General features: G+C 57.4%; 87 protein-coding genes (1 of these 87 only partly in view). 53 read left to right on the forward strand and 34 right to left on the reverse strand.

The window, feature by feature from the left end; genetic code table 11:
* The 3 genes in view from BMZ35_RS14730 to asnB are tightly spaced (each overlapping or abutting the next) and all read left to right on the forward strand, a layout consistent with a single transcriptional unit that may run on beyond the window.
* Positions 1-1,051, forward strand: the 3' portion of a protein-coding gene (locus BMZ35_RS14730) for a glycosyltransferase family 4 protein (protein WP_131814390.1). It extends 128 nt beyond the left edge of the window; only the last 1,051 of its 1,179 coding nucleotides appear in the window; the start codon falls outside the window, past its left edge; its stop codon occupies positions 1,049-1,051.
* Positions 1,051-2,139 carry a glycosyltransferase family 4 protein gene (locus BMZ35_RS14735; protein ID WP_093094627.1) on the forward strand — a complete coding sequence of 363 codons (1,089 nt, stop codon included), beginning with the start codon at positions 1,051-1,053 and terminating at the stop codon, positions 2,137-2,139. The genes BMZ35_RS14730 and BMZ35_RS14735 overlap by 1 nt, the downstream gene beginning before the upstream one ends.
* Positions 2,139-4,094: an asparagine synthase (glutamine-hydrolyzing) gene (gene asnB / locus BMZ35_RS14740; protein ID WP_093094628.1), complete on the forward strand. Its 1,956-nt coding sequence runs from the start codon at positions 2,139-2,141 to the stop codon at positions 4,092-4,094. Before BMZ35_RS14735 ends, asnB begins: the two co-directional genes overlap by 1 nt.
* A gap of 582 nt (positions 4,095-4,676) precedes the next feature.
* Here the strand turns inward: asnB and BMZ35_RS14745 are convergent.
* The 9 genes from BMZ35_RS14745 to BMZ35_RS14785 all read right to left on the reverse strand — a co-directional run bounded on the left by BMZ35_RS14745 (position 4,677) and on the right by BMZ35_RS14785 (position 13,178).
* Positions 4,677-6,182 (reverse strand): aldehyde dehydrogenase family protein, encoded by a 1,506-nt coding sequence (locus BMZ35_RS14745; RefSeq protein ID WP_093094629.1) that lies wholly within the window; start codon positions 6,180-6,182, stop codon positions 4,677-4,679.
* The gene (locus tag BMZ35_RS14750) at positions 6,175-7,245 is read right to left on the reverse strand and encodes an aminoglycoside phosphotransferase family protein (RefSeq protein WP_093094630.1); all 1,071 of its coding nucleotides are present in this window, start codon (positions 7,243-7,245) and stop codon (positions 6,175-6,177) included. The genes BMZ35_RS14745 and BMZ35_RS14750 overlap by 8 nt, the downstream gene beginning before the upstream one ends.
* Entirely contained in the window at positions 7,242-7,586 is a 345-nt protein-coding gene (locus BMZ35_RS14755; protein ID WP_093094631.1) for a cupin domain-containing protein, read from the reverse strand. The genes BMZ35_RS14750 and BMZ35_RS14755 overlap by 4 nt, the downstream gene beginning before the upstream one ends.
* 15 nt (positions 7,587-7,601) lie before the next feature.
* Positions 7,602-7,964: a cupin domain-containing protein gene (locus BMZ35_RS14760; RefSeq protein ID WP_207502985.1), complete on the reverse strand. Its 363-nt coding sequence runs from the start codon at positions 7,962-7,964 to the stop codon at positions 7,602-7,604.
* On the reverse strand, positions 7,961-9,247 hold the full coding sequence (locus tag BMZ35_RS14765; RefSeq protein ID WP_093094632.1) for a glycosyltransferase: 1,287 nt from the start codon (positions 9,245-9,247) through the stop codon (positions 7,961-7,963). Before BMZ35_RS14765 ends, BMZ35_RS14760 begins: the two co-directional genes overlap by 4 nt.
* Before the next feature lie 55 nt (positions 9,248-9,302).
* Complete coding sequence (locus tag BMZ35_RS14770) at positions 9,303-10,367, reverse strand: ABC transporter ATP-binding protein (RefSeq protein ID WP_093094633.1); 1,065 nt, start codon at positions 10,365-10,367, stop codon at positions 9,303-9,305.
* Positions 10,364-11,155, reverse strand: a complete 792-nt coding sequence (locus BMZ35_RS14775; protein ID WP_093094634.1) for an ABC transporter permease — start codon at positions 11,153-11,155, stop codon at positions 10,364-10,366. The genes BMZ35_RS14770 and BMZ35_RS14775 overlap by 4 nt, the downstream gene beginning before the upstream one ends.
* Positions 11,155-12,009: an ABC transporter permease gene (locus BMZ35_RS14780; RefSeq protein ID WP_207502987.1), complete on the reverse strand. Its 855-nt coding sequence runs from the start codon at positions 12,007-12,009 to the stop codon at positions 11,155-11,157. Before BMZ35_RS14780 ends, BMZ35_RS14775 begins: the two co-directional genes overlap by 1 nt.
* A 119-nt stretch (positions 12,010-12,128) precedes the next feature.
* A complete protein-coding gene (locus BMZ35_RS14785) occupies positions 12,129-13,178 on the reverse strand; it encodes a polyamine ABC transporter substrate-binding protein (RefSeq protein WP_093094635.1) in 1,050 nt (349 codons plus the stop codon).
* A 102-nt stretch (positions 13,179-13,280) separates the two neighbouring features.
* Between BMZ35_RS14785 and BMZ35_RS14790 the strand changes: the two genes are divergently transcribed.
* Positions 13,281-14,303, forward strand: coding sequence for a GntR family transcriptional regulator (locus BMZ35_RS14790; RefSeq protein WP_242654815.1), 1,023 nt, complete (start codon positions 13,281-13,283; stop codon positions 14,301-14,303).
* A complete protein-coding gene (locus tag BMZ35_RS14795) occupies positions 14,300-15,607 on the forward strand; it encodes a nucleotide disphospho-sugar-binding domain-containing protein (RefSeq protein ID WP_093094636.1) in 1,308 nt (435 codons plus the stop codon). The genes BMZ35_RS14790 and BMZ35_RS14795 overlap by 4 nt, the downstream gene beginning before the upstream one ends.
* Positions 15,608-15,759: 152 nt before the next feature.
* Here BMZ35_RS14795 and BMZ35_RS14800 read toward each other — a convergent pair whose 3' ends face one another.
* The 4 genes from BMZ35_RS14800 to BMZ35_RS14815 form a co-directional block, all read right to left on the reverse strand.
* Positions 15,760-16,371 carry a TetR/AcrR family transcriptional regulator gene (locus BMZ35_RS14800; protein WP_093094637.1) on the reverse strand — a complete coding sequence of 204 codons (612 nt, stop codon included), beginning with the start codon at positions 16,369-16,371 and terminating at the stop codon, positions 15,760-15,762.
* Positions 16,372-16,429: 58 nt separating this feature from the next.
* Positions 16,430-18,172, reverse strand: coding sequence for an aldehyde dehydrogenase family protein (locus tag BMZ35_RS14805; RefSeq protein WP_093094638.1), 1,743 nt, complete (start codon positions 18,170-18,172; stop codon positions 16,430-16,432).
* A 1-nt stretch (position 18,173) separates the two neighbouring features.
* Positions 18,174-19,802, reverse strand: coding sequence for a long-chain-fatty-acid--CoA ligase (locus BMZ35_RS14810; RefSeq protein WP_093094716.1), 1,629 nt, complete (start codon positions 19,800-19,802; stop codon positions 18,174-18,176).
* A 64-nt stretch (positions 19,803-19,866) separates the two neighbouring features.
* Positions 19,867-21,504, reverse strand: a complete 1,638-nt coding sequence (locus BMZ35_RS14815) for a GMC family oxidoreductase (protein WP_093094639.1) — start codon at positions 21,502-21,504, stop codon at positions 19,867-19,869.
* Between the two features lie 219 nt (positions 21,505-21,723).
* On the opposite strand from BMZ35_RS14815, the gene BMZ35_RS14820 reads away from it, so the two are divergent.
* The 5 genes from BMZ35_RS14820 to BMZ35_RS14840 are packed head-to-tail and all read left to right on the forward strand — an operon-like array spanning position 21,724 to position 28,703.
* Positions 21,724-22,725: a TRAP transporter substrate-binding protein gene (locus BMZ35_RS14820; RefSeq protein ID WP_093094640.1), complete on the forward strand. Its 1,002-nt coding sequence runs from the start codon at positions 21,724-21,726 to the stop codon at positions 22,723-22,725.
* A 28-nt stretch (positions 22,726-22,753) separates the two neighbouring features.
* Positions 22,754-23,233, forward strand: a complete 480-nt coding sequence (locus BMZ35_RS14825) for a TRAP transporter small permease (RefSeq protein WP_165610099.1) — start codon at positions 22,754-22,756, stop codon at positions 23,231-23,233.
* 3 nt (positions 23,234-23,236) lie between these two features.
* Positions 23,237-24,499: a TRAP transporter large permease gene (locus BMZ35_RS14830; RefSeq protein WP_093094642.1), complete on the forward strand. Its 1,263-nt coding sequence runs from the start codon at positions 23,237-23,239 to the stop codon at positions 24,497-24,499.
* Between the two features lie 8 nt (positions 24,500-24,507).
* The gene (locus tag BMZ35_RS14835) at positions 24,508-26,763 is read left to right on the forward strand and encodes an arylsulfatase (protein WP_093094643.1); all 2,256 of its coding nucleotides are present in this window, start codon (positions 24,508-24,510) and stop codon (positions 26,761-26,763) included.
* A gap of 53 nt (positions 26,764-26,816) precedes the next feature.
* The gene (locus tag BMZ35_RS14840; RefSeq protein ID WP_093094644.1) at positions 26,817-28,703 is read left to right on the forward strand and encodes an alkyl/aryl-sulfatase; all 1,887 of its coding nucleotides are present in this window, start codon (positions 26,817-26,819) and stop codon (positions 28,701-28,703) included.
* A 161-nt stretch (positions 28,704-28,864) separates the two neighbouring features.
* Here BMZ35_RS14840 and BMZ35_RS14845 read toward each other — a convergent pair whose 3' ends face one another.
* Positions 28,865-29,473 carry a TetR/AcrR family transcriptional regulator gene (locus BMZ35_RS14845; protein WP_242654816.1) on the reverse strand — a complete coding sequence of 203 codons (609 nt, stop codon included), beginning with the start codon at positions 29,471-29,473 and terminating at the stop codon, positions 28,865-28,867.
* 151 nt (positions 29,474-29,624) lie between these two features.
* Between BMZ35_RS14845 and BMZ35_RS14850 the strand changes: the two genes are divergently transcribed.
* The 11 genes from BMZ35_RS14850 to BMZ35_RS14900 all read left to right on the forward strand — a co-directional run bounded on the left by BMZ35_RS14850 (position 29,625) and on the right by BMZ35_RS14900 (position 42,798).
* Positions 29,625-30,536 (forward strand): ABC transporter permease, encoded by a 912-nt coding sequence (locus BMZ35_RS14850; protein ID WP_093094646.1) that lies wholly within the window; start codon positions 29,625-29,627, stop codon positions 30,534-30,536.
* Positions 30,533-31,321, forward strand: coding sequence for an ABC transporter permease (locus BMZ35_RS14855; RefSeq protein ID WP_093094647.1), 789 nt, complete (start codon positions 30,533-30,535; stop codon positions 31,319-31,321). The genes BMZ35_RS14850 and BMZ35_RS14855 overlap by 4 nt, the downstream gene beginning before the upstream one ends.
* On the forward strand, positions 31,318-32,412 hold the full coding sequence (locus tag BMZ35_RS14860; protein ID WP_207502989.1) for an ABC transporter ATP-binding protein: 1,095 nt from the start codon (positions 31,318-31,320) through the stop codon (positions 32,410-32,412). The genes BMZ35_RS14855 and BMZ35_RS14860 overlap by 4 nt, the downstream gene beginning before the upstream one ends.
* A gap of 22 nt (positions 32,413-32,434) precedes the next feature.
* On the forward strand, positions 32,435-33,496 hold the full coding sequence (locus BMZ35_RS14865) for an ABC transporter substrate-binding protein (protein WP_093094648.1): 1,062 nt from the start codon (positions 32,435-32,437) through the stop codon (positions 33,494-33,496).
* Between the two features lie 60 nt (positions 33,497-33,556).
* Entirely contained in the window at positions 33,557-35,623 is a 2,067-nt protein-coding gene (locus BMZ35_RS14870) for an oxidoreductase (RefSeq protein WP_093094649.1), read from the forward strand.
* Entirely contained in the window at positions 35,620-37,191 is a 1,572-nt protein-coding gene (locus BMZ35_RS14875; RefSeq protein WP_093094650.1) for a trimethylamine methyltransferase family protein, read from the forward strand. Before BMZ35_RS14870 ends, BMZ35_RS14875 begins: the two co-directional genes overlap by 4 nt.
* Complete coding sequence (locus tag BMZ35_RS14880) at positions 37,184-38,536, forward strand: aminotransferase (RefSeq protein ID WP_093094651.1); 1,353 nt, start codon at positions 37,184-37,186, stop codon at positions 38,534-38,536. The genes BMZ35_RS14875 and BMZ35_RS14880 overlap by 8 nt, the downstream gene beginning before the upstream one ends.
* A 222-nt stretch (positions 38,537-38,758) precedes the next feature.
* The gene (locus BMZ35_RS14885) at positions 38,759-39,967 is read left to right on the forward strand and encodes a M24 family metallopeptidase (RefSeq protein WP_093094652.1); all 1,209 of its coding nucleotides are present in this window, start codon (positions 38,759-38,761) and stop codon (positions 39,965-39,967) included.
* Between the two features lie 619 nt (positions 39,968-40,586).
* A complete protein-coding gene (locus tag BMZ35_RS14890; protein ID WP_093094653.1) occupies positions 40,587-41,291 on the forward strand; it encodes an ABC transporter permease in 705 nt (234 codons plus the stop codon).
* A 5-nt stretch (positions 41,292-41,296) separates the two neighbouring features.
* Complete coding sequence (locus BMZ35_RS14895; protein WP_093094654.1) at positions 41,297-42,001, forward strand: ATP-binding cassette domain-containing protein; 705 nt, start codon at positions 41,297-41,299, stop codon at positions 41,999-42,001.
* A complete protein-coding gene (locus tag BMZ35_RS14900) occupies positions 41,998-42,798 on the forward strand; it encodes an ABC transporter substrate-binding protein (RefSeq protein WP_093094655.1) in 801 nt (266 codons plus the stop codon). The genes BMZ35_RS14895 and BMZ35_RS14900 overlap by 4 nt, the downstream gene beginning before the upstream one ends.
* A gap of 49 nt (positions 42,799-42,847) precedes the next feature.
* Here the strand turns inward: BMZ35_RS14900 and BMZ35_RS14905 are convergent, their stop codons facing one another.
* The 4 genes from BMZ35_RS14905 to BMZ35_RS14920 are packed head-to-tail and all read right to left on the reverse strand — an operon-like array spanning position 42,848 to position 45,290.
* Positions 42,848-43,327, reverse strand: coding sequence for a DUF6505 family protein (locus BMZ35_RS14905; RefSeq protein WP_093094656.1), 480 nt, complete (start codon positions 43,325-43,327; stop codon positions 42,848-42,850).
* Positions 43,327-44,031, reverse strand: coding sequence for a biotin/lipoate--protein ligase family protein (locus BMZ35_RS14910; RefSeq protein ID WP_093094657.1), 705 nt, complete (start codon positions 44,029-44,031; stop codon positions 43,327-43,329). The genes BMZ35_RS14905 and BMZ35_RS14910 overlap by 1 nt, the downstream gene beginning before the upstream one ends.
* Complete coding sequence (gene apbC / locus BMZ35_RS14915) at positions 44,028-45,095, reverse strand: iron-sulfur cluster carrier protein ApbC (RefSeq protein ID WP_093094658.1); 1,068 nt, start codon at positions 45,093-45,095, stop codon at positions 44,028-44,030. Before apbC ends, BMZ35_RS14910 begins: the two co-directional genes overlap by 4 nt.
* A gap of 3 nt (positions 45,096-45,098) precedes the next feature.
* Positions 45,099-45,290, reverse strand: a complete 192-nt coding sequence (locus BMZ35_RS14920) for a DUF6494 family protein (RefSeq protein WP_093094659.1) — start codon at positions 45,288-45,290, stop codon at positions 45,099-45,101.
* A gap of 57 nt (positions 45,291-45,347) precedes the next feature.
* Between BMZ35_RS14920 and BMZ35_RS14925 the strand changes: the two genes are divergently transcribed.
* Entirely contained in the window at positions 45,348-46,103 is a 756-nt protein-coding gene (locus BMZ35_RS14925; RefSeq protein WP_093094660.1) for a cytochrome c family protein, read from the forward strand.
* Here BMZ35_RS14925 and BMZ35_RS14930 read toward each other — a convergent pair.
* Positions 46,097-48,046 carry a 4Fe-4S binding protein gene (locus BMZ35_RS14930; protein WP_093094661.1) on the reverse strand — a complete coding sequence of 650 codons (1,950 nt, stop codon included), beginning with the start codon at positions 48,044-48,046 and terminating at the stop codon, positions 46,097-46,099. The two genes, BMZ35_RS14925 and BMZ35_RS14930, sit on opposite strands and share 7 nt — an antisense overlap.
* A gap of 342 nt (positions 48,047-48,388) precedes the next feature.
* Here BMZ35_RS14930 and BMZ35_RS14935 point away from each other — a divergent pair, with 342 nt between their 5' ends.
* The 10 genes from BMZ35_RS14935 to BMZ35_RS14975 all read left to right on the forward strand — a co-directional run bounded on the left by BMZ35_RS14935 (position 48,389) and on the right by BMZ35_RS14975 (position 58,104).
* Positions 48,389-48,958: a DUF3305 domain-containing protein gene (locus BMZ35_RS14935; protein ID WP_341350639.1), complete on the forward strand. Its 570-nt coding sequence runs from the start codon at positions 48,389-48,391 to the stop codon at positions 48,956-48,958.
* The gene (locus BMZ35_RS14940; protein WP_093094662.1) at positions 48,955-49,578 is read left to right on the forward strand and encodes a DUF3306 domain-containing protein; all 624 of its coding nucleotides are present in this window, start codon (positions 48,955-48,957) and stop codon (positions 49,576-49,578) included. The genes BMZ35_RS14935 and BMZ35_RS14940 overlap by 4 nt, the downstream gene beginning before the upstream one ends.
* A gap of 14 nt (positions 49,579-49,592) precedes the next feature.
* Entirely contained in the window at positions 49,593-50,201 is a 609-nt protein-coding gene (locus BMZ35_RS14945) for a TorD/DmsD family molecular chaperone (protein ID WP_093094663.1), read from the forward strand.
* Between the two features lie 53 nt (positions 50,202-50,254).
* Positions 50,255-50,446: a twin-arginine translocation signal domain-containing protein gene (locus BMZ35_RS14950; RefSeq protein ID WP_093094664.1), complete on the forward strand. Its 192-nt coding sequence runs from the start codon at positions 50,255-50,257 to the stop codon at positions 50,444-50,446.
* Positions 50,447-50,555: 109 nt separating this feature from the next.
* Positions 50,556-53,453: a formate dehydrogenase subunit alpha gene (locus BMZ35_RS14955; RefSeq protein WP_093094665.1), complete on the forward strand. Its 2,898-nt coding sequence runs from the start codon at positions 50,556-50,558 to the stop codon at positions 53,451-53,453.
* 12 nt (positions 53,454-53,465) lie between these two features.
* Positions 53,466-54,059, forward strand: coding sequence for a formate dehydrogenase FDH3 subunit beta (gene fdh3B, locus BMZ35_RS14960; RefSeq protein WP_093094666.1), 594 nt, complete (start codon positions 53,466-53,468; stop codon positions 54,057-54,059).
* A gap of 88 nt (positions 54,060-54,147) precedes the next feature.
* The gene (locus tag BMZ35_RS14965; RefSeq protein ID WP_093094667.1) at positions 54,148-55,323 is read left to right on the forward strand and encodes a formate dehydrogenase subunit gamma; all 1,176 of its coding nucleotides are present in this window, start codon (positions 54,148-54,150) and stop codon (positions 55,321-55,323) included.
* 3 nt (positions 55,324-55,326) lie between these two features.
* Positions 55,327-56,628, forward strand: coding sequence for a c-type cytochrome (locus BMZ35_RS14970; protein ID WP_093094668.1), 1,302 nt, complete (start codon positions 55,327-55,329; stop codon positions 56,626-56,628).
* Entirely contained in the window at positions 56,625-56,750 is a 126-nt protein-coding gene (locus tag BMZ35_RS21215; RefSeq protein WP_278247155.1) for a hypothetical protein, read from the forward strand. Before BMZ35_RS14970 ends, BMZ35_RS21215 begins: the two co-directional genes overlap by 4 nt.
* A 13-nt stretch (positions 56,751-56,763) precedes the next feature.
* Positions 56,764-58,104 (forward strand): sigma-54-dependent transcriptional regulator, encoded by a 1,341-nt coding sequence (locus BMZ35_RS14975; RefSeq protein ID WP_093094669.1) that lies wholly within the window; start codon positions 56,764-56,766, stop codon positions 58,102-58,104.
* Between the two features lie 7 nt (positions 58,105-58,111).
* Here BMZ35_RS14975 and BMZ35_RS14980 read toward each other — a convergent pair whose 3' ends face one another.
* The gene (locus BMZ35_RS14980; protein ID WP_093094670.1) at positions 58,112-60,106 is read right to left on the reverse strand and encodes a sensor histidine kinase; all 1,995 of its coding nucleotides are present in this window, start codon (positions 60,104-60,106) and stop codon (positions 58,112-58,114) included.
* A 99-nt stretch (positions 60,107-60,205) separates the two neighbouring features.
* On the reverse strand, positions 60,206-61,078 hold the full coding sequence (locus BMZ35_RS14985; protein WP_093094671.1) for a MurR/RpiR family transcriptional regulator: 873 nt from the start codon (positions 61,076-61,078) through the stop codon (positions 60,206-60,208).
* Positions 61,079-61,195: 117 nt separating this feature from the next.
* Here BMZ35_RS14985 and BMZ35_RS14990 point away from each other — a divergent pair, with 117 nt between their 5' ends.
* The 8 genes from BMZ35_RS14990 to BMZ35_RS15025 all read left to right on the forward strand — a co-directional run bounded on the left by BMZ35_RS14990 (position 61,196) and on the right by BMZ35_RS15025 (position 70,465).
* Complete coding sequence (locus tag BMZ35_RS14990; protein ID WP_093094672.1) at positions 61,196-61,966, forward strand: N-formylglutamate amidohydrolase; 771 nt, start codon at positions 61,196-61,198, stop codon at positions 61,964-61,966.
* Positions 61,963-62,532, forward strand: coding sequence for a TRAP transporter small permease subunit (locus BMZ35_RS14995; RefSeq protein ID WP_093094673.1), 570 nt, complete (start codon positions 61,963-61,965; stop codon positions 62,530-62,532). The genes BMZ35_RS14990 and BMZ35_RS14995 overlap by 4 nt, the downstream gene beginning before the upstream one ends.
* The gene (locus tag BMZ35_RS15000; protein ID WP_093094674.1) at positions 62,532-63,860 is read left to right on the forward strand and encodes a TRAP transporter large permease; all 1,329 of its coding nucleotides are present in this window, start codon (positions 62,532-62,534) and stop codon (positions 63,858-63,860) included. Before BMZ35_RS14995 ends, BMZ35_RS15000 begins: the two co-directional genes overlap by 1 nt.
* A 46-nt stretch (positions 63,861-63,906) precedes the next feature.
* Positions 63,907-64,938: a TRAP transporter substrate-binding protein gene (locus BMZ35_RS15005; RefSeq protein ID WP_093094675.1), complete on the forward strand. Its 1,032-nt coding sequence runs from the start codon at positions 63,907-63,909 to the stop codon at positions 64,936-64,938.
* A gap of 64 nt (positions 64,939-65,002) precedes the next feature.
* The gene (locus BMZ35_RS15010) at positions 65,003-66,367 is read left to right on the forward strand and encodes a glutamine synthetase family protein (protein ID WP_093094676.1); all 1,365 of its coding nucleotides are present in this window, start codon (positions 65,003-65,005) and stop codon (positions 66,365-66,367) included.
* A gap of 3 nt (positions 66,368-66,370) precedes the next feature.
* Positions 66,371-67,744 carry an aldehyde dehydrogenase family protein gene (locus BMZ35_RS15015; protein WP_093094677.1) on the forward strand — a complete coding sequence of 458 codons (1,374 nt, stop codon included), beginning with the start codon at positions 66,371-66,373 and terminating at the stop codon, positions 67,742-67,744.
* 5 nt (positions 67,745-67,749) lie between these two features.
* Positions 67,750-68,895 (forward strand): iron-containing alcohol dehydrogenase, encoded by a 1,146-nt coding sequence (locus BMZ35_RS15020; protein ID WP_093094678.1) that lies wholly within the window; start codon positions 67,750-67,752, stop codon positions 68,893-68,895.
* 184 nt (positions 68,896-69,079) lie between these two features.
* Entirely contained in the window at positions 69,080-70,465 is a 1,386-nt protein-coding gene (locus BMZ35_RS15025; protein ID WP_093094679.1) for an aspartate aminotransferase family protein, read from the forward strand.
* Between the two features lie 133 nt (positions 70,466-70,598).
* Here the strand turns inward: BMZ35_RS15025 and BMZ35_RS15030 are convergent, their stop codons facing one another.
* On the reverse strand, positions 70,599-71,000 hold the full coding sequence (locus tag BMZ35_RS15030) for a rhodanese-like domain-containing protein (RefSeq protein ID WP_093094680.1): 402 nt from the start codon (positions 70,998-71,000) through the stop codon (positions 70,599-70,601).
* Between the two features lie 136 nt (positions 71,001-71,136).
* On the opposite strand from BMZ35_RS15030, the gene BMZ35_RS15035 reads away from it, so the two are divergent.
* The 13 genes from BMZ35_RS15035 to BMZ35_RS15095 all read left to right on the forward strand — a co-directional run bounded on the left by BMZ35_RS15035 (position 71,137) and on the right by BMZ35_RS15095 (position 85,336).
* On the forward strand, positions 71,137-72,402 hold the full coding sequence (locus tag BMZ35_RS15035; RefSeq protein ID WP_093094681.1) for an NAD(P)/FAD-dependent oxidoreductase: 1,266 nt from the start codon (positions 71,137-71,139) through the stop codon (positions 72,400-72,402).
* Positions 72,403-72,517: 115 nt separating this feature from the next.
* Positions 72,518-73,168 (forward strand): TetR/AcrR family transcriptional regulator, encoded by a 651-nt coding sequence (locus tag BMZ35_RS15040; protein ID WP_093094682.1) that lies wholly within the window; start codon positions 72,518-72,520, stop codon positions 73,166-73,168.
* A gap of 36 nt (positions 73,169-73,204) precedes the next feature.
* On the forward strand, positions 73,205-74,278 hold the full coding sequence (locus tag BMZ35_RS15045; RefSeq protein ID WP_242654817.1) for a C4-dicarboxylate TRAP transporter substrate-binding protein: 1,074 nt from the start codon (positions 73,205-73,207) through the stop codon (positions 74,276-74,278).
* 78 nt (positions 74,279-74,356) lie between these two features.
* Positions 74,357-74,929: a TRAP transporter small permease subunit gene (locus BMZ35_RS15050; RefSeq protein WP_093094683.1), complete on the forward strand. Its 573-nt coding sequence runs from the start codon at positions 74,357-74,359 to the stop codon at positions 74,927-74,929.
* Complete coding sequence (locus BMZ35_RS15055) at positions 74,926-76,233, forward strand: TRAP transporter large permease (RefSeq protein ID WP_093094684.1); 1,308 nt, start codon at positions 74,926-74,928, stop codon at positions 76,231-76,233. Before BMZ35_RS15050 ends, BMZ35_RS15055 begins: the two co-directional genes overlap by 4 nt.
* 13 nt (positions 76,234-76,246) lie before the next feature.
* The gene (locus BMZ35_RS15060; protein WP_093094685.1) at positions 76,247-77,023 is read left to right on the forward strand and encodes a cyclase family protein; all 777 of its coding nucleotides are present in this window, start codon (positions 76,247-76,249) and stop codon (positions 77,021-77,023) included.
* Between the two features lie 5 nt (positions 77,024-77,028).
* Positions 77,029-77,919: a fumarylacetoacetate hydrolase family protein gene (locus BMZ35_RS15065; RefSeq protein WP_093094686.1), complete on the forward strand. Its 891-nt coding sequence runs from the start codon at positions 77,029-77,031 to the stop codon at positions 77,917-77,919.
* Positions 77,916-78,425, forward strand: a complete 510-nt coding sequence (locus tag BMZ35_RS15070; RefSeq protein WP_093094687.1) for an OsmC family protein — start codon at positions 77,916-77,918, stop codon at positions 78,423-78,425. Before BMZ35_RS15065 ends, BMZ35_RS15070 begins: the two co-directional genes overlap by 4 nt.
* Positions 78,426-78,527: 102 nt before the next feature.
* Positions 78,528-79,469, forward strand: a complete 942-nt coding sequence (locus tag BMZ35_RS15075; protein WP_093094688.1) for an aminotransferase class IV — start codon at positions 78,528-78,530, stop codon at positions 79,467-79,469.
* Positions 79,470-79,504: 35 nt separating this feature from the next.
* The gene (locus tag BMZ35_RS15080) at positions 79,505-80,404 is read left to right on the forward strand and encodes a 2-dehydro-3-deoxygalactonokinase (protein WP_093094689.1); all 900 of its coding nucleotides are present in this window, start codon (positions 79,505-79,507) and stop codon (positions 80,402-80,404) included.
* Positions 80,405-80,610: 206 nt separating this feature from the next.
* The gene (locus tag BMZ35_RS15085) at positions 80,611-82,410 is read left to right on the forward strand and encodes an FAD-dependent oxidoreductase (RefSeq protein WP_093094720.1); all 1,800 of its coding nucleotides are present in this window, start codon (positions 80,611-80,613) and stop codon (positions 82,408-82,410) included.
* A complete protein-coding gene (locus BMZ35_RS15090) occupies positions 82,407-84,287 on the forward strand; it encodes a 2-oxoacid:acceptor oxidoreductase subunit alpha (RefSeq protein ID WP_093094690.1) in 1,881 nt (626 codons plus the stop codon). The genes BMZ35_RS15085 and BMZ35_RS15090 overlap by 4 nt, the downstream gene beginning before the upstream one ends.
* Positions 84,287-85,336, forward strand: coding sequence for a 2-oxoacid:ferredoxin oxidoreductase subunit beta (locus BMZ35_RS15095; protein WP_093094691.1), 1,050 nt, complete (start codon positions 84,287-84,289; stop codon positions 85,334-85,336). Before BMZ35_RS15090 ends, BMZ35_RS15095 begins: the two co-directional genes overlap by 1 nt.
* A gap of 431 nt (positions 85,337-85,767) precedes the next feature.
* On the opposite strand, the gene BMZ35_RS15100 is transcribed toward BMZ35_RS15095, so the two are convergent.
* The 12 genes from BMZ35_RS15100 to BMZ35_RS15150 all read right to left on the reverse strand — a co-directional run.
* The gene (locus tag BMZ35_RS15100) at positions 85,768-86,238 is read right to left on the reverse strand and encodes an A24 family peptidase (RefSeq protein WP_165610100.1); all 471 of its coding nucleotides are present in this window, start codon (positions 86,236-86,238) and stop codon (positions 85,768-85,770) included.
* A complete protein-coding gene (locus tag BMZ35_RS20635; protein WP_110680260.1) occupies positions 86,228-87,106 on the reverse strand; it encodes a helix-turn-helix transcriptional regulator in 879 nt (292 codons plus the stop codon). Before BMZ35_RS20635 ends, BMZ35_RS15100 begins: the two co-directional genes overlap by 11 nt.
* A gap of 239 nt (positions 87,107-87,345) precedes the next feature.
* Positions 87,346-88,347, reverse strand: a complete 1,002-nt coding sequence (locus BMZ35_RS15110; protein WP_093094694.1) for a type II secretion system F family protein — start codon at positions 88,345-88,347, stop codon at positions 87,346-87,348.
* A gap of 12 nt (positions 88,348-88,359) precedes the next feature.
* Positions 88,360-89,331, reverse strand: a complete 972-nt coding sequence (locus BMZ35_RS15115) for a type II secretion system F family protein (RefSeq protein ID WP_093094695.1) — start codon at positions 89,329-89,331, stop codon at positions 88,360-88,362.
* Between the two features lie 3 nt (positions 89,332-89,334).
* Positions 89,335-90,729: a TadA family conjugal transfer-associated ATPase gene (locus BMZ35_RS15120; RefSeq protein WP_242654818.1), complete on the reverse strand. Its 1,395-nt coding sequence runs from the start codon at positions 90,727-90,729 to the stop codon at positions 89,335-89,337.
* Positions 90,730-90,742: 13 nt separating this feature from the next.
* Entirely contained in the window at positions 90,743-91,960 is a 1,218-nt protein-coding gene (locus tag BMZ35_RS15125) for a CpaE/TadZ family protein (RefSeq protein WP_093094696.1), read from the reverse strand.
* A gap of 21 nt (positions 91,961-91,981) precedes the next feature.
* The gene (locus BMZ35_RS15130; protein ID WP_093094697.1) at positions 91,982-92,641 is read right to left on the reverse strand and encodes a TadE/TadG family type IV pilus assembly protein; all 660 of its coding nucleotides are present in this window, start codon (positions 92,639-92,641) and stop codon (positions 91,982-91,984) included.
* Positions 92,638-93,150: a TadE/TadG family type IV pilus assembly protein gene (locus BMZ35_RS15135; RefSeq protein ID WP_093094698.1), complete on the reverse strand. Its 513-nt coding sequence runs from the start codon at positions 93,148-93,150 to the stop codon at positions 92,638-92,640. Before BMZ35_RS15135 ends, BMZ35_RS15130 begins: the two co-directional genes overlap by 4 nt.
* Before the next feature lie 4 nt (positions 93,151-93,154).
* Complete coding sequence (locus tag BMZ35_RS15140; protein WP_093094699.1) at positions 93,155-94,702, reverse strand: pilus assembly protein TadG-related protein; 1,548 nt, start codon at positions 94,700-94,702, stop codon at positions 93,155-93,157.
* Positions 94,703-94,710: 8 nt separating this feature from the next.
* A complete protein-coding gene (cpaB, locus tag BMZ35_RS15145; RefSeq protein WP_093094700.1) occupies positions 94,711-95,520 on the reverse strand; it encodes a Flp pilus assembly protein CpaB in 810 nt (269 codons plus the stop codon).
* Positions 95,521-95,909: 389 nt separating this feature from the next.
* Positions 95,910-96,086: a Flp family type IVb pilin gene (locus tag BMZ35_RS20640; protein ID WP_110680261.1), complete on the reverse strand. Its 177-nt coding sequence runs from the start codon at positions 96,084-96,086 to the stop codon at positions 95,910-95,912.
* Positions 96,087-96,582: 496 nt separating this feature from the next.
* Positions 96,583-99,031 (reverse strand): VCBS domain-containing protein (locus BMZ35_RS15150; RefSeq protein ID WP_131814392.1); only part of this gene is annotated, 2,449 nt, incomplete at its 5' end.

Below are 99,031 nucleotides of genomic sequence, written 5' to 3' on the forward strand. Positions count from 1 at the left end.
TGCCGGTTTTTACTCCGATGCCGAACATCTGGTCTTGTTGACCGGCGTTGAGCCCCCTCTTCAAGACTATGTCGACCGTCTTGAGCAGCGCAATATTGAGTGGCGCTATGTTCGCAAACAGCCCGGACGTGCCTATGTGTCGTTCTACAAGACTTTGCGTAGGGCCATTTTCGAATCCGATCCAGACTTGGTTTTTGTCCATGGTCTGGCCACAATCCCCTCGGTTGTGTGGAATCGTACGCGTGCCGTGGTATTGGTTCGTGAAACTGAACCTCAATCGACAAAGTCAAAAAAGGACTGGGGAGCGTTGGCCGTTGCCCACGCCAATGTGGATGCCATAGTTCATCTTACTGAAGATGCTGCTAAGACGGCGTCGGCCAAACTGCGTGCCCTGCACCGACCGGGCAAAGTCCACATAATAGCGAATGGCCTCGACATCGATTTCTTTAGCCCTGCGCGGCAAGGTAGCCATGCGATCCTTGAGGGAGATATTGTGCGGTTGGGTATGGTGGCACGACTTCAGCCCAGCAAGGATCATCTGACTCTGATTGATGCTTTTGATCGACTTTGTTCGGATCGTCCTTCGCTCGACGCACGACTGGAGATCGCGGGAGATGGCGCAACACTTCCCGCAATCGAAGCCGAGATTGAAAGCCGTGGACTACAAAGCCGCGTTACCTTGCATGGCACTTTGGGCGCCGAAGGCGTTCGCGATTTGTTGCGCAGCCTTGATATTTACGTTCACGCCAGCCTTGGGGAGACAATGAGCAACTCGATCATGCAAGCCATGGCGGTTGGGTTGCCAGTAATTGCTGGCGCCGTTTCAGGCGTCACCAATATGGTCACCCCGGATGTGGGTATTCTATATACTTCTCGCGACGTACATGCCCTAAAATCAGCAATTGCAGGGTTGTTGGACAATCCGGAGCAAGCACGAAGTTTGGGAGCGGCATCGCGGGCGCAGGCCGTGCGCCTATATGATGCACGAACGACCGCGCGGGCCTATGAAGACTTGGCGGAACAACTCTTCAGGGCAAAGGCTGGCATGTGATGCCTACGGTATTGCATCTTATCCCTTACGACACGGTTGGAGGAGTGGAAACGGCTGCTCGGTCTGTTCCGGCGACTTGGGACGGGGCGGCAGGTCCGGTTCGCTATCGCCGTGGCTACCTGGTGACACATTCACCGGTCGATGTGTTCCCGGACGATTGGCATGGGGCGGCAGTATCGGTCAATCGTCCTGATGCGCACTGGAAACTATTGCGGTTTGCCTTGGAGAGCCGCCCAGATTTGGTTGTTGCATCGCTTTGGCGAAGTTGTCCGACGCTGATTGCGTTAAAATTTCTTCGCCCGCGAACGAAATATGTTTTGTTTCTGCATTCTGCAGTTGATGTCCATGTATTCGACAAGGTGTTGAACCGAGTGGCCATGTTCATCGCGGACGAGATCTGGGCGGACTCTGAAACGACACTGGCTGCGCGGGTTCCCTCGAAGGTACGCGAGCGAGCGAAGGTACTATCGTTTTTGACACAAAGGCCCCCATACCTTCCAAATGCCCGGGAAAAAGATCCGGAAAGACCAATTGCACCAAATTTTGTCTATTGGGGGCGTTTGCAATCTGAAAAGAACCTTGGTCTGGCGCTCGAAGTGTTTGCGGCTGTTCATCAATTGTTGCCCGACTCCAAGTTCGACATTTTTGGCCCGGATCGCGGTTCGCTTGATGAGTTGCAAGAGCAAGTGGCCGAGTTGAAACTTGGCGACGCTGTGCGATTTCTCGGTGCTGTGCCCCAGGAGGACTTGTTGACGAATGCTTGCGGATACAGTTTCTACCTGCAGACCAGCCTTTTCGAAGGGATGGCCATGTCAGTTATCGAAGCGATGGCGATGGGGTTGGTACCAGTGGTAACACCTGTGGGCGAGATACCCTCTTATTGTCACGATGGGCATACCGGAATTCACGTCACCACATCGGGAGAAACCGCGCAACGGATCGTCGAGTTGATCTCCCAGCCAGGCTCTTGGCGTGAGATGTCGTCACGTGCGGCAGACAGATGGGCTGAGGCGAGGTTGTTTCAGGATGACTACCGCGATGCCTGTGACAATCTTCTTTCGAGAAATCAGGCAGGGGGGGGCACGTAATGTGTGGATTGGCTGGTTTTGCTTTGTTCCGCCCTTTCGACGAAGCCGCTCAGGCGCGCGATACGTTGCAGAGTATGACCCGGTCAATACAACATCGAGGCCCCGATGCTGAAGGCCACTGGCTAGATGAAGAACATGGCGTCGCGCTCGGTCACAGGCGACTGTCGATCCTAGACTTGAGTCCAACCGGCGCACAGCCCATGGAGTCGCCTTGTGATCGTTACGTTATCGTTTTTAATGGTGAAATATACAACCATAGATCTATGCGCCAAAAATTGGAGCAAGGTGCGCCGGGTATTGCGTGGAGTGGCCATTCAGATACAGAAACACTTCTTGTTGCCGTTGCCGAGTGGGGGGTGGAACGCGCTCTCAAAGAATCCTTCGGAATGTTCGCGGTCGCACTTTGGGACAGACAGAAACACGTTCTTACGCTTGCGCGGGATAGGATGGGGGAAAAACCTCTCTATTATTCGAACCAAGACGGGAAGTGGATTTTCGGTTCTGAGTTGCGTGCATTGCGGGCGGGGGGAATCAAGACGCAGGTCGACCAAGCCGCACTCGCTTCGTATCTAAGGATTGGCTACGTGCCGGATCACCTTTGTATCCTCGAGGGTGTTCACAAGGTAATGCCTGGCAGTATCGTGCAATTGCGTGCTGGCTCGAAACCAGTCCAGATGCGCTATTCTGCGGTCGAAACGCAATTTGGCCAGCCTGCCACCATAACCGATACCGATGAGGCCGTTGCGCAACTGGAGAGCGCCCTTGATGAGGTGGTGAGCGAACAGATGCTCAGCGATGTACCGTTGGGGTGCTTTCTGTCTGGCGGCGTTGATTCCTCTTTGGTTGCCAGTTTGATGCAGGCCGGCTCTGACAAGCAGATTCGAACATTTTCTATTGGCTTTGACGATGCTCGGTTCAACGAAGCGCCCCATGCTGCCGCTGTGGCCCGGCACCTAGGCACGAACCACACAGAGTTCATACTCACAGAAGATGATGCTCTGGCCATCATCGCGGACCTGCCTCGCATTTATGATGAGCCATTCGCCGATAGTTCGCAGATACCGACCACATTGCTTTGTCGCTCTGCGCGCAAACACGTTACCGTCGCATTGACCGGCGATGGTGGAGACGAAGTCTTTGGTGGATACAACCGTCACATCCGCGGACCCAAAATGTGGGAGCAGATTTCTCGGCTTCCTAAAGTCCTACGCAACATTGGTGCCGGGGCTGTCGGAAGTGCTGCGCGGTTTGGATTGCGGAACGAACGAGTGTCTCGGAATGTGATCTCAATTCTGGGTCTTCCACTCACAACATTGGATAACCTGCCCAAACTCGCTGCGGCACTTCGTGCAACGGGTGACGCAGAAGAGTTCTACCAGATATTTATTGCGGCTGGGCAACTTCGGGATTCCGCACTGCGCGAAACTATTCCACCAATAGCCTCTGACTCGCGGGCACTGAATCCGTCGGGATTAGACTTGGCAGAATGGATGATGGCACGTGACATGACCGGCTATTTGCCCGGCGACATTTTGGTCAAGGTGGATAGAGCGGCCATGAGCGTTGGTTTGGAAACGCGTGCGCCGTTTCTGGATGCGCGGGTAGCAAATCTGGCACGACAAATCCCTATTGGGTTTCATGTAGATGGTCGCACCGGCAAGAAGTTGCTCCGAGAGCTGCTTTACCGCCATGTTCCGCAAGCATTGATCGAACGTCCAAAGCAAGGCTTCGCAATGCCCTTGGATGATTGGCTGAGAGGGGCCTTGTACGAATGGGGTTCGCAGTTGATTGCGGACACGGAAACGATTTCAAATTTGGGTCTGGATGCAGGTTTCATTGAAACTCTGTGGGAGCGACATCAAAAACGGCGGGTAAACGCGGGAAAAGAGGTGTGGGCACTTCTGATGTTGCTATTGTGGGCAAGAGATGTCGGTATCGGAAGGCCGGTTTGCTAAAGCCAACATAGTCGATACCCAGACGCGTCATGAGGATGGTCCTTCGTTTCGGACAGCGGGTCGGCTTTTCCAAGGCTCACTGAGATTTGAATGCTCAAACCTGACTGGAAACCTCTTGAGCAGCCACTGGATTGTTCCTTCTCGCTCGCTTAGGGCGCTGCCCATCTATCGGGCTGGCAATGAAGCGACCCAGCTTCACGGACTATCAGATTTTCGGTATCTCGGCGGAGAATAACGTCGACGCGAAGTGTGGTGGTCATAACCCGCCCTCCGAAAGGTTCTCGATTTGAGGTTAGCCTGCTCTCCAGCTGAGCAGACGGGCGACGAAGAGAAGCCGTTTCAGCGAGCCTCAGATTATTGGTATTCTGAAAGAGCACTAGGCGGGCTTGTAGACCGGTGAGCTGTGCCGCAAGCACGGGATCAGGTCAGTCCTTGCGGGAGCGGTCTCAAGGAGATTGCTGACATTGTCGGAACCAAGCGAACGCATTCCTTCAAAATGTTCAGATCGGAAGATCTTGTCTCTTGCGCACCGAGATAAGACACGTGCTGCAAACCCGAGAGATGGGGGTGGTCGCAAGATGATCAGACATGCTTGCGACCACCGGCGTCAAGAAACCAGTCATCCGGATAAGGGTACCACCAGTCCGCCTCCTTGGCGACCGGGTCCAAGATGACCATCTTGGGCTGGCGGAACGCATCCAGTCCAAGCCGCCCCAGCGCTCGCCCCATGCCCGAATTCTTGATCCCGCCAAAGGGAAGGGCGTCATTGTCGACCAACGGGTTGTTGACCCAGACCATTCCAGCCTCGAGCCGGTCAATCGCCTCGTGCGCCTCGGTGAGGTCATTCGTAAAGATGCAGGCACCCAAACCGAAATCCGAGTCATTGGCCATGGCAATCGCCTCGTCGAAGGATCGGGTCCGCACGATGGACACGACAGGGCCGAAAATCTCTTCGTTGAGGATACCCATGTCCGGGGTAACATCCGTGACAACCGTCGGTTCCAGGTACCAGCCCGTTTCCAGGCCCTCGGGGATGCCTCCACCCAGAGCAATTGTGGCGCCCTTGGCCCGTGCCCGTTCGATCCAGCCCAGTACCTTGTCACGCGCTGCCTGTGACACGAGAGGTCCGATCTCGGCCACGCCGAGACCGTTGCCGACACGCAATTGACGCGCGCGGGCAACAAAGGCAGCAACGAAGTCATCATGCACTTCTTCATCGACATATATCCGCTCGGTTGATGTGCAGACCTGACCGGATTGCAGGTACACGCCGGTCACGGCTCCGGCGGCGGCCACGGCTATGTCGGCATTGCGTGTCACGATCATCGGATCGTTGCCGCCCCCCTCGATGATGCAGGGTTTCATCCGGGCGGCGGCTTCTACCGCAACCATGCGCCCGACTTCGGCTGACCCTGTAAAGGCAATGCCGTGGGTCTTGTTGCTGTTGATCAAGTGTTTGCCTATCTCCGCACCCCCTGCGACGCAGGCGACAAGATCCGCGGGTAGCCCATCGAAAAATCTCATGAAGGCAAGAGTGCAGAGCGACCCGGCCGGGGCGGCCTTCAGCACGATCCCATTCCCTGCGGCAAGTGAGGCGGCGATGGTCCAGCATCCGAGGATCAGAGGGAAGTTGTAGGGCACGATATGCACCGACACGCCAAGGGGCGCATAGGTCTGGAACTGGAATGATCCGGGCTGCATGGTGCCCGCGATCCTGCCTGCGTCGTCTCGGGCCAGTTCTGCGAAATATCGGAACACCGGTGGGATATTGGCAATCTCGCCAATCGCCTCTGGGTAGGGTTTGCCGATCTCGCGGGTCATGGTGATGGCAATGTCGGTCATGTCTGCCCGTTCCATGGCGTCTGCGATACCGTGCAGCAGGCCTGCCCGGGTCTTGCAGTCCATCTTAGCCCAGGTTTTCTGCGCAGCATTTACACGGTCGAGGATTTGCTCCAACTGTGCCCCGGATGGTGTGCCGATCGCGCCGATGTCCGCGAGCGTTGCCGGGTCAACCGCCATTTGTTGTGGGCCTTCCGTCGCAACGTATTCTGGGGAAAGGTAATAGCAGGGCGAAAGAACGTCAGGCATGGGACACTCCTTGGGGGATTGGTAAGTCGCGTCCCAGATCAAGCGCGGCGTCTGCCCATCCGGGCAGTTCGCTTTCGAGAAACGAAGAGATGTCGGACAACCCGGCATCGGCCAGCGCGGCTTGGAGCTGCTTGACTACGCGGGGGATGAATTTCAGGTAGCGCGGCTTGGCATCGCGCTGGCACAGGCGGACAAACACGCCGAGAATGCGCGTGTGCCTTTGTGCCCCCAGTAGCGCAAAACGATGGCGGATCTCTTCCGCCGAGCCCAGTTGTGCGGGGGCATTTGCGAGGTAGTGATCGAGTAGCTGTGTCTCGAGATCCGGGGCGAGATCGCGCCGCGCATCCTGAAGCAACGACACGAGGTCATACTCACAGGGCCCCAGAATGCCGTCCTGGAAATCCAGCAGGCCACAGCGCTTGATGCCTGCGCGTTGTGAAAGGAACATGAGATTGTCGACGTGGAAATCTCTGAGCACCAGCGTGTCGAACCGCTGGGCGACCGGCGCCAGCGCATCGCGCCAAAGACCGAGGAAGGTGTCCGCAAAGCCGGTCCTGTCGATGGCCGGGATTATCGCAGGCGCGAACCAGTCGGCAAAGATCTTCAACTCGGTCAGGTGAACCGCGAGATCGTAGCGAGGCTGATCGACGTCGTTGCCCCTTGGGTCATGGTGAAGATGCAGTAAGGCGTCCACGGCAAGCTTATAGAGCTCTGCTTCGTCATACCCGTCGTCCAAGCAGACCGCATAGGTGCCTTCGCCGAAATCCTCGACCAGGGCTATGCCATGTACGGGATCGGCGCCAAACACCCGTGGTGCCGACAAGCCGAGGTCGTTCAGGTGATGCGACAGGCGCAGATAAGCGGCAAACCCCGGCGGGTCATGCCTGTCGATCATCAACAACACCCCTTCGCCCTGCACGCGGTAATACCGGCGCGGGGAGGCGTCGGCCTCAAACAGCTCCAACCCGAACCGATCCAGCCCATGACGGGCCAGAAAGGCACGTGCCGGGGCCGGAAGCTGAGAAGCCGATGCGGCGGCCTGTGCGTGAAGCGACCGGTTCATCGGATCATGTAGACCTTCTTGACCGTTTCGTGGACGGTGCAGGTGCCTTTCCAGTCCTGAGGGAAAAAGGCGGCCGTATCGGGTGTCACTTCGATGACATCGCCATTTTCATGGACGTAGGTGCAGCGCCCTTCCAGAAAGTGACAAAACTCGTCCTTGGTGACGTGGCAGTTCCATTTACCCGGGGTGCAGATCCACAATCCGCATTCACTTTCGCCGTTGGGGCCTTTGTAGAGGACCCGGCCGGAGGTGTGGCTTTCGCCCTCGATCATGGTCGGGATGAGGCCCCAGTCCACCGTGTCGGTGATTTGCAGCGGGTTTTGCATCACGTGTGCTTTCATGGTCTCGGTTCCAGTTCAGACAAGCATGTAGATGTTGCGGAGCGTTTCAGTGATCTCGGCAGTACCTTCCCACCCGGCGGGAAACAGCACACATGTGCCGGTGGTGGCTTCGATCACTTCGTCCGTTCCATCGCGGCGGTAGATCACATGGCCTTCCACGAAGTGGCAGAATTCATCCCGCGGCACGGAAATGCGCCACGTACCGGGGGTGCAGACCCAAACACCGGTTTCCGGGGAATTGCCCGGCCCCTTGTGCAGGAGCCTGCCGGTGGAATGCGATTGCCCGTCGAGCATGTCGGGTTGTGGTCCCCAGTCGAGCAGGTCGTCATAGATGGATGCCCCATGGATATGGGGCGCCGAAGAGGCCAGGTTGGTCACGCGTTCTTCTCCGCCAGTTCGACCAGCAGCTTGGCTGCCTTTTCTTGGCCGTTTTGCGATTGCATATGCGCTGACGTGGCCTTGAGCTTGGCGGCCATGGCTTCGTCGTTCAGGCAGGCTTCGATCTTTTCGACAAGCTCCTCGTCGCTCCATTCGTAGCGATCGGACCGGAACCCGTGGCCGGTTTCCTGCACACGCATGGCGTTGTCGTGGCCATCCCAGACATAGGACATGATGATCGCGGGCTTGCCGAAATAGAGGCATTCGGTGAATGAGTTGTTCCCCCCGTGGTGAATGACAACGTCGACTTGCGGAATAACCGAAGGCTGCGGGAACCAGCCGTCTATGATCACGTTGTCGGGGATGTCGGAATACTCTTCTTTGTAATCGCCCACGTTCACCAGCGCCCGATATCGACTTTGTCCGATGAGCGTAATCAGCCGCTTGAGCAGATCGGTATCGCCGGCCCCAAGTGAGCCGAACGAGACATACAGAAGCGGCCCGTCATTGTTTTTCTGGAAGGTTGGCACCTCGTAGGGCTCGTCCTGACGCACACAGCCTTCGAGATATTGAAACTGTGCCGGATCAAGTGGCTTGGACCGGGTGTACTTGGCCTGTTCGGGATACAGCAGCAGGTTCATGAACGGCGACGCTTCAAAAAATTGACCCACCGGGTAGGCGTCTTCGTTGCAGGTGCCCAGGAACGCGTTGAAATCATCGTGGATCGGTTTGATCACCTCGTTGAACCGCGCCCGAAAGGCCGCGTGGCCTTCGGTGTCGTTTTCGGACATGCCTGACAGGTGCGGCGGGATGGAGTCGTCTTCGATCTCGTTCTCTGAGCAGGAGATGATCCGTACCCAAGGTACGCCGTGCTGCTTGATGGCAGGGAACAGGATCACGTTGTCGACGGAAATCACGTCCGGCTTGATCTTTGCCAGAATACCTGGCAGATCCTTCTGCGCCCATTTTGCACTGTCCACGATGGCTTCCCAGCATTCCTTGACATAGTTGTCGATCTGGTCGATCGGCGCCTTTCGGAAGTTGGGGATGTGGCCGTTGATGAAATCCTCCCAGAACTTCGCCATCTGCTCGGGGGGCATCGGTTCCGAAAGGTTGACCGGGTGCGCCTCGAATCCATAGCCCTCATAGACCTCGACGAACCCTGGGTCCGACAGGAATACCGCCTTGTGACCCATGCGCTCGACCGCCTGTGCAATTCCGACCGAGTTCAGGGCAGGCCCAAACGCCGCCTCGGGAAAGAAGGCAAAGGTTTTCTGTTCCATGAAAGTCTCCTCTGTTGTGTATGCCCGCCTTTGGCGGGCGTTATTGTCGGCCGCTTCAGGCGGCAAAAACGCGTGTATCCCTTGCCGCCCAGCCGACGGTGATCTCGTCGCCAATCGAAAGGGGACGGGCTTCGGCGGCGTCTGCTGTCAGGCGCACCATGACCGAGTCCGGTGACAGCGGGGTTTCGAGATGCAGCTGCAGGTCAAGGCCGTGATAGGCCATGGCACTCACCCGACCGGTGAGGCTGTTTTCCCCTTTTCCGACATCAAGGTGCAGCCGCTCAGGACGTACCGCCGCAACGGCGTCGCTGTTGTTGGCGACGGCATCATCGAGATCGGCAAAGACCCTGCCGCCGTCATTCGCCAGGAGGTGATCGCCGGAACGCCGAACCGGAAAGAAGTTCATCACCCCGATGAAATCGGCGGCAAAACGGCTTTGCGGGTGTTCGTAAATGTCTTGCGGGCTGCCGCATTGCAGCAGCGCCCCATCTTGCAGGATGGCAATCCGGTCGGCCATGACCAAGGCTTCTTCCTGATCATGGGTCACGATGATGAAGGTGATGCCGAATTCGTGTTGGATGCGCTTGAGTTCGAGCTGCATTTCGCCACGCAGTTTCTTGTCAAGCGCCCCAAGCGGCTCATCCAGCAGGAGCAGTCGGGGGCGTTTCACAAGGGCGCGCGCCAAAGCGACGCGTTGGCGTTGACCGCCCGACAACTGGTCCGGCTTGCGGGTCGCAAGGTGGGACAATTGGATGACTTCGAGTATGTCGGCCACCCGGCTTTTGATTTCGGTCCGGGGCAGCTTTTCCATCTCCAGCCCGTAGGCAATGTTCTGCGCTACGGTCATGTGCGGAAACAGCGCGTAGGACTGGAACATCAGGTTCACCGGGCGATGATTTGGCAAGGTGTGGGTGATGTCGCGCCCGTCAAGAGTGATCGAGCCCGCCGTCGGCATCTCGAACCCGGCGAGCATCCGCAACAGCGTCGTCTTGCCGCTGCCGGAAGCGCCAAGCAGCGCGAAGAACTCGTTTTCAAGGATATCCAGATCGATCCCGGCGACGGCCTGAACCGCGCCAAAGTGTTTTTTGATATTCCGAAGTGACAGCATGGTCTGGGTCATTGTCCCGGAAGCCCTCCGCGGTTGAGCCGTTGTGACAGGGCCAGCGCGATAACAGACAGCGTCATCACGATAGTGGCCAGTGCATTGATTTCAGGCGTGACGCCAAAGCGGATCATGGCGAAGATCTGCATGGGCAGAGTGATTGAATCACGCCCCGCACCCGCTGTGAAAAAGGCGATGATGAATTCATCTACGGACAGGGTGAATGCCAGTAGCGCACCCGCGATGACCGCAGGGAGCATGACGGGAATGACCACGCGCCAGAGGGTAATCGGTGTGGATGCGCCAAGGTCCGCAGAGGCTTCGACGATCGACCAGTCGAAGGTTTTGAGACGGGCACGAACCACCGAGCAGACAAAGGCCAAGTTGAAGACGACGTGACTCACGATGACCGTGTGCAATCCCATCGTGACATTGAGCATCGAGAAAAAGCTGAGAAGGGCGATGGCGAGCACGATGTCGGGAATGATCATCGGCGCGAAAATGATGGTTTCGAGAAAACGACCCTTGCGACGGCGGATCTCGACGCCAATCGCCAGCAACGTGCCAAGCATCGTCGCCAACAGGGTCGATACCACGGCAACGATCAGTGTGTTCAGGGCCGCCCCGATGATTTCCTTGTTGCGGAAAAGCTCTCCGTACCATTTGACAGAAAAACCGGTCCAGGCCGTCGGCAGACCGCCTTCGTTGAAAGACAGTGCGAAAAGCACCGAGATCGGGATGTAAAGGAAGGCGAAGACTGCCGACAGGATCATCAGCATGAGGCGGGGATTGGCTTGCGAGCGCATCAGCTTTCCTCCTTGCGCGCACCTGAGGCGCGCTCGGTGGCAAAGGTCTGAAGCGTCAGCAGTCCCATCATGATTGCGATCAGGAACATCGACAGCGCGGCTCCGAATGGCCAGTCATTGGCGGTGAGAAACTGTGCGTAGACAAGGTTGCCAATCATCTGGAACTGACCGCCACCCAAGAGTGCGGGGGTCACGAAGTTCCCGATGGAGAGCACGAAGACGAACACGAACCCCGTCGCGATGCCGGGCGCGGTCATCGGCAGCGTCACTCGGCGAAAGGTGGTCCAGCCCGATCCGCCAAGGTCGCGCGATGCTTCGATCACCTCTGGGTTCAGGCGCGAAAGGGGGGCATAACAGGCGAGGATCACGAAGGGCAGGTAATTGTACACGAGGCCGACCACCACCGCGCTTTCGGTGTAAAGCAGGCGCGGCAATTCCCCGTCATAGCCAAGAGAATGAACCACCGATGCAATCAGGCCCTCGCGGTTCAGCAACACGATCCAGGCATAGGTCCGCACCAGGTAGTTCGACCAGAACGGCAGCACCGCAAAGAACAGGAGCATCGGCTGCCGCCGGGAAGGGGCCGCGGCGATGGCATAGGCCGCCGCATAGCCGACGATCACGGCGATCAGCGCCGACGTGCCTGCAATGGTCGCGGATTTCACGAAAATACCGGCGTAGAGCGGATCAAAAACCAGCCAGATGTTTTCCAATGTAAATGTGTATTCGATCCCCCCGTAAATCCCCCGGCGGAAGAACGCTAAAACCAGGATCAGCAGGCAAGGGATCACCATCAGACCCGTCAACCAAGCCAGCGCAGGCGTCATCAGGTAGAGGGATTTGCGGTCGGTCATCGGTTTCTCTCGAGAGGAGCAGGCGGCAGGCGCGACGGGGGTAATCGACAGTTCGGGCACAGTGGCCCGGCACCCATGGGTGCGCCGGGCCACAATGTGTTGTGCGTGGATTGGTCGCCTTAGTCGGCGGCCTTGATCTCGGACACCGCGCGGGCGTAGGCGCGCGTGGCCTCTCCGACGTCGCGCAGCTGCTCATAGCCGATCAGCACGTCCGGGGTGATGCCCATGTTGGGGAAGGTTGCGAACATGTCTGCCGACAAGGCGGACATGGCCGGCTCGTTCGGTACCTTGTAGAGAATGTTCTCCGCTGCCCAGCCATGGTTCTTTGCGTCCAGAATGAAGTTCACGAAACTGTAGGCCGCATCCTTGTTTTCTGAATTCTTCAGGATCACCATCGTGTCGACCCAAAGGTCGGACCCTTCGGACGGGATAACGTATTTAATGTCCGCGTTTTCGGCGATGCCGTAGTTGCACCATCCGTCCCAAGCGTGTACCAGTTCCGCTTCGCCCGAGACCAGCTTGGCGTAGAACGTCGCGTCGTCATAGGCCAGCAAGGTGTCCTTGGCTTCGATCAGCAAGTCACGCACCTCGCCCAGCTTGTCGGCATCGGTTTCGTTGACCGAATAGCCCTTGGCCAGGAACCCCGCGCCCAGCAGCCAGCGGTCAGTGGCCAACATCGTGGTCTTGCCGCGTACGGCGTCAGCAGGTGCCAAAAGATCCATCCAGCTGTCTGGGGCATCCGCCACGAGGTCGGAACGATAGCAAAGCCCGGTCGTCCCCCATGCGTAGGGCACCGAGAATGCGTTGCCGGGATCATGCTCAAGCTTGGTCGCCTGCTCATACAGGTTGGCGATGTTGGGGATCTTTGCATGATCCAGCTCTTCGGCAAGGCCGAGATTGTGCAGAACTTCGGCGAACGGTGAGGAGACGAAGACAACATCATAGCCTTTGCCCTTGGACGCGATCAACTTGCCCATGATTTCTTCGTTGGTGCCGTGCAGGACCAGTTCTGCACTGTTTCCGCTGGCCGTGTTGAATGCGTCAATGGCGTCTGGCGCCATATAGCCGTCCCAGTTTGAAACCACTAAACCCTCTGCTGACAATGCCGTTGCACTGCAGATCATGCCGAACCCGATGGCCGTAAGTGTCTTGGGGAAATGTCGAAGCATTCCAATCCTCCTTGTTGTCCTTGTTCCGCCGCCTTTTTTTGTTCGGGCGATCCTTGGTTCTGTTGTTCGCGGCTGTTGTTCGCCGATCTGTTTTGAGTATTAATGAAAGAAAAAGTACGTCAAACTGTATTCGATGTTCTTTTTGGGATCGCGCGTTCGGTCGGCGCTGAAGTCAAGGTGAGGATGGGGAAAATGCCGGAAACTCGACGTAATACTAGGCAGAGCCACATATCGCTCGCCAAGCAGATACTGAATGTCGCATTGGAGCGCGGAATGAAGCCCGGAGATCACCTCCCTGAGCAGGCCTTTTCGGAGGTGTGCGGTGTGTCCAGGACGCCAATACGGTCGGCGTTTAAGCTTATGGAAGAAAAGAGTATTCTGCACTGGAGGCAGGAGGAGGGGTACTTCCTTTCGGTGGCTGCGGGTGGTCAGGCTGCCAAGGCCCTGCGGGATCTGGAGGAGGCCGAGGATTCTCTTGCGCATCGCATACTGTCAGACAGGGCTGAGCGCCGTATTGATGAGGTGCAGTCGGTGAGTGCGCTTGCTCGAAGATATGGCGCTTCAAGGAATGCGGTATTACTTGCGCTAAAAATACTGTCTCAGGATGGAATTGTGGCACAATTGCCGGGCCGCGCATGGGCGTTTCAACCCATGATCGATTCGCCCAAGTCAATCGACGAGAGCTTTGATTTCCGCCTCACAATGGAGCCACAGGCCATACTCGCACCGGGTTTTTCGCTCGACATCAAGCGTGCTGGCCTGTTGCGAACGCAGGCTGAAGAGTTTCTGAATGCAGACGAGGAGCGCATTACACACGGCGGGTTCCGCCGGATCGACAACGAGTTTCACGTTCTTATCGCTCAATGCTCGGCCAATCGCTTCGTTCGCGGCGGCTTGCTGGTTCATCATCGATTGCGAAAGGCGTCACGACGGGGTAGCTCGACGCCAAATTTCCGGTTGAGGCAAGCCATGGCTGAGCATCTTGAAATTCTGGACAGCCTTGAGCGTAACCAATTCGATCTGGCCGCCGACCAGATGGTCGTTCATCTGAGACGATCGCGGATTCGCCGCCCTGAGGCCGCCAACCGAGGTATTCCGCCCCTCTTGAGAGGGCCGCGCGCATGACAAGGAAACCGACAATCGCCCTGTTTCCTGAAGCCGGGTTTGGCGCTGGGCTGAACTGCGTCGGCATTGCCCAGAAGCTGCGGGAACAAGGAGCCAACCCGGTATTCATCTGCCATCCCGGTTTTACCGGTGTTTTCGCGGAATACGGATTCAAGGAATACCACCTACCGCAATCGCTCAGGGCCAGCGACGAAGCGACGGAAGACTACTGGCAGAGTTTCATCACAACCCACTTGCCCCATTTCAAGCTCAACCCAATCGAACAATTGGAGACTTACGTTGCGCCCACTTGGGAGGCCATCGTAGACACAGCAATCTCGGTTGAAGATGATCTTGAAGCTCTTTTGGATCGGATCAAACCAGACGCGATTCTTCTGGACAACGTGATCATGTTTCCCGCCGTTGCAAAGGCAGGTTGCCCCTGGGTTCGTATCGTTTCTTGCGCGGAAACCGAGCTTCCCGATCCTAAGGTTCCCCCCTACCTTTCCGGGCTTGCGCCGGAAGCCGCGAAAAAATGTGCCACATTCAAAAAGGCGTATGAAAAGGCCACTCGGGCCGCACACAAACGATACAACGAGTTTCGCAAGAAGCGGGGGTTGCCCCAGCTCGCGTCCGGGATTTTCCTGGAACCCTCTCCTAACTTGAATCTGCTACTTGCTCCGAGCGCCATCCGATATGATCGCGAACAGCAACTTGCCGACGACAGTTTCGTCTTCCTTGAAGGATGTGTTCGACAGGAAACCCATTTTGAGATGCCGGACTTTCCGGCCACCAATGGCCCATTAATTTACACCAGCTTCGGGTCGCTGGGGGCCATTGACACGGATCTGATCCGAAGAATGATCGACGTTTTCGCAACCATTCCCGCCCGTTTTATTGTCAATGCAGGTGGTTTCGAAGAATCCTATGAACACATCCCCGACAATGTTCACCTGGGCAGTTGGTTTCCGCAGCCGTCCGTCGTGGCAGACACGGCACTGTTCATTCACCATGGAGGGAACAACAGCTTTTGCGAGGCTCTGTTTTTTGGGGTTCCTTCGTTGGTCATGCCCTATTGCTGGGATGGACACGACAACGCTCAGCGCGCCGAGGCTAAGGGCGTTGGGCGCCGCGTGGACCGCGCCGGTTGGTCAGCCAAAACATTGAGGGCGGAAATCGTCGCTCTGTTGGAAGACGGCGAAATGCGAACACGTTTGAAAGAAACATCTAAGATGATGCAGGCTAACTCGGGCACCGATAGAGCAGCCCGGGAAGTTTTAAGGGCGTTGTCTGAGGCTAGATGCGGCGAGACGGGCACGGGCTGAACTGGCGTTCTGTCACGTCGCCGAAGTGGTGATGCGTATGACGGGCGCACCCGTTTTCCGGCGACTCCCCATGTTGCGCCTCAGGGGAAACGGCGATGCGGAGCCAAAATGCGGCGCTTGTTTGAATTGGCACCCCTCAGCGCTATTACCAGTCAAAGAGATTGTTCTAACAGGGCGCGGAAGGTGCGAAGCAGTTCGTCCCTTGTTCTTGGGGACTCTCCGATCTGACCCTGCATGAGGTACCGGAAAACACCATCCAGAAGGGCGTAGGATAGTTCGACATTCTCAACAGTCTCGTGTCCTGCCTTTTCAAAGGCGGTGCCGACGATGTCCATCAATTTTTGCTCGATCTCCGCGACGACAGGTTGGAAGGTTGCGTCGAACATCGCCTGCGTACGGATGTCGTACCAGAGGCGGTGGGTCATTTCGTCGTCGATGATCGAGGCAACCAGCGCATTGGAGAAGGCGTCAATGACTTCCGCGCGTCCATTCGCCTTTTCCAGCGCCTCGGTAATGTTACGAACGAACTCTTCCTTGTAGATCGACACGCAATAGATGATCAGGTCTGTGCGATCTTCGAAGTAGTAGTGCAACATGCCTAGGGACATTTCGCTTTTTTCAGCGATGTCGCGAAGGCTCGTGTTGGCATAGCCCAGCTCCTTCAGGGCAAGGATCGCGCTTTCGGCGATCTGGCGCTTTTTCAGGTCGCGTTTCGCGTTCTTGCGTGCCGCGCGGGCCTTTAGTTTGGCGGGCATTTCATTCATGGTGCCTACTTGGTACGGAGCCGGGCAGAATGCAAGCTATTCTGCCCGGCAACCACGCTTATCCCAGCAGAGCGTGGTAGAAAATCTTTGGGAGTTTGCGCCAGACGGGTTTGTGCTGGAATCGCGTCAAGGCCTCGCCGATTTTGTGCTGTTGTTTGTTCGTGATGAAGAAAGGAGGCCGGGGCAGAAGGGTGAACTGCAACGACAAAAGGCCGCGCGGAAAGGGGCGCCAAGGGGCCCTGACCACGGTGCGTTCGGTATCCTCGAGCATGAAGCTGTTGTGCACAGTGCCGATTCCCGAGCCGACATCTTCAAGGGTATGACCCGGGAAGCCCCCCCACGGACAGGCGGTGATCAGAAAGCCGAGCCCGCACCAGCCGTTGATTCCGATTGTGCCATAACGCAGCTTAGATACGATCTCTTCGAACCGTTTCTTGCCGATTTTGCGGATGGTGCGGGGGTGAATGAGGATCTGACACCCCAAGGTGCCCGAGAGTTCGTCGTTGGCATAGGCAATCGCGTTTTCCAGGTAAGTTGCCGGATCGGGCGCCTCCAATTCGATCATGCCCATCGCGGGCCCGAACACTTCGACGGAGCAATTGGCGGGCTGTTCTTCAAGGTCAGAGATCACGAGAGGCGGTGCAGCCTTGCCACGGTCTACCGTTTGGATATTGCGGCCACTGCCCTTGTGAGTCTCAAGGCGTTGCTCGGCACCGGGATACCATGTCGGGCGGGTCGACTTTGCGGCGACGGATTTGACGACCTCCATCAGGCGCGCGCCCTTGTTCCAGCCCTTGGGCATCACGAGCGCTTGGCAGGCGACGCAATTGTGGCCCGAGTTATGCAGTTTCATCGTGGCGATGTTTTCCGCCTGAAACCGGATATCGGCCGCCGACCACGGGCCGGGCACCACTATGGTGGGGCTGACCGAGCCCAACTCGGACGTGAAGCGCTTGGTGTTTTTTGGTGTTCCCGCTTTGCGGTTGGCCTCGGCCTCTTCACCAACGCCCCAGACAATGGCGTCATGGGTGGATCCCGCGCCGGTAATGTGCAGTTCCTCGATAACCGGGTGTTCGCACAGGTAAGCGCCGCCCTTGGCATCGCCCTTGACGATGCGTAAATAACCTTCGTCGATGAAGGGTTTCATGGCGATGCGATAGTAATCGGTCAGGTAGTCATTGACCGGGTTCATCTTGAGGATCACGACCTGATTTTCGAGGATCAGCTTTTGTAGCACGTCCAGAGGCGTGATCGCCGCGACATTGCCGGCACCAAGCACCAGTGCGACCTTGCCGAAACGATCCTTTTCCGGAGTGTCATAAGCAGTGGCTACGTGTTGTTTAAGATTGGAGGCGGTCACGCCGTCCTGCATCCAGACTTCCGCGGAAACACCTGATAGAAGCAGTCGATCCCACAGCGAATGGGGCAGGACCCGTACCGCCAATTGGCCGGTGGCAAGCTGCCGCGTGTGCAAGTGGTCGACGAAGGATTTGCCCTGCATTTGCGACAGGGTGCTGATCAATCCATTGCATCCGGCCATGCAGGCATAAGGGCCGGCAATCCATTCTTCACCGGCGACGGGGGTGCCCGGTTTCAAACCCTTCTTGCGGGCGGATTCCTCGGCCCAACCCTGGGACACGGACATGACTCCATCCTTCATTGCTGATAGAAGCCGGATGCGTTCGGGGATTGGGAGCCGTGCCCATTTGTCCTTGTTCGTATCGAGAATCGCCAGTGCGTCTTCGTATTCGTCGTAGAGAGCGTCCTGTCCCTCAAGTGTTAGTTGGGCAGCATCAAGCATGTCAGATACCTCTCTCGATCAGGATATTCGCGAATTTGTCGCGAAGTTTGTTCTTCAGCATCTTGCCTGTGGCATTGAGGGGGATTTCGTCAGTAAAGACGACGGCGTCGGGAACCTGCCAAGAGGCGACCTTGCCGTCATAAAGCGCGATGATGTCCGCCTCGGATGGGGCGGCGCCTTCGGCTGGGACTGCGATTATGATCGGGCGTTCGTCCCACTTGGGATGCGCGGCGCCGATGGCAGCGGCCATGGCGATGCCCGGATGGGCCACGGCGATGCCTTCGAGATCAACCGAGGAAATCCATTCGCCGCCCGACTTGATAATGTCCTTCGTGCGGTCGCGGATCACCATGAACCCGTCTGCGTCGATGGTCGACACGTCGCCCGTGTCGAACCAGCCGTCTTCGGTCATTGTGCTTGTCTCCTGACCGAAATAGGTGTCGACCACCCAATGACCACGACATTGCAAAGCGCCTTCGGCCTTGCCGTCATGGGGCAGCGGGCTGCCCGCGTCATCCACGATTCGCAAATCGATGCCAAAGGGTGGACGCCCTTGGCCCAAGCGCAGAAGCCCCATCGCATCGGCGTCTAGATCCGCATGTTTTCCCTTGGGCCGATTGGCGGTGCCAAGCGGCGAGGTCTCGGTCATGCCCCAGGCATGGATCGTGTCGCAGTCGTACTTGTCACGGAAGGTCGCGATCATCGACGGTGCCGCCGCCGACCCGCCAATCACGTTGCGGCGCAGAGTCTGCATCTTCGAGCCGCACTTTTCTGCCGCTGCCAGGAGCATCATCCAGATTGTTGGAACTCCCAGCGCCAGAGTCACCTTCTGGTCGTCGATCAACCCCAACAGGCTGTCCCCGTCAAGCATCGACCCCGGCATCACCAGCTTGGCCCCGGTCATAGCTGCTGCATATGGGATGCCCCAAGCATTTGCATGGAACATTGGCACCACGGGGAGTATGACTTCTGCGCTCGACAGACTGAGGGCGTCGGGCAGCGAGATCGCGAAGGTGTGGATCATGGTCGAACGGTTGGAATAAAGCACACCTTTTGGGTTGCCGGTGGTGCCCGACGTATAGCAGAGCGAGCAGGGGCTCTCTTCGTTGAACTGCGGCCACGTATAGTCGACATCACCTTTTTCGATCAGCTCGTCGAAAAAAATTACATCCGGGATCGCCGCTACGACTTCTTCATCGCGCGGTCCCATGAAGACAAAGTGCTTGATCGTCTTGAGGTGGTCGCGCGTGCCGGTGATCAGCGGCATGAAGGTTTTGTCAAAGAAGATAGCCTTGTCGGCAGCATCGTTGCAGATGAAGATGAACTGCTGCGGTGCGAGGCGCGGGTTCAACGTGTGGCAGACCTTGCCCGATCCTGACACCGCGAACCAGATCTTGAGGTGGCGGTGGTTGTTCCAGGCCAGCGTAGCAATCCGGTCGCCTTCCTGCAGACCCAACGTGTCGAGTGCCGAAGCCAGTTTGCGCGAAGCTTCCGCCACTTCGCCCCAGTTGGTGACGTTCAGTTCGCCACTCGTCTCTCGGCTGACGATTTCGGTGTCGGTGTGATATTTGCCCGCGTGTACGACAAGGTCACTGACCAAAAGCGCGTTGCGCATCATGGAACCAAGCATCAGGTTCTTTCCTTTCGAGAAGTTTCTTGTCCGGCCCGCATTGGCGCGGCCCCGGAAATCGCGTTCACTCGGCGGCGACGGCAGCGGTAGCATGCTCGGCCTTGATCATGTCGGCGCATTTCTCGCCAATCATGATCGTCGGAGCGTTAGTATTGCCGGATACAAGCAGCGGCATCACCGAAGCGTCGGCCACGCGCAGTCCTTCCAGACCGCGCACCTTCAATTGTGGGTCGACCACCGCCATGTCATCCACGCCCATCTTGCAGGTGCCGACAGGGTGATAGACCGTGTCGGCCCGGGCGCGAATGTGGTCCTCCCATTCGGCATCAGTCATGTTGTCATGAGTGCCAAACAGTTCCTTGTGGGCATATTTTTTCATCGCAGGGGCCATGAGGATTTCGCGAGTTTTTCGTGCACCTTTGATCAGCGTCTGGAGATCGCGTTCGTCGCTCAGGAACTTGGGGTCGATGCCCGGTGCGTCCATCGGGTCAGCCGATTTCAGGAATACTTCGCCGCGTGAATGCGGGCGCAATACGCAGACATGGCAGGAGTACCCGTGACCGAGGTGCAGCTTGCGCGCGTGATCGTCGACGATTGATATCACGAAATGGGTTTGCACATCTGGTCGGTCGAGATTGGGGTCGGTTTTGAAGAACGACCCGGCTTCCGCGATAGTGGATGCAACCATCGAATTTCCGTGCTTGCGCCATTTGAAAATCTCGGAGGTGAGTTTCATCGTGGCGCGAACCCCGACGCCGATGTTGTCGGTGTCACGGGTCTTGTAGGCGAGGATGAAGTCAAGATGGTCCTGCAGGTTCTGTCCGACGCCGGAAAGTTCGTGCACCATGTCGATCCCATGGCTCGTGATATCCTGCGGTCGACCAACCCCCGAGAGCTGTAGAAGCTGGGGCGATTGGAAAGCGCCACCGCAAAGGATGACCTCTTTGCCGGCGCGCGCTTCGAGATCCTTCTTGCCCTGCCGATACGCCACGCCCACTGCGCGCTTTCCCTCAAAGATGATGCGGGTCGCGCGCGCCTTTGTGATCACCGTCAGGTTGGGGCGGCTTTTCATCACCGGGTGCAGATAGGCGGCGGCAGCTGAACAGCGTTCGCCATTCTTTTCCTTGCTATGAAACTGACTGCACTGATAGAGCGCGGCGCCTTCGTTGTCGCCAGTGTTGAAGTCGGCAATCTCGCGAATCTGGACCTGGGTGTTTGCCTCGATGAAAGCGCGCGAGATCGGACGGGGCGCCTTCTGGTCGGAGACCTGAAGTGGGCCACTATCGCCGTGATGGTCGTCCGCCCCATTTATGTTGTTCTCGGCTTTCTTGAAATAGGGCAGAACCTCGTCCCAGCTCCAGCCGTCACAGCCTAGGCCGGCCCAGCTGTCATAGTCCTCTTTTTGACCGCGGATATAGAGCATGGCATTGATTGCAGAAGAGCCTCCTAGAGCGCGACCTCGCGGCTGGTAACCCTGCCGGCCCCTTAACCCTGGTTGAGGCACGGTCTTGAATGCCCAGTTATTTATCTTTCCATAGCCGGGCAGCATTGCGACAACCCCAATCGGCGCGCGCACGAGAATCCCGTCACCACTGCCTCCCGCTTCGAGCAGGCAGACTCGCACCTTGCGATCCTCGCTTAGCCGCGATGCAATGGTCGCCCCGGCCGATCCTCCTCCCACGATCACGAAATCAAAACTCATTTTTCCCCTCCCTGATATCGCACTCGCGCTCGTCTGCGAGGCATAGTGGCGCCAATACTTGGCGAATCTCCACCCTTTCATCTTAACTTTGAGGATTAAGCAAAAAATATAGACATGTGTCCAGATTTTTAGTTTAGATAAAATTTTCGAAAAGAATTGCGTGCGGATTCTCGGTTGGGGGGGAACCAAGTGTGCGCTCAAAAAACGGGAGGATATAGTATGAAATTCAAAGTCTTGGCGAAAGCTGCGGCGATAGTCGGTTTGTTTGGTGGGGCGATTCCCGCCTCGGCCGAAACGGTTCTGAAGCTCGGTTCTGTGGCGCCTTCTGGCTCCCCTTGGGGCAAGTGGGCGGCCGGGGTTGCCGCCAAGATCGAGGAAGTTTCCGGGGGTGAAATGGAGGTCGACCTGTTGCTTGATGCACAGGCGGGTGATGAGCAGACGATCCTGCGCCAGACCGCCAAAGGGCGGCTGGATATCGCGTTTGTTTCGAATGTGCCGATGACGCTGCTTAGTCAGGAACTGGCGATTCCGTCCTCGGCCTATCTGTTTGACAGCGCTGAGCAGGGGACATGCGTGACGTATGAACATCTTTCCGACACCCTCGGCGAGATCATGGAAGGCGCCGGGGTTGTTCCTCTGACGTGGATGGAGGTGGGCCATTACGTACTCTTTTCGAAGGAGCCGCTGGCAACGCCCGCCGATCTCAAGGGCTTGAAGTTGCGGATCGCCCCGACGATTGCCGATGCGGCGCTTGCCTCGGCCTGGGAGGTGCAGGGGGTGCCGATGGGGACCTCGGACACGATCCCAGCACTTCAAACCGGGACCGTTGATGCGGCCACATTTCCAACCGTTTTCGGGATCGGCATCGGAACGCATAAAGTCGCTCCTCATGTGACAGTCACGAACCATGCGCGGCTGATTGGGAGCGTTGCTGTGTCGGGCAGAACTTGGGCGCGGCTGAGCGAACAGGAAAAGCAATGGCTTGGCATCTTCACCTCAGCGGCCCCGAAGCTTACCGAAGGCATCCTCGGTGCGGAGGTCGCGCTTTTGAGCAAGCTTGAAGGTGCGGGAGTTCCCGTTAAACGGCTGAACGAGGCGGAAAATGCTGCCTGGAAAGCAGCGGCCAGCGGCGTGATGGATGCCGTGGTTGCCGAAGCCGGGGGCAAGGCTCAGGACGTGGCTGATGCTCTGGTTGCGGCCAAAGCGGCCTGCGGTTCCTGATCCCTAGTGCACGTCCGGGAAAATGCCGATGCGACGCCTCTTTAGTAGCCTATTGAAGGTCGAGGGAGCCATTGCGGTTGCCGCGTACGCGGTGACCTGCGGCCTCTTGCTTGCGGATGTCGCGGCTCGCGAACTTGCCTCCCAATCGATTTGGGGGGCACAAAAACTGGCTGTGTTCGGAGCAATTATCGCGGGCATCCTGGGATTGAGCATCGCGGTTGGCAACAATGCCCACCTGCGTGCCAGTTTCGCGGATCGCATCCTGCCGTGGCACTGGGTGGACAGGGTTGGTGACCTGGTGTCGGCGCTGCTTTTTGCGGGTCTCTGTTGGTACGCCATCGTCTTTGTCAGTGAGAGCCTGACCTTCCGGGATCGGGCCGAGGTCATCAATATCCCGCTCTGGCCCATTCAACTGGTATTCCCATACGCATTTGGAACTGCGGCGCTCCGGCATTTCGTGTTCTTCCTGATGCCGGACGTGAAACCAGTTCCTGCTGGGGAGGGCTGAGCCATGGACGTACTTGGCCTGATCACGGTTTTTGCCGGACTTCTTGTTCTGCGTCAGAGTGTCATTCTGATCCTTCTGGCGGCGACTGCCTATGTGCATCTTGTCTGGGGCGACGGTCTGATCGTCTACCTGGTCGAGGATATTTGGACGGCGATGGACAACCCAGTTCTGTTGGCGATTCCAATGTTCATCATCGCCGGGGCGCTGATGTCGCGCGGGTCGATTGCCGCCCGGCTGATCGAGATCGTGCGGGCCGCGACGGAATGGATGCCGGGCGGGCTTGGCTTTGCCACGATCCTCAGCTGCGCGCTGTTCTCGGCAATCTCGGGCTCGTCCCCGGCAACCCTACTGGCCGTTGGCGCAATTATGTACCCCGCTCTCAAGGAGGCAGGGTATTCGCGGAGTTTCGCGCTTGGCTCGGTCACATCGGCGGGGACGCTTGGCATCATCATTCCGCCGTCGATTCCGTTGATCGTCTACGGAATTGTTACGGAAACCTCTATTGTCGATCTTTTCCTGGCCGGAGTCATTCCGGGCGTTCTTTTGACACTGGTGCTTGGCGCCTACAGCGTGATCATAAATCGACAGGTGAGGCGCACACCTTTTTCACTGGTACGGCTGATCAAGGCCCTGCGGGCTGGGGTCTGGTCCTTGATGCTGCCGGTGATCCTATTGGGGGGCATCTATTCCGGCTTTTTCTCGCCCACCGAGGCTGCGGCAGTATCCGTCGGATATGCCATGTTGGTAGAGCTTTTTATTCACAGGGAATTGGGCGCAAAGGACTTTTTTGCCGTCGGTCTGCAAACCGCGCAAATGCTAGGCACCTTGTTCCCCATCGTGGCTGTAGCCCTGTCGATCAAAACGGTCCTTGCAATCGAAGGCATCCCGCAGGACTTTGCAAGCTGGCTTCAGGGTGCCGTCAGCTCGAAAATTGCCTTCCTGCTGGTGGTCAATGCCGCGTTGTTGATCATCGGCTGCCTGATCGACGTGGTGTCAGCCATTCTGCTCTTGGGGCCGATCCTGTTCGTCGCCGCTCAGAGTTTTGGAATTCATCCGGTGCATTTCGGGATCATCATGGTGATCAATCTGGAGATTGGTCTCCTGACGCCGCCCGTAGGGCTGAACCTGCTAGTGGCCATGACGGCTTTTCGCGAAAAATTCCGCGATATCTGCGTTTCCGTGCTTCCTTTCATCGGGATCATGATTGCGGTGCTTTTGCTTGTCACTTTCTGGCCTGCCCTGTCCCTTGTCCTGCTCAACCCATAGGAACGTCCATGACCAACGCATCAGACTTCGAGGGTTCAATCACACGTTATGCGGCCGATTCACAGCCTTGGTGGCCGGAGCGCAAACGCCCGCGCGCGGGTTCCCCCAACATACTCGTGGTGTTGTTCGACGATGTCGGGTTTTCCGATTTCGGATGCTACGGCTCATCCATCCGCACACCGGTGATCGACCGGTTGGCCAGCAATGGTCTGCGCTATACAGGATTTCACACGACCGCCATGTGTTCAACCACCCGCGCCGCCATGTTGACGGGGCGCAATCACCATTCGGTGGGGATGGGGTGTCTGGCAAATTTCGACAGTGGCTATCCCGGGTATCGCGGCAAAATCAGCCGTGAGGCGGGCACCATTGCGGAAATCTTGCGCCCCTCGGGCTATCGCAACTATATGGTGGGAAAGTGGCATGTCACGCCGCTGACCGAAAGTGGAGCAACCGGGCCTTTCGACGGCTGGCCGCTTGGGCGCGGCTTTGACCGATTTTATGGCTTTCTCGACGCCGAAACCGATCAGTATTCACCTGAGTTGGTGCGCGACAACGGCCATATTGACCCACCGGGCACCTTCGAGACCGGCTACCATCTCACGGAAGACCTGTTCGACAATGCCATCGGTTTCATCGCCAATCATATCGCCGAATTGCCAGACACGCCCTGGATGACCTTCATCGCGCCGGGGGCGTGTCACGCGCCGCATCAAGCGCCGTTCGATTTGATCAAGAGTTATCACGACGATTTCATTCATGGTTGGGATGTGGAGCGCGATCGGCGTCTGGCGCGGCAAAAACAGATGGGGATCGTGCCCAAGGCCACCGATTTGCCAGACCGGAATCCCGGCGTTCAGGCGTGGCGCGCGCATAGCCCCGACGAACAGGCCGTCTTTTCTCGGCTGAACGCCGCCTATGCTGCGATGCTGGAACATACTGATCAGAACCTTGGGCGATTAATCGATTTTCTCGAGGCCGCTGGCCAGCTTGACAACACCATCACCATTGTCCTGTCCGACAATGGCGCCAGCCAGGAAGGCGGGCCGTTGGGCTTTGTAAACGCCATGGGCCCCTATAACGGGTTGGAAGAGGACGTCGCAAAAAAACTTGCCCGCATTGACGCTATCGGCGGTCCCGACACCCATTCGAACTTTCCCTGGGGGTGGGCCATGACCTCGAACACTCCCCTGCGCCGCTACAAGCAGAACACCCATGGCGGCGGCGTGCGTGATCCGTTGGTGGTCCACTGGCCTGCGGGGCTGAAAGCGCGGGGCGAGTTGCGCCACCAATTCGCACATGTCAGCGATCTGGTGCCAACCTTGCTGGATGTGCTGGGCATCGAAGGCCCCAACCAGATCGGCGACGTGCCTCAGATGCCGTTCGAGGGCGAGTCATTCGCGGCCAGCTTTCACAATGCGAAGACCCCGGCACGGTCTCGCCCGCAGTATTTTGAGATGTTTGGCCATCGCGGGCTGTGGGCAGACGGATGGAAGGCGGTATCCTATCATGCGCCCGGCACACCCTTCGAAGAAGACGAATGGGAGCTTTACAACCTTGATCAGGACTTTTCGGAAGTTCACGATCTCGCTGATCAAGAGCCAGAACGGCTGAAGGCCATGATCGACCTGTGGTGGAAGGAAGCCGAGGCTTGCAAGGTGCTGCCGCTGGATGATCGCTTTGCCGAACGCTTTGCCGAGAACTCGGTGCGGTTCCAAGGTCACCGAACGGAATTTGTCTTTCATCGCGGAGTGGGGCACGTGCCGACCGATGTGGCTCCCGATGTACGTGCCCGCAACTACGCTATTGAAGCAGACGCAAGTATCCCCGAGGGCGGCGCTGAGGGCGTTCTAATTGCACACGGTGATGCAACGTCGGGCTATAGCCTTTATCTCCGTGATAGTCATCTTTGCTATTCGATCAACATTGGCGGCTCGGTGACGACGATCAACTCGGACCGGCCTGTTCCCACCGGCGATGTCTCTTTGGGCCTGCGCGCGACGGTCGAGCCGGGTCTGCCGCATCGTGACTTTGAATTGCTGATCAACGGTGAACCTGCGGGCGCAGGCCGCTCTCCCCGGGGATTTGCGATCCTGATTTCCTGGTCCGGGCTAGACATCGGGCGCGACAGAGGCACGACGGTTGTCGACTACCCCGGCCCGTTCGAGTTCACGGGGTTCCTGCGCAAGGTCACGGTTCGCCTCGAAAAGCAGGACAAGATGGACAGCGCCGCGATGAGCAAGGTGGAAATCGCGCGGCAGTGAATGACAATATTCGGGTTGCCCTGAGGTGATCCGTTTCAATCCAGGAGAAGTCAATGTGCAACAAACCGGCAAGCAGCCATACAGCCCAGGCCAATCAAGCGCTTCTTGACCTGCTCAATTTTGGCGACCGGCAGGATTTCGAGGATGCGACGCGGGGCTTTGTTGCCACGTTCGACGCCGAGTCCATTCCCAATGACAGCGGCGGCATGGCCTTTGACCTTTCGCAATATGCGTTCATGGATGGCGACGCTCCGGAAACAGTCAATCCAAGTCTGTGGCGCCAGGGACAGCTCAACCGGATCCACGGTCTCTTCACCATTCACCCGCGCATCCATCAAGTACGCAACGCCGATATCTCCAACATGACGCTGATAGAGGGCGATACCGGTTGGATCATCATCGATCCGCTTTTGTCGGTCGAAACCGCCCGTGCTTCGCTGGCACTGGCCAACGAACACCTTGGCCACCGCGAGGTGCGCGCGGTGATTTATACCCACAGCCACGCCGACCATTTCGGTGGTGTACGCGGCGTTGTGAATGGAGCCGATGTAGCCGCAGGAAAGGTACCGATTCTCGCGCCGGACGGGTTCATGGACTACGCGATCTCTGAAAACGTTCTGGCTGGAAATGCAATGAACCGGCGCGCACAATACCAATTCGGGATCGGCCTTGAGGCGGGGCCACAGGGGCATGCGAGTTGTGGTCTGGGGCCGCGAATTTCGCAAGGGGCGATCAGCCTGATCCCCCCCACCGACATCGTTCGCGAGACCGGCGAAACCCGGATTGTGGATGGCGTCGAGATCGAATTTCAGTTGGCCAACGGATCTGAGGCCCCGTCCGAGTTCATGTTCTATTTCCCGCAACTGAAGGCGCTTTGCGCGTCGGAAGTCACAACGCATAACATGCACAATATCCTGACTCCACGCGGTGCAGAGATCCGCAATACGCTTGGTTGGGCCAAGTATATCGACGAGACGATTTCGATATTTGCCGACCGGACAGAATTGATCTTTGCCTCGCATCACTGGCCGCAGTGGGGAAGCGAACGGATCACCCGGTTCCTGATCCGCCAACGCGATCTATATCGATTCATCCATGACGAAACGTTGCGGCTGGCTAATCACGGGCACACGTTGCACGAGATCCCGGACATGGTGGAGTTGCCTGAAGGGTTGCGCCACGATTTTGCCTGTCGTGGGTATTATGGAACGCTCAAACACAACATCAAGGCTGTCTACCAATTTTATCTGGGCTGGTGGGATGGCAAACCGACGACTTTTGATGCTCTGCCGCCGCAGGAAAGTGCCCGGCGCTTTGTGCGAGTGATCGGTGGGGCCGATGCTGTGTTGACGGAAGGTCGGCGAGCGGCGGAAGAAGGCGACTATCGTTGGGCCGCCGAGATCGTGGATAAGCTCGTATTTGCCGAGCCTGACAACAATGCGGCAAAGGAGTTGCAGGCGGATATTTTGGAGCAGATGGGATACCAAGCCGAAGCAGGGACATGGCGTAACATCTTTTTGCTAGGGGCGCAGGAACTGCGCAAAGGTATTGATCGGTCGAACGCGGTCAACACTTCCAACCCGGACGTGCTGTTCAACATGGGGGTCGGCATGGCGCTTGATTTCCTGGGAGTGAAATTCAATCCCGCAAAGGCCGCCGGAGATTTTTCGGTTCTGCTCGAATTCCGCGATACCGGGGATAACTATATTCTGGCCGCGCAGAATGGTGTCTTGTCCAATACCAGGAACCGGCCAGAGGCCGCCGATCTGACCCTTCGTTTGAGCGAAGCCGCCTTTTTCACGCTGCTTGGTCAAATCGCCCCCGTTGAAAGCCTGATCGCGGAGGGGGAATTGCAACTGGAAGGGGACGCGTCAAAACTTGCCGCGCTTTTTGGCGCCATGGACGATTTTGACCCGTTTTTCGCCATTGTAACCCCCTGATCCAAGAAAAGGAGCGTCTTGCCTCCCGCCGATGGCGGGAGCAGATTACATGTGGAAGGCGGAGCGGCCAAACCTGAAAACAACGCTATTTACGCGTTCAAACCGCCAATCGATTACTCTGTGGACGTACTGTGACCTCGGTCGGCACCTGTTGGGCTCTTTCACAGAATGAGGCGATGCATGCTCTCGGCGCTGGTTGCGGGGTCTGAGAAATGGTTGGGAAAAAGACCCGCTAGGAAGCGGCGTACCAGTTCTATGGCCCAGGGGCGTGAAAAATTCTCCATGTCGGTCAGGTAATGCACCCACATGCCTTCGAGAAGCGCCAGCGTACCATAGGTGGCATCTTCTGCGAGGGTATCCGAGCCCCCTTGTTCCCGGGCAATCTCCTCGAAGGCAAAGCGCACGTTTTGAACCAGGCGTTCGTCCTGAGTGCTGGAGTATTTAGCGATGCCGGGATGCGCGTTGGCCGCGCCGCGAAAGGCGTGCCATATCTTGGTGCTGCGGGGGTTGAGCAATGTCTCCGACAGATCGGCGACAACCACGGCCATTACACGTACCGCTGGGGGCGCGTTTCCAATGTCGATCATCCGGTCCATTTCGGAATAGTAGTGATTGCTGAATTGTTGGGCCGCGGCCGTCACGAGATTGTCTTTGCCGCCAAAGTGCAAATGCACCATCCCGCGCGACAATTCGGCGCGTCGGATGATGTTGGTGACGGAGGCTTCGGCCAGCCCGCTTTCCGCAATCGTGTCGAGAGTCGCGTCGATCAAGGCTTGCCGACTGGCTTCCGGGTCGCGCCTCGCAGTCCTTCGTTGGGTTGTGTCAGTCAAAGAAAAATCACTCATTTTCAAGCCAATAAGAGGTTTCTAGCCAAGGATCAAAGATCAGATTGACACAGGCACGGCTCTCGCACAATACTTAATGGACAATCGTCCATTAGTGGGCGAGAGTGATCGAGAGCTGGGAGGTCCGGTGTTCAAGTTGAGAAGTGAAGCCGCCAAGGGGTATACCCTCAGCGCGCCCGCCACAGCCTACGTCGGCTTTCTGGTGGCGGCACCGTTGATTATCCTGATCGCCTATTCCTTCTGGTCCCAGACTTATGTCACGTTGGATAAGTCGCTGACGCTCAAGAACTACCGTGAAGCGTTGGCGGATCCTTTGGTGCATCACTTGATGCTGCGGTCGATCTGGATCGCGGGGGCCGTGACGCTGACGACGGTAGCGTTGGCTTATCCCATTGCGTATTTCATCGCGATGAAGGCCCGGAAGAAAACGATCTGGCTTCTGTTGATCACCATTCCGTTCTGGTCAAGTTACCTGTTGCGAGTTTTTGCCTGGAAGTTGATTCTGGGGTTCAATGGCGTGATGAACTCGGCCTTGCTTGGTATGGGTTTGATCGACGAGCCTCTGAGTTTTCTTCTTTATAACGAATTTGCCGTGGTGCTGACGCTGGCCCACGCTTGGGCCCCGTTTGCGATCCTGCCAATATATGTCAGTCTGCAGAAGATCGACCCGAGCCTTCTGGAAGCGGCAACTGATTTGGGCAATACGCCAGTACAGCGGTTCCTGCGGGTAACGTTGCCGCTGACCGTGCAAGGCATCATTGCGGCTTGCCTGATCATCTTCATTCCGACCGTGGGGGATTACGTCACCCCGGCACTGGTGGGCGGATCTGACGGAAAGATGATTGCGAACCTGATTCAAGTTCAGTTCGGTGCGGCCAACAATTGGCCGCTGGGGGCCACGCTGTCGCTCTTGGCGATGATGTCAGTCGGCTTTGTCGCAATAGTTTTTGTCATTGCAGGGCGTGGGGTGGGGAGGCGCATCCGATGAAACGCCCTTCGCTGCTCGTTGTTTACGCGTTCGCCTATCTGGTGTTTCTGTACCTGCCGGTCCTGTTTCTTCCTCTGTTTTCTTTCAACAGTGGCACGATTGTTGCCTTTCCGATCAAGGGATGGACGCTGGACTGGTACCGCAAGCTGGGCGAACAAGATACGTTGATCCAGGCGCTGTGGAATTCGCTGGGGGTCGGCGCGGTCGCGGCGTTGATGGCCACGGCATTGGGGCTTTTTGCAGCGCGCGCCTTTGTGCGTTACCGGTTTCGGGGGCAGGCAGCTGCCGAAGGATTGGTAATGCTGCCGCTGGTCATTCCCGGCATTATAGTCGCATCTTCGATGCTGGTCTTGTTCCTGTTCCTCGGGTTGAAGCCTTCGCTAATCACGGTAACGCTGGGCCACACCTTTCTGGCATTGCCCTTCGCTGTTTCTATCCTGAAATCCGCGTTTGACGATTTCGACATATCGCTTGAGGAAGCCTCTTATGACCTGGGATGCGGTGTCGGCGAAACCTTTCGCCGAGTGACCCTTCCTGTGGTTGCGCCAGGGATCGTGGCCTCGATCCTTGTCACGTTTACCGTCAGCTTTGATGAGTTTGTGCTGGCATTTTTCCTGTCGGGCAATCAGCCGACCTTACCGGTCTATATTTGGAGCCAGATCCGGTTCCCCGCCAAGCTTCCCAACGTACTGGCGCTTGGGTCTATCCTGCTATTCGTTTCGGTCATGCTTTTGGTGTTGGCCGAGTACTTCCGCCGCCGCTCTTCAACCAGAGATGTCCGATGACCGAAAAAAACATCATAGAAATGAAAGCCGTGGAAAAACGCTATGGTAGCTTCCGTGCAGCTTCCGACATCGATCTCGAACTTAAAGAAGGTGAGTTCTTTTCTCTGTTGGGTCCATCGGGTTGCGGCAAGACCACGGTCTTGAGAATGATCGCCGGGTTTCAAGAGCCGAGCCGTGGCAGCATCCTGATCGATGGGCAAGACATGGCAGGGGTTCCGGCCAACAACCGCCCCACGAACATGGTTTTTCAAAGCTACGCTATTTTCCCACATCTAAACGTGGCCAATAACGTGGCCTACGGCCTTCGCGGAAAGGTGCCAAAGGCCGAAATTGATGCGCGAGTGACCGAAGTTCTGGAAATGGTGGAGCTGGGTGGATTGCACCGGCGCGGTGCAAACGAGTTGTCGGGAGGTCAGCGCCAACGGGTCGCGCTGGCGCGGGCCTTGATCATGCGTCCCAAGGTGCTGCTGCTGGATGAACCGCTGTCTGCGTTGGACAAGAAGTTGCGTGAACAAATGCAGTTCGAAATGCGCAACTTGCAGCAATCTCTGGGTATCACCTTTGTCATGGTCACGCATGACCAGTACGAGGCCATGACCATGTCCGACAGGATTGGCGTGATGTTCGATGGTCGCCTGATGCAGATCGACACGCCCGCCACTCTCTATGCTCGCCCTTGCAACCGCGCGGTTGCGAGTTTCATCGGTGAAATGAACATCCTGCCCGCCTTGTTAATGGAAGAGGGAAACAGCCTGCTTTTGATCGACGCAGCGGGTTTTGGGCGAATGCAGATCGAGCGCAACCCCAATGCAAGCGGACATGCACGCGACATCCTTGTTGGCATTCGCCCTGAGCAGTTGGAAATCAAGGCCGAGAAACCGGCCGATTATCCGGCGACGGTCCAGGGCACGGTCAGTAACGTCGCTTTTTATGGTGAGAATATCCACTACCACGTGGCAGTCGATGGCATCGACACACTGATGGCAGTTTCGGTGCCGAACTATTTTCACACGGTTGATTTCAATCGCGGGGACGCGGTTTGGCTAGGCCTTCAAGAGGCCAGCGTCATCGATCTGGGAAAAGACAAATGAAAACAACCAACGGGAGGAAGACATGAAACTAAAGGGTGTTGCAGCATTTGCTCTGGCGACTGCGATCAGCTCAGGCGGTGTGACCGCTGGAGGTGCGGATCTCAGCGTCTTTGACTGGTCCGGCTACGAGGACCCCGGCTTTTTTGCCAGCTACATGGCAAAATACGGCGACGAGGCGCCCAGCTATTCCTATTTTGGAAGTCAGGAAGAGGCGTTTACCAAGCTGATGTCCGGCTTTACTGCCGATCTTGCGCATCCCTGTTCGGATGCGGTGCGCAAATGGGTGGCGGCGGATCTGATCCAGCCGCTGGACGAGGGAAAGTTGACTAACTGGACGGACGTTCTTCCGGAAATCAAGGAAGTCGACGGCATCGTGCTGGATGGCAAACTTTACATGCTTCCGTTCGAATGGGGGAATACCGGTCTTATCTACCGAACCGACAAGATTTCGGGGGACGACATTTCGCTTCAGCTTCTGGCGGACCCGGCCTATGCAGGCAAGATCGCCATTCCAGACGCGGCCTCGTCGGCTTATGCTCTGGCGTCCTTGGCGACCGGGAACGGCGCGGACTACACCAACCTGAGCGACGCGCAGTTCAAAGAAGCCTCGGATTTCCTGCGCTCGATTCATCAGAATGTGCGGTTCTACTGGTCGGATGCTGGGCAACTGGATCAGGCCATGACCAGCGGCGAAATCGAAATGGGATGGGCCTGGAACCAATCGGAGCTGAATCTGATCTGGAACGAGGTCCCCGCCGCAATGATGCGGGACGTGGACAAGGGGATCGCAACGTGGGTTTGCGGTTACGTGCACCTGAAGTCGGCTACCACGCCGGATGAGCAGGTTTATGACCTGCTGAACGCGCTGACCGATCCTGCAAGTGGTCAATACATTATCGACAATTGGGGGTACCCGCACTCCAACGCCAAGGCGTTCGAGATCGCTGACCAGGCCAGTATCGAGGCCTACGGTTTCTCCGACCCCAAGGCCTTTTTTGAAGGCAGCCTTTTCTTTGACGCAGTGACGCCCGCGCTTGAGGCCAAGATGCTGGCTGAGTTCGAGCGGATCAAAGCCGGCTTCTAAACCAACCAGACTGCCGGGGATAGAAACTCCCCGGCTGCAGAACACAGGATTGCACGCGCCATGCCCGACGCGAACCCATACGCTTTGCTTTTCGAACCGGTCAGGATTGGCCCAGTCACGGCCCGCAACCGCTTTTTTCAGGTGCCTCACTGCACGGGGCTTGGCCATTTGCGCCCCCGTGCCGATGCTGGTGTACGCGGCATGAAAGCCGCAGGGGGCTGGGCGGTGGTGTCGAACCAGGAAACCGAGATTCACCCCAGTTCCGACCTAACGCCTTTTCCCGAGGGGCGGCTTTGGGATGCACGCGACATTCCAGCGTTACGTTTGATGACGGATGCCGTGCATGAACAAGGAGCATTGGCCGCAATCCAGCTGGCACATAACGGTAATCATGCGAACAACCACCTGAGCCGGGCTCCTTTGTTGGCGCCGTCCGAGATGAGCGTGGACTCGACCATGCCTAAACATGCGCGCGCCATGGACAAGGCGGATATCCGGGAGTTTCGTCGGTGGCATCGCGACGCTGCGTTGCGCGCAAAGGAGGCAGGAGCCGACATCATCTATGTTTATGCGGGCCATTCGATGTCCATCGCACAGCATTTCATGCTTCCCCACATGAATACCCGCAGCGATGAATATGGCGGTTCGCTTGAGAATCGTGTGCGGTTGGCGCGCGAATTGCTTGAGGATACGCGTGAGGCCGTCGGCGACACCTGCGCCGTGGCCTTCCGCTTTGCCATTGACGAGATGCAAGGTGCAGACGGCATGCAGGCCGCCGAAGAGGGGCGTGCGGTGGTCGAACTTCTTTCCGATCTTCCTGATTTGTGGGACGTAAACGTGTCGGGATGGGACAATGACAGCATGACCACCCGGTTTCAATTGGAGGACGGCTATCAAAACGAGGCTCTGGCTTTCGTTAAGCAGATGACGGGGAAACCCGTGGTAGGCGTGGGCCGATTGACGTCTCCCGACCTGATGGTTTCGATGGTGAAAAAGGGTATTGTTGACCTAATCGGGGCGGCACGTCCTTCGATTGCCGACCCGTTCTTACCAACCAAGATAAAAGAGGGTCGCATCGACGAAATCCGCGAATGTATCGGCTGCAACATCTGCGTGGCCTCGGACAATCTCGGCATCCCGATCCGGTGCACCCAGAACCCTACTATGGGCGAGGAATGGCGACGCGGTTGGCACCCGGAAATCATCTCGGCCAAGGGCGAGGAGAACGAGGTGCTGGTAATTGGCAGCGGTCCTGCCGGTCTGGAGTGCGCGATGCAGATGGCGCGACGTGGGTACGAGGTCACGCTGGCCGAAGCATCCAGCGAATTCGGGGGGCGCGTGGCCCGCGAAAGCCGCCTGCCGGGACTATCAGCCTGGAACCGGGTTAAGGATTACCGACTGAACGACCTGTCTCAGCGGGGGAACGTGCGCATGTTCACCGACAGCCCGCTGGATGCCGCACAAGTGGCGGAACTGGGGGTGGTCAATGTCTTCGTTGCGACCGGCGCGCATTGGCGGCGTGATGGCGTTGGCCGAAATACCCAGCGCAACGTGCCATTGATCGAGCCAGATGCACGCATCCTGACGCCTGACGATATTTTGTCAGGGCAAACGCCAGCCGCAGGGCCGGTTCTGGTTTATGATGACGATCATATTTATTTGGCCGGTGTGATTGCCGAGCAGCTGGCCGTGTCCGGCATGCAAGTGATCCTTGTCACACCAGAAAGTCTCGTTTCGAGCTTCACTGTGAACACGCTGGAACAGCATCGCATTCAGGCGCGGTTGATCGAGTTGGGTGTGGATATCCATTGCAACAAGACACTGGCCTCACTTGATAGCAATGGCGCCACGCTGAGTTGTGTCTTCACCGGCAAACCGATGCAGGTGAGTTGTGAATCTGCGGTGCTTGTCACCGAACGTGTGCGCGATATCGCTCTGCACGCGGCCCTAAAGCCGCTTGGACTGACCACACTCAAATTGATCGGCGACGCAGCACAACCGGGCCTGATCGTGGATGCGGTATTTTCCGGGCACCGCGCCGCCCGAGAGTTTGAACGCCCAAGGCAGGATACCGACAAGGATTGGTTTCGCCGGGAAATTATCGATCTTCGCGAGGAAACATCATGAGCACCAAAACTCCATCGCCCCGTTCACGCCGCCGTGGCGGCGGGCGGGCCGCCCGCATCGCTGTGCAGAAAGCTACGACTGGCAATGAAGCGGTTCAGGGTGGTTTGGCGGGCGGGCGGTACAAACCGCTAAGCCAGCGCGACATGGAAAACATCCACAACGCCGCCTTGACGGTATTGGAAAAAACGGGTGTTTCAGATCATTTTCCCGAGTTGCTTGACTTGGTGCTTCACAAGGGGGCGGTGCTCAACGCGCATGATCGCCTCTGCTTTCCCCGCGCCCTGATGGAAGACCTTTTGTCGGTCGCGGCAAAAGAGTTCTACGTTTTTGCCCGCGGAGAGCGCGAAGGCAAGGACGACATGCATTGCACCGGCGAGAGCGTCTATTTCGCCAACTCGGGGACAGCGGTCACGACCTTTGACGCCGAGACTAGCACCTATCGCCCGTCGGTTCTGCGGGATGTCTATGATTTCACCCGGTTGGTGGATCAGCTGGAAAACATACACATGCTGGGCGACACGGTGCTGGCCACTGACGTGACCGACGACTTCGCCCATGACATGAACACGATCTACGCGATGCTGGCGGGGAGTCAGAAACCGGCCTGTTTGACCTTTCGGGATCGCAGCCACATTCCACATGCAATCCGCATGTTCGATCTGGCCTCCGCGGGCGAGGGCAGTTTCATGAAGAAACCGAGCGTGATCTTTGGTGGCTGCCCCATGGTGTCACCACTGCGGATCGGGCGTGAAAACATGGAGATCCTGATTGACACGGCCAAGCTGGGCCTGACCGTCGATCTGGCGGTGCCGCCGCAGGCAGGGGCCACTGCGCCGGCCACGTTGGCCGGGACGCTTGTCCAGACCGTGGCCGAGACATTGGCCTGCGTGGCGATCGTCAATTTAATCATGCCGGGGTGCCCGGTCTGTTTTGCCGCTTGGCCCTTTATCACCGACCTGCGCAGCGGGTCCTTCACAGGAGGTAGTGGTGAACAGGCTCTGATCGGCGCCGCGGCGATCCAGATGGGTAACTTCTACGGCCTTCCAACCTCTGTGGGCGCCGGTATGACCGATGCCAAGGTGCCAGACGCGCAATACGGGCTGGAGAAGGCGCTTACGTTTTCGCTTGCCGCACATGCGGGGGCCAACCGCTTGTGCGAGTTCGGGGGGATGATTGGCAGCCTCATGGGATGCAGCTTCGAAAGCATGGTCATTGACGACGAAGCCGGTGGCATGATCCTGCGCACTTTGCGCGGGATCGAGGTTTCGGACGAAACCATGGCGGTGGATGTGATCCACCAATGTGCCATAGATCCCGGCCACTTTCTGGGCAATCCACATACGCTCACCTACATGAATTCAGAGTTTGTCTATCCGCGACTCATGGACCGGGAACGCACCGATACTTGGGAGAACGAGGGTAAAACTGATCTTCTGGAGCGGGCGCGGAACAAGGCGAACACGATCCTGGGGTCTCATTTCCCCAACTATTTTGGTGCAGCCGACGCCCAGGTGCGTGCCGAATTTCCGATAATCTTGAGCACCGAGGAGATGGCACGCCGTGGATAACACCGACGTCAGAAGCTGGGACAACACACATTTCGTACATCCATGGGAAGGCATGTCCGCTCTGGGGCAGAACGAGCGAACGTTTGTGGAGACGGCCAGGGGAATTCACATCTTCAATGGCAACGGAGATCGATTGATCGATGGTCCGGGGGGCATGTGGTGTACCCAGATTGGCTATGGACGTGAGGAAATGGCCGAGGCAATGGCGGAACAGGCGCGCCAGTTGGCGTATTTTTCGCCTTTCAGCAATACCAACTCGATTGCCGCCCGGTTTGCCCGCGAACTCGCCCGCAGATCACCGGGTGATCTCAATCATGTGTTTTTTACCACCGGTGGATCGACGGCCGTGGACAGCGCTCTGCGTTTTGTCCAGTTCCGCAACAACCTGTTGGGGCGGCCCGAAAAAAAAATCGTGATCACGCGGCAGAAAGCGTATCACGGAAGCACTTATCTTGCAGCCGGTGTCAGCGGAAAGGAGCGTGATCGCCTGTGGTTGGACAAGGCCGACCAATTTGCCCATTTCCTGCCGGATGTGAACCCGCTCTATCGCGGCGAGGGACAGAGCATCGAGGAGTTTCTTGAAGAAAAGATCGTGGATCTTGAAAACGCGATCCTGACACTTGGGGCGGACCGGGTCGCGGCGTTCATTGCCGAGCCGATCCTCGCCTCCGGAGGCGTGATCGTGCCGCCAAAAGGGTACCACCGGCGCTGCCTCGAAGTTTGCCGTCGTCATGATGTGCTTTATATCTCTGATGAGGTTGTAACCGCATTTGGTCGATTGGGGCATTGGTTCGCGTCCGAGGACGTGTTTGGTATTCGGCCGGATATTATCACCTGCGCCAAAGGCTTGACCTCGGGCTATGCACCGATGGGGGCGACGCTGATTTCCGACCGGTTGATCGCGGATGTTGCAGGGCGCGATGCGACCTTTTCAAATGGCTATACCTATTCGGGACACCCGGTTTGCGCTGCTGCAGGGCTGACCAGCATGGAGATCATCGAGCGCGAGGGTATTCTTGAACACGTCCGCACCGTCGCGCCGGTGTTCCAAGAGCGGCTTCACGACTTGTCTCGGATCGGCATTGTCACTGACACGCGCGGCATGGGGTTGATGGGATGCGTCCAATGTTCCCTCGACGGCGACAAGCACAGCGCTCTTAAGGCCGATTATGATATTGGCGCGCGTATCGATGCCGAATGCCAGAAACGCGGGCTTTTGGTGCGTCCTATCGTCAACATGTGTGTGATGTCGCCGCCACTGATTATCACCGAAGATCAGGTACACCAGATGTTTGATATTCTTGAGGAAGGGATTCGTGCCGCGGAACAGTGTGACGGAGAGTAAGTGGGGAAAGTGCTTGCCGGGTAGGTTTAGGCCCATGTGCGAAGTGTTTCAGGTCTAACCCTCGAAAACGACATCGCCAGGGCGCAAACGGTCTGGAAAACGCGCCTGGTGGCTGGCATTATGCGCACATGCTTTAGGCGATGGCGTCGCCACGCTTCCTTGGAACGGAAGCGCGCTTTCTTTCCAGTCCTGAACGCCGGGACCTTCTTAACGGAGGTCGAAATGACTGCACGTCCAGAATTCTATCGTTTCCACAATGGCAAAAAAGCCGGTTTGCAATTTGCCGACAGCGAGTACGAAACGCGCGTCGCGGGATTGCGCGGTATCCTTGCGCAGACCGGCACCGATGCCGCCGTGTTCACGTCCATGCACAACATTTCCTATTACTCGGGCTTCACCTATTGCGCATTCGGACGCCCCTATGCGCTTGTCGTGACGTCAACGGAATGCGTGACGATTTCGGCGGGGATTGATGCGGGACAGCCCTGGCGGCGATGCTATGGCGACAATATTACCTATACAGACTGGCAGCGTGACAACTATTGGCGGGCCATCCTGTCGGTGACAGGTTCTGGCAAGATGATCGGGTACGAGGGCGACCATCTCACTCTGTTGCAGCAGTGCAAGATGCAGAGCTTCCTGTCGCCTGCCGGAACTGTTGATCTCTATGAGGCGACCATGCGTCAACGCATGCACAAGTCGCCGGCAGAAATCGAGATGATCCGCGCCGGCGCCGCGGTTGCCGATGTCGGTGGCTATGCGATCCGGGATGCGGTCAAGGAAGGGGTGCGCGAAATCGACGTGGCCATGGCGGGCCGGGATGCGATGGAGCTGGAAATCGCCCGGCGGTTTCCGGATGCCGAGTATCGCGATACGTGGGTTTGGTTCCAGTCAGGCATTAACACGGATGGGGCACACAACCCGGTGACTGGTCGCGTCTTGCAGCGTGGGGATATTCTGTCCCTGAACACGTTTCCGATGATCTCGGGCTATTATACGGCGTTGGAACGCACGATGTTCGTTGGCGAGGTCGATGACTCCAGCCTCAAGATCTGGGAAGCCAATATCGGCGCGCATGAATTGGGGATTTCGCTTCTGAAACCGGGCGCGTCCTGCGCTGAGGTGACAGATAAGATTAATGCGTTTTTTGCAGAACGTAACCTTCTGCAATACCGCACTTTTGGCTATGGTCACTCCTTTGGTGTGCTCTCGCATTATTATGGTCGCGAGGCTGGGCTGGAGCTACGTGAGGATATTGATACGGTGCTGGAACCGGGCATGGTCATTTCCATGGAGCCGATGTTGACAATCGCCGATGGGCAGCCCGGCGCGGGTGGATACCGGGAGCACGACATTCTGGTGATTACGGAAGACGGCAACGAGAACATCACGGGTTATCCCTACGGCCCTGAGTTCAACGTGGTGGGCTAAAGACCACCTTTTTGGCTCGTGGTGCTTTTAAGTTAATCGAGAATGGTCCCGCCAAATTTGGTGGGACCACTATTCGGGTTTGGATGTCACGGGCAGGTTTGAAAACGTCCGAACGCGGTACTGAAACTGCGGGCTTGTAACTGTTTGTTCGATCAAAGAGCACGTGCGAAGATTTGCGATACGGGTTGCTTCCTGTCCGGAAGCGAAAGTGTCGAATGACCGGATGGCGTAGTGGTTGAGCCAGAGACAACCGAAGCAAAAAGGCGCACGGCGCGAGCGCATGCTACTCGAAGGGCAGTCACATTTGGACGAGGTTCTCTGGTACGCAGGTCATTTGGCAGCGGGCATATGAAAGTGCGGAACAGTGCGACTCATTAGCTTGCGGCCTCGGTTCAACGCCCCGTGTCACCTTGCGATTTCTCCAACCCCGACGGGAACAGGTGGCAGGTGGTCGCGGCGGGACATTATTTCAGCTCGGTTAACATGCGAAGAACTGAATCTGGTCAATTTGTCCAGAAGCGCACATTGTTGGCTTTTAGTCGTTTTTTCCCATCGAGGACTGTGGTTCGATGCGCGATAACGGCCAGCAGGCCGATACCTTGGAGGGGTCAGCGGAAATATGTCCGATCTTTGGGATGGCTTGTCGCAGGCCTGGATACTCCTTTGGACCCTCGATGCCGACCTGGTGGAGATCACCGCACGGTCGCTGCAGGTGACATTGACTGCGTTGGCTATCGCATCGGCTATTGCCCTGCCGCTTGGCGCGTTTCTCGCAGTGCGCAGGTTCCGGATGCGGCGGTTGACCATCGCGGTGTTGAATGCGTTGATGGGGTTGCCGCCGGTCGTGGTGGGGCTTGTCGTCTACGTTTTGCTGAGCCGCGCGGGCCCCTTTGGCGTTCTTGGGCTCTTGTTCACGCCGACGGCTATGATCATAGCGCAAGTCATCATTATCGTACCATTGATCGCTTCGATCGCTCACCAGGCTCTGCGCGAATTGTGGTCGGATTACCATGATCTGCTGATTTCATTAAATACCAGCCACGTACAACGGATGTCAGCACTGTTATGGGACGGGCGTAGAGCGCTTTTGACGGCGTCGCTTGCCGGATTTGGTCGGGCCATCGGTGAAGTTGGAGCCATCATGATTGTTGGGGGCAACATAGACCATCACACGCGGGTGCTCACGACAGCGATCGCGCTCGAGACAGGCAAAGGAGACTTCGCGTTGGCGCTGGCGCTTGGGTTCATCTTGATCGGTCTTGCAATAGCCGTGAACCTTGCGATCCATTGGTTGACGAGGACGGAACAGGAGGGGCGCTGGTGAGTGACATGTTTCCCCTGATCGTCGAAGGCGCGCTGACACGGCGGCGTGGCAAGGTACTGGTCGGTCCAGTCGACTTGCGGCTTGAAGCCGGAGGCGTGACAATAGTCATCGGCCCTAATGGAGCAGGCAAGACGTCGCTTCTGCGGATGCTTCATGGTATTGCGCGTTTGAACGCGGGACGCATCGAATGGGCCTGTGGGCAGGAGCGAGCACGCGAGAAACAGGCGTTTGTATTCCAGACGCCAGTAATGCTACGCCGGTCTGTGCGTGACAATCTGGCCTATCCGCTGCGCCTTGGCGGGGTAACGCGACGCGAAGCGCGCGCGCAGGCTGATGCTATGGCTGAGAAAGTCGGGCTTGGCGATGCACTTGGACGACCGGCCACTGTTTTATCAGGTGGTGAGCGTCAGAAGCTAGCGCTGGGGCGGGCGCTAATACGGTCGCCGCAGGTGCTGTTTCTGGATGAGCCCTGCGCCTCCTTGGATGGACGGGCAATGCGCGAAGTCGAAGAGATTCTGAAGACTGCTGTGCAGGATGGCGTCCGCCTGATCATGTCGACGCACAACATGGGACAAGCCCGGCGATTGGCGAGTGAGGTTCTTTTTCTTTTAGGGGGAAAGATCCATGAGCGGGGCAGTACAGTGGAGTTCTTTGATGCACCGAAAACGGCGCAAGCGCGCGCTTTCCTGAACGGAGATATTGTAGAATGAAGACCTTTTTTGTTGCCGTTGCCGCGGTCGCAGCGATGTCCGCGGTGGCGTGGGCGGAGGACATGAAAATGGCAGTCACGACGTCGTTTCACAACTCGGGACTGTCCGACATCCTGCTGCCTGCAATCCAGGAGGATCTGGGGCTCGAGGTACAGCTTCTTGTTGTTGGAACCGGCCAGGCGCTTCGTTTGGGGGAAGCCGGGGACGTCGACGCAATCCTTGTACATTCAAAGAAAGCGGAAGAACGGTTCCTTGCCGCGGGGCACGGCACGCACCGTCTCGAAATCATGTATAACGATTTTGTCTTTATCGGGCCCAAGGCGGATACGGCCTCCGTTGCGGATTCTGCGAATGCGGCTCAGGCACTACAGCAGATCGCCAGCACTGAATCCGTGTTTGTTAGTCGCGGTGATGACAGTGGGACCCACAAGAAAGAGCTTAGCCTTTGGGCGAGCGCGGGTCTGGATCCACAGAGCTTAGGCGATTGGTATCGCGCTGTGGGTGCAGGCATGGGAGCTGCGTTGAATACCGCGTCGGGCATGGATGCTTACATCATTTCTGACAGGGCAAGCTGGTTGAATTTTGGCAACAAAGGGGAGTTGGCATTGCTTTACTCAGGTGACCCCGTGCTGTTCAATCAATATGCCTATATCCCTGTGAATCCCGACAAACACAGGCATGTGAAAAACGATCTGGCGATGAAGCTTGAGAATTGGTTGGTGTCGGATCGGGCGAAAGACCTGATCAACACCTATAAGATCAATGGTGAAACGCTTTTTGTGTTCAACGCCAAGTGATCGCACCCACACCGAAAAATTAGGCCCGGGGAGCCTCCCTGGGCCTAACTTAGTCGTCCAGAGTTCCGTGTATCGCAAACTGTTCCAGACCGGCGTCTTGCGTTTCGATCACACGATAGGACTCGCGCACGCCTCCAGGTGTCAGGTTGCGCGCGACAGTGAGGAGTGTGTTGGCGTCGTGTTCGTCGCACAGGTCAAGCATATGCCGTAGCTCTTCGGCGGCCACCGGACGGGCAGAGACGACATCCGGCGCACCGTAGTAGGTTACAAAATGCTGCGCCAGCATGTCGGTCAAGCGTTCGATTTCCGCAGCCTGGATCGGGGTGACGGCAACAAATGTTACCCGCCCGGATGTCTCGAGACCAAACCAGCCGTTTGAAAACGCCTGACGTGCCTTACCGACAAGGTCAGCTTCGGACCAGTTCGAGAATTCGAACCCACCAGAGATGCACCACTCGCCCGTGCGGGCCGCGTTGGAATAGACGCGTGTATCGCTTTCGTCAAAATGAATGGCGCGGGCCAGTTGCATCAAAGGTCCTCCAGTAGCGTATTCAATGGGAATAGGTGGGTGGTGTTTTCGTCGCGCAAGAGCATCCCGAATTGCTCATCGACCCCGACGAAAACTCCGACGACGTCGCCTTGTGCGGTTTCCTCGCCTAGGCCGTGGGCCAACCCACGCCATTCTGCATGCAGAGGTTTTGTTCCTTCCTCTTCCCACCGGTTTACCCAGTTCAGAGTATGCCGTGCCCAACTTTCAATCAGAAGTGGTGCTTCGACATCGGCGCAGCCCTCTGCGTAGAGTGCTGTTTGATCAGGAGTATTTCCCATGTCTGCGGACGCGGGCCAGAGCGGCAGCTCGAATCCAACGACCAGCCAATCCGGTATTTCTGTCGGGGTAGACGTGCTTGCCGCCGCGCGCATACGGCCACACGATGCGCCGTTTACGCGCAGCCCACCGCCCCATTCCAGATGTACCGCCACTTCTGGTGGCGCAAGCGCTCCAAGTGCATTTTGAAAGCCTACGGCGCAGACCGGCAGCATGGTCATGGCATCGGCCAAGGGCACTTCGGGGGCAAACACAAGCGCGGCTAGTAACGTGTCAGGGGCCAGATTGTAGACGATCAGCCCCGAGTCACAGCCTGCTGCGGCCTTCATACAAGCTGTGAGGAAGGGATCCTCGTCTCCGGTCACCTGATGCCCGGACATAAGCGGAGGAAACATCACGCGGTTCATACGGCACCTTGCGAAATGAGGCCGCGGGCGACCTCCTGAAAACTGGCGGCTTGTGCACTGTCGGGGGCGGACACAACGATAGGCGCGCCGCCATCGGCAGCAACCCGGATATCCAGATGCAACGGGATTTCGGCGAGCAGCGGGACGCCGAGTTTTTCCGCTTCGTGGGCGACTCCGCCTTGCCCAAACACGTGTTCTTCGTGACCACAGGACGAACAGATATGGGTCGACATGTTCTCGATCATACCTAGGATGGGTACGTTCAGTTGGCGGAACATATCTATGCCCTTTCGGGCATCCAGGAGCGCCACATCCTGTGGCGTGGACACGATGATCGCGCCGTCGACATGTGCTTTCTGTGCCAGTGTCATCTGCACGTCCCCGGTGCCGGGCGGCAGGTCGACAAGCAAGACATCGAGCGCCCCCCATTGCACCTGCATCATCATTTGCTGGAGGGCTCGCATCAGCATTGGCCCCCTCCAGACAACAGCCTGATCGTCGTTGGTCATCAAGCCGATCGACATCATCGTCACGCCATGGTTGCGCATGGGAAGGATGGTCTTGCCATCGGGGCTAGAGGGACGACCGGAGACACCTAGCATCCGAGGCTGGCTAGGGCCGTAGACATCCGCGTCCAGCAGGCCGACACGTATTCCCTCAGCCGCCAATGCACAGGCAAGGTTGGCAGACAGAGTGGATTTGCCCACGCCGCCCTTGCCGCTAGCAATGGCGACAATCCGTGCCACCCCGGGGATTTTCTCAGGCCCCTGGGGTTCGGATTTTCGTGAGGGTTGGAGATCAGGCGGCGCTGATGGGTTGCTGTGGCCTGTCAAAACCACCGAAACACTCTCGACACCGCCAAGCGCGCTGATCGCGGCCTCCGCCTGCTCCCTGACAGGAACATATGCGTCCGCTCTGGCCGGGTCGATTTCCATAACGAAACGCACGGTTCCGGAATCGACATTGAGGGCGCGCACGACGCCTGCCGAGACGATATCGCCGTGTCCGGTTGGATCGGTAATCTGTTTCAGAACGCCCAGAACGGCTTCTCGTGTAATCGCCAACGCTTAGTCCCGCCCCTTGATCGTTCCTGTTACGACATGTTCCAAGCCAAACCCTTCGATGGTGATAACGGCTTTGGCCGTAAATGATTTCCCCGAAGAATCCGCATTGCGCATGGCATCTTCGATGGCCTGCTGAGAGGTCACGCCGACCTGTTTCAGAAACTTGCGCATCGACATGTTGAAGTCATCGCTCATGGTCTGTCCTTTTCCGATTGTGTTGACGAAAGAAGATGCGACTCCCTAACATCGTTTATGGCCCATTGGTTTCGCATGTCCATTCTGGCGTTGATTGCCTCGTTTTCGTGGGCGGGGCAGGGCGGCACGAATGAACGCATTTTCACGATGTCTGCTGCTCCGGAGATTGTCGAGAGCGGTCTCTTGCAGTTCATTTTGCCCCGGTTCTCGCTCAAGACACAGGTGCGTATTACACTCGTTCAGGCAGGGGAGGCGGCAGATGTGCGTCTTGGAGAGCATGGAAAACCAGTGTTTTCCCGGTTTGGTCGGATTTGGCGCATGCAGGTGCACAACTCCGGGCATGGCGGCGTGCAAAAGTTCTCTGACTGGATCGCGTCCGACGTTGGTCGGAGCACGATCATAGCCTTTACTGTGGAGGGCTCCCAAGCGTTTTCTATCCCCGAGGAGGAGCAGGTTGAGGCTGTGGCCATCACGATGGACGGGAATGTCGACATGGGGCGCGAAGTCTCGCAGAGGATGTGTGGGCGCTGTCATGTAGTGGTGGCGGAGGATCGGATGAACGCCATTGGCTCGACGCCGTCCTTTTTTGCCCTGCGCGGTCTGCCGGACTGGAACGAGAGGTTCGCAGCATTCTATGCCCTGAACCCGCATCCCGCATTCACGCAGGTGGCCGAGGTTACACCGCCCTTCGCACAAGATCGCCCATCGCCCATCGTGCCATTGGAGATGACGCTTGAACAAGTCGAGGCGGTTCTTGCCTATGTCTCTTTGCTTAAGCCTGCCGATCTTGGGGCGCCGTTGGAACATCAGTGATCGCGCCGTTTGCTGAGGTAGTCGTCGGTTGTGCGGGGTTTGGGGCGCTCTCCCCCGGCAAACGGGTTGTTTTGGGCGTGGTATTGCGCACTTACGCGGCAGTTGTCGCACATCTGGATCATCCTGGCGGCTTCGGGGCTCTGGAACATACCATGCTTACCCGCCAGTTTTTCTGTAATCTTGTCGATTGTGGACTTGACGCCAAACAGGGCACCGCATTCGATGCAAGCAAAGGGTTCTTCTTCGTTCAGGACCACTTGCTCCAGCGCCGAGTTTGTGAGGTTCATCCGCGGCTCGTAGGTGATTGCGTTTTCAGGACAAACCCGAGCGCAAAGGCCACATTGAAGGCATGCATCTTCTTGAAACCGCAATTGGGGCAGGTCGGGATTGTCTCCAAGAGCGCCGGAGGGACAAAGCGAAATGCAGGAGAGGCAGAGCGTGCACGCATCGGTATCCACGAGCACCGCGCCGTAAGGTGCGCCTTGAGGCAAGGGCAGAATTTCGGCATCCGGTTGTAAGGCCTTTGTGGCAGTGCGTGCGATTTGACGTCGCGTGCCCATGGGACGCGACGGAATTTTCAGAGCATCGACACCGCTCGGTGCAAAGAGTGTCTTCGACAAAATGTCCGGATCCTGGGTGTCAATCATGCGAATGGCTTTGCCCGAAAGGGCGGTCGCCAGATCGATCTCGGATTGCATGATGTCCCGATCGGTCTTTGGGGTTGGGTGGATGTTAATGTCTGCGAATCCGGCAGCGAGAGCGGCCAGCATTTCCGAGTGGCCGATGGTGTTGAGTGCTTCAACTTCCAGAGGAATGACATTGGCCGGCAGTCCTTGCCCGAAACGGGCGGATACACGGATCAACTCTGCCCCGTCAGCACCAATTATCAATAGCCTCGGCTCGACGCCGCCCGCGTCGAGATACGCTTTGGCCAACGTTTGCAAGCGGCGGATGGTTTGGTCTACCGCGGGGGCATCATATGCAATCGCACCGGAAGGGCACAACGAGGAGCAGGCACCGCAGCCTGCGCAAATCATCGGGTCGATCGAAACATGTTCGCCAGAGGGTGTGATAGCCCCTGTCGGGCATGCGTCAATGCAGCGCGTGCAGCCCGTTTGTTCGGCCCGCGAGTATGCACAAAGCAGTGGTTCGGTGCGGACATAAAGCGGCTTCTCGAAGGTACCGACCATGTGCGACGCGTCAAGAATGGCGCGCGCCACCGCAGTTGCACTTTTCGGGTCGGCCCGAAAATACCCCTCGCGTTTTTCGGGAGCTGGAAACAGGGGGGGGGTTCCGCGCAGATCTAAAATAACATCGCACTTCGATTTCGCGTTGTTCTTTGGAGATGTGAAAGCCCACTGGCCTCCGCCGTGTGTAACCATTTGGCAAAAGCCGTCAATTGTGACGTCGAAGTTCCCGAGTGCGCCTTGGGCGGTTTTTAGATGCCCCCGAACTACGTCATAATCGCGGGTGAACGGGACAGAGGTATCGTCTTCGATTAGTACCGTTACGCTTAGGTAGTTCTTGAGTTGTTCTGCCGCCAACATCGCAGGTTCCTCGGAACCTAGGATCAGGCATAGCCCCTCTGAAATCACGTCAACGGACTTGGCAGCAGGGATCGAGAGGGAGGCTTCGGCGACCAGTGCGGTCATTTTGGGTATTCTTGACCCGGTGTCTGCACTCCAACCCGCGCGATCTCGCAGGTCGAGGAAGGCAGGTAAGGGGGCTCCCAAACCGTCGGCCATTTCTTCGAAAAGGGCGGTTTCCTGGCCGCAACAAAAAATTGCATCACCTGCGGACAATGCCCTTACCGCGTCTTGCTGCTGGTCCTGACAAAGGGATGTATGGACGCGGGAGCAAGGGAGACCGGTGGCCTGTGACAGGGCGTCGGAGTCTATGGGGTTCGTGCCGCAACAGTCACATAAAATCAGTGTCTTAGTCATGTTATCCCAGCGTGTATTGTTGGTTGGTTAGACGCGAGTTTTGCGCTGAACCGACTTCAGACTAGGCATGATTCTGCGAGGCGGTAAACCAGAATTCGAAGAGGCTTTTTGGTTTAAGCAATGCGATCCGGAAGCCTGATTCGGACGATTCGAGGGGAGTATCTTTAGCTGATTGTTTTAGTCGGAATGGACAAAACGACCGCGCAACTGTCTGGCTGAATGCCATGCTGCCCAATTTGACCGGAAAGCCGTCAAAGTGCGAGTCACGCACACTTCTCGCTTTATTGAAGAGTGGCCATTGGGCAGTTTTAGAAAGACTAATAGAGCAAGGTCCTGGGGAATGTGATCTACAATTCGGGAAAGTTCGAAGCGATGCCGATGGGCATCGTGCTGCGGCGGCGGCCCGGTGCAACCCGGTGGGCGGCGTGGAGCTGGCGTGTTTCAGATGTTCTCCCGGGCGCGTCAGGTGCAGAGTGGCGTCTTTTGCGCGAAGAGGGGGGTATCCGCGAGTTTCACGCAGCAACCCTTCCGTTGGAATTGCACAGAGCTGATACCGATTCATACTTGCACGGGCTGAACGCACAGGTGCCCTGCTTGTATGTCGTGATGCGTGAGGCCGATGAAATGCCTCATCCCTTCGAGCTGGTTTTGGTGACCGCGTCACCCTACGAAGCGCAGGACTATGCCGACAATGGCGAGGACATTGTCGAAAAGGTCGCCATGCCTCAGAGCGTGTTTGCGTGGGTCCAAGGGTTTGTTGATCAGCATCACAGAGAAGAGGCATTCAAGAAACGCAAGCGCGACAAGAAGGACATCACGTTGACATCTGATGGCGTTGGCGATGCGCGCATCCGTCAGTTGGTCGACGTTTATCGTTCGCCGGCTCTTGCCAAAAAGGAGCGTTTACAATGAGCCGTGGAGACTTCTGGTCGCGGCGCATGGCTGCTGTGGAAGCGGAGCAGCTTGCGGAAGAGCGCGCGCTTGCCGAAGAGGCCGTGGCCGAGCGGGATTTGGCGCTGGCTGAAAAGGCGGACGAAGAAATTCTCGAAGAATTGGGGCTGCCCGACCCGGACACGCTCTCGGAGGGGGATGACTTCACGGCGTTCCTGACAGAAAGAGTTCCCGCGCGATTGAAAAACCTAGCGCTGCGGCGCCTGTGGACGACAAACCCGGTATTGGCAAATGTCGACGGGTTGGTCGACTACGGCGAAGATTTTACCGACGCGGGCAACGTTATCGAGAACCTCCAGACAGCCTATCAGGTTGGCAAGGGCATGACTGCGCATGTCGAAGCGCTGATGCGCGGGGAAGAGGTGGTGGTCGTCGCTGACGCCGAAGAGCTAGACGAAGCTCTGGAGCCTGAGGGCGAAGAGGTGCGCGCCCTTGCTTTGGCTTCAGAGGACAGTGCGAGCGCCGCCGCGGTCGAGATGGGCGTCGCCGCCGATGAGATAGAAGACATTTCAGGCATCGCGGCGATGCGGGCGCCAAGACGGATGCGGTTTTCGTTTAACGAAACCGAGGCAAGCGCATGAATGGAGAAAGCCAGATGACGGCAACCGCAATTTCAGAAAATGTGGCACAGGAAGATCGCCTTCGCGCGGATCTTTACAATTTTCTGGGTCTGCTGCTGGCTGGACCTCCGGATGAGTTGCTGCTTGCACAAACGGCCGATTTGGCAGGCGATGAAAGCCCACTTGGGGTGGCAATCAACGCGCTTGCGAAGATTGCAAAACTGTCCAAGCCGAAGACTGTTGAGCGCGAGTTCAACAAGCTGTTCATTGGTCTGGGGCGGGGCGAGTTGCTGCCCTATGCCAGTTACTATCTCACGGGATTCCTGAACGAGAAACCGCTGGCTACCCTGCGCCAAGACATGAACGCGCGCGGATTAAACCGTGCAGAGAATGTCTATGAGCCTGAGGACAATGTCGCTTCGCTCATGGAAATGATGGGCGCTCTGATCGTGGGGCGGTTCGGGACACCTGCACCGCTCAGCGATCAGAAGACCTTTTTCAATCGCCACATCGCCACGTGGGCGGGGCATTTCTATTCGGATCTAGAAGCTGCCGAAAACTCGGTCTTCTATGCATCGGTTGGCGCTGTCGGCCGAGTGTTCATGGAGATCGAGACCGAAGGCTTTCGGATGAGCGCGGGCTAGTTCCGCAAACATGGCGGGCAACCGCCACCCACCAAAGAGGGGAGGACTCTCACATGGCAAAGAAGACCGAGGATGGCACCAGCCGCCGCGATTTTCTGAAAATGGCCGCGACAACAGCGCCTGCTGCAGCAGTCGCGATTGCGGCCACAGGGGGCACGGCGGAAGCCGCAGAACCTGACCTGTCATCGGACAAGATGCAGGATACCGCGCATACCCGCGCCTACTACGACAGCGCCCGTTTCTAAAGATACGGACGAAGTCCCCTGCCAAAGGCGACTGGTTGCGTGACGCCCGACTGCCCAAGGTTTTCGTTAACCCAGCTACGTCCCGAATGGGACAGCAAGGGAGGATAAAATGCTTAGGAAAAAGACCAACGGGGTTGCGAGACGCCCCCAGCGGACAAGTATCCTGTCTGATGTCGCGGAGAAATCCGTTGACCGCCGCGCGTTTTTGCGCGGCAGCGGTCTGGCCATTGGGGGCCTTGCCGCGATCAGCGCCACCGGAGGCACGGTGACGCAAGCCAATGCGGCCGCCAGCGCGACCGCCGGCGCGGTCAAGACTGTCAAATCGGTCTGCACCCATTGTTCGGTTGGCTGTACCGTTGTTGCCGAAGTGCAGAACGGTGTCTGGGTCGGGCAGGAGCCCGGTTGGGACAGCCCATTCAACCTTGGCGCCCATTGCGCAAAAGGAGCCGCAGTCCGCGAGCACGCCCACGGTGAACGCCGCCTCAAGTACCCGATGAAGAAAGAGGGCGGTGAGTGGAAGCGCATCAGCTGGGAACAGGCGATCAACGAGATCGGTGACGGCATGATGAAGATCCGCGAAGAGAGCGGACCTGACAGTGTCTACTGGCTCGGCTCGGCCAAGCACAACAACGAACAGGCCTATCTGTTCCGCAAGTTCGCCGCCTATTGGGGCACGAACAACGTGGATCACCAGGCCCGGATTTGTCACTCGACCACGGTGGCAGGTGTTGCAAACACCTGGGGCTATGGTGCGATGACGAACTCGTATAACGACATCCACAATTCCAAGGCGATCTTCATGATCGGCTCGAACGCAGCCGAAGCACATCCGGTTTCGCTCCTGCACATCCTGAAGTCCAAGGAACAGAACAACGCGCCGCTCATCGTGTGCGATCCGCGTTTCACCCGCACCGCGGCCCATGCCGACGAATATGTGCGCTTCCGTCCTGGGACGGACGTTGCGCTGGTCTGGGGCATCCTTTGGCACATCTTCGAAAACGGCTGGGAGGACAAAGAGTTTATCCGCACCCGCGTGTGGGGGATGGACCAGATCAAGGAAGAAGTGGCTAAGTGGACCCCAGAAGAGGTTGAGCGCGTGACGGGCACTCCGGGTTCACAGCTCAAGCGTGTGGCCCGAACTATGGCCAACAACCGTCCCGGCACCGTGATCTGGTGTATGGGTGGTACGCAGCACACCAATGGTAACAACAACACCCGCGCCTACTGCATTCTGCAGCTTGCGCTGGGCAACATGGGTACCAGTGGTGGAGGCACCAACATCTTCCGTGGCCACGACAACGTGCAGGGTGCAACCGACCTTGGCGTTCTGTCCCATACCCTGCCGGGCTACTATGGTCTGTCCAAAGGGGCTTGGGGTCATTGGGCGCGCGTCTGGAAGGAAGATCCCGAGTGGCTTGCCGGACAGTTCGACAAGATCACCGGAAAGGACGGCAAGGAAAAGTCCCTGCAGAACCTGACTGGTATCCCGGTGTCGCGCTGGATCGATGGTATCCTTGAAGACAAGGAAAACATGGATCAGCCAAACAACGTGCGGGCCATGGTTCTCTGGGGCCACGCGCCGAACTCGCAAACCCGCGGGCCGGAGATGAAGACGGCGATGGAGAAGTTGGACATGCTGGTCGTTGTCGACCCGTTCCCGACGGTCTCCGCGGTTCTGCATGACCGCACTGATGGCTGCTATCTGCTCCCGGCTGCGACGCAGTTCGAAACCCGTGGCTCGGTCACGGCGTCGAACCGCTCATTCCAGTGGCGGGATCAGATCATGGAACCGCTGTTCGAATCCAAGACCGACCATGAAATCATTGGTCTGTTTGCCAACAAGTTCGGCTGGGCCGATCGTTTCTTCCGCAATATCGAGATGGAAGACGAGAATACCCCGAACATTGAAAGCGTGACCCGCGAATTCAACAGCGGTCTTTGGACGATCGGTTACACCGGCCAAAGCCCGGAGCGGATCAAAGCGCATATGGCAAACCAGCACACCTTTGACCGCACGACTTTGCGCGCCAATGGTGGTCCGGTGGATGGGGACTATTACGGTCTTCCCTGGCCATGCTGGGGCACGTCCGAAATGGGTCATCCGGGGACGCCGAACCTGTACGACATGTCCAAGCCGGTCTCTGAAGGAGGTCTTACCTTCCGCGCCCGCTTTGGTGTCGAACGGGACGGCGACAACCTTCTGGCCGATGGGGTCTATAGCGCGAATTCGGAAATTCAGGATGGCTATCCCGAGTTCACGATGCAGATGCTGATGGACCTTGGCTGGGACAAGGATTTGACCGACGAAGAGCGCGCGGCGATTGATGCCGTGGCTGGTCCCAAGACCAACTGGAAGACCGACCTTTCCGGCGGGATTCAGCGGGTGGCAATCAAGCACGAATGTGCTCCCTTCGGCAACGCCAAGGCACGCGCCGTTGTGTGGACCTTCCCGGATCCGGTGCCGTTGCACCGGGAGCCGCTCTACACGCCACGCCGTGATCTGGTTGGGGATTATCCGACATACGAAGACCGCAAGTTCTATCGTCTGCCGACCATGTATGCCTCGATTCAGAAGAACGACTTCTCGAAGGATTATCCGATCATCCTCACATCCGGCCGTCTGGTCGAGTACGAGGGTGGCGGTGACGAGACCCGTTCGAACCCATGGCTGGCAGAGTTGCAGCAGGACATGTTTGTCGAGATTCACCCGAGGGACGCCAACAACCTTGGTATTCGCGACGGATCTCAGGTCTGGGTCGAAAGCCCCGAAGGCGGCAAGGTCAAGGTTATGGCAATGGTCACAGAGCGGGTTGGTGAAGGCGTGGCCTTCATGCCTTTCCACTTTGGTGGGCATTTCCAGGGCGAGGACCTGCGGGCGAAATACCCGACAGGCGCCGACCCTTATGTGTTGGGTGAAAGCTCGAACACGGCCCAGACCTATGGCTATGACTCAGTCACGCAGATGCAGGAGACAAAATCGACTCTCTGCAAAATCAGCGCAGCATAAGGAGAAAGAGAAATGGCAAGATCCAAGTTCCTCTGTGACGCCGAACGCTGCATTGAATGCAACGCCTGCGTCACGGCTTGCAAAAACGAACACGAGGTTCCGTGGGGGATCAACCGCCGTCGCGTGGTGACCCTGAATGACGGCAAACCCGGTGAGCGTTCGCTCTCGGTGGCCTGTATGCACTGTTCGGACGCGCCATGTATGGCCGTTTGTCCGGTGGATTGCTTCTATCAGACCGAAGAAGGTGTGGTGTTGCACTCCAAAGACCTGTGCATCGGTTGTGGCTATTGCTTCTATGCATGCCCGTTTGGCGCACCGCAATATCCGCAGGCCGGTAACTTTGGCAGCCGTGGCAAGATGGACAAATGCACCTTCTGTGCCGGTGGCCCCGAGGAGAACCACTCGACCGCCGAGTTCGCCAAATACGGGCGCAACCGGATTGCAGAAGGCAAACTGCCGATCTGCGCCGAGATGTGCTCGACCAAAGCGCTTCTTGCAGGTGACGGTGACGTCGTTTCCGCGATCTACCGCGAACGCGTCGTGGCCCGTGGCTTTGGCTCGGGCGCCTGGGGTTGGGGCACAGCCTATGACCAAAAGGGCGGCTGACCGGCCGATTGCCTGAAAGGCTGGAAGGCCCCTGTGCGGGGCCTTCCGACACTGGATTCACAGTTTCAAACCATTGGAGGTGGGCCCCATGCTGCGCGTGGCACTCGCACTTTTCCTTCTCATAGGGATTTCGGCTCAGGCCCAGACGGCCCCTGACCGAAGCGCCACAGGAGGCGCGCAGACATTGGAAGACATCATGGCGCGACAGCGCGGTGAGCCCGTGGACGATTCTGCATGGCGAAACGATGTTGGAGACCCTAATCTGGCCGCGCCAGTTCCTCAACTTGGGCCCCTTGGTGGAACGTCGGATCCGGAACTCTGGCGTGCGATCCGGTACGGATCAGCGGAAACCTCGGTCTCTGCCGGTGGTGAGGTCGCAACCGTCCTGATGCAGGACGGGGGAATGAAGTGGCTGGAGTGGCGGCAGGGGCGTCTGCAGATATGGGGCTTCTGGATGGTGGTCGGCACAGCGGGCGCGCTTCTGACGTTTTTCCTGCTGCGAGGACGTATTCGCATCGACGAAGAAAAGACCGGACGAACGGTTACGCGTTTCAAGGCGATTGAACGCTTCGGCCATTGGCTTCTGGGGATTTCATTTCTCGTGCTGGGCCTGACTGGGCTGTTGGTCCTTTTTGGGCGTAAGTTCATTGCGCCTCTTGTTGGCAAGGACTTCAATGCAAATCTTCTGCTCGTGTCCAAAGTCGTGCACAACAGCGTATCCTGGGCCTTCATGTTAGGACTCATCATGGTTTTCGTGATGTGGGTCATTCACAATATTCCTAACCGCACTGACATTATCTGGTTGCGCCAGTTCGGCGGCATTATTGGAAACGCGCATCCGCCAGCAAGGAAGTTCAATGCAGGTCAGAAAATGATCTTCTGGTCTGTTATCCTCTTTGGCACGATGATTTCCGCTACAGGAATTGCGCTGCTATTTCCGTTCCAGTTCCCGATATTCGGTACGATCTTTGGGGTGATGAACGAATGGGGGTTGGGTGCTCTGGTCGGCCTTGGAGACGGATCGGCCGATATGGCGCCGCATGAGCACATGCAGATGGCCCAGGGTTGGCACGCGATTGCGGCCTTCATTCTCATGATGATCGTCACCGCCCATGTCTATATCGGATCCATCGGTATGGAGGGTGCCTTTGACGCAATGGGCAGCGGTGAAGTGGACGAGGCTTGGGCGCATCAACACCACTCGATTTGGCTCGAGGAGGTCAAGGCGGAAGCTCAAAAAGAAAAAGCCAGCCCGGCTGAGTAAGCCATGAAACGCATTGCTTGTTTCGTGTCGTTTCTGGGCTTCTGTGCCGCGACTGTCGTGGCGCAGGAATTCGAGACTTTGAAAGGTCACGGGGGACCGATCATGGGGCTTGCCGTGTCGATAGAGGGACAGGTTGTCTCCGCCAGTTTTGACAATACTCTTGGCCTCTGGTCAGGGCGGAAAGTTGCCTGGCTGGACGCACATGATGCGGCCGTGGTGTCGGTGGCTTTTCTTGAAGACGGGCGCATTGTCTCTGGCGGAGATGATTTCACAGTGAGGATTTGGGAAGATGGCCAAGCGCGCATCTTGGGGCGTCACAAAGGCAAGGTTGCTGCACTGACCGTAGCGCCTGGTGGTCAGATGGTCGCTTCGGCCAGTTGGGACGGGACCGCTGTGCTATGGCCGTTGGGGCAGGGCGAGCCGAAAATACTCTCGCCGCGCGACAGTGGCGTAAATGACGTCGCTTTTTCGCCGGATGGAACACACGCTTTTTTGGCAACGACCAAGGGCGAAGTTTTCAGGTTTGAACTGAGCGAAGACGAAGCGGCGGAACCTTTGGTTCAGCATGGATTTGGTGTGAACCGTCTGATGATGGCGCCAAATGGGGAATGGCTTGCTTATGGCGCCGTGGACGGGGGCACCCGCGTCGTTGATCCCGCGACAGGTGATGCAATCGCCGATTTCACGCTGGATCGCAAACCCATCCTCGCGCTTGCTTTCCACGCGCAGTCCGGACTTTTGGCTGTGGGGGATGGGCATGGGTATATCATGCTTGTGGACACTCAAAGGTGGCGTATTCAAAAGGATTTTCGCGCGATGCGGCGCGGCCCGGTCTGGGCGTTGGCATTCTCGCCCGACGGCGAGATGCTCTTTGCGGGTGGGCTTGATGATGTGGTCTATGGTTGGCCGCTTGCATTGATGGATGATTTTACGCCGGTCGGCGGACAGCCCCGCAGTTTTCTGAAGGACATTGATCTGATGAGCAATGGCGAGCGCCAATTCATGCGAAAATGCTCGATCTGTCACGCTCTTGAAGAGCAAGGAGGGCGCAAGGCAGGCCCGTCTCTGTATGGCATTTTCGGGCGACCTGCAGGAACGATGCCAGGGTATCGTTACTCGGAAGCACTCAAGAATTCACGTATCGTCTGGAATTCCGGCACGATCGACCAACTCTTTGATCAGGGGCCCGATCACTATATTCCTGGATCCAAGATGCCTATGCAGGTGATAGCTGGGGCCAAGGATCGAAAGGATCTCATTGCTTTTATCAAGACCAAGTCTCAAGCCACGGAGAAACAGCCATGAAAGTCATTTTGACAAGCGCCGCAGCCATCGCGGTGATCGCCGTAGCGGCCAATTTTGGATTGGATCGCGCCGGATTTTCGGCGCAAGATCAGCAATCGGGTTCCTCGGTAAGGTTGGACTAGTCCTTTGGCAAGCATGACCTCGCAAGACGAATATGGCGACAGTCTCGCCAATGCTTCGATTCTCGTGGTCGATGATGAACCGGGCATGCGGAACTTTTTGACCAAGATTTTGTCTCCGCGTTGCAAACGGGTTGAACAGGCGCAATCGGCAGCCGAAGCGACCAAGATGCTCGACCAAGCTTATTTTGACCTTGTGATTGTTGACAATATCATGCCTGGGAAGACCGGGTTGGATTGGGTGCGCGAGCAGCGTCATGTGGGATTGTTTTCCGATACCATCCTGATCACTGCCTACGCCGACTTGGAAACGGCCATCAAGGCGCTACGTACCGGCGTCGCGGATTTTGTTCTGAAGCCGTTTCGGGCGAACCAGATCTTGAACGCTGCCGCACGGGCTCTGGACCGCCAGAACCTGCGGCGTGAAAACTTTCTTCTCAAGCACGAATTGTCTGTGGAGAGCAATGTGCTCAAAGGACGGCTGCTCGGCAAGTCGGCCGCGATTTGCGAGGTGCGGGATATCCTGAACCGCCTTGCTCCGCTTCCGACATCTGTCCTGTTCTCAGGAGCTACAGGAACGGGAAAGGAGGTTGCTGCACGCACTTTGCATTCCATGTCTGATCGGGCAGATAAGCCATTTGTCGCCGTAAATTGTGCAGCCATTTCCCCGGATCGTATTGCTCATGAATTATTTGGATTGATTGATGAGCAGGAACGCCAGAAAGATGGCTTGTTCCTGCATGCTGAGGGGGGGACACTGTTCCTTGATGAGGTCGTACAGATGCCTGATCAGGTGCAGGCGGCCCTGCTGCGGGTACTGGAGGATCAGCGCATTCGCCCTGTGGGGGCCGAACGTGACATCCCTCTTAACCTGCGGTTTCTTTTCGCAACCAATGCCGACCTAGAGCAGGCCGTAGCCGAACGGCGATTCCGTGCAGATCTCTATCATCGAATAAACGTTGTCAAAATCGATATGCCCCCATTAAAGGAGCGATCCGAGGACATCGTTGAATTGGCTGCGCTTTTCATACAGCAGTTTTCAACGACCCTGGGTTTGCCGGCATTGGAGCTTGACGAGGAAACCCTCTTGAAATTTGCACGTTATGACTGGCCGGGAAATGTGCGAGAACTGCGCAACCTTATCGAAAGGTCTGTGATTCTTGGGGCTTTCCCTGATAAGTTCGCCGGAAGCGGGCAGGTGACCGGAAGCCGTGCGATCGAAACGCTTGACCTGGTCATGCAGCGCCACATCATGCACGTTCTGGACGAAAGCGGTGGGAACAGGGCCGAAGCCGCGCGCCGCTTGGGGGTGTCGCGCAAAACGATCGACAGGAAATGTGCCGCATGGGGTTTCTGAACTCTTTTTAACCCAATTGAAAAGTGTCTTCCGGCAACCACACCGTGAATTCAGCGCCCCCGCGTTCCCGGTTGCGCACATGGATAAAACCGCCCGCACGCTGTATCAGAGTCTGGCTGATTGAGAGTCCAAGACCCGTACCTTCAGCAAGTTTCGTTGTGAAGAATGGGTCAAAAAGCGTGTTAAGGTTTTCTTCGGGAATCCCCGGCCCGGTATCGGCAATGTGCAAAGAGGCTCCTGTCTTTCCGTTCTGGCTTTGGGATGTCAGGGTGAGGGAGAGCGTTCCGCATTGTCCCATCGCTTGCGCTGCGTTGACCAGTAGATTCACGACGACCTGTTGCAGTTCGCCGGGATTGATACGGACCAAGGGGGCCTGCCCAAATTCAGTCGTTACTTCGATTTCCGTCGTTGAAATGACATGCTCGACAAGAACCAGACTGTCTGCCAGCACTGCGGCTACGTCCACGCTCTCTTCGTATGTGCCGAATTCCGTTGGGCGGGCAAACTGAAGCAACTTGCCGACAATGGTTTCGATTCTGTGCACTTGCCTGTCGATCAATCCAAGCTCGGTAGCAATCTCGTTGGCGCGACCTTCCAGCGTCTGACGAATGACATCCACATTTCCTTGTATCACGGCCACTGGGTTGTTGATCTCATGCGCGACCCCGGCAGTGATTTCGCCAATAGATGCAAGCTTTTCGCTCATGACCAATTGCTTGAACGTCTCCTCAAGCTTCTGATTGGCTTCCTTGAGTTCCGCGGTGCGTTCTTCAACACGTGCGTTGAGTTCGTCTGCCCATGCGCGGAGTGCATGGTCGCGCTCTTGGACCTGGTCCAGCAACGTATCGAGATGCAAGGCAACCTGGCCAATCTCGTCACTCGCACCTTTGGCGTGATTTCGCGCGGACAGATCCCCCTTCTCTACCTTAGTCATGGTTTGGATCATGCGTTCCAGTGGCGCAAAAATCCCGCGTGCCATGCGCAGGAAGAATGGCACCGACAGAACGAGCAGCACGAGAAAGGCCGCGAACATCGAAAGGTTGATGGCACGCTTGGCCGAGACGAATGGCGCTTCCAGAAAACCGACGTACAGCATACCGACCTTGTCACCGAAGCTGTCCACGACAGGTAGGTAACCCGAAATGTACCAGTCATTGACGACAAAGGCGCGGTTCAGCCAAGTCCGTCCTTCATCCAGAACCGCTCTGCGGACAATCGCGGAGACCCGCGTGCCAAGAGCTCGGACATCCTGAAACAGGCGCACGTTCGTGGACACCCGAACATCTTCTAGGAAAAGTGTTGCGGTGCCCTGACGGTCGCCCCCTGTTGCGGCGTTCAGATAGACAAGCTTGTTGATGGTGTCGATGAAGTCGAGGTTCCGGTTCAGGAGAATCCCGCCGACCAGAACGCCACGTTCATTTTCGAACCGCACGGGACTGGCGGTGTGTATGACCATTCCCCTGTCCTCGATGATGCGCGAAGTCGGGACGGCAGCCACCGTCTCGATCAAGGGGATACGGGCGCGTTCCGCCAGAGCGAGAGAGAGGCTGTTGAGCTTTTCGGAGGAAAATATATCGATATCTGTCGACAAGATGCCCGTGGAGGCCGCGTCGATGACGGGCCAGGTACGGGCAGGTTCCTGCACCTCGAAGGGGGGCAGGTAGTAGAGAAAGTCTAGTTCCATTTCGGCTTGCTTGAGCGCAAGGTAATCATAAAGTTCGGCCGGACCGTTTTCGAGGTGATCGAGAAACACGGCGGATTCGGCGACACCCTGCACATTTGCGCCAGTTCGAGCCAGAATGCGTCCAAGGTATTGTTCGGCGATCCGGAGGTCCCCTTCGACATTTGCAATCAGGATATTGTCATATTCCGACGACCAGCGATTGATGCCCCACATGAGCATCAGGGGCATCAGAACCACCATTGGCAAGAGCGCCAGCGTCAAGAGGCGGAGCCGGACCGATCTCAACAGTATTTTTCCAGTTTGCGTGGCATGTGGCATGTGCCCAATATGTAAACCCGCGTGGATCACACACTACATGGTCGTGGCAGCGCAAGCCAGATGAAGCGGATTCGTTTTCGGTGACGGTCAGCTTTTGCTTCAGGTAAATTTGCGGAACAGCATAGTTTGGTCGAACATATCTTCCAGCGCTTCGGCCCGATCCTTCGTGTCACCCCAGCACAGGTTCTGTACGGTCGAAATCATCGATTCAATCAGCAAAAGGGACGTGACGTTTGAGTCCCAGGCCGAGGGTACAACAATGCGTCCGCTAAAGGTGATGTCCGTGAGTCGATCGACCGGAGAGCGCCATTGGTCTGTGAACAGGATCAGTTTTGCCCCTTTCTTGTGCGCCATTTCGGCGAGCTTGAGCGTGTTGTTTTCGTAGCGGCGCAAATCGAAGATGACAAAGACGTCTCCCTCCTTGACGTCCAAGAGGTAATGCGGCCAACCGTTCGAGGTTGATTGGATATGAACCACTTCTGGCCGGATGACCTGCATGTGAAGGAACAAGTATTCGGCGAGCGTGTGGGTGATGCGACCGCCCACAATGTAAACCCGGCTGCGAGGCTCCGCGACCATCTGGCAGGCTGTGTCAAACTGGTCCGGATCAATCTGCCCAAGGGTTTGGCGGATGTTTTCGATCACCGCATCCGTAAAACGATTCAGCATGTGCCCTGATGGTGCACCTTCCGCCCAGGCGTCGTGCTTGGCGATCGGGTTTTTTGCTTTTGCTTTCAGCTCTTCACGGAGCTCTGCCTGGAATTCCGGATAGCCTTTGTATCCCAGCTTTTGCACCATGCGGGCCACGGTCGGTGCAGAAACATTTGCGCCCTTGGCCAGCGCGGTCAGTGGGCCAAGCCCCGAGGCCGGATAATTTTCAAGAATGGAGTGCGCAAGCTGGCGTTCCGCACGAGTCAATTCGTCCAACTTTCGTTGAATGCGGTCGGAGATGGTGAGGTCTGAGCTGGACATGTGTGACTCCATTTTGATCGTTTATATTACAAAAATTAGGGAGGTGAAAAAAATCTTTCAGAATTTTGTTGACAGACTCCTTCATGACGCAGCACGTTGGAGCCTGCGAGGGAACAAATGCATCAAAGCACAGCAGAAGATTATGAGGGCGTTGCGCGCATCATTAATTCGGACGGCAGGTCTTCCGTTGTCCTGGTGTGCGAACATGCCTCCAGTTTCATTCCTGATGCGCTCGACAATCTCGGAGTGGCAGAAGAGTTCCGGCAAAGTCATGTCGCCTGGGATCCTGGTGCACTTGCTGTGGCGGAGCGCATGGCGCGCATCTTGGACGCAAAGCTAGTTGTCAGCGGGGTGTCCCGACTGGTCTATGATTGCAACAGACCGCCTGAGGCCCCGGACGCGATGCCAGCGCGCAGTGAGATCGTGGATGTACCGGGGAATGTGGGGCTCAACGACGCCGCGCGCGCAGCTCGTGTGGCAACCTATTACGAGCCGTTTCGCACACTTCTTGCGCAGACGGTGTCACAAACCGAGGCGCCCGTGATTGTCACTGTGCACAGCTTCACGCCTGTTTACCATGGTAAAACACGAGCGGTGGAAATCGGTGTATTGCATGATGTCGACACGCGGTTGGCTGACTCTATGCTGGCAATTGCGACGGGGCACACTGAAGCGAAAGTCGAGAGAAATGATCCTTATGGGCCCGAGCATGGGGTAACGCACACCTTGCGAGAACATGCCCTGCCGGGTGCGCACCTGAATGTCATGCTGGAAATTCGCAATGACTTGATCACGGCATCTCGGCAGCAGGTCAAAATGGCGGAAATGATTTCCGGATGGGTCTCAAATGCGCTGCGGGACCTAGTCTCCAATGGAGAACCCTCATGATTGGATTGATGCGAGGGTATGTCGGGGTTGTCGATGCAGTGAACCTGCGTATTGGACGATTGGCGATGTATGGGATCTTCGTGCTGATGGGCATTCTTTTGTGGTCATCCATCAGCAAAACCTTCTTTTTGCCATCACTGTGGACGCTGGAAATGGCCCAGTTTGTGATGGTGGCCTATTACATACTGGGCGGCCCGTACTCCATACAGATGGGGTCCAATGTGCGTATGGATCTGCTGTATGGCGACTGGAGCACGCGGCGCAAAGCCTGGTTCGATCTGGTGACAGTACTTTTGCTAATCTTCTATCTGTTCGTGTTGTTGTTCGGCGCTATCAGCTCCACGGCCTACAGCCTTGGCTACTGGGGGACGGAGCCGGTTTCCTATTTGGCTGGGGTGCTGTTCGGAACCGAAGAGGTTGGTCGCCTGGAGCGTTCACCAACTGCTTGGCGACCGTATCTCTGGCCCATCAAGGTCGTGATGATCGTCGGCATGTTCCTGATGATCCTGCAGTGCGTGGCTGAATTTTTCAAGGACGTCCTGCGTCTCAAGGGTGAAGACATCTGATGTCCTATGAATTGATTGCTACTTTGATGTTTTCCTCGATGATGCTGATGCTGCTGACCGGGCAGCGCGTGTTTGGCGCAATCGGGTTTATCGCCGTTGTGGCTGCCCTTTTGTTGTGGGGCGACAGGGGCGGTTTTGACATCGGTTTTTCCGCTGCGATGAAGCTCATGAAATGGTACCCGCTGCTGACATTGCCGATGTTCATCTTCATGGGATACGTGCTGTCCGAAAGCAAAATTGCTGACGATCTTTACAAGATGTTCCATGTCTGGACGGGCGGGCTTCGGGGTGGGTTGGCGATCGGCACGATTGGGCTGATGGTTCTGATATCGGCCATGAACGGGTTGAGCGTGGCAGGGATGGCTATCGGGTCGACAATTGCGCTGCCGGAGCTGCTCAAGCGTGGCTATGACAAGAGGATGGTGACGGGGGTGATTCAGGCAGGATCAAGTCTCGGCATTCTCGTGCCGCCCTCTGTGGTGCTTGTTCTCTACGCGATGATCGCTCGACAACCCGTTGGCCAGTTGTGGCTCGCCGGTGTGTTGCCCGGCCTGATGATGGCGTCGCTTTTCATCATCTACATTGTCGTGCGCTGTCGCATTACTCCCGAACTCGGCCCGGTTCTCAAGGTGGATGAACGCGACATGCCCCGTGCAGAAAAGCTGCGGCTGCTGCGGGCCGGTCTGCTTCCTATCATCATTTTCGCGACGATGATGATCCCTTTCGTGAATGGCTGGACCTCGCTCGTGGAAAGCTCGGCGATAGGGGCGCTGGCGGCCTTCATGGCTGCAGTGTTCAAGGGCCGCATGACGCGAGAAGTGTTCGAGAACTCGGTGCGCAATACCCTCGGGATAACCTGCATGTTCATGTGGATCATCCTCGCGGCGCTGGCTTTTGGCGCGGTGTTTGATGGGTTGGGCGCTGTCAAGGCGATTGAAAGCCTGTTCACCGACCGTCTTAACCTCAGCCCATGGATGATCCTGATCCTCATGCAGCTGAGTTTTATCCTCATGGGAACTTTTCTTGACGATACGGCAATGTTGGTGATCGTTGCACCGCTTTATGTGCCGTTGGTCGGGGAGCTTGGTTTTGACCTGATCTGGTATGGTATCCTCTACACGATCACGACCCAGATCGCCTATATGACCCCGCCATTTGGTTACAACCTTTTCCTGATGCGCGCGATGGCGCCGCCCGAGATCAGCCTGCGTGACATCTACGCTTCAATCACACCCTTTGTGATGGTCATGGTGCTGGCGCTCATTCTGGTGATGGTCTTTCCGGGTATCGCGACCTGGTTACCGGATTACGTTTACAACAAACCATAAAGAGCCGCAGACAATGTGGCCGATTTACCAACAAAGGAGAGAAGTCATGACGACAAGACGTAAGTTTATCCAGGGCGCCGCCGTTGTGCCGGCGGCGGCTCTTGCGACGCCCGCATTGGCGCAGAACACGATCAAGTGGCGGATGCAGACCTATGCCGGCGCTGCCCTGGCCGAGCATGTGATCGTGCCTGCTGTTGAAATGTTCAACAAAATCGCCGGAGATCGGATGCAGATCGAGCTTTTCTTTGCTGACCAGCTGGTGCCCACGGGCGAGTTGTTTCAGGCGATGCAGCGCGGCACGATCGACGCCGTTCAGTCGGATGACGACTCGATGGCTTCGCCCACCGAGGTGACTGTCTTTGGCGGCTATTTCCCGTTTGCGTCTCGCTATTCGTTGGATGTGCCGGTGCTGTTCAACCAGTACGGATTGAACGAAATCTGGGACGAGGAATATTCCAAAGTCGGCGTTAAACACATCAGCGCCGGTGCATGGGATCCCTGTCACTTTGCTACCAAGGATCCGATCCGCAGCCTTGCCGACCTGAAGGGCAAACGTGTCTTTACCTTCCCGACGGCTGGCCGCTTCCTGAGTCAGTTTGGCGTGATCCCGGTCAACCTGCCATGGGAAGATATTGAGGTTGCCATGCAGACGGGCGAGCTTGACGGAATTGCATGGTCGGGCATTACCGAAGACTATACCGTGGGTTGGGCGGATGTGACCAACTACTTCCTGACCAACAACATTTCGGGTGCCTGGGCCGGATCGTTCTTTGCCAATATGGAGCGTTGGAACGAGTTGCCGGAAGACCTGCAAACGCTGTTCCGCGTTTGCTGTGATCAGTCGCACTACTATCGTCAGTGGTGGTATTGGGGTGGCGAGGCCAATCTTCGCGTCAATGGTCCTAAGATGGAACTGACTTCGATTCCGGATGAGGAATGGGCAACGGTCGAAGCCGCCGCATTCGAATTCTGGGAAGAGATTGCTGCCGAATCCGACACCAAGCGTCGCGTGGTGGATATCATCAAGAAATACAATGCCGATATGCTCAAGGCTGGTCGGCCTTATCGCTACGGCTGACAATGAAGCGGGGCGGCCTGTTGGCTGCCCCCCTCCAAACCTATAACATGCAAGTGGACAAGCCATGCCTGGAACGCTGAGTTTCGATGCCCTGAAATCCCGTGTCGCAGACGGCACCATAGATACAGTATTGGTCTGCCTTGTGGACATGCAAGGCCGCCTGATGGGCAAACGGTTTCACGCGAACAATTTCGTGGAAACCTCATACAATGAAACGCATTGCTGCAATTACCTGCTGGCAACTGATCTCGAGATGGCGACGCCCGAGGGCTATGCTTCGACCTCGTGGCGTTCGGGCTATGGCGACTACGTAATGAAGCCGGACCTCGAGACAATCCGGCTTGTCCCCTGGCTTGAGGGCACCGCCATGGTGCTTAGCGATGTGCTGGATCACCATACGCATGAACCGGTGCCGCACTCCCCGCGCTCAATACTGAAAAAACAGATTGCACGCTTAGAGGCTCTTGGGTTCGAGGCGAAGATGGCTACGGAACTGGAGTTCTTCCTGTTCGAGAAAAGCTTTGACGAAATCCGTAAGGAAGGTTTCCGCAACCTTGAGCCGATTAGCGGGTACAATGAGGACTACCACATCCTGCAGACCACCAAGGAAGAAAGCGTGATGCGGCCCATCCGCAATCACCTATTTGACGCGGGTTTGCCCATCGAGAACACCAAGGGCGAGGCGGAAGCCGGTCAGGAAGAACTCAACATCCGTTATGACCATGCGTTGAACTGCGCCGACCACCACACCATCGCAAAACACGCGATCAAGGAAATTGCGTGGCAGAACGGGCATGCCGCAACCTTCCTGCCCAAGTGGCATCATGATCGCGTCGGATCATCATCGCATGTGCATCAATCCCTGTGGAAAGACGGCAATCCTGCATTCTTTGATCCCTCGGACAGGCTTGGACAGTCGGACCTGATGCGCCATTACATGGCCGGTTTGATTGCCTATGCGCCGGACTACACCTATTTTCTCGCGCCCTATGTCAACAGCTACAAACGCTTCGCCAAAGGCACGTTTGCCCCAACCAAAACGGTTTGGTCCGTGGATAACCGCACTGCCGGGTTCCGTTTGTGCGGCGATGGCACCAAGGGCGTGCGCGTGGAATGCCGGATCGGAGGGTCTGATCTCAACCCCTATCTTGCGCAGGCTGCTATGCTTGCCGCGGGGATCAAGGGGATTGAAGACAAGATGGAGCTGACACCCGCGACGGTTGGGGACGTGTATGAGGACGCCAAGGCGCAGGACATTCCCCAGACCCTGCGCCATGCCACCGAGACGCTGCGCAATTCGGCTTTCCTTCGCGAGGCGATGGGCGATGACGTGGTTGATCACTATACCCGCGCAGCGGAATGGGAGCAGGAAGAGTTTGATCGTATCGTGACGGATTGGGAAGTCGCGCGTGGCTTTGAAAGGGCCTGACAAATGACCATCAGATGTATCTCGCCGATTGATGGATCGGTATACGCTGAACGTGAGACACTGAGCGCTCAGGAAGCGCGCGCGGCTGTGGCGCGCGCCACAGCTGCACAGGTAGGTTGGGCGGCTCGTCCACTGTCCGAGAGGGTAGCGCTTGTGCAGGCCGGGGTGGCACGTGTAGGCGAAATGAACGACGAAATCGTGCCGGAAATCGCCTGGCAGATGGGTCGCCCCGTTCGCTATGGCGGCGAATTCGGTGGGTTTAATGAACGCGCAAGCTACATGGCAGAGATCGCCGAAAGCGCGTTGGCCCCAATAGAGGTTGAGGACAGCGGCGCCTTCCGGCGGGTCATCAAGCGTGTCCCGCACGGTGTGGTTTTTGTGGTGGCGCCGTGGAACTATCCCTACATGACGGCCATCAACACCGTTGCGCCTGCACTTATCGCTGGCAACACTGTTATGCTCAAACATGCGTCGCAAACGCCTTTAGTAGGTGAGCGCATGGCAGCTGCGTTCCACGCGGCCGGCATCCCAGAAGACGTGTTCCAGAACGTCTTCCTGGATCACACCACGACATCCGAGCTGATCGCGGAACGTTCCTTCGGCTATGTGAACTTCACCGGGTCGGTGAACGGGGGCAAAGCCATGGAAGCTGCTGCCAGCGGGACATTTACTGGCCTGGGGCTGGAACTTGGGGGCAAGGACCCCGGCTATGTCATGGATGACGCGGATCTGGACGCTGCTGTGGACACGCTTATTGATGGCGCCATGTTTAACTCTGGGCAGTGTTGCTGCGGGATAGAACGGATTTACGTCGCAGAATCCCTGTTCGATCGGTTCGTGGAAAAGGCCGTGGCGATAGTGAGCGCCTACAAGCTCGGTAACCCGCTCGATCCCGTGACGACGCTTGGCCCGATGGCGCATGTACGCTTTGCCGACGAAGTACGCGGGCAGGTGGCCGATGCGGTGGCAGCAGGCGCAAAAGCGCATATCGATCAGGCACTGTTTCCGCAGGACGGCGGCGCGTACCTGATGCCGCAAATCCTGACCAACGTAACCCACGACATGCGGGTCATGCGAGAAGAGAGCTTTGGTCCGGTAGTCGGTATCATGCCGGTACGCGATGATGCCGAAGCGATTACCTTGATGAATGACAGCGATTTTGGCCTGACTGCCTCACTGTGGACCAAGGACCCCGGGCGGGCGGAAGCAATTGGCGACCAGATAGAAACTGGAACGGTCTTCCTTAACCGGGCAGACTATCTTGATCCGGGCCTGTGCTGGACTGGCTGCAAAGACACTGGGCGCGGCGGTGGCCTGTCCGTCATCGGCTATCACAATCTGACCCGACCCAAATCATACCACCTGAAAAAGGCCTGAAGAACATGTCACTTACTGCAAACTGGTCCTATCCGACATCGGTGCGTTTCGGCGCGGGCCGCATTTCGGAAATCGCTGATGCCTGCACGGCGGCCGGGATAAAAAAGCCGCTGCTGATCACGGATCGCGGACTGGCGAACATGGACATCACGCAACGCACGCTGGATTTGCTTGAAGAAGCCGGGTTGGGACGGGTGATCTTTGCCGATGTCGATCCTAACCCGAACGAAAAGAACGCCGAGGCAGGGGTAAAGGCGTTCAAGGACGGCGGTCACGACGGCGTTGTAGCTTTCGGCGGCGGCTCGGGGCTGGACCTTGGAAAGCTGGTGGCTTTCTGGGCAGGTCAGACCCGCCCCCTCTGGGACTTCGAGGATATCGGGGATTGGTGGACGCGCGCAGATGCGGACGCTATTGCCCCAATCGTGGCTGTGCCGACCACGGCAGGCACCGGTTCAGAAGTCGGTCGGGCCTCGGTGATCACCAATTCCGAAACCGAGGAAAAGAAGATTATCTTCCATCCGAAGTTCTTGCCGACCGTTGTGATTTGTGATCCGGAGCTCACCGTGGGAATGCCCCCGTTCATAACGGCGGGAACCGGGCTTGATGCTTTTGCACATTGTGTCGAGGCATTCAGTTCGCCGCATTATCATCCAATGTCACAGGGGATGGCCCTGGAAGGTATGCGGCTTGTCAAGGAATACCTGCCGCGCGCCTATGCGGACGGGGCGGATATCGAGGCTCGGTCGCATATGATGTCGGCCGCCGCCATGGGGGCCACGGCATTCCAGAAAGGGCTGGGAGCCATTCATGCGTTGTCCCATCCGATCGGGGCGATCTATCACACACATCATGGCACGACGAATGCGGTCTGTATGCCAGCCGTTCTTCAATTCAACCGACCTGCCATCGAAGGCGTTTTTTCTCAGGCGGCAAACTATTTGGGGATTGTGGGGGGCTTTGAAGGGTTCTGTGCTTATGTCGATGAACTGAACGATTCACTAGGCATTCCCAAATCACTTGCCGGTTTGGGTATCGAAAACCCTGATATCGACCGGATCGTGCAAGGTGCGTTGATTGACCCGAGCACTGGTGGCAACCCGATTGAGATGACGGCAGAGAACACACGCGAGTTGTTGCTCAAAATCGTTTGAAGGCCCTCAGCTAGAGTATCGCCGAACACGTTTCGACCTGCCTGAAAGCGCAGGGGGATGGGCGGCCTGCAAAACGGATGCGCGGATGACCTAAGGTCAGCCGCTACTGCGCACAGATTGAACGGGCGGGACTGAAATGCTAGCGCCATGGTAGAGAGAAAGCGCCGAAACAGGAGACACGCTGATGACACGCCAAAACTCGACCGCGGAATTGGACAAGGCCGCGCATCTGCATCCCTACACCAACGCCCGTAAGCTCGAGGCCGTGGGGCCCCGTGTGATGGCGGAAGGGGATGGTATTTTTGTGCGCGACGAACAAGGAAACGAGTACATCGAAGGTCTCGCTGGCCTTTGGTCGGTCGCGGTCGGTTTCAATCAGAAACGCCTTGTGGATGCGGCTGCGGAGCAGATGGCCAAACTGCCCTACTACCACGTGTTCGCTCAGAAAACGCACGGCCCGGCAGCGCGTCTTGCTGACAAGTTGGTCGAACTCACCCCCGAGCATCTGACCAAAGTGTTCTTCACCAACTCGGGCTCCGAGGCGAACGACACTGTGATCAAGCTGATCTGGTTCCTCAACAACGCATTGGGCCGCCCGGAAAAGAAGAAGTTCATCGCCAGAACCGGTGGATATCACGGAATCACCGTGGCCTCGGGATCATTGACAGGTTTGCCGTGGAACCACGCAAGCTTTGACCTGCCCGCGATCCCGGTGCGTCATGTGACCACGCCGCACGCATATTTCTTTGCCGAGGAAGGCGAGAGCGAGGAGGCATTTGCCCAGCGTCTGGCTGATGAAATCGAAGCGACGATCCTGGAAGAAGGTCCCGAAACGGTTGCGGCCTTCATCGGCGAACCTCTGATTGGCGCGGGTGGTGTTCTGGTGCCGCCTGCGGGGTATTGGCAAAAAGTGCAGGCCGTCTGCCATAAGTACGATGTTCTACTGATTGCGGATGAAGTCATCACTGGCTTTGGTCGGACGGGCAAGATGTTCGCTTCCGACACGTTCGGCATCACTCCTGATATCATGGTGTTGTCCAAGCAGATTACATCGTCCTACCAGCCATTGGCCGCGATCATGATGACGGATGCCATCTACCAGGCGATTGCGGATCACTCGGAAAGGCTTGGCACGCTTGGTCACGGGTTTACCGGTACCGGGCACCCCGTTGCGACAGCCGTCGGGTTGGAGAACATCGCCATCATCGAAGAACAGGATCTTGTCGGCAACGCCGCTGCAATGGGAAAGGTTCTGCAGTCTGAACTGGCGCGTTTTGCCGATCACCCGCTTGTAGGTGAAATACGCGGCGTCGGTCTGATTGCTGCTGTTCAACTGGTCGCAGACAAGTCCAGTCGCACCCGGTTTGATCCGGAAGGCAAAGTCGGCGCGTTCTTTTTCGAACGCGCGCATGATCATGGTTTGATTATCCGCAACATCAAGGACGCGATCGCCTTTTGCCCGCCTTTGATCATCACCGAAGAACAGGTGTGCGAGATGGTCGCCCGGTTCGGGAAAACGCTCGAAGACACTCTGGCATTCGCCGAGGCCGAGGGTTTGGTGGCGCGCTGATGCGCCACCATCAAGCTTGCATCAGTTTCAGGCCGTCTTGATGGTCTGAACTGACGCTATTCGGAGTATGAGGTTCTCGAATTTCGTGTTCGCGTTCAAGGGTGGGCTTCCCGCCGCGCGATCACGGCTCCCATCACGCCGGGGAGGATGGGAATGCGACCGGGCCGCCATGCTTTTCCCAGGTCGAGAACCCTTCTTTCAGGTGGGCTGCTTCGAACCCCATGTCGTTGAGCAAGGCGACCGATAACGCTGAACGCCAGCCACTTGCGCAGTGAAAGACGAACTTCTTTGGCTCAGCGAAAATCTCTTTGAAATATGGGCTTTCAGGGTCGACCCAGAATTCGAGCATACCTCGGGGGCAATGAAAACTGCCGGGGATATAGCCTAGTTTCTGACGCTCTCGGACATCTCGCAGGTCAACGATGACAACGTTCGGATCGTTTGCCATCCTGATCAGGTCCGAAGTTTCGATTTCTTCGATCCGGTCGCGTGCTTTTTGGACCATCTCGGCGGAAGATGTCTTGAGGCGGTTCATGACTGATCCCTCCATTGTCGCGCATGTCGTTAGCCTGCCGTCTTGTTGACACACCGGAATGTGTGCCGCAAGTTATCCACGCCCCGCCCGGTCCGGGCGTGGTACCTCCGCATCTCAAAATATTGGATTCCGGGCTATGAATGAGCCGATCTCTGTTTGGGACCTGACGGCCCGCGAACCTGCACGCACCGAAGCTCTGGACGGTGATGCCTCCTGTGATGTTGCGATCGTTGGGGGGGGCTATACTGGCCTGTCGACTGCACTGCATTGCGCCGAGGAAGGGCTGGCCTGCCATGTACTTGAAGCAAATCAGATCGGGCATGGCGGATCGGGTCGGAACGTCGGTCTGGTCAATGCTGGCCTTTGGTTGCCGCCTCAGGATATCGCCAAACATCTGGATAACAAAACGGCGCGTGGCCTAGTCGAGACGATGGGCATCATGCCGAACTATGTGTTCGAGTTGATCGAAAAACACCAGATACGATGCGAACCGGTCCGAAATGGTACTATTCATGCGGCACATTCTCCGGGCGGGTACCGGGGATTGGAACGCCGGGCAGAAGGATGGAGACAGATAGGAGTGTCTGTTGATCTGCTGGATGCCGAAGAAACCGCCCGCAAAACTGGGTCGGATCGGTTTCACGGCAGTTTATTGGATCGCCGTGCGGGCACGTTGAACCCGATGGGGTACGTGCGCGGATTGGCCCGCGCGGCGTTGGGTGCTGGCGCAACCATCTCAACCGGAACAAGGGCGCTTTGCCTTGAACGAGCTGGTGAGAGGTGGCGGGTCATCACCGACCGTGGTTCGGTTTCCGCCCGATATGTGGTGCTGGGAACGAACGCCTATTCGGACGACCTTTGGCCCGGATTGCGTCAGACCTACACGATGATTCACTTCTTTCAGCTGGCAACCGAACCCTTGGGCGCGCGCGCAGCGCATATCCTGCCTGAAGGGCAGGGGCTTTGGGACACGGCACCGGTCATGTTTTCGTTGCGGCGCGATGCGGCGGGGCGCCTTGTCATAGGATCAATGGGGGCTGCATTGGGCGGTAGGTCGGGCTTGTCACAGCGGTGGGCCACCGCAACGCTGAGACGTCTCTATCCGGAATTGGGCCGTGTGAAGTTTGACAACGTTTGGCACGGCCAGATCGCGATGACTCCGGACCACGTGTTCCGCATATTCAAACTGGCTGACGGGCTGTTTGCGCCCTGTGGTTACAACGGTCGCGGCATTACCACGGGCACCATGTTTGGCAAAGCGCTGGCCGACCTGTTTGCAGGAAAGAAAGAGCGGCCCTTCCCCATACCGGTGACAACGCCCACACCTGTGAGATTCCGGAAAGCAAAAACTGGATTCTACAACACGGCTTTTGCTGCGTCCCAGCTTCTGAGAAGTTTCTGAGGGCGCTTTCTCAAAAGGTATGCAACCCGCTTTTAACAAAAACATTGACTCAAGAGCTTTCTAGCGAAAAAACTGACTGGGCGATCAGTTAGGGGATTGATGGAGGTCAACCTTGATGCCAGCTGCGGCAAAAATTCAAAAAGGCGGGGAAAACAGGTTCGATGCGATTCTGGATGCGGCCGAAGTCGAATTTGCCGAAAGTGGCTACGATGGCGCCTCATTGCGCGTGATTGCGCAACGGGCAAATGTGGCCCAAGCGCTTATTCACTATCATTTTAAGAACAAGTCGCGGTTATTTGAGGCGATGGTCGCGCGGCGCGCCGAATTCATTAACGGTACGCGTGCTGCTCTGCTCGCGGCACTTTTTGACCAGCCGCAAGACCCGACGCTCGAAACCGTCGTGGATTCCTTGTTTCGCCCGACAATTGAAGTCGGTCGCGAAGATGAAGCGGATATGGGTGCGTACGCGCGCATTCTTGCGTCTGTGGCCAACTCGGCGGATGCGCGCGATCAGGCATTGGCTGAGAAATACTATGATCCGATCGCGATCAAATACATTGACGCCCTGCAACGCGTCGTTCCCGGATTGAGCCGTCCCGATGCCGTCTGGGCATATTTGTTCGCGATTGGCGTGGGAGTGACGATGATGGCCAAAACAGGCCGGCCTGGGCGTCTGTCAGAGGGGGCGTGTGATGATCGCGATGCTGACGCCATGATGTCCAGAATCGTGCCATTTGTATGCGGAGGCATCCGCGCGCTGGTTTGAGGAGACCGGCAGAGTTAAAACTGGGAGGAGAAGAAAGTGAAACAGTTTCTGAGAAGTGGCGTTGTGGCCGCAACTCTGGCGGTTGCTGGGGTGAGTGGAGCAGGTGTGGCGCTGGCCGAAACGATGAACGTGACCATCGTTGCCGGGCATCCGCCCGTCTTTCGCTGGGTCAAGCATGCAAGCCAGACGTTCATACCGGCGGTGAACAAGGCGTTGGAAGGCAGCGGGACAACCATCGAATGGTCCGAACAATATGGCGGGTCGCTCGCAAAGGTCGGCGAAGAACTTGAGGCGGTGGAAGAGGGGCTGGCGGAAATTGGGCTGGTGTCGTCGTTGTTTGATCCCGCAAAGCTGGCCCCGCAGAACGTGACCTATTTCACCCCATTTGTTGTTTCGGACAGTACGCTGGTCAGCGAATGGATGGACAAGCTGCAAAGCAGCAACGCCGACATGAAGGCCGCTTGGGAAGCGAACGGTCTCGAGTATCTCGGGGGGGCCATCGGGATTGATGACTACCTTTTGATGACCAACTTCCCCGTCAAAAGCATAGCGGATCTCGAAGGCCGCAAGATCGGCGCGCCCGGACCGGCGGTGAACTGGTTGAAGGGGACCGGCGCGGTGGGCGTGTCTGGCAATCTGACCACCTATTACAACGAGATAAAGACAGGTGTGTATGACGGTGTGATTGTGTTCGCGTCGGCGGCGTTGCCGGGCAAGCTGCACGAGGTCGCGCCCTATATCACCAAGGTCGGTTTTGGCGCGCAATATGCGGGCGGGTTTGCCGCGAACAAGGATTGGTTCGATGGTCTTGATCCGGCCGTGCAACAGGCTCTGCGCGACGCAGCCGAGGCCGACCGTATCGCCTATCATGCCGATCTGGACGCATCGGTTTCCAAGTTTCTGGAGATCATGACGTCGCAGGGGGCAACCGTGACCGAAGTTGACGAGGGTTTCCGCGCTCAGTGGGCTGCGGGTATGGACAATGTCGCCAAGGTTTGGGCCGAAAAACTTGACGACGCCGGGGTTAACGGTTCCGCCGTTCTCAAAGACTACATGGACACGATGCGGGCCGCTGGCGCGCAGCCTGTACGCAATTGGGATCAGGAATAACCTGCCCGTTTGACATTGACCAAGCGCCCAAGTGTGGGCGCTTGGTTCCAAGCCATCCAGAGAAAGAGCGGGCATTCGATGACCCAGAACAAGGTGGAAGCCGAGGAGGCATCAATTGGCCCGCATTGGTTTCGTCTGCTTCAATGGACGGTAGACGGCACAACAGCGGCTCTGAACGTGACCGGCACGGTACTCATCGTGGGTATCATGTTGCTGGTCAATCTGGATGTTTTTGGGCGTAACTTCCTGGACGCGCCGATATCCGGCGTTCCGGAAATGGTGTCGATGTCCATTGTTGCCATCGTCTTCCTGCAAATCGCCCAGGCCTTTCGCAAGGGGCGTTTGACCCGAACCGAAGCTTTGCTTGGCTTTCTGGACAAGCGGGCTTCCAAGCTTCGACACGGAGTCGATTTTTTATTCGCCATCGCTTCTGTCGCCTTGGTCTGGCAACTCTATGCCGCCTCTTGGCCTCTGTTCGTGAAAAGCTGGAAGCGGGGAACCTTCGAAGGCACGGTGGGTGATTTTACTGCCCCGGTCTGGCCTGTGAAGCTCATCATCCTGATTGGGTGTATCGCCCTGATCATCCAACTGATCATGTTCGCCGCGACGGCCCTGTTCAGGCTGTTCGGCTATCAGGAGACTGATGCATGAGCCCGTTCGAAATCGGAATGGCGTCCTTTGGCGTGATGGTTGTGCTGGTTTACTTGGGGCTCTGGGTGCCTTTCGCGCTCATGCTGTCGTCTTTTGGTGGCGTCTGGTTGATCAAGGGATCGCCTATACTTGCGGGTAAGCTTCTCGCCCTGGCGGCTAGCAAGACCATTTCCAGCTACTTTTTCGGGGTCGTGCCCCTGTTCGTGTTGATGGGCTATATTGTCTCGGTGTCGGGAATGGGGCGCGACGCGTTCGATGTGGCCAATCACCTGTTTCGCCGCCTCAAGGGGGGGCTTGGAATCGGGACTGTTGGCGCGAATGCCATTTTTGCCGCGATTACAGGAATTTCGATTGCGTCCGCTGCCGTGTTCACGCGGATCGCAGTGCCAGAGATGATGCGGCATGGCTATTCGGCGCGGTTTTCGGTCGGAGTGGTAGCAGGGTCGTCCGTGCTGGGAATGCTGATCCCGCCATCCCTGCTGTTGATCCTGTACGGGTTGCTGACGGAGCAGTCAGTCGGAGATCTGTTCATTGCGGGCGTTCTTCCGGGCGTGGTGCTGGCGCTGCTTTTTGGCGGAGGTATCTGGCTGACAGCTCATCTGAACCCGTCTGGACTTGGATCGATGCGGGATGCAGATGACATGCCCGTGCTCAGCCGGAGGGAGCTGTTGGTCAAGGGTTTGCCATTGGCGCTTTTGATCGGGCTTGTGCTCGGCGGGCTATACGCCGGGTTTTTTACGCCGATCGAAGCGGGGGCCGTCGGCTGCTTTGGGGCGATCGTCATTGGATTGGCGCGGCGTTCGCTGAGTTGGCGCGATTTCTGGCAGGTTTTGAACGACACAGGGCTTGTCACCGCGTCCATCTGTTTCCTGATCATTGCCGCCCAGATGTATTCGCGCATGTTGGCGCTTTCCGGTGTCCCCGCAGAATTTGGAAGTTTTGTCGCGTCTGCAGATATCGGTTTCTGGGGGATAATCCTTGCCTATGTGGGGCTGGTAATCGTCATGGGAACGGTCCTGGACAGTTCTTCCATCATGCTCATTCTCGTGCCGCTCATGCTGCCGGTCCTAGCTACGATGCAAGTTGATCTGATCTGGTTCGGGATCATCACCATCATCGCGGTCGAAATCGGGTTGCTGACACCGCCATTCGGTATCTCGGTCTTTGTTATCAAGTCCGCCTTGGACGATCCCGAGATCACGTTGGGCGACATTTTCCGAGGCGCGGCACCCTTTGCCCTTCTGATGCTGGTCCTTCTGGGACTGGTTCTTGTTTTTCCACAACTCGCCACTGCGCTCATCTAGGAAAGGAGCCGTCATGCCCCGCCGATACGTAGACCTGTCTGTGCCGCTCGAAGCTGGCATAGTCAGTGATCCACCGATCATGCTGCCCGAGATCACGTACATGTCCCATGAACAAACCGCCGAACAGGTGATGTCGTTCTTTCCGGGGTTGAAGAAAGAAGACCTTCCGGGTGGTGAGGGGTGGGCGGTCGAGATGCTGCAGATTGCAACGCATAACGGCACCCATCTGGACGCGCCCTATCATCACCATTCCACCATGAACAACGGCGAGCGAGCGATCACCATCGACGAGGTGCCGTTGGAGTGGTGTTTAAATCCCGGCGTTAAGCTTGATTTTCGCGACTTTGATGACGGTTACGTCGTGACGGCAGCGGATGTGGAAGCGGAACTTAAGCGGATTGGTCACGAGTTGCGCCCGCTGGACATCGTTGTGGTCAACACCTCGGCAGGGGCGCATTACGGCAAGCCGGATTACCTGATGAAGGGCTGCGGCATGGGGCGGGAGGCGACGATGTACCTCTTGGAGCGTGGCGTGCGTGTGACTGGGACGGATGCCTGGAGCTGGGACGCGCCCTTTGCCCTCACCGCTCAGGAATATGCCAAGACGGGTGACGCCAAGATCATCTGGGAAGGCCATCGTGCGTCGATGGAGATCGGCTATTGCCATATGGAGAAACTCACCGCGCTGGAAACGCTCCCGGCGTCCGGGTTCGAGATTTCCTGTTTCCCATACAAGATCAAGGGCGCGAGCGCGGGCTTTACCCGTGCGGTTGCGATTTTCGAGGAGTAAGCAATATGCGATTGGGAACTGTAGAGCATTTGGGGGCCAAGAAACTTGTTGCCGCAAGTGATGACGGGCTGGTGGTGCTGGGTATGTATTCCGACATGCTGGCGCTGATCGAGGCGGGGCAGACCGGGCTGGATCAAGCCGCCGATGCATTGGCGGCACGAGGCGAAGTGATCGCGCAAACGGATGTTCGGTTCCTGCCGCCGATCATGCCGGTGCAATACCGCGATTGTCTGGTCTTTGAACAGCATCTGATCAACAGCTTTGCAGCCGCGACCAAGATGACGGGACGCCCCTTTGACATTCCCCCCGTCTGGTACAAGCAGCCGATCTATTACAAGGGCAACAGGATGTCCTTTGTCGGGCATGGCGCAGAGGTTGAATGGCCCGCTTATGCCGAGTTCCTTGATATCGAACTGGAGCTGGCCATCGTGGTTGGCAAGAAAGGACGCGATATCAAATCGGAAGACGCCGAGGATCACATCTTTGGCTATTCCATCCTCAACGATGTCTCGGCACGGGATGCGCAGATGGTCGAGATGCCCGGGCAGTTGGGGCCGGCCAAGGGCAAGGATTTCGACACCGGCAACATCCTTGGGCCCTTTATCCTGACCGCAGACGAGGTTGCGCATCCGGTGTCGCTTAACATGGAAGCGCGGGTAAATGGCGAACGCTGGGGTGGCGGGAACTCCTCGCAGATGCACCATGATTTTGGCGCGATTCTCGCCCATATCTCGGCTTCTGAGACGTTGTATCCGGGCGAGTTGATCGGGTCGGGAACCGTTGGAACGGGCTGTGGTCTGGAGATCGGCAAGAAACTTCAACCCGGTGATCTTTTTGAACTTGAGATTGAAAAGATCGGAACCCTGGCCAACCGGATCGTGAGGCAAGGCAAATGAGCGATGCGGTGACACCCGAGACCATGCCGCAAAGGGCGGTGGTGCAGTTTGATTGTCACGGTCAGGCGGTTGGCAAGATGCGCAACGAACTGGTTGTGTGCATGGTGAAACCCTTTGAGGAACGTTTTGAACTTGCCACCGATGAGGGCCCGTTTCATGGCGGAGACAGTTCGGCCCCGCCGCCGCTCGCGCTGTTTGTGGGCGGGTTGACGGGGTGCATCATGACCCAGATCCGCGCCTTTGCGAAACGCCTTCGCGTGCCACTCAATGATCTCTCGGTAGATGTGCGCGTGCAATGGGATTGGGCGGCCAAGGACCGGGTGTATGAAACGGCGCCCAAGTCGTTCGAGATCGACATCGCGCTGGATAGTGACGCGCCGATGGCCGATCAACACGCGTTGATCGACGCGGCCAAGAAGGGCTGTTTCATCGAGCAAACATTGGGCCAGTCGAACACGATCCGGCATCGCATTCGTCAGGGAGAGGATTGGATCGAGGTCGACTGAACCCGCGGTTTCATGCTGTGCGCAAAAGGCATTGGAAGACGATCAGGGATTGCCTAGGGTGCAGCACAACAGCCTAACCCAGACGGCAGGATGGAGCCTTTGATGAACACCCCCAGCCATTCCACACATGACGCCCAGGCGGATGATCGCAACGAGCATATCAAGATCTATGTGAACGGCGAGATCGTTCCCAAGCACGAGGCCGTCGTGTCGGTCTATGACAGCGGCTTCATGCTGGGGGATGGTATGTGGGAGGGGATGCGGCTCTATGATGGCGAGTGGGCCTTTTTTGAAGAGCACATGGACCGCCTGTTCAGCTCGCTCAAGGCGGTCTCGCTGGATATCGGTCTCGGCCCTGAGGATATCCGAGACATTCTGGATCGCACTGCAGCGGCCAATGGCATGACTGACGATGGGCATTGCCGGTTGATGATCACGCGGGGGCGCAAGGCGAAGCCATTCCAGCATCCGGGGCTGTCGCGCTTTGGGCCGACGATTGTTGCGATTGTCGAGCATTCCAAACCGGCCGAAAGCCTGCAGAAAGCGGGCATCCGGCTGGCGTCGGTGCCGCAGGTGCGGGGCTTGCCGCATAGTCAGGACGCCAAGTTCAACAGCCATTCCAAGCTGAACTGTGTGATCGCCTGTTTGCAGGCTGAGCAGGCGGGAGCGGATGAAGCGCTGATGCTGGATCCGCATGGGTTCGTGAACACGACCAACGCGTGCAATTTTTTCATCGTGCGGCGTGGTGAGGTTTGGACGTCGACCGGGGATTATTGCATGAACGGCGTGACGCGCCAGAAGGTGATCGACCTGTGCCACGAGAATGCCATGCCTGTGCGGGAAAAGAATTTTTCCCTTTATGAAGCCTACAGCGCCGATGAAGCCTTTTTGACGGGGACCTTTGGCGCGCAGACACCGGTGGCCGAGATTGACGGGCGCAAGATCGGGACCGAGGCCGGGGCGGGGCCGGTGACCAAACGCATTCGCGCGCTCTACAAGGCGCTCATTGCCGAGACGGTTGCGCGTCAGAAAGCGGCGCGATAATCGGCCACGTCGTAGGGGAAACCGGGAGCCGTGACATGACTGCCAAGGAAAGCTGGATCGCTGTTGATATCGGGGCGTCGGTCATGCGGGCGTGGCAGATCACTGGCGACCGCGTTCCGGGCGCGGTGCGGCAGGTTGCGGCGCCGGATGGTTATACGGATGAGACATTCGAAGGCTTGTTGCTTGAACTGATCGGCGGGTGGTTTGAGAGCGGGCCAAACTGTGTTCTGGTCAGCGGATTGTCCCGTGTGCAGAGCGCGGCGCAAATGGTGCCCTTTGCCGCCGTGCCTGTGAAACCCGCGACGCTCAAACCGGTGCTGGTGCCCGTGTCCGATCCGCGCATTCGGTTGTTCGCGGTTCCGGGACTTCGGCAGGCGCGACCCGTCGACGTGACCCAAGGCGATGAGACCCGCGTGGCCGGGTTTCTGGCACGCAATCCGTCGTGGGACGGGGTGATCTGTTGTGTAGGGCGCGCAACAACATGGGCGCATGTCAGCGCGGATGAGGTGGTCAGCTTTCAGGCGTTTCTGACCGGGGAACTTTGTGAGCAGCTTTGCAAGACCGAGGCGCTGGGCCCGTTGCCGTCTGACGGGTGGGGTGGCGACGTGTTCATCGATGCGATGGAGGCGACGCTTTCGCGCCCCGAGGCGCTGGCGAGCCGGTTGCATGGTTTGCGGGCGCAAAAGGTTTTGGGCCAGGGGGAAGACGCTGCTTTGTCCGTGAAGTTGGCGGGGTATTTTCTCGGGGCAGAGCTTGGGGCGAGTCGCCCTTATTGGCTGGGGCAGCACGTTGCGGTGATCGGTGATACGCCGCTTGCTTTGGGCTACGAAGCGGCTCTGAAACGACAGGGTGCCCCGGTTGAGAAGATGTCGGACGAGGAGGCCACGATCGCGGGATTGCGGGTTGCGTATCAGGCGTTGATGGATCTCGACTGACCTGTCAGGTGGGCGCGTGCTGGACCTTTGCTCCCTCCGACAAGGCACTGTTGGCGCAATAAAGTGTCGCAGTTGGATAAAAAACCGACAGATTTGAAATTCTGATCTTTACAGCCCGGCATTCTCGGCGCTTTCTGTGTGTACCGTCGTGTACCGCGCGGCGGCCCTGCCAGACCCGTGTTTTGGGTCGAGCGATGGAGGACCCCTTGAAGCCGACTGATATCCAAGACCCTGAGTATTTCCACAAAGTTGTAGATTGCCAGTTTGCCTGCCCGGCGCATACGCCGGTGCCCGAGTACATCCGGCTGATCGCTCAGGAGCGCTATACCGATGCCTATATGATCAACTGGGAAAGCAACGTTTTCCCCGGTGTTCTTGGGCGAACCTGCGACCGACCCTGCGAACCGGCCTGCCGCCGCGGACGTGTCGAGGAAGAACCTGTGGCGATATGCCGTCTGAAACGGGTCGCCGCAGACTTCAAGGACGACGTGAAGGGTCTTTTGCCCGGTGCGGGGCCGAAGAACGGCAAGAAAGTCGCACTGATTGGGGGCGGCCCGGCCTCTCTGACCGTGGCGCGGGACCTCGCGCCGCTTGGCTACGAGCTGCATCTCTACGATGAACATGCCAAGGCGGGCGGCTTCATGCGGAGCCAAATCCCCGCCTTCCGTCTGCCCGACGAGGTGCTGGACGAGGAAGTGGGCTATGTGCTCGACATGGGCGTACACACCCATTTCAACAAATACGTGGATAGCCTGCAGAGCATCCTGGATCAGGATTACGATGCGATCTTTGTCGGCTGCGGCGCACCGCGAGGCCGCGATCTGCCCAACCTGCCAGGGCGCAAGGAAGCCGACAAGAACATCCATATCGGCATCGACTGGCTGTCGAGTGTCGCGTTCGAACACACCAAGAGCATCGGCAAGCGCGTGATCGTGCTTGGCGGGGGCAACACCGCGATGGATTGCTGCCGCACCTCGCGCCGCTTGGGCGGCGAGGACGTCAAGGTGATCGTGCGCTCCCCCTTCGAGGACATGAAGGCGAGCCCTTGGGAGAAGGAAGACGCCATTCACGAAGGTATTCCGATTCTCGACAACCACGTTCCGAAGGAATTTGTGGTCAAAGACGGCAAGCTGGTCGGCATGAAATTCGAAAAAGTCGAAGCGCAATACGACGCAGAAGGTAAACGCAGTCTCGTCCCAACCGGTGAAGATTTGGTTTATGTCGAGTGCGACGACGTTCTGATCGCCATCGGTCAGGAGAACGCTTTCCCGTGGATCGAGAAATCGACAGGGGTTCGGTTCACCAGTTGGGGGACGCCGATCATCAATGATGACGAGACGTTCCAGTCGACCAACAAGCGGGTGTTCTTTGGCGGAGATTCCGCCTTTGGCCCGGCCAATATCATTACCGCGGTGGCGCATGGCCACAAGGCAGCGGTGTCGATCGACATGTATTGCAACGGGCAGAACCCCGAGGTGAACCGCCCCGCACCGCATGTGACGCTGGTCAGCCAGAAAATGGGCATTCACGAGTGGAGCTATGACAGTATCCCCGTGATCGACAAACGCGAGGCGGTGCCTCTGGTCGCTTTGGAAGAGGCGCTCAAGAGCAAAACGCTTGAGGTGGAGCTGGGCTTTGATGTCGAGACCGCATTCGTGCAGGCCGAGCGTTGCCTGAACTGTGACGCGCAGACGGTGTTCACGGATTCGGCCTGTATCGAATGTGATGCCTGCACCGACATCTGCCCGACAAGCTGTATCAGCTTTGTCGAGAATGCCGAGGAGCCCGAGTTGCGACAGAGTCTGCTGGTTCCGGCAGAGAATGCCGAGCAGGATCTCTATGTGTCCGGTGAGTTGGCCACGGGCAAGGTCATGGTCAAGGACGAGGATGTGTGTCTGCATTGCGGACTGTGCGCCGAGCGGTGCCCCACGGCGGCTTGGGACATGCAGAAATTCTATTACACGATGGCCAAGGCGGCCCCGGTTCTGGTGGAGGCGGCAGAATGAAACAGATCAAGGGCATCAACGATTTTGTCGTCAAATTCGCCAATGTGAACGGCACCGGTTCGGCCAGCGCCAACCACCTGTTTGCCAAGGCGATTTTCCGCATGGGTATCCCGGTCAGCCCGCGCAATATCTTTCCGTCCAACATTCAGGGCCTGCCCACGTGGTACGAAGTGCGCGTGAGCAAGAAAGGGTATCTGGGGCGTCGGGGTGGCGTGGACATGATGGTCTGCGTGAACCCGCAGAGCATGGAGAAGGACATCGCCAGCGTCGAGCCGGGCGGGTATTTCCTCTATGACAGCACCAAGCCTCTGGCCAACCATCTGAAACGGGATGACATCACCATCATTGGTATCCCGCTGACCGAGATGTGCATGAAGGAATTCCCGGTTCCGCGTCTGCAACAGCTGTTGAAAAACGTGGTGTATGTCGGAGCGCTGGCGGCGCTTCTGGATATTGATTTCCGGGTGCTGAAGGATCTCTTGAACGATCAGTTCAAGGGCAAGGAAAAGCTGATCTCGTCGAACGTGCATGCGTTGGAGATGGGCTATCAGTATGCCAAGGAGAACTATGCCTGCCCGTTACCGATCCGGTTGGAATCGGGGGGCAACGTCGCGCCGCATATCCTTGAAACGCCGCATATTCTGATGAACGGCAACACCGCCGCCGCGCTGGGCGCGATCTATGGCGGGGCGACGGTGGCCGCGTGGTATCCGATCACGCCTTCGACAAGTGTTGTGGATGCCTTTGCCAAATATGCCGAGCGGATGCGGATTGATGCTGGCACCGGCAAGAAAAACTTTGCCATTGTGCAGGCCGAAGATGAGCTCGCAGCGATGGGCATGGTGATCGGCGCAAGCTGGAACGGGGCGCGGTCCTTTACGGCCACTTCTGGCCCCGGCGTGTCGCTGATGAGCGAGTTTCTCGGGCTCGCGTATTTTGCGGAAATTCCCGCCGTGCTGATCAACGTGCAGCGCTCTGGTCCTTCGACGGGGATGCCGACGCGCAGCCAGCAATCGGATGTGCTCGCCTGTGCCTATGCAAGCCACGGTGACACCAAGCAGGTGCTGCTGTTCCCGGCGACGCCGCAGGAATGTTTCGAGATGACGGTGCAGGCGTTTGACCTGTCTGAACGTCTGCAAACGCCGGTCATCATGATGTCGGACCTTGATCTTGGCATGAACGACTGGATGTCGCCGCCGTTGGAGTGGGACGACAGTTACGAGATGGACCGGGGTAAGGTTCTGGACGCCGAAGGCCTTGATAGCGTTGAGAAATGGGGCCGTTACCTTGACGTGGACGGCGACGGTATCTGCTATCGCACACTGCCCGGTACGCACCCCGAGAAAGGCGCCTTCTTTACCCGCGGGTCGTCCAAGAACGAGATGGCGGTCTATTCGGAGAGCGGCGAGGATTACGTGCAGAACGTGGACCGTTTGCTGCGCAAGTTCGAGACGGCAAAGTCCTATGTGCCCAAGCCCAAGACGCACCCGCCGATCAAGGTGAAAAAGCCCAAGACCGATCTCAGGCTGGGGGCGCTGTTCTTTGGCACCTCGGCGTCACCGGCTTATGAGGCGGTCGAGATGCTCGCGCCCGAGGGGTATCCGATTGATACCATGCGCATCCGCGCCTTCCCCTTCCATCAGGATGTCGATCAGTTCATCCACGATCACGACATGGTCTTCGTGATCGAGCAGAACCGGGACGGGCAGATGCGCCAGTTGATCATGAACGAATGCGAGATTGCACCTGATCGGCTGACCTCGGTGCTGAACTATTCCGGTACGCCGATCACGGCGCGCACCATTGCCCAGCAGATTCGACAGGCGCTCAAGACCAAGAGCGCCGAGATTGTGCCCCTGAAACGGGAGACTGCCTGATGTCTTATATCAAACCGAAATTTCGCCATCCCCGCCTGCCGACCAACAAGCTGGGCTTTACCGTGGCCGATTATGACGGGGCCATTTCGACGCTGTGCGCAGGCTGCGGGCATGACAGCATCTCGGCGGCCATTCGCAATGCCTGTTTCCAGAGCGCGATCCCGCCGCACCGGATTGCAAAGGTTTCCGGCATTGGCTGTTCGTCGAAGATGCCGACCTATTTCCTTGGAAAATCCCATGGTTTCAACTCGGTACATGGGCGGATGCCGTCGGTGGCGACGGGGGCGAGCCTAGCCAACCGGGACCTGACCTATATCGGGGTGTCGGGCGATGGGGACACGGCCTCGATCGGGATGGGGCAGTTCATCCACCTGATCCGCCGCAATGTGAACATGACTTATATCGTCGCCAACAACGGCTGTTACGGCCTGACCAAGGGGCAGGACAGTGCGACGGCGGACCTCGGGTCGGTTGCCAAGGGCGGTGCGGTGAACCCGTTTGACGGGATCGACCTTGCCGCGCTGGCGCTGTTGCAGGGGGCGAGCTTTGTGGCGCGCTCTTTCTCGGGGGACAAGGGGCAGCTGGAACCGCTGATCCGCGCGGCGATGGCGCATAAGGGCTTTGCCTTTATCGACGTGGTCAGCCCTTGTGTGACCTTCAACAACCATGTTGGCTCGACCAAGAGCTACGCCGAGACGCGCGAACATCTTGATGCGATGCCGCTGGATTTCGTGCCGATGCGCGAGGAGATCACGACGCAATATGCCGAGGGTACAACACAGGCGGTGACGCTGCATGACGGGTCTGCGATCCATCTTAAAAAGGCGGATGCGACCTATAAGGCCAATGACCGGCGCGCGGCGATGGACGTGGTGCAGCAGGCGCATGCGGATGGGAGGATCCTGACCGGGCTGTTGTATCTGGACCCGGATTCGCAGGACCTGAACCAGAACCTGAACCTCGCGACCCGGCCCCTGAACGAGCTGGGCAAGGACGAGCTGTGTCCGGGCTCCAAGGTGCTGAAGTCGATCAACGAGGGGCTGCGCTAGGGCATCCGTTAACGATTGAAAACAGCGGCGCGCGGGGCGGGGTGGCTTCGCGCGCCGAATCGTTTCTTAACACCTTGTTTTGTTGGGTATCGGGCCTTCGGTAAAGCGTCGGTTTCACGTCGGTATTGCGTCGGTATGGATTTGCGGTTTTTGCGAAACAGCTGGAGTTAACGCGGCGTGCGCGCAACGGATCGGCACGGTGCGATTCACGAATATCGTGTTTTTGATCCGACGTGCGGTCCTGGAGCAAACTGTTTGGAGGCAGGGATCTTCCGGAGTGGAAACACACCCGTGAAGCCAAACATCTTGGTGGCTGTCACGCCTTCGCATTTCCTGCAGGGCATGAAAACCGTCTGGAGTTGTCTACCTGTGCCTCGTATCGGGAAAGAAAAGACTCCGTTTGAATGGAGGGCCACGCAATAGCAGCCGTTCTAAAGAACAGCAGGGAAAATGATGCCTGCCAAAGCAATGGAGAGCCCCATCGGGTACCCTCGTCCAACGGTGAGGCTGACATAGTTGGAATTGGAGGTATCGACGCAGCGGCGCGCGATGAGGATGATCGCAATGCCGATCAACATCGTGGTTGACAACGTGAATGCGAAATGTGCGATCGAGATTGAGTTTGCGGGCACAAAGAGCATCAATGCGGCAATCGCCTTGACATCTCCTCCGCCGACAAGCCCGAGGATGAAGGCAACAAAGCCGAACACCAACACAGCCGTAGCGATACCGGCGCGCAAGATGATTTCATCCGTGTTCAGCATGAATGGCGCGAAGATTGCAAAGACCGCAACCATGCACAGGACCAGCCAATTCGGAATGCGCATGTGTTTGACATCGCTTGCGGCCATGTAGGCCAGCAACGGAACCAGAAGCAAAAGGAGCAACACATCAGGCGACATTTCGTTCTCCCCAAGATTGGAGAGTTCTCCCTGGTGCGGCATGCAGCATGAGCCGCTGCAACAGCTCGGGTTGCGAAGCCGTTTCGGTTTTCGCGTAGATATTGCGGAGATGCGTTCGCAGCGTCGAAATACCAATGGACAATTCATCAAGAATGGCTTCGTTATTCAGCCCCGAGCTGAGAAGAACGCAAACGCGGTATTCGGCTCTGCTAAGCCTGCAAGGATTGTCCACCGCAAGAAGATCGGTGTTTTCGCCAGATTTTGCATCGGCCAATAGATCGGAATGTGCGTTACGATGACAGTTTTTTACCAACAGACCCATGCTCCTTGATTTCCACGCAGTTGCGAGAGTTGCTCCAATCAGTTCGAGGTTGTCCAATTTCGCCGCGTGTACCGCCGACGGAAAATGCATTTCCAGAAAGTCACTGCTGTTCGCGTGATGAGCCAGCGGGATGACAATGGATTCGACCAGTCGTCGTTGAACCAAGGGACGCGAAATTCGGTTCTGTTGCCCAAAATCAGAAACGTGGGCGTGCCAAACCGACCCAATTTTTGCCGCGGAAAAATATTCGCCGCAGACCATTTTGGCGCAGGGAACACGATACCCGGAAATATCGCTCGCGAGATTGGCCCGACGATCAAAAGCCACGATACGTGTACTTGCAGTCCGATCGACATGTATCGAGTGGTCGATGCGGGTCACTGCAGCAAGTTCACCACCAAACGCGTCACATATTTTTTTGAGAGCATCCGTAAGACGGATGCCGCCCTGTACCGCCTGACACCAAGAGGCCACGGCCTCGATGCAGTATGTACCTACCGTTCTTTCCGGATGGTCGGCAGCTGAATAAATACCTTTTCCATACATCCAAACAAAGTCCCAAGGATATTGCACCGCCCCTGGAGAAAATTGCCCCAGCGCCGATACGCACCCCCACCAAGGAGACTCAACGATGTTTGGGCGGGCGCAGTCAAATTTCCGCCACAAAGTAGCCAGATTTGCGTTTGTTTATGATTGAAACTCGAAACACTCTTCTGTTTTTGCCCCGCATATTGCTTGATGGGTCAACAATGCGGGCAACTATCAATTGAAGTGCGCGCGCCGCCTTATCCCGAAAAAACCCGGATATAGCGAATCACAACCGGGCCGATCGTGACCATGACGACAGCGGGTAGCATCAGGGAGGCAAGTACCGCCGACATTTTGACGGGCAGCTTGTTTGCCATTTCCTGCGCCTTCAATTCGCGCGCGACCCGCATTTCCTGGGCGTATGTCGTCAATGCTTCGCCCATGCTTGTCCCGAACTGCATCGACTGCACGACAACCGTGGTAAAGGAGCGAACCATATCGACCCCGGTGTTGCGCGCCATGGCTTGAAGCGCCTCTTCCCGACGGCGGCCGGCGTTGACCTGATGTTGGACCGTGAGAAACTCGAATGCGATTTCGGGGGAGACACTGGCAAGCTCATTGGCGACGCGCGTCATTGCCGCATCAAATCCGAGCCCTGCTTCGATGGCAACTTGCAGCAGATCGAGCGCGTTGGGGAAGCTCTCGGTGATGCGAAGCTGGTGTTCCTTGACCCGCCCATCCAACCAGATCGCAGGGAGGTAGTAGCCGGCAGCCACCGTAACGGCAACAATCTGGATCACGTTGAAGCGGCTGAGGTCGAGCAGTTGTTGGGCCACGACGTCGGGCAAGGGAATTCCCGGAGTTTTCGATGCGACAACCAGAAAGACGAATAGGAGCGGCAGGATGACGCCCAAACCGATCCGGACCATCGTGTAAATCCGCAAGGTGTGGGGTGAGGTGTAACCCGCGTGACGAAATTTTTGCTCAATCTTGTACTGTTGTTCTTCGTCGCTCGGCAGTGCGGCTCTAAGGATCCCCTTGGGCGTTTTTACCGTTTCGCGCAACAACCCTTTTTGGAACCGCGCGTCTGCCTTGGCCAGTCGGGTGTTTGCAATGCGTTCGGCCGCGGGGTTTCGTTGGCCAATGGCAACGACCAGGGAGACAAAAAACACAGCGGCGCCAATGCCCACTCCAGCGAGAACCAGCAAGTCCGGTGAGATACTGAAACCTGTGGAAATTAAAGAAAGATACTGTTCCATTTCGGGATCTCCTTAGACGCGGAAGTGCACAATTTTGCGCAGGACAAGGAAATTGAGACCTGTCAGAGCGGCAATCGTTGCCATCATCGGGATGAAGAGCGGATCCTCGCGAACGCCACCGAAGTAGGTCGGGTTGGTAATGTTTGTGAATGCGAATATCAGAACCGGAAGTGCGGAAAGGAAAATGGCTGTCAGGCGACCTTCGGATGAAATCGCTTGAATTTTTTGCCGCATCGTCAGCCGACCCCGGATGACCTTTGCAAGAATTGTGATAACTCGCGCCAGATCGCCACCAGTTCCGTGCTGGATGCCGATGCTTGCGGAAAGATATTGTACATCTTCCAAACCGACGCGGTCGGCGAATTCCTGAACGGCGTCGGGCAGATCGTCACCGAAGCTTATTTGATCGAAAATGATCCCGAATTCGGTCCCGATTGGTTCGGGCATCTCGGCGGCCACCGAGCCGATCGAGATGTTGAGAGGGTGGCCAACACGCAACCCGCGCGCCATCAAGTCAAGCGCATCGGGCAGCTGCTCGACCAGCTTTTTCATACGCGCGTCGCGACGTGCCTTTACCACGAGCAGCGGAGTCAAAAATCCCAGGCCGAGGCCAGTCAATGCTGCCGTGGCCGGTGGCAGGGCGACCGAAGCGAAGCCAAAGATCGTGGCTGAGGCAAGACTGCAGAGGAATAGAAAACGGGACACATGTATGGTCATTCCCGCTTGGGCCAGCATGTTGGGCAAATCGCGCAACAGCGGTAGTTTCACCCATATTCCTGTTGTTCGAGAGGGTTTGAGCACCGAAAGGATTTCTTCGATGTCGGCCCCGTTGTCGATCATCTGCATCCTGCGATTGCGCGCTTCGGTTCTTGTTTCACCGCGCTGCGCCAGTTGAAACACACTGGTCACAACCAACAGGATGCCGAGGAAGGTTCCCGCATAGACCATGTAGTTGAGAACATCGGTTGTCAGAAAATCATCCATTGCTCAAACCTCCGTGGCGCGAAACGCCTGCGGGTCCAAGTTGATCCCTGCTGCCAGCAAGCGGTCCATGCACCTCGGGCGTACGCCCGTTGGAATGAACCGCCCCAGGACCTCGCCCGTTTCGGAACGCCCTTCGCGGCGAAACACGAAGACATCCTGCATGGACAACACATCGCCTTCCATGCCTGTGATCTCGGAAATGCTCATGACGCGCCGCTTGCCGTCGGAAAGCCGGGACAATTGCACGACAAAATGCAGCCCCGATGCGATTTGGGCCCGAATTGTTCCAATCGGGAAGTCAACACCCATCATCGTGACCATCTGTTCCAGGCGGCTGATTGCGTCGCGGGCGGAATTTGCGTGCACGGTTGTCATCGAGCCATCGTGACCGGTGTTCATCGCTTGCAACATATCAAAGGTTTCGGCACCCCGAACCTCGCCAACGATGATACGGTCCGGACGCATGCGGAGTGCGTTCCGCACAAGCTCGCGCTGACCGACTGCGCCATTTCCTTGCGGTGAGGGTGGGCGGGTTTCGAGGCGTACTACATGGCGTTGTTGCAGCTGGAGTTCAGCGGCATCCTCGATGGTGACGATCCGCTCGCGTTCATTGATGAAGGATGAGAGAGCATTCAACATCGTCGTTTTTCCTGAGCCGGTGCCGCCGGAAATAAGGATATTCATGCGCGCCTCGACCAAAGCATTCAAAAGGGTGGCGGCCTGTTCGGAAAGTGCCCCGGTCTCAATCAGGTTTTCCATGGTCAGTGGCTGGGCCGAGAACTTCCGAATTGACAAGGAAGGTCCATCAATGGCGCAGGGACGGATGATCGCGTTCACCCGGCTGCCGTCTTCAAGACGGGCATCCACCCAGGGTTGGCTTTCGTCGACGCGCCGGCCAACCCGGCTGACGATCTTGTCAATGATGCGCACCAGATGCTTTTCATCGCGGAACCGAATGGATGTCGGTTCAAGAACACCGAACCTTTCAACAAAAACATCCTGATGACCGTTGACCAGAATGTCGTTCACCGTCGGATCTGCCAAAAGCGGTTCGAGCGGGCCAAAGCCAAGCAGCTCGTGCAGGAGTTCGTCGATCAGGCGGTTGAAATCCGATCCGCTCAGGGGTTCGCCGGATTCTTTCAACCATTCACCGACCGCAACGGCAACTTCACGGCGCAAAACGTCCGGTTCGACTTTGTCGACCACCGAAAGGTTGAGACGATCAAGCAGCGCTTCGTGCAGACGGGTCTTCAGGTCGAGCCATTTCGTGAGCTCGGTGTCTTCGCGATGTAGATTTGCGAGAACATTGTTTGGTTGGGCGGCAGCATTGCTCGCTGTGGGCAGGACTACGACACGATCTTGCTTTTCGACCTTGGACTTGCTGAAATTGTTGAACACGACCTGAGTCCTTTCAGTTTTTGCGCGCAGCGCTTGTAGTTTGGGTATCTTGCGTCTCGGTCAGAATGGTCTTTGCCATTCTGCGGATTGCTCTGGTCAAGGGGGCGCTGTTTGCGGCCTTGGAAAGCAGTTCCCCCCGGTCCAAGGCGGCTCGGGTGTGCCGCGGATCATCGGGCAACCAGTACTTGAGCGGCCGCTCAAGTACTTTTTGCGCCTCTACGTGATGACGGGGCGAAACCAACGGTTTCTTTTCGCGCGAAATGACCATGTCGATTGGCAGGTCGAGGCGCACTTCGGAGAAAAACTCCATCAGGCGATGTGCCTGACGGATCGAAGGAACGGTGGTATCCGATACCATCAGCAATCGCGCAGCACGGGAGAGGATTGGGTCATTCCAGTCAACCAAGGTGCGCGGCATGTCGATGACAACATAGTCGTAGCTGCGCTGGAGTTGCCCGACGAGTTGGTCGATCTGCGTACGTTCCAGAGCCTCGATTGGCAGGAATTTCGCTGGCGCAGAGAGGACATCAAGACCGGATTCGTGCGCCTGCATGGACTGTGACAGGTAGGTCGCATCAAGGTCTATCTGTTCGCTGGCAAGCCGCAGGAAAACATCAGAAGGGCTGAGATCAAGGGCACTTGAAACTGTGCCGAACTGGACATCGAGATCGACAAGCGCAACGCGGTTTTTTGCCGTCTTGCGCCGAAGTCCCGACTTGTCCTGCAGGGCGTCTGCCAGGTTGATCGCGACTGTCGTGGCGCCGGTGCCGCCCCGGACCGGAAGCACGGGGATGACGTGCCCCATCCTTGGGGCGCCTTCGGCGTCCATCAGCGCAGGAAGTTGCGTGCGATACCCGGACAGATCCAGGAGTTGCTTGCTCAGAACGTCCCGAGAGATCGGGAAAGGGAGAATCTCGTCGATTCCCGTCTGTTTGAGTTCCATGGCCTCGGCCAATGAAATGCTGCCGTCGCTGAGCGCGAGAAGCGTGCCGCGCGAGCCGACCTTGTCGCGCAGGAAAGTTACGGCATGGCGGTCGGTGTCCGCGCCAAGCTTGAACACGACAAGATTGTTCTGCTCAATCATCTGAACGGCCGCGCCATTGACCGAGGACAAGGTGCCCGCCTGGACGTCAAGGCTCACATCGTTGACGTCCGCCAGCGCTTCGCCAACGGCGCGTGTGACGCCCTCATCATTTGAGATCAGGATGATCGAATGGTTGTCGGTCTTCATGGATCCTATCCTTTCGAATCTTTATCCGTTTGTTCCCAGGCCGAGGTCTTCTCCGGGAACGGTTGCGCTCAGTGCTGGGAAGTTGATGCTGCCACCAAGGGATTCGGTCATGGTCGTGGCTTGCCCCACGATCATCGCCGCAAGTTCGCTGAGAGGGGCAATGAAGTCGAATGTCAGTCCGTTCAACTCAACGGTGACAAGCGGGACATATGGCCCCCCAAGAAACCCGAGGTCGGGATCATGATCATACCGGAACACAACGTTGCTCATGGTCGCATCGTTCGGCAGAACGGCCTCTAGAAAGGCCCAGACTTCTGCGGAGGTGGGGTCATCCGGGGTTGCTGTGCAAATGAATGGTCCCGGGTTTGCACAGATATCCGCGCCGGCGCGGCAGGAAGTGCCATAGCGGGGGCCATCTCCTGCGGTGCCGCGCGTATGCGTCTGTGGGACACCGGCGCAGGCCGCAGGGCGCACTGCGGCAATCCTTGCGGCATGCTGCACGAATTTTTCGGCGGAAACGTAGTGGAAAGCCAGGCGCCCAAAATCAATAATGCCGAAAAGAATGAAGATCATCAGGGCGATCGACAGACCGTATTCGACCAACATTGCCGCGCTTTCGTCCTTCCAGAAACCGCGCAACTTGGCGGCTGTGCAGGCTCGTGTTTTCTTTTGGCGTGTCATATCCCGAAAACCCTGCTTTGGTCGGTCACGGTCGTTGTGATCGTGGCGAGATCATCAAGCCCGTCCATCAGCCCGAACACGCCGCTGAAGGGGAAAGTCACTTCGATCGTGGCCGTGACCTGGGCGATAGGGACCGGAGAAATGCGAAATCCTCCGGGGACGCACTGCAGCTGTGGTGTTACGGATGTTACAGTGATTGAGCTTGGCAGAAGGCTGTTGCCAGTGGCCGTCTTGCGGACGATCTCGGTCATTTTATCCGTGAATGTGGCGAGGTTGCTCCCCGAAGTGCACGAGTCTGCATCTGCAACGCGCGCAAGATATCGTGCCGCGTCGCGTACCCCGGCGGCTGTCATCTGGTATGACCAGAATAGCCGTCCACCTTCGATGATCACCGCAAAAACCAGCAACAAGAGCGGCAAGGAAATTGCAAGTTCAACAAGTGCCGCGCCACGTTCGTCGCGGCGAAAGCGACGGAAAGTTTTCGTGATAGCTTTGGTGCTCAAAGTCATGACATCACCTGTAAAGCTGGATGGCGTCGCGGAAGACGCCAACGTCTTCGACGATGCCGCTGCCGTCGCCACCAGCCGAACCAATGATTTCACCCCAGATCGTGAAGCTGTTGCCCGAGCCGTCATTGCTGGCCGGTTCGGTCAGAAAAATTTTCACGTATTCCTCGACAGGAACATTGGTGGCTGCGCCGCTGATATTGTTCGGAGCACCGCAATTGACGCCGGCGGCGACGATTATGCGGCGCGAGTAGTCGGAGTCCGGATTGCTTTGCATATTGCAGATCGGGCGCCCGGACTCGGCGATCGGCAGACCGTCGTAGCCATTCCCGTCAACGTCTCCGGTCAGGATGTCGCCTGCCGCCGCGATTTCTGCGCGATAGACTTCGTATCGCGTGGGCTGTGCCGGATGCACGGAATGCATCGTCAGCCACGCTTGGATCGCTGCCGGGACGGTTCCGTCGAAGGGTGCATAGTTGGTTGCGAAATAGCTGTGCCTGTCCCAGGTTCCGTTGCCAAATCTGGAACCTTGGCCACCGTTGACGCTGTTACAGGTGCCATTTGCAAAACAGGTGTCGCGCGGGAGCCCGATTGTGTTGGAGGAAACGGCTTCGTTGTTTCCGATACAAGACCCCGCACTTGACGGCACAATTCCCTTGATGACATTCGGGGCCGGCGCATAGTTTGCGTCGTTTTTTGCGCCATTCATTGTGGAATTGAACATGTCGAACCGGGTGTTGATGGCGGCTTCGAGGCTGCCTGTCTTTTGACCGGGCTCGATGTCGACACCGCGCTTGCTGAAACACTGAGTGATCGGCCCGGCGGCTCCGATCAGGCATCGGTCCAGATTGCCACCGGTCAGACCCTGGCATGGCCCGTCTGTATCAACGAGCACTTTGGAGGGGTCGAGGAAACCGAAGGCGCCCGGTGCCCATCCCGAACCCTGACCACCCGCGCGAAGCTGGACCATTTCGCCGACATGCGCGTCCGCACTCCAATTTGTTGACGGGATACAGAACATCATCGGGGTCACATCACATGCATATGAAACAAAGCCCGCGACGGCTGTGGCGCTTGTTGTGTTGCGCATGGCAGCCTGGTTCGTCAGTGCCGAAAAGGCGGCTCCGAATGTGAGGTCCACGGTACGAGTCGCAACGGTAACCTGTACAAATGCGGCATCGGCCGGATCAGCGGTCACGTCGGTGGGTGTGGCGCTGTCATCATCAGGAAGCGAAGCGAGAAAAGTCAGCGTGTAGTCGGATGCACCAGACAGCGTTTGGTCGCCGCTGGCGAAAGTCTGGTGATCCGTGATCAGTTCGGCTGCGGCAAGGGTTGCGCGGTCAATGGCATCCCCGCTTCCGTCAAGCTCACCGGCGGCAGCCAGCGCCACATTGTCCGCGAATGACTGTAGTTCGGTTTGTGTGATGGCCAAACGACCGAAATCGAAGGACAACGCCACCAAGCCCAGAAGCACTGCGAGGCAGACGCCCCAGAAGGCGAGCACGCCGCCTTCTTCCGAGCGATAGAGCTTCGATATTTGGGACAGATGGCGCATCGTCGATCTCAATTCACCGGAATTTCGGTGATGTCCGTGCCGCCCCGGCGCACACGAATAATCGGGCGCGGCTTCGACAGTTTTTCGGGGGTCGGCGAGTCGTACAACAAGTCGCTCAGACGCGTGGTCTCGAGGTTGACGTCCCGCTCGTCTTCCAGAGCGCGCAGCGAGAGGCTGAGTGTGCCGGCCTTCTGGGCCAGGGCAAGGCGCTGGCCTTGCACCGCAGTCACTTCAACAGTCACCGTGCGGGCGATGCCGGGCGTTTCGTTCAGCTCGTTGGATTCCTGATCGACACCGATGATGCGGATGTTTTGAAGAATGGTTACGGCACGCAGGCTTTCGTTGCGCCCCTGGGTCAAGACCACGTCAACGCGGTCACCGGGGGTGACGAAACCACCAACGGCGGTTTCTGCGTCCACCTTGATCGCCATGGCACGGGTATTGGGCGAAAGTGTTTGGACGATCGTCACCTTTTCGCCGAAGCCGGAGATAGTCGCTTTGCGAAGGGGATCGCCTTGGGTGATCTGCCGACGTGCGCGACGTGGGTCCTGACCCTCTGCAGGAAGCAAGTCCAGGCTGGCGTGAAACACGCCTTCGGGTACGGCTTCCCGAGGCCAGTTGATCGTTGTCAGCATCTGGGGGGTGATGGCTTCACCAAACTTGACGTCCCTGCTGGCGACAATCACCGAAACGGTTCTGTCATCTTCGGATACCTGCGCCTGCGCCAGATCGACGGCGAGGTAATCCCGGGCAAAATAGACGGACCCACCTGCGACGGCGAGACCTGCAAATGCGGTAAACAAGGCGGAAAGTCTCATTGGTACCTCCAAAAAAAATGATGGATCCGTCGTGCGAATAGGGAATGGGATCGCACACGGCTGGCAGTAGGGACGCGAAGTTGTTGGAACCGAATGCTTAACTTGAAATTCTTGTGCCCTCGGGTTCATTTTCGAGATCGTCTGCAAAGGCGGAATTCGCGAAACGTGTATCGACGGCAGCTTGGGCCAAGGTGAACGCATTTTCGTCTTTGGCCAGATACGCGCAATTCCCATCTTTGCGGACTTGAGAAGCGCTCTTTTCGGCTAAGTCGTCCTGACATTCACCAGACGCATGCGATTTCGATGTTCCCTAGCATCGGTGCTGTGATTGCCCACCGCGGGAGCGGGACGCCCCCGCGGTGGTTGTGCTCTGGAAATCAGTGCGCGTCTTAGGGCATCAGACCGCCAGCAGTCCCCATGGAACCGCCAATGCTTACGCCCAAGGCAGCAAGGGCACCGCCACCAACCGTAATGGCCAGAGCGATTGCAATGCCGTATTCGACGAGGGTTACACCACGTTCATCTTTGATGAAGCGGCCAACGGTGTATTCAATAAAATTACGCATAACTTTCTCCTGTGGTCTGCGTTTTGCCGCAAGAAATTCAGCGGCGACACGGCCCTTCAGAGTCTTTAAAGGCCTGTTAACCAGCTAAACCTATGCTCGCGCCGGCCGCGTCGTCCAAAGGTATGAAGAATGCACGCTAAAGTTGTTTTTCTTTTGTCTTCGCCATGATTTGGCCCAATTTCCGCCGGGAAACCGCCCGCAAACTGATTCTATTTCGCCCAAATCTGACCCTGACCTAAGCCTCGAATCTTCGCCACCTCGTCAGAGTCATTTGTCGGGAGCGCATGGGAGCGATTGTGCGGGGTTTCCAGAAAACTGGAAGATATCCAGGGGCTCAGGTCACACCGTTGGTCCCCGTCCGAATTCAGGCATCTCGGGATAGTTCTTTTCAATACCTGATCAAATGAATCCAGGTGCGATTGAGAAATGAGGCAGTGGTGCCGCCCTGATTGCCGCTGTCTAAGAAACCTCTGACCATTGGCCCTCGTTCTCAAACCTATGGCGGGGCCGTCGTAACGAGAATGTCTTCATCAATGGCAATCGTTGCAAGTATGCTTCCACCCGAGACATATTCGTAAATTTCGAACAGGTTGCCTTCGCCATCATCGACGGACTTGCCAGCTGCATGTTGGAAAGCCCCATCTACGCCGTTCAGCAATGTCAGGGTATCTCCACCGTCGCCATAGACCATCGCGCTTTCGGGTAGGGCTGCCGCAAGGAGGGACTCGAGAAGTGTGTCGGCGGTAGAGGACAGGTCGACGATATCGCTGAGTGACAGCTCAAGTTGGTTCACGAGGCCGTTTTGCATGTCAATCGCCTCGATATCCTTTAGTGACAGGGTCGGAAGAAGATCCGAACCAAGATCACCGGCGATGTCGACATCAAGGACATCGCGCCCTTCACCGCCATCAAGCCGTTCCATCGCCAATGGGATGTCGCCAATGATAAGCCTGTCGTCCCCGGCGCCTGCAAAGACCGTGTCCGCGCCTGTGCCTCCATCCAGAAGGTCATCGCCGCCGAAACCCATCAGGATGTCATTCCCGCCCGCACCCGAAATATCGTCGGTTTCATCACTGCCGACCAACAAGTCGCTTTCGTTTAATCCGACGAGGGTGACGGAACTGTCGCTCGCAGAAACGACCTCGGTGGCAAACAAGGATACTTCGGTTGTGCTGGGATCGCCGTCAAGATCGAAGCCGACGAGGACGCTGAAGCGGTTCGAGTCGCCGAGCAAGTCCGCCAATCCGGGAATCTCCGCCAGTGCGAAAATATAACCCAACCCGTCTGCAACAAGCGCCGGGCTTGAGATATCGGCAATGACGCCGAAATCGACACCATCCACCTCAAGCGTCAGTTCGAATGTCACCAATTCGGGTGAAAAAACCGGTGTTTCTGTCAACGCATCCAGAAGGTCGGTTGGAGAATTAAGTTGGACCGGAGTTGGATCGAATTCCAGGAGATTGGTGAAATTGACCGAATCCCCGATTCCGAATGCTTCAATGTTCACCGTGTATCCGTTCTCGGCGACATCCTTCAGGTCGGCCAGCACCGTTTGCCAGCCGCCGGACGTCGGATCTCCGTCCGTGATAAAGAACAGGAAGTTCGACTCGTCCGTGGGTTCACCATCGAAGAAAGACTTGGCTTCTGTCAGCGCGCCTGTCCAGTTCGTCAAACCCCTGGTGTATGGTAAAGCGCGGACCGTATCGGGAAGGGTCGTATCAAGAAGATCGTAGGTATCAAGCGAAGTAACATCGGTCGCATATGTGATAATCTTGATATCGACCGACGTGGCCGACCCTTTGAATTGCTCGGCGAGTTGCTCTATGGCGCTGGCGACCGCTTCAGTCTGTTCCGCCCAGCCTGTTGCGCCGATGCTGCCTGACCGGTCAAGCGCAAAGACGAGATTGATCGCTGTAGCATCCACCGGAGTTACGCCGACATTTACGGCTCCAGCCGGCCCGTCCGGCGTTGCATCCAGGGATATGTCGAGTGAAACAGCCTTATCATCATCGCCACCTCCCGACGTTTGAATGACCTCAATCGTTACAATCGACGTGCTCGTTCCGCCTTCGGGATCGGTTACGGTGTATTCAAAGCGGTCAATTCCCAGAAAGCCTTGTGTCGGTGTGTATGTGAAATTGCCGTTTGTATCGATCGTCACCGAGCCATTCGCGGGGGTCAGTCCACCTTGAGTAAATGTCAGCGGTCCGCTGCTGTCAGGGTCAGTGGCAGTCAAAGTGCCGGTTACGCTGTCACCGGGTGCAACCTGGACGATCACTTCGGACGCGAGGATAGGCGCGTCGTTGGTTCCGAACACCGTTATGACGACATCCTGCTCAGCCGTTGCCCCATAATTGTCAGTTACCGTGACCGTGAAGGTTTCGGTGACGACCGCGCCTCCCGGAAGGCTGTCTGCCAAAGTGTTGTCGAGCGAGTACTTCCAGTCCCCATTGGCGGCGATGACAAACGCACCATATAGGCCGGCAGCCGAACCCGTCCACGTAACCGACGATCCATTGTCCGGATCATAGGCAGAGAGATTGCCAGACGTTGATGTCGTTTCGGAGCCTTCAGTGACTGAACCGGATGCGTCATCACTCGAAGACGTGATCCGAGGCGCGTCATTTGTGCCGGTGATGGTGATGGTGACGATCTGTGGGGTGCCGTCGCCGGTGAGGACGGTGAAACTGTCGGTGAGGGTCTCTCCGGGGGAGAGGGCGTCGACCAGCGGGTTTGTGTTGTCGAGCAGGTAGGTCCAGAGGCCGGCGGCGGAGACGGTAAAGGTGCCGTATCCCTGGTCGGAGGCGGTTGCGGTCGTGACGGGCTGGAAGAGGTCGTCGGGATCGGCGCTGTCGGGATCGGCATGGTCGAGGTTGCCGCTGACGGCGGGTGTGTTCTCGGCCAGTGTTGCGTCGGTGTCGCCGGAGATGACGGCGCTGTCATTT

The sequence above is a fragment of the Shimia aestuarii genome (assembly GCF_900114635.1).
In the GTDB taxonomy this organism is placed as follows: Bacteria; Pseudomonadota; Alphaproteobacteria; order Rhodobacterales; family Rhodobacteraceae; genus Shimia; species Shimia aestuarii.

Coding starts and splice junctions, on each gene's coding strand:
- BMZ35_RS14735 (WP_093094627.1), top strand. CDS start 1,051: ATGCCTACGGTATTGCATCTTATCCCTTACGACACGGTTGGAGGAGTG.
- asnB (WP_093094628.1), top strand. CDS start 2,139: ATGTGTGGATTGGCTGGTTTTGCTTTGTTCCGCCCTTTCGACGAAGCC.
- BMZ35_RS14745 (WP_093094629.1), bottom strand. CDS start 6,182: ATGCCTGACGTTCTTTCGCCCTGCTATTACCTTTCCCCAGAATACGTT.
- BMZ35_RS14750 (WP_093094630.1), bottom strand. CDS start 7,245: ATGAACCGGTCGCTTCACGCACAGGCCGCCGCATCGGCTTCTCAGCTT.
- BMZ35_RS14755 (WP_093094631.1), bottom strand. CDS start 7,586: ATGAAAGCACACGTGATGCAAAACCCGCTGCAAATCACCGACACGGTG.
- BMZ35_RS14765 (WP_093094632.1), bottom strand. CDS start 9,247: ATGGAACAGAAAACCTTTGCCTTCTTTCCCGAGGCGGCGTTTGGGCCT.
- BMZ35_RS14770 (WP_093094633.1), bottom strand. CDS start 10,367: ATGACCCAGACCATGCTGTCACTTCGGAATATCAAAAAACACTTTGGC.
- BMZ35_RS14775 (WP_093094634.1), bottom strand. CDS start 11,155: ATGCGCTCGCAAGCCAATCCCCGCCTCATGCTGATGATCCTGTCGGCA.
- BMZ35_RS14780 (WP_207502987.1), bottom strand. CDS start 12,009: ATGACCGACCGCAAATCCCTCTACCTGATGACGCCTGCGCTGGCTTGG.
- BMZ35_RS14785 (WP_093094635.1), bottom strand. CDS start 13,178: ATGCTTCGACATTTCCCCAAGACACTTACGGCCATCGGGTTCGGCATG.
- BMZ35_RS14790 (WP_242654815.1), top strand. CDS start 13,281: ATGAAAGAAAAAGTACGTCAAACTGTATTCGATGTTCTTTTTGGGATC.
- BMZ35_RS14795 (WP_093094636.1), top strand. CDS start 14,300: ATGACAAGGAAACCGACAATCGCCCTGTTTCCTGAAGCCGGGTTTGGC.
- BMZ35_RS14800 (WP_093094637.1), bottom strand. CDS start 16,371: ATGAATGAAATGCCCGCCAAACTAAAGGCCCGCGCGGCACGCAAGAAC.
- BMZ35_RS14805 (WP_093094638.1), bottom strand. CDS start 18,172: ATGCTTGATGCTGCCCAACTAACACTTGAGGGACAGGACGCTCTCTAC.
- BMZ35_RS14810 (WP_093094716.1), bottom strand. CDS start 19,802: ATGCTTGGTTCCATGATGCGCAACGCGCTTTTGGTCAGTGACCTTGTC.
- BMZ35_RS14815 (WP_093094639.1), bottom strand. CDS start 21,504: ATGAGTTTTGATTTCGTGATCGTGGGAGGAGGATCGGCCGGGGCGACC.
- BMZ35_RS14820 (WP_093094640.1), top strand. CDS start 21,724: ATGAAATTCAAAGTCTTGGCGAAAGCTGCGGCGATAGTCGGTTTGTTT.
- BMZ35_RS14825 (WP_165610099.1), top strand. CDS start 22,754: ATGCGACGCCTCTTTAGTAGCCTATTGAAGGTCGAGGGAGCCATTGCG.
- BMZ35_RS14830 (WP_093094642.1), top strand. CDS start 23,237: ATGGACGTACTTGGCCTGATCACGGTTTTTGCCGGACTTCTTGTTCTG.
- BMZ35_RS14835 (WP_093094643.1), top strand. CDS start 24,508: ATGACCAACGCATCAGACTTCGAGGGTTCAATCACACGTTATGCGGCC.
- BMZ35_RS14840 (WP_093094644.1), top strand. CDS start 26,817: ATGTGCAACAAACCGGCAAGCAGCCATACAGCCCAGGCCAATCAAGCG.
- BMZ35_RS14850 (WP_093094646.1), top strand. CDS start 29,625: ATGGACAATCGTCCATTAGTGGGCGAGAGTGATCGAGAGCTGGGAGGT.
- BMZ35_RS14855 (WP_093094647.1), top strand. CDS start 30,533: ATGAAACGCCCTTCGCTGCTCGTTGTTTACGCGTTCGCCTATCTGGTG.
- BMZ35_RS14860 (WP_207502989.1), top strand. CDS start 31,318: ATGACCGAAAAAAACATCATAGAAATGAAAGCCGTGGAAAAACGCTAT.
- BMZ35_RS14865 (WP_093094648.1), top strand. CDS start 32,435: ATGAAACTAAAGGGTGTTGCAGCATTTGCTCTGGCGACTGCGATCAGC.
- BMZ35_RS14870 (WP_093094649.1), top strand. CDS start 33,557: ATGCCCGACGCGAACCCATACGCTTTGCTTTTCGAACCGGTCAGGATT.
- BMZ35_RS14875 (WP_093094650.1), top strand. CDS start 35,620: ATGAGCACCAAAACTCCATCGCCCCGTTCACGCCGCCGTGGCGGCGGG.
- BMZ35_RS14885 (WP_093094652.1), top strand. CDS start 38,759: ATGACTGCACGTCCAGAATTCTATCGTTTCCACAATGGCAAAAAAGCC.
- BMZ35_RS14890 (WP_093094653.1), top strand. CDS start 40,587: ATGTCCGATCTTTGGGATGGCTTGTCGCAGGCCTGGATACTCCTTTGG.
- BMZ35_RS14895 (WP_093094654.1), top strand. CDS start 41,297: ATGTTTCCCCTGATCGTCGAAGGCGCGCTGACACGGCGGCGTGGCAAG.
- BMZ35_RS14900 (WP_093094655.1), top strand. CDS start 41,998: ATGAAGACCTTTTTTGTTGCCGTTGCCGCGGTCGCAGCGATGTCCGCG.
- BMZ35_RS14905 (WP_093094656.1), bottom strand. CDS start 43,327: ATGCAACTGGCCCGCGCCATTCATTTTGACGAAAGCGATACACGCGTC.
- BMZ35_RS14910 (WP_093094657.1), bottom strand. CDS start 44,031: ATGAACCGCGTGATGTTTCCTCCGCTTATGTCCGGGCATCAGGTGACC.
- BMZ35_RS14920 (WP_093094659.1), bottom strand. CDS start 45,290: ATGAGCGATGACTTCAACATGTCGATGCGCAAGTTTCTGAAACAGGTC.
- BMZ35_RS14925 (WP_093094660.1), top strand. CDS start 45,348: ATGGCCCATTGGTTTCGCATGTCCATTCTGGCGTTGATTGCCTCGTTT.
- BMZ35_RS14930 (WP_093094661.1), bottom strand. CDS start 48,046: ATGACTAAGACACTGATTTTATGTGACTGTTGCGGCACGAACCCCATA.
- BMZ35_RS14940 (WP_093094662.1), top strand. CDS start 48,955: ATGAGCCGTGGAGACTTCTGGTCGCGGCGCATGGCTGCTGTGGAAGCG.
- BMZ35_RS14945 (WP_093094663.1), top strand. CDS start 49,593: ATGACGGCAACCGCAATTTCAGAAAATGTGGCACAGGAAGATCGCCTT.
- BMZ35_RS14950 (WP_093094664.1), top strand. CDS start 50,255: ATGGCAAAGAAGACCGAGGATGGCACCAGCCGCCGCGATTTTCTGAAA.
- BMZ35_RS14955 (WP_093094665.1), top strand. CDS start 50,556: ATGCTTAGGAAAAAGACCAACGGGGTTGCGAGACGCCCCCAGCGGACA.
- fdh3B (WP_093094666.1), top strand. CDS start 53,466: ATGGCAAGATCCAAGTTCCTCTGTGACGCCGAACGCTGCATTGAATGC.
- BMZ35_RS14965 (WP_093094667.1), top strand. CDS start 54,148: ATGCTGCGCGTGGCACTCGCACTTTTCCTTCTCATAGGGATTTCGGCT.
- BMZ35_RS14970 (WP_093094668.1), top strand. CDS start 55,327: ATGAAACGCATTGCTTGTTTCGTGTCGTTTCTGGGCTTCTGTGCCGCG.
- BMZ35_RS21215 (WP_278247155.1), top strand. CDS start 56,625: ATGAAAGTCATTTTGACAAGCGCCGCAGCCATCGCGGTGATCGCCGTA.
- BMZ35_RS14975 (WP_093094669.1), top strand. CDS start 56,764: ATGACCTCGCAAGACGAATATGGCGACAGTCTCGCCAATGCTTCGATT.
- BMZ35_RS14980 (WP_093094670.1), bottom strand. CDS start 60,106: ATGCCACATGCCACGCAAACTGGAAAAATACTGTTGAGATCGGTCCGG.
- BMZ35_RS14985 (WP_093094671.1), bottom strand. CDS start 61,078: ATGTCCAGCTCAGACCTCACCATCTCCGACCGCATTCAACGAAAGTTG.
- BMZ35_RS14990 (WP_093094672.1), top strand. CDS start 61,196: ATGCATCAAAGCACAGCAGAAGATTATGAGGGCGTTGCGCGCATCATT.
- BMZ35_RS14995 (WP_093094673.1), top strand. CDS start 61,963: ATGATTGGATTGATGCGAGGGTATGTCGGGGTTGTCGATGCAGTGAAC.
- BMZ35_RS15000 (WP_093094674.1), top strand. CDS start 62,532: ATGTCCTATGAATTGATTGCTACTTTGATGTTTTCCTCGATGATGCTG.
- BMZ35_RS15005 (WP_093094675.1), top strand. CDS start 63,907: ATGACGACAAGACGTAAGTTTATCCAGGGCGCCGCCGTTGTGCCGGCG.
- BMZ35_RS15010 (WP_093094676.1), top strand. CDS start 65,003: ATGCCTGGAACGCTGAGTTTCGATGCCCTGAAATCCCGTGTCGCAGAC.
- BMZ35_RS15015 (WP_093094677.1), top strand. CDS start 66,371: ATGACCATCAGATGTATCTCGCCGATTGATGGATCGGTATACGCTGAA.
- BMZ35_RS15020 (WP_093094678.1), top strand. CDS start 67,750: ATGTCACTTACTGCAAACTGGTCCTATCCGACATCGGTGCGTTTCGGC.
- BMZ35_RS15025 (WP_093094679.1), top strand. CDS start 69,080: ATGACACGCCAAAACTCGACCGCGGAATTGGACAAGGCCGCGCATCTG.
- BMZ35_RS15030 (WP_093094680.1), bottom strand. CDS start 71,000: ATGAACCGCCTCAAGACATCTTCCGCCGAGATGGTCCAAAAAGCACGC.
- BMZ35_RS15035 (WP_093094681.1), top strand. CDS start 71,137: ATGAATGAGCCGATCTCTGTTTGGGACCTGACGGCCCGCGAACCTGCA.
- BMZ35_RS15040 (WP_093094682.1), top strand. CDS start 72,518: ATGCCAGCTGCGGCAAAAATTCAAAAAGGCGGGGAAAACAGGTTCGAT.
- BMZ35_RS15050 (WP_093094683.1), top strand. CDS start 74,357: ATGACCCAGAACAAGGTGGAAGCCGAGGAGGCATCAATTGGCCCGCAT.
- BMZ35_RS15055 (WP_093094684.1), top strand. CDS start 74,926: ATGAGCCCGTTCGAAATCGGAATGGCGTCCTTTGGCGTGATGGTTGTG.
- BMZ35_RS15060 (WP_093094685.1), top strand. CDS start 76,247: ATGCCCCGCCGATACGTAGACCTGTCTGTGCCGCTCGAAGCTGGCATA.
- BMZ35_RS15065 (WP_093094686.1), top strand. CDS start 77,029: ATGCGATTGGGAACTGTAGAGCATTTGGGGGCCAAGAAACTTGTTGCC.
- BMZ35_RS15070 (WP_093094687.1), top strand. CDS start 77,916: ATGAGCGATGCGGTGACACCCGAGACCATGCCGCAAAGGGCGGTGGTG.
- BMZ35_RS15075 (WP_093094688.1), top strand. CDS start 78,528: ATGAACACCCCCAGCCATTCCACACATGACGCCCAGGCGGATGATCGC.
- BMZ35_RS15080 (WP_093094689.1), top strand. CDS start 79,505: ATGACTGCCAAGGAAAGCTGGATCGCTGTTGATATCGGGGCGTCGGTC.
- BMZ35_RS15090 (WP_093094690.1), top strand. CDS start 82,407: ATGAAACAGATCAAGGGCATCAACGATTTTGTCGTCAAATTCGCCAAT.
- BMZ35_RS15095 (WP_093094691.1), top strand. CDS start 84,287: ATGTCTTATATCAAACCGAAATTTCGCCATCCCCGCCTGCCGACCAAC.
- BMZ35_RS15100 (WP_165610100.1), bottom strand. CDS start 86,238: ATGTCGCCTGATGTGTTGCTCCTTTTGCTTCTGGTTCCGTTGCTGGCC.
- BMZ35_RS20635 (WP_110680260.1), bottom strand. CDS start 87,106: ATGTATGGAAAAGGTATTTATTCAGCTGCCGACCATCCGGAAAGAACG.
- BMZ35_RS15110 (WP_093094694.1), bottom strand. CDS start 88,347: ATGGAACAGTATCTTTCTTTAATTTCCACAGGTTTCAGTATCTCACCG.
- BMZ35_RS15115 (WP_093094695.1), bottom strand. CDS start 89,331: ATGGATGATTTTCTGACAACCGATGTTCTCAACTACATGGTCTATGCG.
- BMZ35_RS15125 (WP_093094696.1), bottom strand. CDS start 91,960: ATGAAGACCGACAACCATTCGATCATCCTGATCTCAAATGATGAGGGC.
- BMZ35_RS15130 (WP_093094697.1), bottom strand. CDS start 92,641: ATGACACGCCAAAAGAAAACACGAGCCTGCACAGCCGCCAAGTTGCGC.
- BMZ35_RS15135 (WP_093094698.1), bottom strand. CDS start 93,150: ATGACTTTGAGCACCAAAGCTATCACGAAAACTTTCCGTCGCTTTCGC.
- BMZ35_RS15140 (WP_093094699.1), bottom strand. CDS start 94,702: ATGCGCCATCTGTCCCAAATATCGAAGCTCTATCGCTCGGAAGAAGGC.
- cpaB (WP_093094700.1), bottom strand. CDS start 95,520: ATGAGACTTTCCGCCTTGTTTACCGCATTTGCAGGTCTCGCCGTCGCA.
- BMZ35_RS20640 (WP_110680261.1), bottom strand. CDS start 96,086: ATGCGTAATTTTATTGAATACACCGTTGGCCGCTTCATCAAAGATGAA.